Origin of the sequence: Bacillus sp. Cr_A10 (assembly GCF_029222665.1) — a bacterium.
Lineage (GTDB): Bacteria > Bacillota > Bacilli > Bacillales_A > Planococcaceae > Psychrobacillus.
Genome location: NZ_JARHXR010000002.1, coordinates 1 through 115,343, shown reverse-complemented (window position 1 = coordinate 115,343; position 115,343 = coordinate 1). Strand labels below are relative to the sequence as shown.

Below are 115,343 nucleotides of genomic sequence, written 5' to 3'. Positions count from 1 at the left end.
ATCAATTCAATGACAGAATTCAAACAGATTATCGGTCGTGGTACAAGGGTAAATGAAGAGTATGGAAAATATTCGTTTACAATTATGGATTTTCGTAATGTCACGAACTTGTTTGCAGATAAAGACTTCGACGGGGAGCCTGTTCAGATATATACTCCAAAAGATGGAGATGATCCTGTTCCACCTGATATAGATGAAGATGAAGATGAAGATATCGAAGAACCTATTGATATTCCACCGCCATTTGGAGGAAATAATGGTGAGGATGGTTTTGACGAGGACATATATGGTGAGGGTGAAAATAAACCACGTATCTATTACGTTCAGAATGTAACAGTACAGGTAATTAACGAGAGAGTTCTGTATTATGGGGAAAATGGTGAACTTATAACAGAATCCCTGACAGATTATACAAAAAAGACCGTTCACAAGGAATTTCGTACACTTGATGATTTTATTCAATCCTGGAATGACGTTGATAAAAAGGATGCCATTATTGAAGAACTGTTAGAACAAGGTGTATTATTAGACGAGCTTCAAGAAGAAGTAGGAAGTGAATATGATCCATTTGATCTTATATGCCATGTTGCTTTCGATCAAAAACCGCTAACACGTAAAGAACGAGCAAACAATATAAAAAAGCGAGATTATTTTGCTAAGTACGGTGAAAAGGCAAGAGCCGTATTGGAGGCATTACTTGACAAGTACACTGATGAAGGAATAGAGCATTTTAAAAGTATGGAAGTGTTAAAACTACGACCCTTTGATCAACATGGTTCGTTAATAGAGATTATCAAATCATTTGGTGGAAAAAAACAATACCTACAAGCTATACAAGAATTAGAACAGCAAATTTATATCACAGCATAGAATGTAGTTCATAATGGAGGAAAAGAAATATATGTCAATTTCAAACACAATTAAATCAATCCAAGACATTATGCGTCAAGATGTTGGTGTAGACGGTGATGCACAGCGTATTGCCCAACTTGTATGGATGATTTTCTTGAAAATATTTGCTGATAAAGAAACTGAATTAGAGTTAATAGAAGATGATTATGAGTCTCCTATTCCAGAAAAATTACGTTGGGAAATTTGGGCGGCCGATGAAGAAGGAATGACAGGGGACGATCTGTTAGATTTCATCAACAATGAGTTGTTTCCTAAATTAAAGGATTTGTCTGATGTGGAGCCTGGTACAAGAGGCTATATTGTAAAAGAAGTGTTCCGAGATTCATTCAATTATATGAAAAGTGGGACACTTATGCGTCAAATCATCAACAAAATCAATGAGATTGACTTTAATAGCTCCAAAGACCGCCATTTATTTAATGATTTCTATGAGTCATTTTTAAAAAACCTTCAATCAGCGGGGAATGCAGGTGAGTTCTACACACCGAGAGCGGTAACACAATTCATGATTGATATGGTAAATCCACAGTTAGGAGAAAAGGTTATTGATCCCGCTTGTGGAACAGGTGGATTTTTAAAGAGTTCGATTGAGCATTTAATGAAACAAGCTAATACAGCAGAGGAACGGAAACTTGGTCAAGAATCTATATTTGGTATAGAAAAGAAACAATTACCACATATTTTATCCGTTACAAACTTAATACTACATGATGTTGATGTACCGAACATCCGACATGACAATTCGTTGTCTCGACCAATTCGTGATTATAGCTCCAAGGATAAGGTTGACGTAATCGTAACCAACCCCCCTTTTGGTGGCATTGAAGAAGATGGGATTCAAGCGAACTTTCCTAACGCATTTCGTACAAAAGAAACTGCTGATCTATTCATGTTACTTATCTTGACGCTTTTAAAAGACAGTGGTAGAGGAGCTGTAGTCCTCCCTGACGGCTTTTTGTTCGGTGAAGGCGTAAAGACAAGAATAAAAGAAAAACTGCTGGAAGAATGTAATTTACACACGATTGTAAGGCTTCCTAACGGTGTTTTCTCACCATATACAGGCATTCGCACTAATCTTCTTTTCTTCAAAAAAGGAGTGCCTACGAAAGAAATTTGGTACTATGAACACCCATATCCAGAAGGACAAAAGTCGTATTCTAAAACAAGACCTATCCGTATGGAAGAATTTGATCGAGAAAAAGCATGGTGGGACAAACGGGAAGAAAATGAAAATGCATGGAAAGTCACTATAGAGGAAATCAAGGAGCGAAATTATAATCTCGATATCAAAAATCCTCACTCAGAAAAGGAAGAACTGCTTGATCCAGAAATTGCTTTACAAAAATACTTTGAATCAGTTGAACAAGTAAAGGAAGCAAAGCGACAATTAGTTGATGAATTATCAGCCATGTTGAAAGAAGGTTCAAACGCATGACGGCACTATTAGAACACTTTCACGAAGCTGTAAATACATCAGAAGACGTGGCAAAAATAAAAAAGTACATCCTTCGACTGGCAATGCAAGGGAAATTGGTTGAGCAAGACCCTAATGATGAACCTGCATCGGAATTATTGAAAAGGTTTGATGAAGAGAAACACAAGTTAATTAAAGAAAAGAAGATACAAAAGGCTAAACTGCTTCAACCTATATTTGAAGATGAATTTCCTTATGAGCTTCCAACAGGTTGGAAATGGGTTAAGTTAGGGGAAGTTTCAGAAAATATCCAATATGGGCATACAGCATCTGCTACTACAGAAAATACAGGAGTTAAATTTGTAAGAATTACCGATATTCAAGATAGCAAGGTTATCTGGGGAAATGTCCCTTACTGCCAAATAGATGAAAAGAAGTTAAGTGGTTCGATACTTTCAAATAATGACATCTTGATTGCCAGAACAGGAGGTACAATTGGTAAGTCGTTTGTAGTTGAAAATATTGAACAGAAAGCAGTGTTTGCATCATATTTAATAAGGGTGAAAATTTACCAAGGGGGCTTTCCTAAATATATAAAATTATTTCTTGAATCAGATTTGTATTGGAGCCAACTTGAAAGTAAGTCGCAAGGAACAGGGCAACCAAATGTAAATGCGACATCCCTGTCTAATCTAATATTGCCATTACCTCCAATATCCGAACAAAGAAGGATTTATAACAAGGTAAGGGAATTATTTAAGCAATGTAACGAATTATCCTCTAAATTCGTTAAAAAACAAACGACATCAGCTATGTTGAACAATAGCATCTTTACAAGGCTACAAGATCACAGCAACCCTGAACAAATGCGTGACCTGAGATTTGTCATAGAAAATATGGAACAACTTTGCAACGATGAAGAAAGCATAGATCAACTTCGCAACGCAATCTTATCCCTTGCTGTACAAGGGAAGTTGGTAGAGCAAGATGTGAATGATGAATCTGCTTCAGTGTTGGTTGGGAAGGTAAAAAAAGAAAAAGAAATAATGATAGCAGAAAAGATAAGCAAGAAAGAAAAGCCATTGTCTTCAATTACAGAAGGTGAAATTCCATATGAACTCCCTCAAGGATGGGAATGGGTAAGACTTGGAAATTTAAGCAAGGTAATTGAATATGGAACCTCTCAAAAGGCTACAGAAATTAATGTTGGTGTCCCTGTACTACGTATGAACAACATACAGGAGGGGAGAGTCATATACGAAAATTTAAAATATGTTGAAACGTCTATAAAAGATTTACCAAGACTTTATTTGAAATATGGGGACATTGCATTTAATCGTACAAATAGTTATGAATTGGTGGGAAAAAGCGGTTGTTACTTGGAAGAGGATGATGCTTACACCTTCGCATCCTATTTGATAAGAATCAGCTTGTTCACAGAATACCTTATTCCAGAGTATATCAATTATTACTTGAATTCACCTGTATGTAGGATAACTCAAATTGAACCACAAATAACCCAGCAAAATGGGCAGGCGAACTTTAATGGAACAAAACTAAAAGGTGTGCTGATTGCACTCCCTCCAAAAAAAGAGCAAAAAAGAATTGTTCAACGATTGAATTCTTTACAAAGAATATGTGATGATTTAGAAAAAACACTTATAAGTAAAGAAAAAAGCAGAGATATATTGATGAATGTCGTAGGGAAAAGTGAAAATAATTAGAAAAGAGCCTACTTGGCTCTTTTTTCGATTATCGCTTGTATCGTTCCATAAAGTCCAATAATGACTGTGCAATCAAATCCTGCATTTTTAGATGTGGATAGTAATTTTCGCAAAATTGACTAAAGTATTTATAAATGTCTTTATTCATCTTGATGCTTTTATTCTCATAAGTTGCGTTTTTTGCATACACTCTTTCATCAAGTAAAACTAAGCGGTTTGATTGAAACAGATCAACTAATCTTTGTAGTGCTTGTCTATTATCGTAAATAAAAGTAATAGAATCACTTTCCACTTTTTCATTAGTTTCGGAGGCTATAACTCGTACATACTGCTTATTCTTCTTATTAAATTGATATTCTCCGTTATTTCTCATTTCAGTCGTAAAGGTAGAATACGCAAAGTTTACCATAGTTGCGATTTCCTTTAGTGTATGTCTCTTTAATAAATGATTAACTTCCTCCACTCTTTTCGCAGGTGATAGTGTAATAAATTCGTCTTTATTCATCTCAAAACTCCTTTCTATTTGTAATGTTTTTGTAGTTATCAAATCATATACAAGAAATGTTTATTTATGCCGTTTATTCGGTAAAAATTCCTTTGGAACTGAATATTTATAGGATGAATTTCTATTATATATAGATGATTGTATATATCAGGGGTTTTACAAAAAACAGTTTAGAAGGAGAAGGGAAATGAGTACAATATCCAATCAAAAGACCATTTTCGGTACATTTTTACTGAAATTAAGATTTAAAAAAAGATGGACTCTGTCTGATTTAGAAAAGGAAACTGGTATCACGGCAAGTTATTTAAACAGACTTGAAAATGGAGAAAGGAAAAATCCAACGGTTATTGTTGTATATGCTTTGGCAAGTGCATACAATGTCGAATTGAAAACTATGGTTGATCTGATTATGCTTGATCGACAGGAAGAGAAAATTGAGGAATAAAGAATAAAGTGCTTTAGAGCATAATTTCTAAAAGACTCAGAGCCTTGGTTAATGTTAAACATTAACCAAGGCAGCGTTTTATAACATATTATTTTGAGGATGCCATCTTACCAAGGGACTATCAGGATTAAGAATATCACTTACAAAAAATAGGCATTTAGGGCATAAGCCTTTTGATTTTACAAAAGTTTTAACCCTTCTTGAATAAGGATGGTTGCAATCGGGATTAGGACAAGAAATTTCTAATAGATTGTTCGAACCATAAGAAAAGTACTTTTGAATATCAGGAATATATCTCAAAAGACCAGGTGCAGTTGCTTCCAAGGAATTTGTTTTGTTAGATGGATAATCAGAACGAGAAACTTTTGAAAGAAATTTGGCAATCAGTATATATATTTCCTCATCGCAATATGAAGTAATATTTAAATTATAGATTTCCTTTAGTATAGCCAAAGTTTCTTGAATTGGTTTAACTAAAAACTTGTAGGTATACTCATGTTTGCAACAAACTACCTCATATTGATTTTCAAAGTAAATTAAATTAGGTAGTCCCGCTTCTCGGATTCGAATCAAATGTAAAACTTCATCACAATTAGCCAACATATCATTTTTTTTCTGATCAGAGTGTTGCCTTACGTCATGCTGTTTGCCATCAAACTCAATCCCTATACATAAAATATTATTATAAAGATCAATCTCAACAGGATTACCATTAGATTCCCATCGAATTGTCTTTAAATTAGATTTTTTAAATCCACCAATAAGTTTGTTAAGAACCATACGAAGTAGCTGTTCAGTACTTGAGTTAATAGTGTGATTTGGGCATCCTTGGTTTTGTTCTGTTCTACAACTTACCGATTTTATATAGTATTCATTACACTCATCACACCACCATAATAATTCCTTAGAACTATAAGGTAAAATTAAATTAGGATTGTAATCAGAATGTAAAGTCTTAGCGACTTCTGGAAACAAAACCTGTAAATTGTGATCGGGTGTTGCAGATTGCCCATTACAAAGAGGACATGGTATATGATTGACTAAGTCTGCACATCTTTGAGTTCCTTCCCAATTATGTTCTTCACAATGAAGATATACTTCTTTATTTGAGTACATAAGAGTATATTCAGGATACATATTTTTTTCAGCATTCTTTCTATTATCCCAGTATTTGTAAACCATGGAAGGGGCCTTATACATAACACTTTTTTTAAATGGAAGTTCATGACACACGTTACATACGGGAGAGCCTTTACGGATAGCTTTGTATACTTGATTAGGAGTTTTTCTAAAACTACATAATCTTCCCTCAAAATCACAAATCCAATATGCCAAAGTTTTATTGTCCTTTGTGTTTATATCACTAAACTCCAGATTTAATAATTGCTTATTTTTTTGGCCATCCCACATTTGATGCATAAGTTCTTTATTATTTTTTTTCATGATGAAAATTACCTCCATTTTTTTGATTACGGAGGTAGTTATTTGTTGAACGACGTATGTTTATGACAGGAAATTATTAGCATTGCCCATTTATATAGTTTCTATTCATTATTTAGTAAATTATTTTTTACAAATAAAAATTTTGCACAATAACTAATTTATGAAGTGTTAAAAATAGATGTTCTTTGTCACTAATGTCTTCCAAGTCCCAAGCTAATCATAAAAGTATGAATGTTTCCCTATTTCAGAAATATTGTTTAAAGAGAAAACTCTTTATAGTATCATAGTATTAGTTACAATTTACTGTATAGGGAGAGGGAATGTTATATGCAAAATGCCGTAGAACAGAGGGGTATAAAATATTTAGTGCATTTTACACGTATTGAAAATGTTGTTAGTATATTTAATAATGGCCTTGTACCAGTGGATACACTACGTCAAGGGGGAATGAGTTTTTCCCATAATGATGACTACAGAATGGATAACTGTGAGGATGCTAATTGTTTGTCTATTCAGTTTCCAAATTACAGAATGTTTTTTAAGTATAGGAATGAAAATCCAGGAGTTGATTGGGTAGTGTTAGGGATAAAAAAGGAGGTTTTATGGGAAAAGGATTGTGCATTCTGTATAGAAAATGCGGCCAGTAATAACGTTACATCTACTTTATTAAAAAAACGAAAAGGTGTTGAAGCATTTAATCGTCTTTATAATGAGTACCCAGGAAAACCAACGAGAACAGATTTGGGGATAAAACCCAACTTACCTACCCATCCACAAGCTGAAGCATTGGTTTTTGATGTAATTGAACCAGAGTATATATGGGGAGTAGCGTTTGAGAGTTTATATCAAAAGAAAAAATATGCTTCACTAATACCTTCTCATATTAAATCACAAGTTAAAGGGAGTTTATTTAGTTATAGAGATGACTATGAACATTGGAGGTAAATAAGGAGGAATTATGGCAGAAAGACCTGTATTTATATGTAAACCAGAATTAAAAGGCTACGTTGAGGTAAAAGATATAAAGTTTGAGTGGTTCCCTGGATTTTCTGTGAAACAAAAGCAGAAATCAATAGAATCACTTCATCTAAGTTTTAAAGAATTATATCCTTCTCAGAAGGTTTTAGAGGTTTCAAGTAAATCTGATAAGGAGTTAGGCATATCCTTAAGTGCATTTAACCTGATGATAAAAACCAAAAACGATAAAGAATTTAGCGTTGAAACCGCATTTCAAGCAAGTAAGGTTTTTGAACATGATGGCCCTTTTGTAGATCTTTATGAAAAAACCTCAAAAGAAGCAAAAAAAGATCCAAGAATCAAAAATAGTGGAAAATTGATCCATTTTCAGTATTTTAGTAGAAGGTGGGAACTTGAACCAAAGACATTTTTTTATGATTGGCTATATACTAATGCCTTATCACATAATAAGGATTTGAGTAAAGAGGTTGTGCAGTATGATGCTTTTACAGATATTGAATTCAATCCTCAGAAATCCATTAATTGTCAGGCAAGGTCTGTTGCACTTTATGTTTCATTATATAGAGCAGGCGTATTAGAAGATGCTTTGTCTTCGATTGATAAATTTAAAGAATTAGCATTTGGACAACAACCCACTAAAAATAATGTAAAAGTTGATAACAATAAAAAAGAAGAGCATGAGCAAATAAGTATCTTTGATTTAAAAGATAGGGAATAAAAAAACTTGTCTCCGTAAGTTTTTATAACATAGTCAAAACCATGGTCAAATATTTTTAATAGTTGCTATAAATACTTGAAAACACTGATATTATAGCGTTTAATGAGACGGCAGGTTCGACTCCCGCCGTCTCCATATTAAAAATGGCTACGAACGTAGTGGTATCAACGGTTTAACAACGTAAGGGATATTAGACGGGATATGAACTTGATTAAAATATCCCCACTTTTATCCCTAGTAATCAACCTTCTAATCATTCGATTGGGAGGTTTTTTTTATGGGAAGAAAAAGAGGAATATTTGCAGTACAGGTAGATGAATTAGAAGTATCAAAGAAACCTGTAACAACTAAAAAGGATACGATAACTATTCCTAAAGCACTCACAACCATTTATCAACAAATGAGGATTGCAGGAAATAGAGAAAGGACTATTGATAGTTATAATTACATCTTTAATCAGTTTGTAGTGTTTAACAAACTGGAATATGTAGAGGATATTAATGCAGATTCAATATATAACTATTTGGAATACTTAAATGTATCTAATCAAACAAAACTAATACGACTAAAATCTATTAAAGCAGTTTTAGGTAAATTCCATAACAACGGTTGGCTTAAAGAAAAATTTTGGAGTTATATTCAAATTAAAATTGATAAGCAAGTAAAAAAGGGTGTTAAAGCAAATGACATTGATGACTATTGTCATTAAAAGATAACAATACATTTATCGGCTTTAGAGATAGAGTTGCGATTAACGCCATTTAGAACAGGTATTAGAATAAGAACATTGGGAGAACTAAAAGAGCGTCATATCGATTTTGAGAATCTTTATCTTAATTTAGATGGTGCTATTGTAAAGAACCATAAGTTTCTCAGATTACCTCTAGATGAAGAACTAGCAGATTTATTAAAAGTCCTAATCAATCAAAATAAACTCATACGAGAATATTATAGTATCGAGAATACAAATATTTTTATCACACAAAATGGACTACCGATCATCATCTGCAAGTGGTTCTTCTCGTAATCCTTCAAGAATATATTTACGTTTTTTACCTTTGCCTTCATAAGAAACCTCTTCAAAGATACAACCTAGTTTTCTTAGAACTGCTTTGTGCGTATCATGATTCTCTTTTAAACAACCTCTTTGCTTCCATATAGAAGTTTCAAATTCTGACCCATCACAAAATAAAACGTCTACCATATCACTTTTTTCACGCACATAAAAATCTTATGTACACAATTCATTACAATGTACTATACTTATAGGGTTATATTGGTAAAAATGAATTTGATGGGGTGTTTTATTAGTGAAGGAAAAATATATTACAGAACTAGAAGTTAATCTAAGGAATAATTCTCTAATGGGGTATATTGGAGTATCTTTAGTATTTTTAGGATATCTAAATACACAAATTAATATTTCATCAGAGTATATGATAGGCATATCCTTTGCTGCTTTTTTCTTTGTTTTTGCAGAATTTATTAGTTTAAAACCAAAATTAACTAAAATATATTTGAAGTTATATGCTTTTCTTTTATTTTTAGGGGTAAGTTCTTTTACAGTGCTACCAATAATTTTAATGTCAGTTAAAGTGAATAATGAATATTTCATCACATTAAGCGAATCTATGTCCATTATCTCTTTAGGAGTAGTATTAGGAATTCTTAATTTAAAATCTATTCAAAATAATTTGAATGAGTATGATAGGCATATAAAAATAATGAATGATTATAAAGGTTTCATAGATAAATATGAAGAAAGAGTAAATAGATATGAAGAATTAACAGACAAATTGTTGAAAGAAAATGAAAGGTTGAACAAACAAATAAAATAATTATTATTAATCTTTGTAGAAACGCACTCTCATTAAATTGAGGATGTTTTTCTATTCTTTGTATTATTACTATAATTCGCTATCTATCGAATATACTACCGTGGTAAAATTAGGTATATTTTATTTAAGGGGAAGTGAAAGTAATGAATTGGGAAACAATTTTAACTGCAACTGTCATTGCAGCAGTAGTATCTGGTATTATGAACTTTTTAATTCAATTATACTTTGAACACAGAAGAGTAAAAGATAGAAAACTACAGGAGATTAAAGAAAATGATAAATTAATTCTCCATGAGTTATACACACCAATATATAAAATTTTATCCGAGCATATTACTCCAGGTGACGGTTACGAGGGCATAGATATTGGGCAATTAAATAGAATCCGCAAGATAATTGAGGTTAAACCCGAACTAGTAGATAAAGAATTAGATAGAATAACTTATGGTTATTTAGAGGATTTGAATCATTTAGGTAAAAGCGATTCACTTCCTACCGATAATGAGAAATTTGCTGATAGAGATAATAAATTACACAATCATGTTTGGGAAGTATACAATCAAAAGAGAAAAAATCTTAACTTACCATATGAGGGTTCTGTAAGCAGTTAATATTACACTTGTTGATTATTATATCCAAAGAAGGATAAAGTTTCCTTTATGTCGAATTTAGTAGATATAAAGGAGGTGTCGAACATTGGAAATGCAAATATTAGTTGAAGATCGTAAACAAATTAGATCTAATGTTGAACAAACAGAAGGAAAAATCATTACAACTACTGAATATGACGATGGAACAATCCTTAAAATGACCATGGTTAATGATAATATTTCAGTTGAATGTAATAAAAATTTGGTTATTCAACCAGATGGAAAAACAGTATTAATTAGAGATTAGCATTTTACAACACTCTCACTCATTTTTTGGGAGTGTTTTTTATATCCATAAAAGGAATACCCCTCCTCCTTGTCGAAATGGGTAGATAAAGGGGAGGTGTATATTATGAAATGGAAAGAAGAAGTAGAAAAAATATTAGAAGAAAAAGCATTTTTGCAAAGTATCAACAGTGGGGAAGAAATGAAAAAGTATCTTGAGTCCTATTTCGAAAATTTCTTTGACTTAAAAGAAGGTAAAGAATTTGTGGAATTTACAAAAAGTACTAATCAAATAAGATTAAGAATACTAGATTGTGAACTTAGTGTAGATTGTGCTGGTTATAAATTTTACATTAGTTACTTAGAAAATGGTCATCACCAATTAATAGGACGTATTCTGATTGATGAAGAAAAGCCGATGTACCGAAGCAATAACTCTTCATCTAAAACGGAATTTAATGAAGAACGTTTAGAAGAAATATTTAAAAAAGTATTTAGTCCTTTACGTAAAAGTAATAATTTTAGTTTTAGTTAATTGTAGGTGAGAGTCACATCTAACGGTGTGGCTTTTTATTTTATCAAAAATGTACTACAGACAATCATTTCCCTTCACATTATGATTATTGTGGAAGGGGGTGTTTCATATGAATATTATTAATTCCGAATATGAATTAATCGATGTAGAAAACCAAATCGTCATCCTTGTTTATAAAGTGGATGATGTTGTAGTCGCGAAATACATTTATGATTTTGCTAATCCTGAGAATGATAAGACAGAAGGAACATTTGTTGATTACGTCCGTTCACAAGGTATTGAATGGGAAGAAGAAAAAGCGCAGAGATTTCATGAAGTAAAAAGGGAAGAAGCAAAATATTATTTAGAAGTGTATAGCAAATAAGTTGAAAGTCACATCCAATCGGGTGTGGCTTTTTTATTATGCTGAAATTTTACAGCGTAGGAGGTGTTTATCGTAGAAAAATTATTATTCGGCTTAACCTTTTTTGGAACATTCTTTGCGTTCCTTTATAGGTGGTTGGCACATATCATTAACAATCCTTGTAGCATTTATGGTTATCGACATTGTTACAGGATTAATTAAAGCAGCGATACAGAAAAAGTTAAATTCTAAAGTATCCTACAGGGGATTTTTAAAGAAATCTTCCATTATGTTAGTAATCATGAAGCGATCCTAGGGGGTACTGTTTATTAAAACAGGTTAATCTGCACCTTTCTAATTAATTGCAATTTAGTTGACAATGGAAAAACTTCCATTATAATTCGGGGTAGAAAGTCAATTCTTGATATACTAACAGATACACGCGTAGAAGCTTAAGTGTTAGAGTTTCTGGACGCGGGTTCAAATCCCGCCGTCTCCATATAAGGAAATCATATGATTTCATACAGTGTAAAAACCCTTGATATTCAAGGGTTTATTCTTTTGCGCTGTTTCATTTGATTTCATAGAGTATCACTCATCCATTGTCAAACCATGGTCAATAATTTATTTTAGATGTTCATATACATTTCTAATTTATTTACCGCACCATTTCTTACTTGTTCGGATACGTGAGCATTGATGTTCATGGTTGTATTGATACCTGAATGACCTAAACGATCTTGGACGTTTCTGTCGTCTTTACTAATTTTTTGAACTGATTGTTACTGTAGAAGGAGAAGATTTTCCAGACAAAAGAACGGAGAGAACCTGTTATACATTAGTCGAAGATTCAATAGAAATACAAATGGAAATTATTGATTTCTTACGGGAAAATATAAAAATACTGAAGATGCAAAATTGAAACTCCACAGTAAAAAGATTGGGTTTTCTAAAACTTAAAATGTAAATATTGGTACAATGATAAACAAGGAGGGGTTTAGTTTGACTAAAGAAAAATTGAATGTCGGATTGGTAATGCCTATTTCTGCAAACGATGAATGTGATGTACAACATTGGAAAAGTGTAAGAACTATAATAGAGGGGTTTTTACAAAAAGAATTTAGTGATGATTACGAACTTGAAATAAAAATTGTTAGTGAAAGAGATACGTCACATGTGATTCAATTTACTATAGTTGAAAACTTGTTGCAATCTGATTTAGTCATTGTAGATATTAGTTGTTTGAACTCCAATGTAATGTTTGAGTTTGGTGTAAGGTTTGCTCTTAACAAACGAATTCTGATATTAAAAGATGACCAAACTAAAGCACCTTTTGATGTGAATTTAATTCAGTATGTTTCTTATCCTCGAAATTTAGAGAATTTAACTGATTTCCGTGATGAATTTAATAGAATTTTGAGAGGAGTAATGAGAGATAACAAGGGGTTAATCAGTGAATTTAGGTTAGATAAAGAATGGAGAAATGCAGTAAGTAATAAGGATAATAAAAATACTGAAAAACTAATAACTCAAAGGATTACAGTCAACAATATGAGTTTAGAACATAGCGTTAAGAAAGCCATAGCGAACTACTGTATTGATTACAATACACCCTTGTATGCTTTAAAGTATAATTATTTTTTAGAAAGTCATATTCAATCAAATTCATATGGTTTCGCTATTTTAGATAGTAGACAAAAAATTGCTTGTTATGAAAAGGCGGTACAAGAATTAAGGACATTTATGTTTTTCTAGTAAGTTAGCGAATGAAGCAAAAGATAAATTGAATCTAAATACTCAAATGAAAGGTCAATACTTTTCGGATTATTTAAATTATTTAAATGAGAATCTGGATACCGAGATTTTAACGACAGAAATGGAAAAGGAAATAGATAGAAGGATTTAAATTAATCAGAAATAGATTGTTACATAGTAATGGATATGTTTATAGAGATAGCAAAAATAAGCAACATATAGATGTAATCGAATTTGTTAATTCAAATCCTTTATTAAGAATTTGTTTCAATGGAATATATTGAACTTTGTTTATACATTGTGAAAGAAGTAATTCAAGAAATGCATGATGCCATATATGATACTTGAAAATAAAATTGACATTTTACTAATATCTATGGAGAGGTAGTTTAAATACGTGGGGATTGAAGAAATTATATTATTTGGAATAGGAATTGTATGTATTTATCTTGTCTTAAATGAAAAATATAAACTGAACGAGAATTTTAGGAATATTATATTTACGATATTCCTTATTGATGGATATTTTTTTTTAGTGCATAAAATTATAGAACCAAGTGAAGACATGTTGAAAAATCCCGATTTTTTTCAATATCTTTTAATCTCTTTATTTATACTTTTGACTTTTTTGCTAGTTAATATGATTTGGAAATTTGGAAAGGATTTAATAGAAGAAAATCAATTGACTCATCTAATTTGGATGCTTAGTTATATAGTATTAATGTTTTCTTTTATCTATTTCATTATATATCATTACAATAATGATGCATTTATGTATATTGAAAATGAAGAATGGTATGAACTTGCTTTTGATTTTCTTTACTATTCATTTAGCAGAAGTTTAACTTTCGGCGGAGGAACATTAGAACCTATGTCTTTATTAGCGAAGTTATGTTCATTGGTTCAAACTGTGATATTTTATTTCATTATTGGTAAAGGATTAGTCGCTTATAACAAAGAAAAAAATTAAAGTAGGGGGGCTTTTCCGAACTGATAAAAAAAGTTTCGTATTTTTTGACTGTCCCCTACTAGCCACACGAATTGATATAGGACACAAAATGACTTGTTCTAAGGCTTTTGATGATTTGTCGGAGAGTAAATTTAAAGGTGCTAAAAAGAGTTTACATTAAAACTCTAACATGTACTATTTATAATTGTTAAAGAAGAGCAACAACTTAATTGACACGTACCGGGAAAAATAAAGAAATCAAACGATATTATTATTTGGATATTGAAAAAAGCTTTAATAGTACAACAGACCGTGTAGATGCAGTATTATCTATACCCGAAGATAAAATTTTTCGAACTAACTAATTTGTGAGTATTTGCCATATACTTATTTTAGAAGTTCTTTGAACCAAGATTATGTAATACTCCGAAGAACTTGCAGTTCCAAGTGTCGGAATAATGCTACGCGAAACCTAAAAAGGCAAGATACACGCGTAGAAGCTTAAATGTTAGAGTTTCTGGGCACGGAATCAAAGTGCAGTCGTATCAATGGTTTCATAAGTTAGGAATATTGAACTCGAGTTGAACTCCTGGTCAATTTCCCTTTTTATATCTACATATTTAGTAGAACCTGGTGCTCGAAATTTTTGAACCTGTTTGATTCTAATGCAGGGAACAAAAAGCTACAATGACTGAAAATAATTCAGTCATTGTAGCTTTTTTGTTGTTCTTTAAATGTCCCTGACCTGTAAGTTTAATCCCAATATTACTATTAACACATAGCTGATTTTTATAAGAATTTCCAAAAAGTATTTTAACATAAAAAACCATCTCACAATTCCGAAAATTTGTGTTAAAATAAACTATCAGTCTACTTAAAGTTTATATAAGTATTCATTATCTTAGCTTGCAGAAGTGGCTGTTCGTTTGTACAAAGGGAGTTTTAAGAAAATTAAGGGGGATAGGAAAATGAAAAATTTAGTTGTTAAATGGAATCAAGTAAGCCTCGTAAAAAGGATTGTTGTCGGTATTATTGTCGGACTTATATTAGCTTTAACCCTTCCTAAGGCTGCAAGTTGGATTTCCATTTTTGGTTCTTTATTTGTCGGGGCTTTAAAGGCAGTTGCGCCGATATTAGTATTATTCATAGTGATGCATGCGATTGCCGTACATAAAAAGGGTAAGAAGACGAATATGAAATCGATTCTTGTTCTTTATGCTCTTGGTACATTCCTAGCTGGAGCTGTCGCTGTAGTTGCAAGCTTTATATTCCCAACTACGCTAACACTGACAACAGGAGCAGAGGGCGTTACTCCACCAGAGGGTATTCTTGAAGTTTTAGAAACATTATTATTTAACTTAGTTGCCAATCCGATTGATGCAATCATAAATGCTAACTATCTAGGTATATTAATGTGGGCTATCGTTCTTGGGATTGCATTAAAAAATGCAAATCAAAATACGAAAGACATGTTAGGTAATTTTTCAGATGCCATCACTAAAGTAGTACAATGGGTGATTAGTTTAGCACCTCTTGGCATTATGGGACTTGTTTTTGATGCGATAGTAACAAGTGGTCTTTCTGCTTTACTTGAATACGGTAGATTAATAGTAATTTTAGTTGGATGTATGTTGTTTATCGCGCTTGTAGTGAATCCGTTAATCGTATTCATCTATACACGAAAAAATCCTTATCCACTTGTTTTTATGGTTTTAAGAGAAAGTGGTATTTATGCATTCTTTACACGTAGTTCAGCTGCAAATATTCCAGTAAATATGAAATTATGTGAAAAACTTGGCTTAGATGAGGATACTTATGCAGTATCAATCCCATTAGGGGCTACTATTAATATGGCTGGTGCAGCCGTTACAATCGCTGTTCTAACTCTTGCAACAGTAAATACACTAGGTATTGAAGTTGATTTTGTGACTGCACTTATGCTTACAGTTGTTGCAGCTATCTCTGCAGCAGGTGCATCAGGGGTTGCAGGCGGATCACTTTTACTTATCCCACTAGCATGTAGTTTATTTGGAGTTCCAGCTGATATTGCAATGCAAGTTGTAGGTGTTGGTTTTATCATCGGAGTTATTCAAGATTCTTGTGAAACTGCACTGAATTCATCTTCTGACGTACTGTTCACAGCTACAGCTGAACATGCTAAAGAACGTAAAGTAGGTAAACAAGGTAAAGTAGTTCCTGTGAAATCCTAGTAAATGTAGAAAGAATAAATAGAATGCGATATATGAATTTTTACAAGCCACGATTACCGAGGATAATTCGGTGATCGTGGCTTTTTGTCTATCAATATAGTGGGATTGGTTTACTAAAAAGACAAGAGGGAATAGTTTCCTTGGACATGATAAGTTAAAACTGTATACTTATTAAGTAAGTTTGAATGGTCAGACGTTCAACCTTTTAATAATACAACTTTGTGGAGGCATTCAATGAATTATTTTATCTCAATCGTAGGTTTAATTGTTGTGCTGGGTCTTGCGTGGGTTGCAAGTAACAATCGTAAAGAAATAAAAATTAGACCAATTATCCAGATGATTATTATACAGTTAATTTTAACTTTTATATTACTGAATACCAAGTTTGGATTGATTCTTATTGAGGGAATCGCAGCCGGATTTACAAAATTACTAGCTTTCGCTAATGAAGGAATCAATTTTGTATTTGCTGGCATTGCGAATGAAGGACAAGCACCTTTCTTCTTAACTGCTTTACTTCCAATCGTATTCATTTCGGCTCTGATCGGAATTCTGCAGCATATTAAAATTCTTCCTTTCATTATGAAATGGATTGGTTGGGCAGTTAGTAAAGTAAACGGCATGGGAAAATTGGAATCTTATAACGGGGTAGCATCCGCTATTGTTGGACAATCTGAAGTATTTATTACCGTGAAAAAACAGCTTGGACAATTATCCCCTCAACGTCTATACACACTAAGTGCGTCAGCGATGTCTACTGTATCGATGTCTATTGTCGGAGCTTATATGACAATGATTGAACCGAGATATGTCGTAACTGCGATCGTGATTAATTTATTTGGAGGATTCATCATTGCTTCCATCATAAATCCTTACACTGTAACCGAAGAAGAAGATCTCCTTGTTGTGCAAGAAGAAAAACAAAGCTTCTTCGAAATGTTGGGCGAATATATAATGGATGGATTCAAGGTTGCAATCGTGGTTGCGGCGATGTTATTAGGATTCGTTGCACTAATGGCAGGAGTAAATAGCGTATTTGATATGATATTTGGAATCACATTCCAAGAAATTATTGGATATGTCTTTGCTCCAGTTGCGATTTTAATGGGTATCCCTGTTTCAGAATCAGTAACAGCAGGTGGTATTATGGCAACCAAACTAGTTACAAACGAATTTGTAGCAATGCTTTCTTTAGGTGAATTGGCTTCAAATCTAAGCGAACGATCTATCGGAATCATTTCAGTTTTCCTTGTTTCATTTGCAAACTTTTCTTCCATTGGAATCATTTCAGGTGCCGTAAAAGGTCTACATGAAAAACAAGGAAACGTTGTAGCACGATTCGGCTTGAAACTTTTATACGGAGCAACGTTAGTAAGCGTATTATCAGCAGTTATTGTAAGTTTTATCCTATAATCCAAAAAAGATATTCCACTAGTCGTTGCGAGGTCACAGTGATTAATGGCAATGTTTTTCTAATTGAAAAGCGGATATAGTTGATAGGAGTGGAAGGCGGCGACTTCAGCTGGAATAGCGTGAGCTGAAGACCCTGGACTGAGCGTAGCGAAATTATTTTTTGCGACGAGCTTGCGCAGGAGCAAGGGAAGCGGCTGAAACCATACCGGCGAAACGCGTCCGCATGGAACGGAAATTAACGGCTCCAAAACTCGACTTACAGTAAAGATTACCGAAGAACCTTCTAAATCAATTATGATTAGGAGGTTTTTTTGTGTCTAAAAAATCAGGTGTCTTTAATTTTTATAATTCACAAATAAAGTGGGCGGTTTTCAAAAAAACAGATCATCTTGGTTTTTTATCCTTGTTTCCATGACTCTTTGTAGTTAAGAGGACGGTGTACGCTATAATATAAATTAGTTTGAGGAAATGCTATGATTGAAAGATAGTTATTTTAAGAAAAGAGTTATGACAATGAAGAAAATAAGAAATATTCCATTACAAACAAAAATATTAGGGCTAATTAGTACGTTAATCCTATTAATCATTATTCTTCTCGCTAGCATATTTGCTTACTTGCAATCTGTTGATACAAGAAATCAAGTGAAGCAATTAGCTTTGCAATCGGCAAAGTCGATTTCTCTCATGCCTGAACTTAGGGATGCTATTGAAAAAAAAGAGTTAGAAACCCGTTTTCGACCAATTGCTGAGCAAGTAAAAGATCAGGTGCATGCGGCAAATATTATCATCGAAAATCGTGAGGGAATCATTTATTCACACGTAAATCCTAGCCTGGTAGGTCAGAAGAGTTTAGACGACACAAGTTATCAGGCGTTCATTTTTGGTGGTTCTAACAATTTTGAAGTGGAACGGAAGCAAGGTTCGGCTTTAATTGGAAAGGTACCTATTATTGCGGATTATGGAGAATATACTCAGGTAATCGGAACAGTATCCGTCGAGTTTTTGGAAAGGGATATTTATCAGAGTATCTATCAACGAATTAAAATCATTATTATTGCATCATTGATTGTATTACTTATAGGAATCATTGGAGGTATTTTTCTAACAAAAAGTATTAGAAAAGATACGTTGGGACTGGAACCACATGAAATTGCTTCCTTGTATAGGGAAAGAAATGCAATTCTTTTATCCGTTAAAGAAGGAATAATAGCTATTGATGAAAATGGATTATTAACTTTAATCAATCATTCCGCAAAGTCTATGTTGAATCTTAATGAGGAAGACTTTATAGGTCAGCACATTCAGCATGTCCTTCAAGATATAAAAATAGATGATGTGTTACAGACAGGAAAGACTGCTCATAACATGGAGGTCTTGATTAACGAGAAAATGTTCATCTTTAATTTAATCCCGATTATTGAAAATGGAAAAGTCGTAGGTGTCGTTTCTAGTTTCCGGGATAAAACTGAATTGATAAAGCTTATGAATACATTAACAGAGGTTCGTGATTATTCAGAGGGACTTCGTGCGCAAACACATGAGTACTCCAATAAATTATATTTGTTATCAGGATTATTACAATTAGAACGATATCAGGATGCATTAGAATTTATTCAAAAAGAGTCTGTCATTCATCAGCATCAAAATCAGATATTATTTAATCAAATTCATGATGCAAATGTCCAAGCTATTTTGTTAGGTAAACTTGGAAAAGCGTCTGAAAAGAAAATTATCTTTGAAATTGATGCCGACAGTTATGTAGATCCCTTACCAAGTCATATAGAGGTAACAGATATCGTTACAATTATAGGGAATCTTATTGATAATGCATTTGATGCAGTTGCGCATCAGAAAGAGAAAATAGTGACTTTTTCCATTACGGGAATTGGAAACGATATTATTATAGAAGTAACAGACAATGGAAAGGGAATTTCAGACGACTTGATAGAGTCTTTGTTTACGTTAGGATACTCCTCTAAGGGTGAGAATAGAGGGTATGGCCTATTCAATGTTAAACGCATTGTAGAATCATTAGGTGGAACAATTGAAGTGAGTAATGAACGAGGAAGGTCTATTTTTACAGTCTACCTTCCAAAAAAGGTTCTGGGATAGTGTAAGGAGTGGAAATAAGTGATTAAGGTTGTAATAGCAGAGGACGATTTTCGTATTGCACAAGTACATGAGCAGTTTTTGCAAAAGATAACGGGTATAAAACTGGTTGGAAAGGCGCTAAATGCGAAAGAAACAATGGAACTTTTAAGTGAAAATGAAGTGGATCTACTTTTACTAGACATCTACTTGCCTGATGAACTTGGTACTGATTTATTATCGAAAATCAGAGAAACTTATCCGCTAATTGATATTATTATGGTGACTGCTGCAACGGAAAGAACAATGCTTGAGAAAGCTGTCAGATATGGTGTATCTAACTATCTATTAAAGCCAGTAACAATGAAGAAATTTGTTGAAACGATTGAAGATTATAAAAGAAAGAAAAAATTACTTAGTATTAGTGATGAGATGGATCAGACAACGATTGATAGATTCTTTGGAATCACTAATCAGTCAACAATAATGCAAAACGATCTCCCTACAGGTGTTGATCGCCATACTTTAGAGAAAGTAAAAGAGGTGGTGAAAGAACTTAGAGGCGTTTCCATCGATGAAATGAGTGAAAATATGGGGGTATCTCGAACGACTGCAAGAAGATATTTAGAGTATCTTGTTTCGATAAATGTCTGCATAGCAAAACATGAATATGGAATTGTAGGAAGACCTCAGAGAAAATATTACTTTATAGAATAACAAGTAAGTTTCAACGAACATTCGGCAGAATACTCCAACTTGGGACCACAAGCCCTGTTGAATAAAGTTGAAAATCTGAGTTCCAATACGCCGAGGTGTATTCGATTAAGTTAACGAGGGATGAACAATGAGGAAAAAAATAATGGTCGTTGTCACACTTGTTGTCACGTTTTTAACAGGGTGTTCACCGGAAGAGAATCAGGAAGTGAATACAGATAAAGTAACGATTATTGCCCCAAGCTCTATTGGTGGAGGATGGGACTTAACTGCACGAGCGATACAAGACGTATTAATGAGTGAAAACCTAATTGACGGGGATATTCGAGTACTGAATAAAATTGGAGCTGGTGGAGAGTTAGGTTGGAAATATACAAAACAGCAAAAAGATGATGTATTAGCCATCAATTCCAGCTTGCTCATTACTAATCATTTATTAGGTCAAAGTAAGATAACCTATAAAGATTTTACACCAATCGCCATTTTGGCAACAGAATGGGAGGTTGTTATAGTTTCGAAAGATTCTAGCATAAGTAGTGCAAAGAGCTTAATGGAAAATCTGAAAGAAACACCTCATGATTATAAAATTGGCGTTTCTCCAAGATTAGGGAATGACGATCAGCTCTCTTTTGTATTAGCGAGTAAACAAGCTGGATTACAACCCGAAGATCTTGATTTTTTGATATACGAAAATAGTGCTCAAGTAGTGGATGCATTACTAAAAAAGCAAATAGATGTTGCAACAATGACTTTGGCAGAGGCTAAAAAATATTATGATTTAAATCAAGTAAAATTGCTCGTTATCTCATCGGATGAAAGATTAAAAGAACTTCCTGAAATTCCTACATGGTCAGAAGAAGGAATTGACTTAGTTTTTGAACATTGGCGCGGTATTATGGGGCCGCCTAATATGACGAAGGATGAAATCCATTTTTGGGATACTACGATTGAAAAAATGGTTCGAACAGAAAAATGGCAACAAACGCTACAGAAGTATATGTGGAAAGATTTTTATAAGAATAGTAGTGAAACTTCTAAATTTTTAGAAGAGCAGGGTAAGATGTATGAGAAATTAATGAAGGTTAATGGTGAGGACTAATACGTCTTGAACAGAATAAACAAAATAGTTTAAATGATTTTTATGAACTAATGTTTCGTAATATTTACTTCTTATTATAATAGCTGTACGATATTAGCAAAATTATACAACAACAACAACTACTTTGGATCGAATCTAAATAGCTAGGAAAGAGGCAAGTAATCACTCCATAAGATATAAGGTAATAAAATACTCACGAATGTTGTTAATTTTAATGATTATTTTGTTGAAGCTGTTATGGTATAGAAATTATCTTATAACGAGGTTGCCTTAGGGATTTGCATGTGTTAACATCTCCGCCGTTTTATTCAAGTTGGTTGAGAGTTATAACACGACCTGGGGCAGCCTCGTCTTGTCCGTATGTAGATGAGTAGTAAGTATGGGAGGGCATCATGACTTTTACACCGATTACAAAATTGATAACTAAAAGAAAACAAAGCCAACTTCCATTTGTAGAAACTTTACTTTGTGGCATATTAGGTGGTTTTTTATTCACATTATTAAATTTACCATTGTCATGGATGCTAGGGCCATTAACGGCTGTTTTGATTTGGAAGCTACTATCAAAACGAGATTTATATTGGCCGAGAAGTTTTAGAAATGGCGGCCAAATGTTATTAGGCTATAGCATGGGCTTGTCGTTTACGATTGCTAGTGCGAGACAGATCGTAGACCAGTTGCCATCAATGGCTATAATTACTATTCTAATGGTAGTTTTTGGACTGGCCCTCGCTTTTTTTGTTTCAAAGTTAACTGGAATTAATATATCAAGTGCTGTAATGGGGACGACACCAGGTGGTTTATCCCAAATGGTTGTATTGAGCGAAGAGATCAAAGGAGCAGATTCAACAGTTGTTACATTCATGCAAACAATTAGAATGTTAACCGTTATTTTTATGGTACCAACACTATCGATTCATGCATTTTCTAGTGGTGGAACAGAAAAAAGTAAACCTGCAATCGACCTTGTAACGCAAACTGAATACGGTAACTTTTTTCAAGTTATTACGGTCTTTGCCATTGTTCTATTCATCACTGCATGTGCAGTTCGATTCAGATGTCCAACTCCTTGGATTATAGGGCCTCTACTTTCATCTGCTATTTTAACTGTAAGTGGCTTTGAAACACCTCAACTGCCTCCCATTTTTATCGTACTTGCACAACTTTGCCTAGGTGTTTATTTAGGTCTTGGAATTAAAATGAATATGTTGAGAAATTGGAAAAAGCTACTTCCATTTTCGTTTATTTCGGGATTATTGATTGTCGGTTTTGCTCTCGTTTTAGCTTACATCTTACATATGATCTATCCGATTTCAATGACAACTGCATTTTTATGTATAGCTCCAGGTGGTTTACCAGAAATGGGTGTTACGGCTCATACTGTCCATGCAGATGTATCAATGGTTGCCGCCTATCAGTTGTTTCGAGTTTTTTTCATATTATTCATCGTACCGATTTTTTTGAGGTATCTGTTTGGTAGACAAGATGTGCTTGAAGGGTCGGTAAAGGCATTATAGATTATTCGTATTGCATAATGAGTGTTGTCAATTGTTAAATTCAATTATAAGAGAGTGCATTGAAGAATATGGTGGCCCTTTATCACCATATTTATTTGTCGAAAAACGCTTGGATTTTTCAAGAGTCAGCTTGTCAACAAATGCACTTGACTATCCCATTTTATCAAGTGAAAAGGCTTTTATTGTCCTCTTTTCTGTCTTTTGAAGATTAAAATGAGCGGAAGGCGGCGACTCCTGCGGGACAGCGAGACAGTCCAAGACCCCGCAGTCAATAAGTAGGAAGGCTAAGATCGCCGCTTCCTGCGGCAACACCTTCATGACCAACATTCTGTTGGCCCGAGGCTTGGCGCGAGCCCGCGGAAAGCGTCCGCCTGAAGCGATTACTACAGGAAATCCGTTATTATTATTTCAGATATTCCGAGAAACATTGATTAATCACAGCATTTCCACTTTCACTTTTTGAAAAATAGGAAAGGCGCGCCACGGGAAGCGAAGTGGCGGGCCCCGCTAATTCTCATATACATTTCTACTCATTGTAAAAAGAATTTGTCTACAGTCTGAAACGCTTGGATTTTCCAAGCTTTTTTTTGTTAAGTTTAATGAATTATCAGATTATGGATTAAATGAACGAAATAGCTATAAAGTATTTAAATAATATTATTTTGTAAACGTTTACATGAGCAGGCTACTATTTTATATTTATAAACAATATCTAAATTGTTAAATTAGTTTGTCATATTTGATAAATGACAATTGTGGAAAAGCAGTAAGGGGAGGTAAAGTATGTTAGCACTATTAGGTTTTTCAATGATCGCCGTATTTATGTTTTTAATCATCACAAAAAGAATGTCCGCGATGGTAGCGTTAGTTGCGATACCAATTTTGTTCGCGTTAATAGGAGGATTTGGACCTGGCATCGGTGAAATGATGCTAGATGGTATAAAGCAAGTTGCACCGACTGGTGTAATGTTAATGTTCGCTATACTTTATTTTGGTGTAATGATCGATGCGGGCTTATTTGATCCGCTTGTTTCAAAAATTTTAGCAGTCGTTAAGGGAGATCCATTAAAAATTGTTTTAGGTACAGCTATCCTTGCTATGCTTGTAGCACTTGATGGTGATGGAACGACAACTTATATGATTACAGTAGCAGCAATGCTTCCGCTTTATAAGCGCATTGGAATGAATCCGCTTATATTAACATGTATTGCGATGCTTTCATTTGGTGTCATGAACATGACACCTTGGGGTGGACCAACAGCGAGAGCAGTAGCTGCACTGCAGCTTGATGTTGCAGATGTGTTTACACCTCTTATCCCTGTTATGGCGGCTGGTCTTTTATGGACATTATTTACTGCGTTTATTCTTGGGAAAAAAGAGCGCAAAAGATTGGGAGTTGCCACGATTCAATATTCAAAGGAAGAGTTACTTGCTATAAGTGAACTAGCTGCAACTTCAGCGGTAGAAGACTATAAGCGTCCAAAATTATTATGGGTAAATCTCGCTTTAACGATTACCCTAATTATTTGTTTGGTTACTTCAGTATTACCGTTATCTACTTTATTCATGATTGCATTTGTTATTGCGCTTATGATTAACTATCCAAATCTAGATGACCAAAAAGAAAGAATATCTAATCATGCTGGTAATGTACTTGCAGTTGTTGGGTTAGTTTTTGCTTCCGGTATTTTTACAGGAATTTTATCTGGAACAGAAATGGTTGATGCGATGGCTAATAGCTTAGTTGCAGTAATTCCAGAATCTTTAGGTTCGTCTTTTGCGGTCATTACAGCTGTAACAAGTATTCCGTTTACTTATTTTATGGCAAATGATCCTTACTATTTCGGAGTGTTGCCAATCTTAGCTGAAACTGCGGCAGCTTATGGTGTGGATCCAGTAGAGATTGCGCGTGCGTCTATACTAGGTCAACCAGTTCATGCGATGAGCCCATTAATGGCATCAGCTTACTTACTTGTTGGGATGGCTGGTGTGGAATTTGGAGACCATCAAAAGTTTATTTTTAAGTGGGCATTAGGGTCATGTTTTGTCATGATTATAGCTGCAATTATATTCGGAGTTATTACTTTCTAACTGCAGAGGACCAAAGATTAATTTGATACCATTATTTTTGTTACCTTGAAACCCAATTGTCTCCATGGCGTTAAATAAAGGTTTCCCCAATCTACGATTAGATTCGTTGATTGGGGCTTTTTGTTTTCCCTTAGTTTGATTAAGGGTATAACTGAATAAACAAAACTCATGATAAGTTAAGATTATAGAGATGCCTATCTCAAGACATAAAAGAATGAAAAGTGTATGTTTATAATTGAATTAATTAAAACACAGGAGGATTATATATGAATACAAAATATGAAAAAATCTTTCAAACCTTTACCTTTCCTTCAGGGTTAGAAGTAAAGAATCGTATTATGGTCGCACCAATGACCAATTATTCATCTCACGATAACGGGGAAGTATCTGAAGCAGAACTTGCTTATTACAAAGAGCGTACTGGTGGTGTTGGGACATTTATTACAGCATGTGCGTATGTAAGTAAGGATGGAAAAGGATTTCCGGGGCAGTTTAGCATTGATGATGACTCTTTCATTCCAGGATTGAAGAGATTGGCTGCAACCATGCAATCAAATGGAACGAAAGCAATTATCCAAATATACCACGGTGGTAGACAATCACCACCAGACTTATTGCCAGATCACCAGCCTGTATCAGCAAGTGATGTTGCAGCAAAAGAGGATGCACCAATGCCTCGAGAAATGTCCGAAGAAGAAATACACAATACGATTAAAGCTTTCGGTGAGGCGACAAGACGAGCGATTGCAGCTGGTTTTGATGGAGTAGAGATTCATGGTGCTAATACGTATCTGTTACAGCAATTTTTCTCACCACATTCCAATCGTAGAGATGATCAATGGGGTGGAACACTTGAAAAACGAATGAATTTCCCGTTGGCTATCGTAGATGCTGTAAAGCAAGCTGTCGCTGAACATGCAAATGCACCATTTGTTGTTGGTTATCGTATCTCACCTGAAGAAGGTACAAATCCTGGGATTACATTAGAAGATACTATTCAGTTTGTAGATAAATTAGCGGATCAATTCCTCGATTATTTACATATTTCTGTAAACACATTTTGGAATGGGTCTTTCCGTGAGAAAGATAAAACCCAGTCCAGGATTACTAAAATTCATGAAGTAGTTGGGACTCGTGTTCCAATAGTTGGTGTAGGTTCATTACATACACCAGATGATGTAGTGGAAGCGTTAGAAACAGGAGTCCCATTAATTGCTTTAGGTCGTGAATTACTAATGGAGCCAAAATGGATAGAAAAAGTTGAGGCTGGACAAGTAGAACAAATCCGTACAACATTATCTAGACGTGATCAGGAAAAATTAGTAATTCCAGATCCATTATGGCAGAGACTTGTGAATGTAAAAGGTTGGTTGCCAGTAGTTGAATAATTAATTTCGATGAAGGAACTTACAATTGATGAGTTCCTTCATCGTTTTTTTCTCTGTAAAATAGTATGGCTTAAATTGTCTTTAAAAAACTAAATCCAATACTCCAACATTTGCTATTAATAATAACCTCTGTTTTGGCAAAGATAATTTTTATGGAGGTGAAGAAAAATGGCAAACAACAATAAAAACAATCTTCCACTTGAAAGTCAAACAAATGCTCAAAAAGTAAAACAACAAAATGCGCAAGCAAATCAAAACGCTTCTCAAGCTGAATTTGGATCTGAATTTGGAATTTCTCAAGAAGCTCAAACAAATGCACAAGAAGTAAAACAACAAAACGCTCAAGCAAACCAAAAAGCACAAGCTCAAAGAAAAAATAATAAATATTAATTAAGAAATGATGGGAGCTTAATGCTCCCATCGTTTTTTAAATTATGCATAACGTCATAAATAAATGGAATATTTGAGCTTAAGACAAGGTAGTCCAAGTGATGGTATAATTGGAACCTATGTACATAAGGAAGCTATGAGTTAAGAGTAATATATCTAAAACTTCTTCCATTGATTAAAATCGAACCGGAGGTGTCATGATGAATAAAAAATGGACGATAGAAGGTATACGTGATTATGTAACAAAGAATTCAGAAAGCGTATTACTTTCAACTGAATATGTAGGATACTCGCAAAAACTACTATTTAAATGTTCCTGCGGAAATAATTTTGAAAAGACTTTTACGAAATTTAAAGGTAGTAATCAAAAAAAATGTCCAAATTGCCAAGAAGCAAGACCTTCGCGATAATTTATATTGAACAGTTTAATTTGAAAAACCAGACTACAGCAATTTAAGCTGTGGTCTGGTTTTTAGTTTTATTCTATTGCAGCATTTTGCTCCTCAGCTTGAATTGCTCGCTGTTTCTTCGATTTTCTAAAGTAAAGTAATTCATATATACATGGAATTACAATGAGTGTAAGTAGGGTAGCCATTGCTAATCCTCCAATTACAACAATTGCTAGACTTTGTGATACTAAGCTTCCTGTTTCAGCTTGTTTCATTAATAATGGAAGCATTGCACAGATTGTTGCGATTGCAGTCATAAAGATTGGTCTCATTCTTGTAGCAGTTGCTTCAACAAGAGCATCACGAATAATCATTTTTTGTTCATTTTGTTTTACGCGATCTAAAAGCACTATCGCATTTGTTACGACGATACCTATTAGCATTAATGCTCCTAAAAGTGCTGTAATGTCTACTGGAATCCGGCTAATGAGAATTCCTAAAATTGCTCCAATTGCAGCAAGCGGAAGCGAGCAGAGAATTGCAATTGGTGCTTTGATTGACTTAAATGTCATAACCATAATTAGGAAAACAATACCAATGGAAACAAGCATGATAAGGAATAAGTCTGTAAAGTCTTCGGACTGCTGACTACTTGCTCCTCCAATTAGAACCTCGACATTTTCTGGAATGTCCATACCTTTTTTGTTCTCTTTATCCCCAAATATCTCTAAGCTAACTGCACTTGATATCTCTGATAATTTTGTAGGATCAACGGATGCTGTCACACGAAGGTAAGCATCTCCATCTTTATGGAACTGGCTCGTTGAGCGTTCTTCACTTTGTAATGTAGCAATATCAGATACAGGTACTAGGCCGGTTTCAGTCATGACTTGTATGTTCTCTAAGTCTTCCGGTGTTTCTGCATCTAGGACAGGCTCTAAAAATACAGGTTTTTGCTTGTCATCTAAATTTATCGTACCAATCGGTGTTTTATTTAACATGACACCTAATTGTTGTGCAACTTGTTCTGTATTTCCTTTCGTTGGATCTACAACAAGGGAGTACACGGTTTTCTTTTCATCTTGGTTGGTTGTAACTTCTTCTACGCCATCTATATTTTGTACTTTTTCTTTTATTGTTGTTGCGACTTTTTCAAGGTCAGTTATATTTTCACCAACAACATCGATAGTGATATTCGTGCTTCCTCCGCCCATCATAAAGGAGGCTGTATTTACTTCTAATTTAGCATCAGTGTATTGATCTTTTTTCTTTTCCATTTCTTTTACAACTGCATCCGTATCCTTTTTATCATCCAATAAAATACTGAAGGATGCTTCAGTCGGCGATCCAACCCAGCCATATTGTGCTGCTTCCGCTGGAGAACCTACTTGTGCGAAGACATATTGTACTTCATCCATCTCTAGAATAGAGGATTCAAGTTCAAACGTATTTTTTTTCACTTCATCAATAGGTGTATCATTCGGGTAGCTCAGTGTAGCCACAACATAATCTGCCGAAGAGTTGTCAACTGCACCTTTCGGAATGACAAAGTAAGCTCCGATGGAACCAACAAACAATAGTATCGAAATTGTAAAGACAATCCATTTATGATTCAAAGACCATGTCACTACTTTTGGAAAACGAACAGCGGCTTTATGTTCTGGAATCTTTGCATTCTTTAATAATCCCGCACTCATTAATGGAACAACAGTCAATGCAACGATTAATGAAGCAAGCAACGAATAAGTAACAGTTAAAGCGAATGGTAGTAGGAATTCCTGAAGTCCACCATTCAATAAGCTCATAGGTAAGAAAACGGCAACTGTTGTTAATGTAGAAGCGGTAATTGCAACTCCTACTTGCTTCGTAGCATCAATAACCATCTTCACGGAGAATTTCTCCGTCTGCATTTTACGGAATATATTTTCTATAACAACTATGCTGTCATCCACTAAACGTCCAACTGCAACTGCTACTCCACCAAGCGTTAAAATGTTCAGTGTCACACCTGACATGGATAGTAGGAATAGTGTGAAGCACAGGGACAATGGGATAGATACGATCGTAATAAAGGTTGAACGGATATTACGTAAAAATAGCATAATGACAATCGTTGCAAATAGTGCGCCGAGAAGAACTTCTTTTATCATCGTATGAACGGAATTTTCAACTAAATCAGCAGAGGATATGTAAAGAGTAGATTCCTGCTGTTTAAACTTTTCATTAATTTCTTTTGTAACTTTTGCAACTTCTTTACTGATGGTTACTGCATTCGATTGACTATCTTTTGTGATGCTTATATCTAAACTATCCTTACCATTGAAATGGCTAACAAAATTAGAATCTCTTGTTTCTTCAATCGTTGCAATTTCCCCAAGTGTTACATCAGGAGCAACAGTTAAACCTTTCAGTTTTTCAATGCTTGTTAAATCACCGATAACCTTAATATTGCTTGTTTTTCCATCAATATTTTTCTCGCCAACAGCTACAGCAGTGTTTTGACCATTTAGAATACCCATAACTGCTTGAAGGGAGACTTGATTTTCTGCCATTTTTTCATCATCAATCTTAACGGAAATAACAGAATCTGTTAGTCCATAGATCTCAACACTTGAAACCCCTTTAATATCTTGATATCTTGCTTGGAGCTCATTACGTGCAAACTCCATATTTTCTGTAGTCATTCCTTCATCAAAGGTGACTGCGATGTTAACGATTGGTATCATGGTTGTATTTAGTTGTGAAATGATTGGCTTGGATATAGTAGGCGGTAAATTTACATTACTTAGAGCATCTTGTACGTCCAGTTTTGCTTGTTTCATATCATAGCCAGACTCGTAAACTAGATCTACTTTCGAATAGCCGTCTCCAGTTCTTGAAAAAACGGATGTTTTTCCATTCAATCCTGTAACTGCTCTTTCAATTGGAGAGGTTACATCTGATTCCATTGTTTTGGAGTCAGTTCCTTGCCCCATTGTGATAATCGTAACTTGCGGATTATCAGCAGAGGGTAAAAATTCCATAGGTAATCTAAAGTAACTAACAACACCAATAATTAATATTAAGATGGTAATTACAGATACAGCTGCTTTGTTACTAAAAGCCCATTTAGTAAATAACGACATAGAAATAATTCCTCCTGAAAATTACAAATTTGTGCCAATAAAATGCTAACATAAATACAAAATAAAAAAATGGATTGGTTGATATCTTAAAAAAATTTACAAAAGATTAATGCAAAAACGAATAACTCCCTTCTTTCCATCTTTTTCTTGCTTCTTTATTGTAGAAAATAGAAAAATGTTCCACATTGTTCCTTAGAATTATATTTATCTAAGACCTCAGCCCTAGAGGATAATGGGAATTAAAAAAAGACCAGCCTAATTGTTCTTGGTCTCCTCTCACATTTAACTAGTTGATAATTCACTTTTAAAATAATGAAAACATCTGTATGATTATAAAAAAAATGATTAAGGGGGAGTTAATGAATGATGAACTTTGTTACATCCTTATTCAATTCACATTATGACTTATACATTCGATTATTAGTGGCAACGTTTTTAGGGTTGTTAATTGGGTTAGAAAGAGCGATTAAAAATAAACCTGCAGGCATTAGAACCCATATACTAGTATGTTTGGGATCCACATTAGCAATGAGTCTATCTACTTTAAATCAAGGACCATACATGGATCCTATGCGTTTAGCTGCTCAAGTAATTAGTGGGATTGGATTTCTTGGTGCAGGCGTAATATGGGTAGATAAAGATAACGTAAAGCGTGGACTTACTACTGCAGCTAATCTATGGATAACTGCTTGTGTAGGATTGACTATAGGTTACGGTGCATATGATTTAGCTATTATTACGGTTATTTTAATTTTCATTGCAATGAATTTACCTAAATATGTAGAGAAGATGGGTATCCTACCACCAAGAAAAGATGAACATGATAGTGATGGGGAAGAGTAAATAATAAGGAGGTTTAAAATGAATAATATAACTTTTGAATATGAAATCTACATTGCAGCCACACCGGAAAAGCTTTGGGAAGCATTGACTAATGGAGACTACACAAAACAATACTGGTTTGGACATAAGATTCAATCTGAATGGGCAGAAGGATCACCTGTAGTTTTTCTTGACCAGTCGGACAATATTGTAGATAAAGGACAAGTCCTAAGCTATGAACCGTACAGACTCCTATCTTATACATTTGAGTGGGTGCAAGATAAAACAGAACGTAAAGTTTCACCTATTGTTACATTTAGACTGCGTCAAATGGATTCCATCGTAAAATTATCACTCAAGCATGAGGAGTTATTGCCTTCAGATATACAAGAAGAAAATGAGAACTTCTACGGAATCAACAATGGATGGCCAGCAATACTTAGCAATCTGAAAAGTTTACTTGAGACAGGCCATACCCTACCGATAAACGTTTAATTCATTATCTAACAAAAAAGCCAACAGATTATTCTGTTAGGCTTTTTTGTTATTACTTTTAGTTTCAACTTATTAGCTATATTGGCTTATTCGGAATGAATAAAGGGTAACAAGAAAAGTACAATATAATACTGAAAAATAATATTCGTAAGCAGTCCTGATGCTAAACCCTTGGGAAAGCTTATTTTTTTTGTGTAAAAAACCTCTTATTGCTTCATTTTATTAGTTCTTTTTTCGTAGGAAGGATGAATATACTTTTTACTATGTTTCTAGTTAACAAATCCTAAAGGAGGCTATGAGTGGAGAATAATAAAGATAAAGCGCTAAACCAATCAAACCATTATTTCTATAACCGTATAGGTAAAAGGAGCGCAGATATTATAGGTAGTATTACATTAATCATCATTTTCATTCCGTTTATTATCTTATTTTCTATCATTCTAGTTTTGTTTTCCGGAAGACCTCTCTTTTTTAGACAAATACGATCTGGCTTGAATAATTCTCCTTTTACGATTTGGAAATTTAGAACAATGGAGACGGAGTTAATTGAATATAGTAGTCATCAATATCCTTGGGCAGAAGAGGTTCCTAAAGACTTTCTATTTACTAAGCCAGAGCATTTACAAGTAACACGCATAGGAAAAATCTACAGGAAATTCAGCGTAGACGAAATTCCTCAATTATGGAATGTGCTAAAAGGTGATATGAGTTTTGTAGGACCCCGACCTGAAATAGTCGAAATTACAAATCACTATTCTTTCGAACAAAAAAAGCGACTGCTCGTAAAACCAGGAATCACAGGATATGCACAAGTGTATGGCCGATCAACTATAACTTATGGAGAAAAAATTGAACGGGACTTGTATTATGTTCAGAATTGCTCCTTTATATTAGATTTTAAAATTGTCATTCGATCCATTGGAATTGTTATTACCGGGAAAGGTGCCTACTAGACATACCTGTTCTAGTTTTTGAATATAATTTCATACTAAAGGAGTAATGTACAAGTGCTAGTAGATATTCATAATCATATTTTACCAGGGCTAGATGACGGGCCACAATCTATGGAGGAAGCTATTTTACTTGCCAGAAATGCGGTAGCGAATGGGGTGACACACATAATTGCCACACCTCATTATGATGAAATATATAAAAATGACCAGCAAAAGGTAAAAGAATCGCTTTTTAACTTTAATAGAGAAATCTCACATGAAGGTATACCGTTAAAAATACTACTAGGTCAAGAGATACGTTTTTTCAATAATATGGTGGATGAAATAGATAATGGACTTTTAACTCTCGCTAATAGTGGTATGTATATCTTGATTGAATTACCGTGGAATCATTTCCCTACTTACATCTTTGATGTGCTTGTACAACTACAACTAAAAGGTTATAAGCCTATCATCGCTCATCCAGAAAGAAATATCATTCTAAGAAAAGATAAACAACTCCTTCTTGAGTTAGTAAACAAAGGCACGCTATTTCAAATAACAGCCGCAAGTTTGTTAGGTATCAATGGTTTTTCATTAAAAAAATATACTCATGCACTAATAAAACGCGATTTAGTTCACTTCATTGCATCTGACGCACATCATTATCAAAGCCGTCCTTTTTTGTTAAAGGAAGCTTATCAATTGGTACGAAAAAAGTATTCTATTGAACTAGAATCCTATTTTATTGATAACGCCAAACATGTTGTTTTAGGAAAAGAGTTTCAATCATTCCCACCAATCAGTATAAAAAATAGCTAGATATAATAACCTGGCTACTTCAACATCTCATACTTAGTTTGAAAGATAACCAGTTACGAATACAGTAAAGGAGGCAGCAATTATTTGACAGACCAGATCAGCCTTCATGATTTCTTTATAGTAATTAAGAAAAGAATACTGATTGTTATTTGTATTTTTATATTAATCGTAACAACAACAGTTTTGCTTAGCATTTTTTTATTAACACCAAAGTTTGAAGCTTCCACACAAATATTAATAAATCAAAAGGAATTTGAGGAAGAAAGATTAAATACTCAAGATATACAAACGAACCTCCAATTAATTAATACGTACAATGTCATTATAAAAAGTCCTGTAATCTTAACAAAAGTTATTGAAGAACTAGCTCTAAAAACTTCTACTGATTTACTTACGGAAAAAATTTCAGTGACTAGCGAACAGAATTCTCAGGTTGTCAATATTATTGTCGAGGATAAAGAATTGCAAAAGGCGGTAGAGATAGCAAATAAGACAGCGGAAGTATTTCAAGAAGAGATTAAAATATTAATGAATGTAGATAATGTGATAATTTTATCTCCAGCTAAAAATAAGAAAGATATGAAACCTGTTTCTCCAAACTTACCTATAAATATAGCCATCTCTTCCCTTATTGGTTTAATAGTGGGGATTGGAATAGTTTTTCTCCTAGAATATATAGATACAACAGTAAAAACGGAAGAGGATATTCGAGAACTTATAGGTGTCCCTATATTAGGTTTGGTTAGTCCTATTTCACAGAAGACTTCTAATAGCTTGAATCGACGAAGAAGGAAGAGGTGAATCAATCATATTCAAAAGAAAAGAGATAATTCAATCTGGTAAAAAGCTAGTGATTAACTCGAGTCCAAAATCTTTGGTCGCAGAGCAAATTAGGACAATAAGGGCAAATATTAATTTTGCTATGAAAGAAAAGCGGTTTATTACACTATTGATCACTTCGACTTCAGTAGGAGAGGGAAAGTCCACAATAGCATCGAATATAGCAATTTCTTTTGCGCAGGAAAGAAAGAAAGTACTCCTCATTGATGCAGATTTACGAAAACCTACTATCCATTATACGTTTAAGAAACATATTTCCCCTGGATTTACTAATATGCTTATGAGTAATTGGACCTTTAAAGATACAGTGAAAGAGTCAGGAGTAAAAGGCTTAGAGATAATAACTTGTGGCCCTGTTCCATCTAATCCGGCAGAGCTTCTTAGTTCCTCTAAAATGGATAAACTTATGAAGGAGATGAAAGAAAATTATGATGTAGTTATTTTTGATGCACCACCTCTGCTTTCGGTTGCAGATGCTCAAATACTAGCAGAGAAGTGTGATGGAACAATACTTGTTGTCAGTTCACGCACTACAGAAAAAAGAAATCTAATAAAAGCGAAGGAAGTATTAATAGCTTCAAAGGCTAAAATAGTAGGAGCAATACTGAATAACTATAAACTTGAAAAAAATCATTACTATTACGATTATTACATCGAAAGCTAGTAACTTCATATTCTCAAATATCCAAGAAAGGAGATAGAAATGAAAAAAAGAGTCCTACATGTTCTTAGTTCAAATGATTTTGCAGGTGCTGAAAATGTAGCTATTTCCATCATAAGTAATTTATCTGATAGTTATGAGTTTAGATATGCTTCTCCTTTTGGGGGTATACATGAGAATCTTTTAGAAAGAGGGGTTACTTATGCACCGATGAAAAAACTCTCTTTTTTTGAATTGAGAAAGGTAATAAGAAATTGGAATCCTGATATCATACATGCACATGATTTTACTGCTACACTTCTTTGTTTGGTCACAGGTTTTAATAAGCCAGTAATATCTCATATTCATCAGAATCCTGATTGGCTTCAAAGTATAAATAAGTATTCCATCCTATTTTTTTTAGCTTGTTTAAAGATCAAAGAATTAATCGTCGTTTCGCCTGTAATAAAAGAGACAACTTTTCTATCTAACTTTTTTAATAAAAAATGTAAAGTAATAAAAAATATTGTTGATATTAACTGGATAAAGAAAAATTCCTTAAATCCAACCGGAAATACGTATGATATAGCTTTCATAGGTAGATTTGAAGAGATTAAAGACCCTCTAAGATTTATTAATATTATTTCACAGTTAGTGTTGGACTTTCCTACATTAAGGGTGCTAATGATGGGGGGAGGAAACCTGGAGAAAAAATGTAGTGAAGTGATTAATGAAAAAAAATTGAGTGACATTATAGAATTAAAAGGATTCCTATTGAATCCATATCCTTATATTCGAAATTCAAAGATTCTCGTGATGACTTCAAAATCAGAAGGTTTACCAATGATCGCAATGGAAGCATTGGCAATAGGTAGACCAGTAGTAGTTTCAAATCTAAAAGGTATTGAAAACATAATAGATTCCTCTTGTGGATTTATATGTAATTCAGATAGTGAATTCATAGAAAATATTGGAACTTTGTTGAGGTCAGAAGGTGAATATATGAAAATGTCTGCAGAATCTACTAAAAAAGCGACAAAGATTTGTAATATGGATGAGTATAGAAAACAATTGAAAATGGTGTATAACAGTGTCATTTGATTTATTAAATGACCGAATTACAGTTTACAAAGGATCAAAAAGTAACTATGCAAAATTTCAATATCCAGTGGATTTAACGGTTATTGGAGCTTGCCTTCTAGGTGATAAAGTCTTTCATGTTTCTGTATTAATTTACTTCTTAGGAATATATTGCGTTTTTCGTATTTTATTAAGTTCTATTGATAATAACTTTGCACTTTTAATATCACTAGTCCCTAATTTAGGGATTATGTTTATCTCTATAGCAGGCTCTCTTGTACCAATTTTAAATATATTAATTTGCATAGCGTTAATTAAACAAATTATTTCATTTATCCATGAACCAATAAAAAAGACATATTTACTTTTGATCGGTTTTTTTCTTGTGTATGAATGGTTTCATGTCATTTACTATAACTTGAAATCCATTTCTTTATTACTCAGTTGGAGTTCTGCTGTCCTTTATGTTTCCTTATTCCTTCTTTATTCACGGAAAACTTACAATCACCAAATTGTTATTAAATATTTTATCGCTGGTTTATGTATTTCAACCATTTATGGTGTATTAGATTTCTATGGGAATTATGGAACACTCCTAAATGACAATCCCACGATTCGATTTCGGGGAGGAGCAGGGGATTCGAATTATTATTCAATGTATATCATGATAGCGATGTTTAGTATGTTATATATTGTCAAAAAGCATTTTAATAGAGTTACGATAATTATATATCCTATGTTATTTGTTCTTTTTACTGGTTTTGGATTATTGAGTTTATCAAGAATGTTTTTATTGGTAGTTAGTTTTCTATTATTTCTTTTGCTAGTTAAGATACTATTTTCTTTCCAAAAAAATAAAAAATTGTTCCTATTTTTACTCGTTGTTATAGGTATTTTGGGTTTACTTAGTTTGAATTTTATAACTGAGTTTGCTGCGATTCTAGATTTACTGTTTTCAAGATTTACCGATTTCATTGATGATCCGGATGCTCTTACTAGTAACAGAAATGTAATTGCAGAACAGTATATGAAATTAATGACCTCAAGTATAGTCAGTTTTATTTTAGGTATTGGTATTCAGGAGTATCACCTTCGCTCTGGTATTTTTCTTGAAACTCATAATATCTTACTCGAATTATTTGTTGTATGGGGTATATTTGGCTTCATCGTTTTTAGTTCTTTTGTTTTAACTATCTTATGTAATGTTGGTATTAGAAAAAAGCTATCAAATATAAGCATAATAAGTTGCTTACCAATTATTTGTATGGGTGCAAGTTATATGTCTATTAATGCATTATCTAATGAAAGTTTTTTTCTTTTGTTTTTGTTTGCTATTAAAAATATTTATGAATTTAATTGATAACAAAAGACAATTACGTACGATTAAAAAGAATTTTTAGATCAACATCATATTATTTTTATGCTCCATAAATAAAATAGTAGAGAAGGACTCGCCTATTGAAACGATGAAAAAAATCGCAGTACTTGTAATGATAATTACGATCCTTTCCAAAGTAACTGGATTTTTACGAGATATTACCCTTTCTTTTTTCTATGGCGCTACTTATACAAGTGATGCCTATATTATCTCTATAACAATTACCTCTGTTTTGTTTAGTCTAATAATTATGGGGATTTCTACAGCATACATTCCGATGTATAAGCAAATAGAACATGAGATAAATCTACAGGCTGCAACATTTTTTACAAATAATCTTATAAACATTGTTTTAGTTATAACAACTTTTATCATTGTAACTGGTTTAATATTTTGTGAAGTTTTAGTAAAAATGTTTGCGTTAGGTTTTGATGGCGAAACATTAAAAAACGCCATTCTGTTCACTCGAATAGGATTAGTAGGTATCTATTTTACGAGTCTTACACAACTTTTTACAAGTTACTTACAAGTAAATGGGAAGTTCACCGTGCCTGCAATGATAGGATTACCTTTTAATTTTATTATTATCATTTCTATATATATAAGTGCTTATACAGATACTATCGTGTTAGCAATTGGTAGTGTTGTGGCTGCACTCTTTCAAATGTTATTTTTACTGCCCTCCCTATATAAGACAAGTTATAGATATTCTCCTATTTTTAATTTTAGTGATAAAAACATTAAAAAAATGGCTGTAATCATATATCCCATAATGATTGGCATCTCTATTGATCAAATAAACTTAATGATTGATAAGACAATAGCTTCTACTATTATAGAAGGTGGAATTTCCTCCCTAACCTATGCGAGTAGGTTAAATGATTTTGTACAAGGTATTTTTGTTCTATCATTTGTAACAGTTATGTTTCCTGTTATTTCTAATATGGCTGCTAAAAAGAATACGGAAGACTTTAAGAGTTCTATTAGTGAAGTAATTTCAAGTGTAATACTTATAGTTGTTCCAGCTAGTATGGGAATAATGATTTTATCTGAGCCAATAATTAAGTTGTTATTCGGGCATGGGCATTTTGACGAGCATGCGATTGACATGACTTCACATGCGTTATTTTTCTATTCAATTGGTATGATCGGTTACGGAATCCGTGAGGTATTAAATCGTACTTTTTACTCTCTACAAGATTCAAAAACTCCTATGTATAATGCTTCAATGGCTGTAGGTATCAATATTGTTTTAAACTTTCTCCTATCTTCCTTTATGGGAATCAGTGGACTTGCACTTGCAACAAGCATTTCAGCACTTTTTTGTTCTACTCTATTAGTTCTCAACCTTCGAAAAAAAATTGGATCCTTCGGTTTAAAAAGAAACTTTTACACTTTTCTTAAAGTCACTTTAGCTTCAACGATAATGGGAGCAATTGTCTTCATTTTATATAGATATGTATTAATAAATATTAATGAATTACTAAAAATGACATTAGTAGTTTTTATTGGATGTGCTGTCTATTTCATTCTAATTACCGTAATGAAAGTAAAAGAAACAAAAACAATATTAAATTTTATACGAAAAAAGGTTCATTTATAAAAAAGAATATATTTACAAGAATAGGAAGGGATAGATAATCTGGAAAACCTGGAATTACGAAAAATCACTTCTTTTGAACAGTTAAATAAATATAGAGAAGAATGGTCTTTCATTTTGTCTCAGAATGTAAATACAAATCCATTTATAGAATTCGATTGGATAAACGAATGGTGGAAACATTTAGGTGAAGGAAAGAACATAGAAATTATTGTTGTAATTAAAAATAATGAGGTAATTGCATTTTTCCCTTTTTTATATAAGAAAAAAGGATGGGTTTATACTTATAGTTTTATCGGAATTGGTCATGCAAATTATATGGATTTCATTTCCTATGAGCACTCTGTTGAAACCGTTATAGAGTTTGTGATGGATTACATTATTCATGCAAAAAAACATGTTGTATTTAATTTGCATGGGCTCTTAGAAAGTTCATTTTCACATAGAAAACTGGAAGTATATTTGAGGAAAAGAAAATTTAGAACTTCCACACATCGTGTTATAACTCCATATATTAATTTAGATAAGATACAAATGGAGGAATATATTAAGAAAAGACAAAAACTTCATCGTCTTGATCGGAGAGAAAAAAGAATTAGAGCAAATGGGCTTGTAGAGGTTGCGTTATCTGGTCCTGAAGAAATGGAGAAAATATTTAAGATTCATGATAAGAGATGGAAAAAGAAACATGACACTAGTGGCTTTACAAATATCAAAGAAAGAAAATTTTATGAGAGCTTAGCAAAATTACAGGGAGTCGCTCTGACCACAGAAATTGATGGACTTTACATGGATGGTAACATGATTGCTTTTAACTATGGATATCAATGCAGAGGTAGATATATTAGTTACGTTTTGGGATTTGATGATGACTATGAGGTGTTTAGTCCAGGTAGAATTCTTGAAAAAGAAAAGATTCTTCAATGCAGCGAACGAAAGATAAAAATATTTGATTTGAGTATTGGTTATGAGACATACAAGTTCGAATGGAATACAGATCTGGATTACACAAAAAAGATAATTTTTTCTAACAATACATTTTTTGCAAGGTTAGTTAGGCAACGTATATCGACGAAAGAAACCTTTATCTCCCGTATTAAGGTTAACCAAAAATTAGTATTATTTAAGCGAAATAAAATAGGAAAAGTTTTATACGTATTGAGGAATATCTTTACTAGAGAAAATTATAGAGAGACAAAGCAAGTATTAACTGCTTTTTTGATTCCAAAATTAAAGTTTTTGTTTCAATGGAAACAATACTTTATCTATGAAATTGAAAGAAAGAATGTCTCTAATGTTATTTATAAAAATAATATTATTCAATTGACTATAAAAGAAGCTAATAATAGCGAGGAACTAGTTACCCATCATATGAGGGATATTTGTACAAAGATATATGGTGCATATAAAGGATATTATCCGATTGGAAAACTATTTTTCAAAGAAATCTTTTGGACAAATGAAAAGGTTATTCGTATCGATGATATTTCCTATTTAAAGGATTTTAGAAAGAGCTCGATATTTATTGAAAATTGGCGTGTGGATAATCTAAAAGAGATTTGTGCTTTTATAAAAAACGAAAGTAATGCCAATAAGCTTTACCTATGTGTAAAAGCATCTTCTAAGCAAGAAATTAGTGAAATAGAAAACTTAGGTTTTTCATTACATCAAAAAATAATAAAAAAATCTTTTCTTGGATTTTCTAAAGTTATCGTTGAATAACGAGATAGAACATTTGCTCCGTTTCCAAAGAAATGAGGAATGATGAATGAAAATAGTTCAGTTGATCACACATATGAATGAAATTGGTGGAGCTCAAGTACACGTAAGAGATATTTCTCGCCGACTAGATGGAGATAATCATACAGTAACCATTATCTATGGTGGAAATAAACGAGTCTCTGATGATTTGTTAGTAGAAGGTATTCACTATATGCATAATCCATTTTTAATTCGAGAGATTCATTTATTAAAAGATTTTTTAGCCTTTATTGAACTTCGGAGAATGTTAAAGCGGATAAAACCAGATATTGTTGCTATTCACTCTTCAAAAGCTGGAATTATTGGAAGAATTGCTTGCTGGTCAGTTCGAATTCCATGCGTATTTACAGCACATGGATGGGCATTTACAGAAGGGGTAGAGGAAAAAAAACAATTCCTTTATCGAAAAGTGGAAAAGTTGGTTGGAAAACTATCAAAGAGAGTGATAACAGTATGTGATCATGATAGGAATCTTGCACTTCGTCATCAAGTCCTGCCTCCAGAAAAAATAATAACAATCCATAATGGAGTAGTTGACACAAGGAATATATTGTTAAAAAAGGATAGCATCGATGTCACCAAAATTATTATGGTTGCTCGTTTTGAAAAACCAAAACAACAATTAGAGCTTTTGAAGGCACTCTTCGTTTTGAAAGATTTAAACTGGCATATGATTTTTGTGGGAGATGGAAGTTTAAAACAAGCATCTGCACAATTTGTTCAAGAAAATTTTTTAGGACATAAGGTTACATTCCTCGGGAGTCATTCAAATGTTTCTGAGCTTTTAAAAGACGCTGATATCTTTGTGCTTGCCTCTGCTTGGGAGGGACTTCCTTTAAGTATATTAGAAGCGATGGTATACGGTCTACCTATTATAGCTTCTAATGTCGGAGGTGTTAAAGAAGCAGTAAGAGATTTGGAAAATGGGTTTTTAATACGTAATAATTTATCAGAAATTCTTCCATTATTGATAGAAGATGTATTACTTCAAAAAAAAATGGGTCAAAAAAGCAGAGAGATATATGAAGCAAGCTTTACTTTTGAAAAAATGTATGAAAAAACAATTTCTGAATATCGTAATCTACTTATATTGGGGGAGAATGGTTGAAGGTTTTAGTAACAGGGGCGGCGGGGTTTATCGGTTCGTATGTTGTACGTGCATTAGTACAAGAAAATTTTTCAGTAATTGCATTAGACAATTTATCTAAAGGTAACGAATGTAATTTGGTTGAAGAAGTTCCATTTTACAAGATGGATATTACAAGTAGTGAGTTAGAGGCGGTTTTTCGAATTGAAAGTCCAGAATATGTTATTCATTTAGCTGCTCAATCATCTGTATTGAATTCGATGGTTAATCCGATGGAAGACTGCCATGCAAATTTGGTTGGGACACTTAATATTCTTCGTTTATGTAAACAGTTTGAAGTGAAAAAATGTATTTTCGCATCTACCGCAGCGGTCTATGGTAATCCAAGTATACTACCAGTGAAAGAGGAGAGTAAGCTAGCTACGCTTTCTTTTTATGCATTATCGAAGCTTTCAGCAGAAAAATATGTTCAGTTATATGAAAACTTATTTGGTTTAAAAAGCTGTATACTACGTTTCTCAAATGTGTATGGTCCTATGCAAGCAAGTGGAGTAGTAACGAGTATTCTCAATCGTCTTTTAGATGGGGAAGATCCTGTTATATTTGATGGCAACCAAACGAGAGATTTTATATATGTGAAAGATGTTGCTGCAGCTTGCATACAATCATTATTAGTTGATACAACAGGTATTTTTAATATCAGTTCTTCCACCGAAGTATCTATTCAACAGGTATATGAAGAAATATCGGAACTATTAGAAGTAGGTTCTAATCCAATTTATGAGAACTTAAGAGAAGGTGAAATTGAGAGAAGTTTACTTTCCAATGAAAAAGCAAGAGTAAATCTTGAATGGAGTCCAACCTATAGCTTCGTAGAAGGGTTGAAGGAAACAATCCAATTTTACACTCAAGTAAAACAAAAATAAAAGTAAGGAGGATTATTTGGAGCTCATTCTAATCAAAACATATAAACATTTAAGTTTATATGAAAGAGAATGGAAGGCAATTTTAAAAGAAAATGAAAATATAAATCCATTTATAGAATTCGATTATATTTATAATTGGTGGAAATCATCTAATAAAGATATTGAGATAGAAATCCATGCAGTAAAGGAGCATAATAAAATAATTGCATTTTTTCCTTTTCAATTAAATAAAAATTGGTTTGGTTATAAGATACAATTTTTATCATTATTAGATATGAATCATAGCAATGTAATTGTAAAAAGAAGAGACATGGACCGTGTTATTATGTTCGTTCTAGATATGATTCTAAAACAAAAGAAGAGTGTAATTTTTTTATTGAATGGTTTGTTAGAAAGTGAGGGCACACCAGGGAAAATATCTAATTACCTTAAGGCAAGAAACATAAAGGAATATTCCATTAAGTTAAAAGATGTAGAAAAATCCACTTATAAAAGAAAAATGTTGTTTTCTACAAATTCATTAAGAGCAAAGACTTATCGTAATTCATTATGGATAAAAGAAAAGCTTCTCTTAAAAGGAAAAGAGAATTTACAAATTTAGCTTCTCTTTTTCCACTGTAGTTATATAAAAAAAGAAGGTGCCTTTTATAATTCTTTTAGAAAGAAAAATTTTAAATACTAAAATTAATACTTATTACTTTTTGAAAGAACCTTTATTGAATACAAAAGGTACAGATATTGAAGGAATATCACACTCCTTCATTCCCTTTAATAACTCTCGAAAAATAGAAACCCTCTATATTGATTTAACAAAAAGTGAGGAAGAATTATTTTCAAATTTGCATCGATCAAATAGAAAGCAAATAAATCAATCTGAAAGTCTTAATTTTAATATTGAAGTTATTAAAAATCCAACAATTTCTGACGTTCATGAATTTCGAGATTTTTATAACAACTTCGCAAAAACTGTAAATACTTACAGATGTGGGAACTTTCATGTTCATACAATGAATTTGTTAATCAAGCAAAATGCCCTAATAATTACTAGAATAGTAAGCGATAGAAATGACGTTCTTTGTTACCGTGTATATCTTACAGATGGTGAAACTGCTTTATCACTATACTCTGCTTCTCATTTTAGACTTAAGGAAAGTAAGGAAGAGAAACGGTTATTAAGTAAAGCAAGTAGATATTTACTTTGGAAAAATATTTTATTTTTTAAAGAAAATAACCATCAAACATATGATATGGGTGGACTAACTGACAATGAAAATATCCGCAAATTTAAAATGGAATTTGGTGGAGAAATCACTGATGTATATTCAGGGTATGAAGCGAATTCAAAAGTAGGCAAATTTGTCCTATGGTTACGTTCAAAGAAGATGAAGAAAGGATGACATACTGGGAGCACTTGTTATTTCACTAGATTTTGAATTGAACTGGGGAGTACATGATGTTTTTACTCTTGAGGAATATGGTGAAAATATACTTGGGGCTAGACGAGCTATCCCTCGGATTCTACAGCTTTTTTTAAAGTATGATATTCATGCAACTTGGGCAATCGTGGGTATGTTATATTGCAAAAACAAAAAGGAACTGTTAGACAGGTTAGAGCAACTAAATATTACTTATGTAGATGAGTCATTTTCGCCTAAAAATAATCTCCCAAACGTAGGAGAAAATGAAATTCAAGATCCCTATCATTTTGGTTCATCTTTAATTGATATTATTAAAACAATTCCAAATCAAGAAATCGGCACTCATACTTTTTCTCATTATTATTGTTTGGAAGATGGTCAACGTATGGAACAATTTGAGGCTGATCTTAAAGAGGTTGTTAGTCTCAATCAAAATGCTACATCCTTAGTGTTTCCACGAAACCAAACGAATATGGATTATTTAAAGATGAGTAAAAAATATGGAATTACTACTTTTAGAGGTACAGAGGATAGTTGGATATATAGGCCGTATACTAGTAAAACAAATACGAAAACAAAACGAATGCTTCGATTAGTTGATGCCTATGTGAATTTGACAGGGCATCATACATATTCATTTGCAGATATACAAACAGAACCACTGATAAATATACAATCCAGTAGGTTTTTAAGGCCATATAGTAAACGATTTAAAGTTGTAGAGGGATTACGTTTGCGGCGTATCAAAAATGGATTGACAAAAGCAGCCAAGTCTAATGAAATATTTCATTTATGGTGGCATCCACATAATTTTGGAATGAATACCGAAGAAAATTTACTGTTTCTTGAAGAAATTTTAAAGCATGTGGAGTATTTAAAGACCAAATATAATTTTCAGAGTATGCATATGCGTGATGTTGGGGATGTTATGAAAATTATTTCATAAAAAAACGAAGGGTAATTAAATCCCTTAGTTTTATTTATTTTACTCCACACATTCGATTTAATTGTACAATCCCAGCATCATCATTTGGTTTTCCTATAACTAAATCTTTTAGTATCTGTGAACCAAGCATGCTATAAACCGTCCCATTTCCTCCGTATCCAAGTAAGTAATAATGTTTTGTTTTTGTGGGATGTTCACCGATGAAAGGAAGATTATCGATAGATTCTCCGAAGCTTGCTGCATATGCAAAGTCAATTTCAATATTGTATGAAGGAAATAATTCTTTGGCCTTTTCCAATAAATTATCCGCACGTTGTTGTATTAATTCCTGAGAATAGGGAGCATCTGGTTGATCTTCATCTAATCCACCGACAATTAATCTGTTCTCGACCGTCGACCGAATATATAAGTATGGTCGTTTTGTTTCCCAAATAAGTGCCTGTTTGTACCAATTATCGACGTTGTTGATTGGATTACTTACAATTACATAGGAGCGATTTATGTTAGCGCCAATGCGTTTCCCAATAGGAACGGTTTCGTATCCAGTAGTGAATATAATGTTTTTCGCTAAGAAGGATTGTTCTGAAGTTCTAATATCTAACTGACCATCCGTTTCATAGACATCTTCTACCTCTACGTAGGGAAATAAATGTACACCCATTTCCTCTAATCTTTGTAGTAACCCTTGTACAAATTTTAATGGGTTTATTTCCGCATCTTCCATCGTTACTAATGCTCCAGGTTTAGAGAATGTTAACTTCTCTCGCATTTCATTTGGTCCAAAATAATCACTTGGAAAACCATATTTCTGTAAAGTTGTATACTCCGCTTTTATTTTTTCTACATCATTTTCATCACTAGCAAAGCAAATGCTTGGACGACGAATGAAATCACAATCTATATGTAATTCATTTACTATTTTTTCAAGTTCGTCTACTGCTTGATAACAAAGTTTATAAAATTGAACTGCATCTTGCTCGCCAATTTGTTCAATTAGTTCATGGAGCATTACATCATTTGAATATTGCAGTAGCCCTGTGTTTGCACTTGTGCTTCCAGTTCCAAATTTTCTTTTATCGAGTATAGCAACCGAAAATCCTGCCTCTACCATTGCTAAAGCTGTTAAACTACCTGACATTCCTCCACCAACAATGATCACATCGTAAAGTTCCATTTTGTCAAAATTAGCACTAGGTTCAAATGGTTCTGTTGTAGATGGCCAATAGAGTGATCCATTATGTATTTTCATGTGAGAACCCCCAAATATTGATATCCATTCTAATACCCATAGTTTCGAAGATTCAATCACAAACATGTTATACTTAAAGTAATCTACTATAAAGGGTGTTTGACATGACAGAAGATAAACCACATGTATTAGTAATAGATGGTATGGCCTTGCTGTTTCGGTCTTTTTTTGCAACGGCAATGTCCGGTAATTTCTTTAAAAATTCTAAGGGCATTCCAACAAATGCAGTCCAAGGCTTTGCAAGACATGTATTAGCTGCACAAAATTTAATGCAACCAACCCATCTTGCTATTTGCTGGGATAAAGGTATGCAAACTTTTCGTAATGAGCTATATGATGGGTATAAAGCGAACCGTCCAAAGCCAGCAGAAGAATTAATACCACAATTTGATATGGCACAGGATTTGTCTGCACATTTAGGATGGATGAACTTTGGGATAGTTGGGATGGAGGCAGACGATACGATTGCTTCTATTACACATAAATGGCAAGATGAAGCTCGATTTACGATTGTAAGTGGAGATAAGGATTTACTTCAGCTTCTTCATCCTTCTACGGAGATTGCGTTTACGAAAAAGGGATTTACGATTTATGATGTTTATAGTGAAGCTCGCTTTTTAGAAGAATACGGTATTTCACCGCTTCTTTTTCCTGATGTAAAAGCATTCATGGGAGATTCTAGCGATGGTTATGCTGGAGTGAAGGGGATTGGTCCTAAAACGGCATTACAATTGGTTCAAACATATGGGACTGTGGATAAAATTCTCGAGTCTCTTCATTTATTAAAAGCAGGGCATCGAACTAAAATAGAAACAGATTTGGAAATGCTTCAACTATCTAAAGAATTGGCAACAATTCGACGTGACGTTCCAATAGAAGCAGAACTTGATCAACTGATTGTACAAAATATTTCAGACTCAAAATTCGATTACTTATATGATAATGGGTATACGATTTTAGCTAGACAACTCCAAAACCAACTTTAGGATTTTGGAGTTACTTGTACAAAAGTTAAAATAGGTGCATCATCCGAAAAGCGTATTTTACGGATTTGACTTGCTCGATGGCGACCTCCATTATCATGGATTATTAAAAATAATTCATCGTCTATTAGTTCGCATCCTATAAGAGGTACCCAGTGATAAGCAAATGTAAATTTTCTTCTCCAACGGAATGAAAAGTATTTATCAAATTTTAGAGCAACAGGGCGTCCCTTTTTTAATTCTTCTAAAGCCGTTCCAAGTGTGCACTTTTCCACCTTCCAATTGGGTCCAAGTAGTTTACGTAAATTACGTACAAAACGATGTGTAAACAATCCGATACGAGTGCCACCCAATCTTTCATAAAGCTCGTTCGGTTGATAAGGACATGCATTTGGAAAAAGATAGTTTAATAGAACATATGCTGTGACAGGTCCACAAGCGGAAGCCTGAAAGTTTGTTTGGATGGACGAATCATATTGGGAATGCCCTTGTACAGGCAATTGTATTTTCATATGGAACCTCCAAAATGCGAATTTGATTATTGAAAAGTTCTTCCTATAAAAAGAGTAGAGCTCAGATTGACGACAAAAATATTTTTAGAAACGGTTATGAATAAAATCTTCTTTATCCAATTAAAAATAAAGATAGTAGTTTTCTATAAGGAATTGTTTATAAGGTAAGGATCACCACGAAGACTCCTGTGGGAATAGCTTGAGCAGAAGACCCCGCAGGAAAGACACTGGTCGAACTTTATTTGGCCAGTGTCTTTGCGACGAGTAACCGCAGGAGCACATGTTTTTGAAGTGACGAGGAGGCTGAAGCCAAGCCCACGGAAAGCGAAGTGGGGGTCCTTGCCGAATTTAATATTATACTCTATACACCCAAAATCGATTTTGTCTACAGTCTAAGCTCTTCCTTTAAATAGGAAGAGCTTTTTTATTTAATTTAATCTTCCTTCTAGTTATTTGCAACAGAAACAGTATATAAGAAAAGTATTGTTAAAATAATTTGACTATTTTATAATAAAACCGACTGAGTAGTTTATTTACATTTAAAGGGGGTAAAGGTTTGATTCGACGTATAATAACGAAGGATTTTGAAGGTGCTGCTAATCTTGTTGCACTTGCATATCCAGGCATGCATATACAAACGCAAGAAAGTAAACAGGCATTTATAGACCGTATAAAAAAAGAAGATGAGGAACAAAATGGTATTCAATATTTTGGCTATTTTAATGAAGTAGAAGAACTTATTGGGTTATATCGCTTAAATGAATTTGAATGCAATATAAATGGTAAATTTCAGCGAATATTTGGTATAGGGATGGTTGCTGTTCATCTGCTTCATAAGAAAGAGAAAATCGCATTTAATTTGCTTTCTCATTTCCATGATTATGCAAAGCAGGAAAATGTATCGCTCGTATCACTTTATCCCTTTAATCCTAGTTTTTATCGGAAGATGGGCTACGGATATGGCCCAATGAAGTATGAATTTAAGATTGAACCACATGGGGTTGTTAGTGACGGGGAAAAAGGACTTGTACAGTTTTTATCTCCGAACGATGAAGAAGCAATCGTATCATTATATAATGACTACGCTCAAAAGCATCATGGGATGATTAAAAGAACATGGAATGAGCGGCAGCGAATAAGAAATGCAGTGACCAATTATGTAGGTGTTAAAGAAAAGGAACAACTAATTGGTGCATTAGCATTCTCGTTAGAACCAGTAAAGGATAGTCACTTCTTACATCAACAGTTAATCGTACATGAATGGATTTGGTCCAATCCAAGTGCATATAAGCAATTAGCTGCTTGGTTGCAATCTCAACAAGATCAAGTGGACCGTATAGTTTTTCGTACGAATGATCCGTCCTTTTTGTATGCACTTACCAATCCTTTAAACGGTTCCAATCATTTAATACCTAGTGCAAACCATGAAGTTGCAACAACTGGATCAGGATTGATGTATCGGGTTTGTAATATTATTTCATTTGTTCATACGACAAATTTTCATAATCTTAAAAGACCGGAAGAGTTTACTAGAATATTAATAAAGTTGGAAGACTCTTTTGTAAAAGAACAGAATGGGTTATATGAAGTCGTTTATAATGGAGACTTTTGGAATGCCATCAAGCTAGAAAATTCGAATGAAAAAGCAAACATTTCGATTGGTATTCATGATTTAAGCTCTTGGTGGATGGGGTGTGTTTCGATTGAAGCGCTTCAAAATTATGGGGAAGTTACTTTATATAATGTAGAGGCAAAAATACTAGATGAGTGGTTTTCATCTAGAATTAGCCCAATTTGCTTTACATCGTTTTAAAAGGGAAGTGTTCACTTTGACACCAAAAGTATCGGAAGAATACAAGGAAGAGAAGAAAAAAGAAATAATTCAGGCTGCAGCAACTGTTTTTGGTGAAAATGGGTTTTACTCTACGACGATGGATGATTTAGTGAAAGCTTCTGGGATGAGTAAAGGTGCAATTTATCATTACTTCAAAAGTAAGGAGGAAGTATACGATCATATGCTTCAACAGCAGGTAGAACAGACTATTTCTGTTTTAGCAGATAAGTTCTCACATGTTCATTCCTCCATAGAAAAGATGGAGATGCTCTTCGATTTATACACATCCAACGAGTGGTTGAAAGAACCAAAATTAAATAGTGTAAGAAACCAATTAGAGCACTGGATTGCTGGAAGTAGAGAAGTAGAACGAATGAAATACGAGAGACATAGTGAAATTTTTTATGACCTTATCCGTACTATTTTAATAGAAGGTCAAAATAGCGGAGAGGTTTCAAGAGAACTCAATGCATTACACGCGGCTAAACTATTTTGGAGTATGATTGATGGCATGCTTTTACATGCATCAGTCTTACCTTCCTTTTCTTATTTGCAAATTGTGAGTACGTCAAAAGAGATGTATATAGCATTTCTACAAAGGGGAGCTTAGGATGATTACGTTTAAAACAATGGAAAATTTATCTTTTAAGCAAGCACATGAACTTTTTATAAATGGATTTGAAGGTTATTTTATACCGATGAAGATGTCACTTGATGCTTTTGTGATCCGTATGGGAAATGAAGGTCTCTCTCCAGAACTATCCATTGTAATGTACGATGCAGATCAACCAATAGGCTTTGTATTACAGGGAATAAGAGAGATAGATGGTCAAAAAATAGCATGGAATGGTGGAACAGGAATCATTCCTGCATATAGAGGGAAAAAACTTGGGACTGTTCTGATGGAAAAAGCGCTTGATTTACTAAAACAACAAAATGTGTCTGTAGCTACTTTAGAAGCGTTGTCTGTAAATAAACCTGCTATAAAGTTGTATGAAAATGTCGGCTATGAAGTAATCGACACACTACACTTTTTGGAATCAGAAGGCGAGCTTCCTTATAAGGAAGATTTAGTGAATGAATTTACTATTAAACGAATTCCTGCATTACAAGCCGCACACGGTCATATTTTTCCTACGCGAGTACCATGGCAGGTGGATCCTTCCATAACTCCTAAAATAGGGGGAGAGGCGGTCATTGCAACAAAAAATGATGAAATATATGCAGCTTGCCTTATAAGAAAAAAACAACAATATGGATCTGAACCAGAAGGTGTCACATTATTTCAAACGGTTATGAAAAAGGAGAGTGAGGAAGGGGAGCGAGCACTCCAATTAGTATTGCAGGAGGGGCTTGACTTTAAACAACCACTTAAAAGAACAACTTATAATTTATTGGATATGAATCATAAGACGATTTCTTTCTTACAAAAGAATGGGTTCAAAAATACAGAGATATCACAAGTTTTTATGGTTAAAAATATTATATAAGCAAAAACAGCAGCTATAATTTCTATAGTTGCTGTTTTACTTCACTTCATAAATAGAAGCTATTGTTTGGTTTGTTTCGCTTAAGAGTCGATTCAAGGCTACGCGGAAGCTTTTATATGTTTCGATTTCCACATGAATGCTTGCGTGAACTATTTCTCGAATGAATCTAGGATTGAAGCCTACATAAATGGCACGAACACCCATAAGTCGTAGAGAACTATTTAACCGAGAAATCGAAATTGCAAGGTCATTGTAGTCAAATGATTCCACATCTTCTAATCTAACTCCTGTGAAATCAAAAACAACATTTTCAATGTCTCTATTTTCTCCGATATACATGAGGGTTTGTGTTTCAATATTAACGAAACGTTCCGGAAACATATACCCAACAATTGGTATCATGATCGTTTTAGGAACAATAGATGGAATAATAGGTGTAGACATTGTTTGGATTATTTGTTCGTAATATGCAATTTTATCTTTTAATTGTTGGATTTCTACCTCTTGTGACATACTGACACCTCTACTTTTTTCCATTATACGAATAACGATGGGATTAATCAAATTAATACAGAAAAAAGGATAGTTAAATAGAAATGTATTAATTTTTCTAAGAATAATAACTAAACATTAAAAAGCCCTTAGGAGTTAGAACTCGAAAGGGCTAAATGTTTTTTAGTTTTGTGCATCTAAAAATTCTGTTACTTGCTCAGGAGATTTTGCATTTGCACTATGTAAGTGTGCTTTTTTCTCTCCATTTTGATAAATAAGTAGGCTTGGAATACCCATTACTTCATATTTTTCAGCAATTTCAGGAAGTTCGTCTCGGTTAACTTCATACCAAGTATATTGATTGTACTTTTCCACGATTGGGTCTATGAACATTTCCATACGACGGCAATCAGGGCACCAACCAGCTTCGAATTTTACTAGTACTTCATTGTCTCCAGAAATAATTTCATTGAATTGTTCTGCTGTTGTAATTTTATTCATAATATATACCTCCGACGAGTTTTTTGTCTTCTTAAAGGGCAATAGGCTCTTTAAAATTAGCGTCATACACTTTTCTTAAATAGTGTACACTGTTTCGGAATGACTAGAAAGAAAATTGCTCTAAACACATCATTTTATTATTGCGAAAATTTAAATATTGTTCTAAACTAATAGATATAGAAATTGCTTCTATTTTTTTTATCTATAAAATGAATGAGCATTCATTCAAGACGAAGGGGAGGCTTTGCACGTGACATATCAAATCAAAAAGGCTGCTGTTTTAGGTTCGGGGGTAATGGGATCTGGAATAGCTGCTCACCTAGCCAATATTGGCATTCCTACATTATTATTAGATATCGTTCCGAACGAAGTAAATAAAGAGGAAGAAGCAAAAGGATGGTCTTTGGAGCATCCTGCAGTTCGGAATCGTTTTGCTCAAACAGCATTACAAAAACTTTTAAAACAAAAACCAGCTCCACTTACTTCTACAAAAAACCTACAGTTAATAACTGCTGGCAACTTAGAAGATGATTTAGAAAAATTAAAAGATGTTGACTGGATTATTGAAGTAGTTGTTGAAAATTTAGAAGTGAAAAAGAACTTATATGAAAAAATAGATGCAGTACGCAAAACGGGAACAATCGTTAGTTCCAACACTTCAGGTATAAGCATAAATGCGATGGTTGATGGGCGTTCGGAAGATTTTGGAAAACATTTCTTAGGAACACATTTTTTCAATCCGCCTCGCTATTTAAAATTATTAGAAGTAATTCCAGCAAAAACTACGGATACAGAAGTAGTGGATTTCATGAAGCAATTTGGCGAAGACATTCTAGGTAAAGGAGTCGTTTTAGCTAAAGACACTCCTAACTTTATTGCAAATCGAATTGGAACATACGGATTACTTGTTTCACTACGGGAGATGCAAGCACGTGGATATTCTGTCGGAGAAGTAGATTCAGTAACTGGTCCTCTGATTGGTCGTCCAAAATCCGCCACTTTCCGTACACTGGACGTTGTTGGACTTGATACGTTTGCACATGTTGCTAAAAATGTATATGACCAAACAACAGGAGAAGAACAAAAGGTATTTGAAATACCAGTATTTATGCAAAAAATGCTTGAAAATAAATGGCTTGGGGCTAAAACAGGTCAAGGTTTCTTCTTAAAAGAAGGAAAAGAAATTAAAGAGTTAAACCCAGAGACACTTGAATATGAAGCGATGAAAAAGCTAAAAACTCCTTCAATGGAAATGGCGAAGCAACAAAAAGGCTTAGCGGCAAAAGTGAAAACGTTAACATATGCAAAAGACCGTACTGGGGAGCTTTTATGGAGTATCTTAAGTCCAACACTTATATACTCTGCTCAGCTACATGGGGAAATTGCAGACGATATCGTATCGATTGACGATGCGATGAAATGGGGATTCGGCTGGCAGCAAGGACCTTTTGAAATATGGGATGCAATAGGTGTGAAGGATTCCGTTGAGAAAATGAAAGCAGAAGGTCATGACATTCCTTCATTCGTTCAATCTTTATTAGACAAAGGTTTGGAATCCTTCTATAAAGAAGACAATGGCGATCTTTTCTACTTCGATGGAACAGAATACAAAGCAGTTCCTTTAAGTGATAAAGTGATTAATCTTAAAAGCTATAAGAAAAAACATGGTGTGATCAAGTCGAATTCAGGAGCTAGCTTAATAGACTTAGGAGACGGAATTGCTCTACTTGAATTTCACTCAAAATCCAATTCAATCGGCTTAGATATTCTTCAAATGATAACCTTTGCAATTGATGAAGTAGAGAAAAACTTCAAAGGGCTTGTGATAGGTAACCAAGGTAAAAACTTCAGTGTAGGTGCAAACCTTGGAATGATTCTTATGGAAGCACAGGACGATAATATTTTTGAATTGGACTTCGTTGTTCGTCAATTCCAAAACGCGATGATGAAAATCAAATACTCTACAAAGCCAGTTGTAGTTGCTCCATTTGGAATGACACTTGGCGGAGGTGCGGAAGCTACTTTACCAGCGGCACATATTCAAGCATCTTCTGAAACTTATATGGGTCTTGTAGAAGCAGGAGTAGGATTGATCCCTGGAGGTGGAGGCAACAAAGAGCTTTACCTTAAACACTTAAGAGGTGTTCCTAATGGTGTTCAAATTGATTACCTAAATATTGCTAGCAAGGTGTTTGAAACGATTGCAATGGCGAAAGTATCGACTTCTGGTGAAGAAGCTCGTGAAAACAACTTCTTGAGTTTTGCAGATGGCATTAGTGTTAACCCTGATCATTTAATCTACGATTCGAAGAAAGCAGCACTAGCTCTGGCAGATGCTGGATATAAAGCGCCAATTCGCGAACAGGTACCTGTTTCAGGTTCTCCTGGATATGCAGCTCTATTATTAGGTGCTGAAGGTATGTTCTTATCCGGATATATCAGTGAGCATGACATGAAAATTGCGAAAAAGCTTGCATACGTCATCGCTGGCGGAGAGGTTCCATACGGTACTTTAGTGGATGAGCAATATCTATTGAACTTAGAGCGTGAAGCTTTCTTAAGTTTAGTTGCAGATCCAAAATCTCAAGCAAGAATGCAACATATGTTAGTGAAAGGCAAACCATTACGCAACTAGACTGCGTTAGGTAAAAGGAGGAGAACTCATGCGTGAAGCAGTTATCGTAGCAGGTGCAAGAACACCCGTCGGAAAAGCGAAAAAAGGGTCATTAGCAACTGTTCGTCCAGATGATTTTGGAGCTTTAGTTGTGAATGAAACATTGAATAGAGCAGGCGGATATGATGGTCCAATAGATGATTTAATTTTAGGCTGTGCAATGCCTGAAGCAGAACAAGGAATGAATGTTGCAAGAAATATTGGTGCACTAGCAGGTCTTCCAGATACAACACCGGCTATTACAGTAAATCGGTTCTGTTCGTCTGGTTTACAATCCATTGCTTATGCAGCAGAACGTATCATGCTAGGTCACTCTGAAGCAATTATTGCCGGAGGGGTAGAGTCGATGAGCATGGTTCCAATGATGGGAAATACGATTCGTCCAAATGCACATTTAGCAGAAACAGCTCCACAATATTATATGGGAATGGGTCACACTGCTGAGCAAGTAGCAAACAAATATGGCGTGAGTCGTGAAGATCAAGATGCTTTTGCAGTACGTTCACATGAACGTGCAGCAGCTGCAATTGCAGCTGGTAAATTTAATGATGATATCGTTCCTGTCGAAGTAGTTAAGCATTATATTGATGAAAACAATAAAGCTCAAATGAAAAAGTTTTTATTTGAAATGGATGAAGGTGTTAGAGAAGGAACAACGGTTGAAACACTTGCAAAATTACGTCCAGCATTTAATGTTCGTGGTTCTGTTACAGCAGGAAATGCTTCTCAAACATCTGATGGTGCGGGTGCAGTTCTAGTTATGGACCGTGAAGTGGCAGAAGCACAAGGGCTAAAACCTCTTGCGAAATTCCGTTCATTCGCAGTTGGCGGTGTTTCACCAGAAGTAATGGGAATCGGACCAATTGTAGCAGTGCCAAAAGCATTAAAGCTAGCGGGTTTATCTGTTGAGGATATTGATATTTGGGAAATTAATGAAGCATTTGCTTCTCAATCGCTTCAAGTAGTTCGTCATTTAGGAATCGACATAGATAAAGTGAATGTGAATGGTGGAGCAATTGCACTCGGACATCCGCTTGGGGCTACTGGTACAATTTTGACTTTAAAAATGATGAGTGAACTAAGACGTCAAGGAAAGCAGTTCGGAGTCGTTACTATGTGTATCGGTGGGGGAATGGGAGCAGCTGGAGTATTTGAACTTTTATAAGCTATCAACTTATCAAACAAAAGGGGAGATTTAACATGACAGAAGTTAAAGATGTGATTAAAGGCGGAGGCTTTTTAGTAGAAGATTTAGAGGCAAGTCGAGTATTTACACCAGAGGACTTTACCGATGAACAAAAAATGATTGCAAAAACAGCTGAAGAATATGTAAAAAATCAAGTGTTACCAGTTGTAGAAAATCTTGAACACCATGAATTCGAGCATTCTGTACGATTATTGAAAGAAGCAGGTGATTTAGGGTTACTTGCTGCTGATATTCCAGAAGAATATGGCGGATTAGGATTAGATAAGATTTCTTCTGCATTAATTGCAGAAAAGATTTCGGTTGCAGGTGGTTTCTCCATCACCCACGGAGCACATGTTGGAATTGGGACATTACCAATCGTTTTATTTGGTAATGAAGAGCAAAAGCAAAAGTATCTACCAAACTCTGCATCTGGAGACAAAATCTCCGCTTATGCACTGACTGAGCCAGGTTCAGGTTCTGATGCTTTAGGAGCAAAAACTACTGCGAAATTGAATGCAGAAGGAACTCACTATATTTTAAATGGTGAAAAACAATGGATTACGAATGCTGGTTTTGCAGATGTATTTGTTGTTTATGCGAAAGTGGATGGAGACAAATTCACAGCATTTATCGTAGAAAAAACTTTCCCAGGCGTTTCAGTGGGAGCAGAAGAAAAGAAAATGGGTATTAAATCTTCGTCTACTCGTACTCTTATTTTACAAGATGCAGAGGTGCCTGTAGAAAACTTACTTGGTGAAATTGGACGCGGGCATGTAATTGCATTCAATATTTTAAATATCGGTCGTTACAAATTAGGGGTAGGTACAGTTGGTGGATCTAAACGTGCTTTAGAGCTTGCAATTTCTTATACCAATCAACGTCAGCAATTCAAAACACCTATTTCTTCCTTTAATTTAACAAAGCAAAAACTTGCTACAATGGCTTCTAAGTTGTATGCAACAGAAAGTTTGATATACAGAACTGTTGGTTACTTTGAAGAACGTATGGGGCAATTAAGTGAAGCAGAACAAAAAGATGGGAAAGCGATTGCTGCTTCTATCGCGGAATATGCCATCGAATGTTCTATTAATAAAGTAGTAGGTTCAGAAGTTCTCGATTATATCGTTGATGAAGCTGTTCAGTTACATGGTGGATATGGCTTTATGCAAGAATACGAAGTAGAGCGTATTTATCGTGACTCTCGTATTAACCGTATTTTCGAGGGTACAAATGAAATTAACCGACTAATCGTTCCTGGTACATTCTTGAAGAAAGCGATGAAAGGTGAGCTTCCGCTACTTCAAAAAGCACAAAGTTTACAAGAAGAGTTACTCATGATGATGCCAGAAGAAGTGAGTGATGCGCCACTAGCACAAGAAAAAGTATTGGTAGCAAATGCGAAGAAAATTGGTTTACTAGCTGCAGGTCTTGCTGCTCAACGCTTTGGTACAAAACTTGAAGCTGAGCAAGAAGTCTTAGTTAATATTGCAAACATTGCTAACAATATATTTGCAATGGAATCAGCGGTACTTCGTACGGAAAAAGCAATCGACCGTGTTGGAGTAGAAAAATCAAATCAAAAATTACTTTATACACAAATCTTCTGCCAGGAAGCATTTGATGAAATCGAAAAAGCAGCAAAAGAAACACTAATTGCATCTGTTGAGGGAGATAACTTACGAATGATGATATCTGCACTTCGTAAACTAACTCGCTATACTCCTTATAATGTGATTGCTAAGAAACGTGAAGCTTCTGTTAAGTTAATTGAGGCTGAAAAATTTGTTGTTTAATTAAATGAAAGAGTCTAATCTCAAAAAGACTGGCTCTAATTGAAGACAAAAGGCAGTTGGAATAGCTTATTCCAACTGCCTTTTAGACTGTAGACAAACCTAATTTTTGGTGCATAGAGTTGTATAATAAATTCGGCAAGGACCACCACTTCGCTTTCCGTGGGCTTGGCTTCAGCCTCCTAGGCCAACAAGATGTTGGTCATGCAATCGTTGCCGCAGGATGCGGCGAACTTAGATTGCCTTCCCCTCAACTGCGGGGTCTTCTGCTCAAGCTGTCCCACAGGAGTCTTCGTGGTGATCCTTGCCTTAAAACCAATTCCCTATAGATATCTGCTATGTTTACTTTAAATCGGAAAAAGCAATTTCTTTAGGAAAATTTATCATTATTCATAACCGTTTTTTAAAATACTTTTGACGTTAAGCTGAAGGTCAGTTGAAATAGCTCGTTCCAACTGTCTTTATCTATTATTAACGAGAATAGTACTCTTATAACCTTACCAAGTTCGATTGGTGGACAAATTGGGTACCAAATGTACACTACTCAATTTTTGGGTTTGGAGAAGCATCCGCTCGACTTCTGTGGGAAGGCGAGCGTTATGGCTCGGAAAACTGATCTTTTCATATATGAAAAATTAAGTTTGTCTACAGTCTGAGCCGAACTAAGTAACGGCTTTTTTTGTTTGCTTTGTTAAATATTACTGTTGTTATTTATTAATACAGATAATGCCATCCTTGAATTATGCATTTGTACTGACCGCATGTATCTGTATAAAGTTTCAAAACGTGATTTTATTTCTCCATATTTTGAAGAAATGAATACGAAACTATATCCGCAGGGGTCATCAGGATGTGCGCCTTACACGCCGCATGAGCGCGAAGAATGAGACTCCGCATAAGGATGTGGGAGTGAGTGAAACGAACGACTCATCCTGCGGTGGCTCATGCGTAGCGTGCGGCAAGCGCACGTCCGAGTGGTTGGCATTTCACTTGACGAACACGTTTTTCTGTTTAGTTGGAAATACTAAAGCTTTAGTTGGAATAAACAGACGTTTAGTTGGAAAAATGCTAACATTAGTTGTAAAACTGGATTCTTTTCGTTACACAAGAACATTGCTTTTGTGCAATAGTATTGTATATGATAAGAAGAAAAAGGTGATTTTAATGACGATTCAATTTTTTGGTTATCCCAAATGTAGCACGTGTAGAAAGGCAAGCAAGTGGCTGAAAGATCATCAAGTGGAATTTGAGGATAATCATATAGTGGAAAACCCACCATCAAAAGAAATGATAAAAGAAATATTAGTAAATACAAATACAGATATAAAGAAGCTCTTTAATACAAGTGGTACTAAATATCGAGAAATGCAATTGAAGGACAAGCTTCCAAATATGACAGAAAAAGAACAAATCGAAACGCTCGTTTCAGATGGAATGCTTATTAAGCGACCAATTGTATATGATGGAGAGCATTTGACGCTAGGTTTTAAAGAAGAAGAGTTTGAACATATTTGGAAAAGCGTATAAAGTTGCTTGTTTTTACAATTGAAATGTGTGAATATTATAGAGGAATGTATATTTTTTTGAGAGGGGTATAACATGAGCACACCTAAAGAATTAAAATACTCAGAAGAGCATGAATGGGTAAAAACAGAAGACGGTAAAGTACGTATTGGAATTACACATTTTGCACAATCAGAACTTGGGGATATCGTGTTTGTCGAGCTTCCACAAGTAGGAGACGATATTAAAGCTGGAGATCCTTTCGGAAGTGTAGAATCAGTTAAAACTGTTTCTGAACTATATGCTCCGATCAGCGGTAAAGTAGTAGAAGTAAACGCTGATTTAGAAGACAGCCCTGAATATGTAAACGAATCTCCGTATGAAAATGCATGGATGATCGTAGTTGAGCCTTCTGACGTAGCAGAAGTGGATGCACTATTATCTGCAGAACAATACGAAGAGTTAATTCAAGAATAATGGATTTAAAAAGGCGCCGGTTATTTACTGGCGCTTTTTCATATACTAGTATATATAATGTGCTGGGAGAGAAGCTAATGGCTAAGGTATTTAGTGAAAAAGTAATTCTTGTAGAAGGTAGATCAGATAAACTGAAACTTTTAACCATTCTTGCTGAAGCAACTGAAATTGTTTGTACGAATGGCACTATTTCTAATGTTAAATTAGAAGAAATCTTAAGTCCTTTAGAAGAATTGCCCATATATGCTTTTTTAGACTCCGATAAATCAGGAGAACAAATACGATCGGTAGTTAGAAAGGTATATCCAGAAGCAATTCATCTATATACGAATCCTGTATATGGTGAAGTTGCAAATACCCCGCTTGATGTTTTGGCTTCTATCTTACAACGTGCTAAGATTAAGGTGAAAAAAGAATTTTTAACATAGGATGATGTTTGTGAATGAATGGTCTCGAGAGGAATGGGAGCAAGCTAAAAATGCTCCTAGTCTTTCTCTTTTATATATTTACACCCCAATGTGTGGGACATGCCAAGTTGCCTCTAAAATGATGAAGGTACTTAAAGAAATTGTACAGTTTCCAGTTGGACAGGCAAATATAAATTATATGAAAGATTTAGCGATGGATTATGAAATTGAAAGTGTGCCATGTCTTTTAATTGCAAAAGAAGGAATTGTTTATAAAAAGGTTTATGCTTTCCAATCAATTCCTTATCTTTTAGATGTTATAAAAAGTGTTGACGACACCGAATTATCATGATAGAATTCGATTTATTGATAACAATTGAATAGTGTCGCTCTTATTAAGAGAGGTGGAGGGAAGTGCCCGATGAAACCCAGCAACCGTCATGTAAATGAAATGGTGCCAAATCACTCAAAGCGTAAAAAATGCTTTGGAAAATGAGAGAATGGATGACTGTTATTTTGAATGATAACATACACCCCTTCTGCTCTTTTGCAGAAGGGGTTTTTTGATAGTAATAGTACTATCTATACAGGAGGGAAGATTTACGTGATTAGCTTGAAAGATATTTCAAAAAAGTTTAGTACGAAGCAAGGTACCATTGTAGCTGTTGATAATGTAAATCTTACAATTAAGCAAGGTGAGATTTTTGGAATTATTGGATATAGTGGTGCAGGAAAAAGTACTTTAATCAGATTGTTGAATGGATTAGAAAAGCCGACTTCAGGGCAAATTGTTGTAAATGATAAAGAAATTACATCAATTTCAGAAGGTAAGCTTCGACAAGTAAGACATAAAGTAAGCATGATTTTTCAGCATTTCAATCTTTTGTGGTCAAGAACTGTTGCAGAAAACATAGCTTTTCCTTTGGAAATCGCAGGAGTACCTAAAGAACAAAGAGCTACTCGTGTAAAAGAATTGATTGAGTTAGTAGGTTTAGAAGGCCGAGGAGATTATTATCCTTCTCAATTATCCGGTGGCCAAAAGCAACGGGTAGGAATTGCTCGAGCATTAGCAAACCGCCCAGAAGTGTTGCTTTGTGATGAAGCTACATCTGCACTTGACCCAGAAACAACGGATTCCATATTAGATTTACTGATTAGTATTAACGAAAGATTAGGTTTGACCATTGTACTAATTACGCATGAAATGCAGGTTATTCAAAAGATTTGTAATCGAGTAGCAGTAATGGAGAACGGACATGTGGTAGAGGAAGGGGACGTGCTGGAAGTTTTCCAAAATCCCCAACAGCCCATAACAAAGAGATTTGTTACGCAAGTTTCTGAAAATAATCAATCTCAGCAGACGATTCAAAATTTACAAGAACTATATCCAAATGGCAAACTCATCAAGCTGGTTTTTGTTGGAGACCAAACGGAACAGCCAATTCTATCTAGACTCATTAAACAATTTGATTTGGAATTGAATATAGTTCAAGGAAATATTACACATACGAAAAGTGGAGCTTATGGAACATTGATTCTTCAGATTGACGGTGATGCATCGGCAATCGATAAAGCAATTCTATTTATTCACGAACAAAAAGTACACACAGAGGTGATCAACAATGATTAATACTTTATTTCCAAATGTTGATTGGCCAAAAATGTGGGAAGCGACAATGGAAACTCTTTATATGACTGCAGTTTCTACTTTATTAACATTTGTATTTGGTCTTGCACTAGGATTACTTTTGTTTTTAACAAGTCCGCATCAAGCATGGGCCAATAAACTAACAAATTGGTTGACGGGAGCATTTACTAATATCTTTCGATCGATACCATTTATTATTTTAATCATATTGCTTATTCCATTTACGAAATTACTTTTAGGTACTATTCGTGGACCAAATGCTGCGTTTCCAGCTCTTGTTATTGGAGCTGCTCCATTTTATGCACGAATGGTTTTAATTGGATTAAGAGAAATAGATAAAGGTGTGCTTGAAGCAGCTAAATCGATGGGGGCTAAAACTTCTACTATTATATGGAAGGTTTTATTACCAGAATCGATGCCAGCATTAGTCTCTGGTATTACAGTTACTTGTATATCACTAGTTGGATATACGGCAATGGCGGGAATTATTGGTGCAGGCGGCTTAGGTACGTTAGCATTCTTAGATGGGTTCCAACGCAGTAGAGAAGATGTAACGCTTGTTGCAACCATTTTAATACTCATTGTAGTATTTATTATTCAATGGATTGGCGACGCGATAACAACAAAGATAGACAAGAGATAACTGGTGTTAACGAGATAACTCGATCACATATAAAATTGGGGAATTAGAGAAGGAGAGAAATTAGATGAAAAAGTTTTTAGCAGGAGCATTATTATCCGTTAGTGCATTAACACTAGCTGCTTGTGGTGGAGAAGAAGAAAGCAGTAAATTAGTAGTAGGAGCTTCAAACGTTCCTCATGCTGAGATATTAGAACAAGCTAAACCATTATTAGAAGAACAAGGTATTGAACTTACTATCGAAACTTACCAAGACTATGTTTTACCAAACCAAGATTTAGATTCAGGAGACTTGGATGCTAACTTCTTCCAACACATCCCTTATTTTGAAGGACAAAAAGAAGAATTTGGATACGATTTTGAAAATGCAGGTGGAATCCATATTGAGCCAATCGGTTTATATTCTAAAAAATATGGTTCTATTGAAGAATTACCAGAAGGTGCAACGATCTTAATGAGTAACTCTGTTGCAGACCATGGTCGTGTATTAGCAATGTTAGAGGCTCAAGGTTTAATCAAATTAGCTGAAGGTGTTGATAAAACAGCAGCTGAATTAACGGATATTGTAGAGAATCCAAAAAATCTTGAATTTGACGCTAACTATGAAGCTGCATTATTAGTGCAACTGTATGAAAATGAAGAAGGCGATGCAGTACTAATCAATTCAAACTATGCATTAGACGCTGGACTTAACCCGATGGAAGATTCTATTGCTATTGAAGACTCTGAATCACCATATGTAAACATCATTGCAGTTAAAGCTGGCGATGAAGATAAAAAAGAAATCAAAGCTCTAGTAGACGTTTTACACTCTAAAGAAATCCAAGATTTCATCGTTGAAGAGTGGGGCGGATCTGTAGTTCCAGTAAAATAATTTAGAACGTAGCAGGCACTTTAAGTGTCTGCTTTTTTTATTGTAGAGAAATTATTAGTAAATATGAAAAGTTATTTCTGACCGGATAGAAGCGTTTTGTGACCGTATATATCCTTGTGATGGAGAACTGGCAATAATAGTAAATAAGTTTTCTGAAGAAAAAAATGTTTGAAGGTGTGTTATCATGGGTATGTAAGTATTGTAAGTTTTAAAAAATCGAAAGGAATGATTCATTATCAATTTAGAAGAGTTGCCCTACACAGAACAAATGGACCACGCGTTTAGAGGAGTTCACGGTTTCGGATATACCGAATTACGAAATAGTCAGGATTTACGACTGATGGTTGAACAACGTAGACAGCGAGATCATGAGAAAAGTGTCCAACTAGTCGCGAAAATTGATGCTCAATCTTTTCGAGGTTAATAAAAGATAATAAAAATCCATGGAGAAACTTATTCTCCATGGATTTTTTGGTTAAACACTATATTCATAGTGAAATCCATTCTCATTTGGAACAGCTTATTGAAAATTAGCATAGAATAGTACTTTGTATGAATTTGCATAGATAAGAAAGTAAAATACAAGAAATACAATAGTTTTATAAACCTAAAAAGAAAGTATTTCAAAAGATTTGCATGGCAATAGACTTTGGGTTAAGATTAGAATGATAATAAATTAGAATGGTAAACCATTCGAAGTTACTTAATGGAGGTTATTACATGTCAACTTTAGTAATTAAGGATTTACACGTTGCTATAGACGGTAAAGAGATATTAAAGGGTGTTAATTTAACTATTAATACAAACGAAATTCACGCAGTTATGGGTCCAAACGGTACTGGTAAGTCTACTTTAGCATCTGCTATTATGGGCCATCCTAAATATGAAGTAACTTCAGGTTCAATTGAATTGGACGGGGAAGATGTATTAGAAATGGAAGTAGACGAACGTGCTCAAGCTGGTTTGTTTTTAGCTATGCAATATCCAAGTGAAATTACTGGAGTAACTAATGCCGATTTCTTACGTTCTGCTATCAATTCACGTCGTGAAGAAGGCGATGAAATTTCATTAATGAAATTCATTCGTGAATTGGACAGCAAAATGGAATTTTTAGAAATGGATTTAGATATGGCTCAACGTTATTTAAATGAAGGATTCTCTGGTGGGGAGAAAAAACGTAATGAAATTCTTCAATTAATGATGTTAAAACCAAAATTTGCTATCTTAGATGAGATTGACTCTGGTCTAGATATCGATGCACTTAAAGTTGTTTCAAAAGGAATTAACGAGATGCGTGGAGAAGGTTTCGGAAGTCTAGTGATCACTCACTACCAACGTCTTCTTAACTACATTACTCCTGACCATGTACACGTTATGATGCAAGGTCGTGTAGTTAAATCTGGTGGTCCTGAGCTTGCACAAAAACTTGAAGCACAAGGATATGACTGGATTAAAGAAGAGTTAGGAATTGAAGACGAGACAGTTGGACAAGAAGCATAAGAAAGGGGACGAATCAGCATGACGGTTGAAACAAAATTGGCATTAACCGAGCAGGATATCCGCTCCTTTTCAGAAAGTAAACAAGAGCCAAGCTGGATGACAGATATTCGTCTAACAGCTTTTGGTGAGCTTGAATCACTTCCAATGCCAAAGCCAGATAAAACAAAAATCGATAACTGGAATTTCATTGAATTCCCTACACATACTGTAGAGAGCAATGTTTTCACTTCTTTAGATGAATTACCGGAAGAAGTGAAAGTACTTGTTAATACAGAAGAGCAAAAAAATATTTATATTCAACATAATAATACGCCAGCTTTTGTTTCATTATCGGATGAACTAAAAGAAAAAGGTGTTATTTTAACAGACATTTTTACAGCAATCCGTGAAAATGCCGACCTAGTTCAAAAGTATTTTATGACAGATGGCGTAAAAGTAAATGAGCATAAACTCACAGCACTACATGCAGCACTTTTAAATGGTGGAGTATTCGTATACGTACCTAAAAATGTTGTGGTAGAAGAACCGATTCAAGTAATTTATTTACACGATAATAATACAGCATCTCTTTTCAACCATACGTTATTAGTTGCAGATGAAAATAGTGTTGTCACTTACGTAGAAAATTATCTATCGACTGTTGAACATACAAATGGCTTAGCTAACATTGTTTCAGAAGTTATTGCAAAGGATAATGCAAAAGTAACTTTTGGTACAGTGGATGTTCTTGCAGAAGGATTCACTACGTATGTAAACCGTCGTGGTGTCACTAGCCGTGATGCTGTTCTTGAATGGGCACTAGGTATGATGAATGATGGCGATACGATTTCCGAGAGCGTAACTCATTTAGTTGGGGATAACTCGCAAGGTCGTGTTAAAATGGTTGTTGTAGGTCGTGGGAAACAAAAACAAAACTTCACAACAAAAGTTATTCATTGGGGAAAACATTCGGATGGACATATCTTAAAACACGGTGTTATGAAAGATGAGGCATCATCTATTTTTAATGGAATTGGGAAAATTGAATATGGTGCTACAAAATCCAATGCAGTTCAAGAATCTCGTGTACTCATGTTAAGTGAAAAAGCACGTGGAGATGCCAACCCAATTCTATTGATCGACGAAGATGATGTAACAGCAGGTCACGCAGCTTCTGTTGGCCGAGTAGACCCACTTCAGTTGTACTATTTAATGAGCCGTGGTATTTCTAAACACGAAGCAGAGCGTCTAGTTATTCATGGATTCCTTGCTCCAGTAGTAAATGAATTACCTATCGAAGGCGTAAAGAAACAGCTGACGGAGGTTATTGAAAGGAAAGTTCGCTAATGCTCAGCAAAGAGATTCGAAGCTATTTTCCCATATTAAATCAAGAAATCAATGGTCATCCACTTGTCTATCTAGACAGTGGTGCCACTTCACAGAAGCCAGTGCAAGTTATTGAAGCGATTAAAAAGTATTATGAATACGAAAACTCAAATGTTCACCGTGGTGTGCATACATTAGGGAATCGTGCCACAGAAAGTTACGAAGGTGCACGAGAAAAAGTTCGAAATTTCATTAATGCTAAATCTACAAAAGAAATAATATTTACTCGTGGTACAACAACATCTATTAACACAGTTGCTAGAAGCTATGGCTTAGCAAATGTGAAAGAGGGCGATGAAATTGTCATCACGCATATGGAACACCATTCAAATATTATTCCTTGGCAACAACTTGCTAAAGATACAGGGGCATCATTAAAATACATCGATTTAGAAGCAGATGGAACATTATCATTAGAAAATGTCCGTGCTACTATCACAGATAAAACAAAAATCGTATCCATCGTATACGTTTCGAACGTTTTAGGTACGATGAATCCAATAAAAGAAATTACTGAAATAGCACATGAACATGGTGCTATAATGGTCGTAGACGGTGCTCAAGCCGCTCCACATTTAAAGCTAGATGTTCAAAATTTGGATTGTGATTTTCTTGCATTTTCAGGTCATAAAATGTGTGGTCCGACAGGTATCGGGGTACTTTATGGTAAGCAGGAATTACTTGAAAAAATGGAACCTGTTGAATTTGGTGGAGAAATGATTGACTTTGTAGGACTATACGAGTCTACATGGAAAGAGCTACCTTGGAAATTCGAAGGTGGAACACCGATCATTGCTGGAGCGATTGGTCTAGCAGCTGCGATTGATTTCCTTGAGGAAATAGGGCTAGATGAGATTGAAAAACACGAGCATGAACTTGCCTCTTACGCCATGGATAAAATGCTTACAATAGAAGGCTTGACTATTTATGGACCAAACGATCCGTCTAAGCGAGCTGGAATTGTAACATTCAACTTAGATGATGTGCATCCACATGATGTTGCAACCGTACTTGATATGAGCGGTATTGCTGTTCGTGCAGGTCATCATTGTGCACAACCATTGATGAAATGGTTACAATGTACGGCTACTGCAAGAGCAAGTTTTTATCTTTATAACACAGAAGAAGATATTGACCGTTTAGTTGCTGGATTGCGCACTGCAAAGGAGTATTTTAACGATGTCTTCTAATTTAGATCAATTATATCGTCGAGTAATAATGGACCATTATAAAAATCCTCGTAATAAAGGAAGTATCGAGGAAGGTGCTCTTACAATTGACATGAATAACCCAACTTGTGGAGATCGCATTCATCTGACACTTCAAGTGGAAGATGGAATTATCCAAAACGCAAAGTTTGATGGGGAAGGTTGTTCTATTTCAATGGCTTCTGCTTCCATGATGACACAAGCAGTAAAAGGGAAAAAAGTCGAAGAAGCCTTAAAACTTTCTACTACTTTTTCAGAGATGATGCTAGGAAAAGACTATGATGATTCCATTGACTTGGATGATATTGAAGCATTACATGGTGTATCTAAGTTTCCTGCGCGTATTAAATGTGCAACACTTGCATGGAAGGCTATGGAGAAAGGCGTTTCTGAAGAAAAATAATAATTGGAGAACGGAGGAAATACGATGGCAAAACAAATGCCTGAAATTGGTGATTACAAATATGGTTTCCACGATAAAGACGTATCCATTTTCCGTTCAAAACGTGGTTTAACGAAGGATATTGTAGAAGAAATATCTCGTATGAAAAATGAACCACAATGGATGTTAGATTATCGTTTGAAAGCGTTAGAAATCTTTTATTCTAAACCAATGCCTCAATGGGGTGGAGATTTAGGATCTTTAAACTTCGATGAAATTACTTACTATGTAAAACCATCTGAAGCAACTCAAAAATCATGGGATGAAGTACCAGAGGAAATCAAAGCAACATTTGATAAACTTGGTATTCCAGAAGCAGAACAAAAGTACCTTGCAGGTGTTTCTGCACAGTATGAATCAGAGGTTGTTTACCATAACATGAAGGAAGAGCTAGAGGATTTAGGTATTGTATTTAAAGATACAGACTCTGCTCTTCGTGAAAATGAAGACATCTTTAAAAAATACTGGGGAACTGTAATTCCTTCAACGGACAACAAATTTTCTGCCCTGAACTCTGCAGTTTGGTCAGGTGGATCATTTATCTATGTACCACCAGGCGTTAAAGTGGATACTCCTCTACAAGCATACTTCCGTATTAACTCTGAAAATATGGGGCAATTCGAACGTACGCTTATAATTGTAGATGAAGGTGCATCTGTTCACTACGTAGAAGGATGTACAGCTCCTGTTTATACAACAAACTCACTTCATAGTGCGGTTGTTGAAATTATTATCAAAAAAGATGCTTATTGCCGTTATACAACAATCCAAAACTGGGCAAACAACGTTTACAACTTAGTTACTAAACGTGCAGTTTGTGAAGCTAACGCTACAATGGAATGGATTGATGGAAATATCGGTTCTAAGTTAACAATGAAATACCCAGCTGTTATCCTAAAAGGAGAAGGCGCACGTGGTTTGACTCTTTCTATTGCAATTGCTGGTAAAGGTCAACATCAAGACGCTGGTGCTAAAATGCTTCACTTGGCTCCGAATACCTCTTCTACAATTGTTTCAAAATCTATTTCGAAACAAGGCGGGAAAGTAACGTATCGTGGACAAGTTCATTTTGGTCGCAAAGCAACTGGTGCTCGTTCTAACATTGAATGTGATACATTGATCATGGATAACCAATCTACTTCAGATACAATTCCATACAATGAAATCCTGAATGATAATATTTCTCTTGAACATGAAGCGAAAGTTTCGAAAGTTTCTGAAGAGCAATTGTTCTACTTGATGAGTCGTGGATTAAGTGAAGAAGAAGCAACAGAAATGATCGTAATGGGCTTCATCGAACCATTTACAAAAGAACTTCCAATGGAATATGCGGTTGAGATGAACCGTTTAATCAAGTTCGAAATGGAAGGTTCTATCGGTTAATACCTACATTTAAATGAAGGCAGCAGGGTTGAGTAAAATGAACCTCTGCTGTCTTTTTTAATTTAGCTCTAACATGTAGTTAATGATATGATAAATAGTGGGGTGAATGCATGATAAAAATTGGTTTGACAGGATGGGGAGATCACACAGATTTATATTTATCTTCTCCGAAAGAAAAATTACAAGATTATAGTGCCCATTTTCCAGTAGTTGAATTGGATTCATCTTTTTATGCAATACCTTCCTATAGGAACGTTGAAAAGTGGATAAGGGAAACTCCAAATAGCTTTCAATTTATCGTAAAGGCATATCAAGGTATTACAGGTCATCTTAGAGGGGAATCTCCTTTTGATTCACTAGAGGATATGTTTGATCGGTATCGGGAGTCCATTCAACCTTTCAAGGAAAGTGGAAAGCTGTCTATGGTTTTAGTTCAATTCCCTCCATGGTTTCAATGTAAAAAAGAAAATGTTGATTATTTATATAAAGTGAGAGCAGAGCTAAAAGATTTTGAGGTAGCAATCGAGTTTCGTCATCAATCGTGGTATACGCATGCTATTAAAGATCAGACTATTCAGTTTCTAAAAGATAACCATTTTCATCATACGATCTGTGATGAGCCACAAGTAGGGGAAGGGTGTGTCCCTTTAATTCCTATTTGCACTTCAGAAAAAGTACTTGTGAGACTCCATGGGAGAAATACATATGGATGGATAAATCCAGGGGATAGTGAAAAATGGCGAGAAGTACGTTATTTATATGATTATAATAAAGAAGAACTTTTTGACATTCAAAAGATTTGCGAGGAATTACATACTAACACAAAAGAAGTAGTGGTATTATTTAATAATAATTCTGGTGGGCATGCAGCAAAAAATGCAAAAACCTTTCAACAGATGCTTGGAATAGAATTTGAAGGTTTAGCTCCAAAACAATTAGATTTATTTGATGGAGGGATATAATGGAGTGGATTATACTAGTTTTAGCTGGTCTTTTCTCCGGAATAGTTGGAGCATTAGTAGGTTTAGGTGGCGGAGTAATTTTAGTGCCAGCTGTATTATTTTTTGGAACGACTCTTGCTTTAATACCTAATATCACACCTCAAAGTGTGGTTGGCCTATCTGTGATTATGATGATTTTCACTGGTCTATCGTCCACACTTTCTTACATGAAAACGAAGACGGTTGATTTTAAAAGCGGATTTATATTTTTTATAGGAAGTATTCCAGGGACGATTTTAGGAGCATGGGTAAATAAAGGGTTAGATTTACCATCCTTTAATTTATATTTTGGTATTTTACTTATTATTCTATCAACCCTTCTGCTTGTAAGAGATCGATTAAAACCAGTTAAGTGGTTTGTTGAAAATGGTAGCACAAAGACATTCACAGATGATAAAGATACATATGTTTATGGATATCCAATTTGGTTTGCCATCCTGTTAACATTTGGTGTAGGATTCGCATCTGGATTATTTGGAATTGGTGGAGGGTCCATCATTGTTCCTGCTATGATCCTTTTATTTTTATTTCCACCACATGTGGCAGTGGCTACGTCTATGTTTATGGTATTTTTATCTTCCATCATCAATTCTATAACGCATATCTCCCTTGGAAATGTGCCGTGGCTTTATACGATACCAGTTATTCCTGCAGCTTATATTGGCGCGAAATTGGGTGCCAGATTAAATAAAAAACTTAATTCGGATACGCTTGTCGTTGCTTTGCGAATTATTTTGCTATTATTAGGAGTTCGATCCATTATAGCTGGTCTTATGTAAAATCAAAAAGGTGGGTTTATGTTGAGAGAAACTATTCATATTTATCATACAAATGATTTGCATAGTCATTTAGAAAACTGGCCGACTATACATCAGTTTCTCTCCGATAGACAAAAAATGCATGAAGGACATGATTCATATCTCATTTTAGATATTGGTGACCATATTGATCGATCTAATACCTTTACTGAAGGTACTTTGGGAAGAGGAAATGTAGATTTACTAAATGAAGCTGGTTATGATTATGTCACCATTGGAAATAATGAAGGTATTACTCTTAGTCATGAAGAATTAGACAGTATGTATGCTAATGCAAATTTTGAAGTGGTTGTTTCGAACTTTACAGATCAAAATGGCATCATTCCATCATGGATACTCCCATATAAAATTCACAAAACTGCCTCTGGAATTCATATTGGAGTTGTAGCTGCTACAGCAGACTTTGGAATTTATTATGAAAAGTTAGGTTGGCATATTCAGCATCCGATCAATCGACTAAAAGAAGTTTGTGAAGAAATACGGCATAAAGTAGATATCATTCTATGTATGTCACACCTTGGTATGTCCCAAGACGAAATAATTACAGAGGAAATACCGCAAATTGATGTAATTTTTGGCGCTCACACACATCATTTTTTTGATGAGGGAAAAATGCTGAATGGTACGCTGCAGGCCGCTGCTGGCAAGTATGGAGCCTTTGTAGGGAAAGTTACAATAGAATTTGACCATAACCTTAGGGAAGTTACTTCTAAAAAAGCTGTTCTTTATCCAATAGAAACGCTGCAAATCCCTGAGAATAATGCGGAACAATTAGAAACTTGGGAGCATATTGGAAAAAGCAAACTAGCTTACCCACTTTTTGCGAATCAAACATTATTAAAGAAAGATTGGTTCCATTCATCAAGTATGTCTGATTTCTTTGCTAATGCATTACTAGCTTTTACAGGAGCTGATTGTGCCATGTTCCCAGCAGGCATTTTCTTAACCGATTTACAAAAAGGGATTGTTACTGCTGGTGATTTGCATAGACTTCTTCCTCATCCCATTAATCCATGTGTTGTAAGTTTAACTGGAGCAGAATTGATGGAAACCGTTGAGTTATCCAAAAATGAAAAGTGGCCCCTTCTTGAAGTAAAAGGTTTAGGATTCAGAGGGAAATATTTGGGTGCTATGCAATTTAACCAACTATACGAGGATGAAGCAGGCGATGTATACGTAAAAGGAGAACTCGTTAAACTTGAAAAAACCTATTATCTTGCAACACTAGATATGTTCACGTTTGGCTATTTCTTTCCAGCCTTTAAATTTGCGACGAAGCAGTATTTTATGCCTGAATTCATACGGGACGTGTTAAAGTGGTACGGTCAAAAAAATGAAATATAGTCATTTAAAATCCTCCAGTTACATATAAATAACTAGGGGGATTTTTTTTTGTTGTTCTATCGTAAAAAGAAAAGAATCAAGTTTTTAAATATGCAGCGTAAATTAGCCATTTTTCTAGCTTGCTTTATCCTTTCTGTAGCGGGTTTGTTTTATTGGATCAATGCTCGCTTAACTCCAACTTATCTGCAATATGCAGAGGTACAAACGAACAAAATTGCTTCCATGGTGATAAGTAAAGCGATTAACACTAGAATTGCTAATGTGTTAGATGTAAATGACATTATTGAGCATGTTCCATCCGAAAGTGCTAATAATATGGTGACGACAAAATTTAACACGGAAATTATTAATCGAGTTTTGTCTGATACCCAAAGTTTAGTGCAATCTCATTTAGAGCAAGCAGAAAAGGGTAATCTATCAAGCTTACCTTATTTAGATGATATTGAGTATGATAAACAAACAATGGAAGATCAAGGTGGGGTCGTATTTTTTGTACCAATGGGGCAGGCAGCTAATATACCTCTAATCGGAAACTTAGGTCCAAAGATTCCCATTCGATTTCATGTAATTGGAAACGTTCAATCAACTGTTGAACAAAGTATTGATGAGTTTGGAATAAACAATGCCTTTGTAGAGATAAGTATTCTATTAAAAGTAAACGTCCAAATAATTGTTCCACTTGCTAGTAAGATGAGTACGGTCGAACAAAGGATTCCGGTCGCAATGGGTTTAATTCAAGGTCAAGTTCCACAAATTTATACAAAAGGGGAAGGTGGAAACCCTCCTTCTGTCGAAGTACCAATAAATCTACCAAAACAAGAATGATTGCAAGAGCTTACTTTTGATGTTAAAGTAATAGATGCAAAATGAATAGGTAGAGGCTGCATTGCTTAATAGTACTATACGTGAGGATGACAACGTAGATCGTTTAGGAAAGGAAGCAATGCCGAAATTAAATGTTTATGTCCTATAACATTTAGTTGGGGTTATTTTAAAGAGGAATAACACTGCCATTTATATGGAATCATATTAATGGTGAGCTACAGAGTATGAATGAAAGTGTAATCTTGAATTCTATAGTAGAGGCCAGCCATTCTTTTTGGTTGGCCTTTTTTTTACTGTTCTGTGCCTCCGCCTGAAAAGGAGGAAACTATTTTGGAAAGTACTATATTTTCTTTACTACCACCATTATTAGCAATCATTATGGTTCTTGTAACGAAAAGAGTTTTATTATCACTCGGAGTTGGTATTGTATCTGCCTCTCTTTTAGTAGAAGGCTTTGACCCGGTAGATTCTTTACTATTGCTATGGGAATCATTTAAAGTATCTTTTTGGGATGAAGGTTTAAACACATCTAATATTTACATTTTATTGTTTATCTTATTTTTAGGTATTATTACTGCTTTAGTTGGTTTGTCTGGTGGAAGCACAGCTTTTGCGGCTTGGGCTGTTAAACGAATCAAAACTAGAAGAGGCTCCAAATTACTGACAGCGTTTCTAGGAATAATTATCTTTGTAGATGACTATTTTAATGCCTTAGCAGTTGGCCAAATTGCTAGACCTATCACAGATAGTCATCGCGTTTCACGAGCAAAATTAGCTTATTTTATTGATTCTACATCTGCCCCAGTGTGTGTAATAGCGCCCGTCTCAAGTTGGGGAGCATTTTTAATAAGCCAATTGGGTGTTATTTTTGCAACTCATGCGGTTACTTCCTATACACCTCTTGAAGCTTTTATGTTAATGGCTCCTATGAACTTTTATGTTATTGCTACCCTTGCCATCGTTTTCTTTATGGCGTGGACTGACTTTGATCTAATGCCAATGAGGAAGCATGAAAAGATTGCAAAAGAAACAGGGAAGTTATTCGACACAAGTAAACCTAATCCAGGTGAGCTACAAGGTAATTTTCCAGAAAACAAATATGGAGAAGTTAAGGACTTGGTATTACCAATAATTACATTAATTGTGATAACACTAGTATCTATGTTTTGGACAGGTTATCAAAACTCAAATCAAGAACTCAATATATTTGTAATTTTTGAAAATACGGATGTTCCTTTTTCTTTATTTATTAGTGGACTATTAGCTACAATACTCGCTGTATTGTTATACTTACGTCAGCTAAAATATAATCCAACAGCAAAGATTAATTTTATTTGGAAAGCTTTAGTTACTGGAATAAGTTCCATGTTACCAGCAATTTTCATCTTAATATTTGCATGGTCATTATCATTTTTAATCGAATCTATTGGAACTGGCCAATATTTAGCCAACTTAGTTGCTGAAAACAATATACCGGTTGGAGTAATTCCAGTCTTACTATTTGTCCTAACAGCGATCATGGCTTTTGCAACAGGTTCATCATGGGGTTCTTTCGGAATATTACTCCCTATTGGTGCTAGCATTATCATGGAAATAGAACCCGAGCTATTGCTTCCTGTATTGTCTGCTGTTTTAGCAGGAGCGGTTTTTGGTGATCATTGTTCACCAATCTCCGATACAACAATAATGTCAGCAACAGGGGCTGGTGTAAATGTTATAGATCATGTCATGACACAATTGCCATATGCCATAATTAGCGCAGTAATAGCTGCTTTCGGTTATTTAATATTAGGTTTAACTGGATCTGTTATTATAGGATTCGTATCGGTTGTATTGATCCTAATCATCTTGTTTTTAGTGTGGAATTTTAAATCAAAAAAAGAAGACTTTAAACAGGGCTAAAACTAGCTCTGTTTTTTTATAAGCATGCGTTAAACTAGGAATGAGAAGGTTGTTTGAATTAAAATAATATGTTACATTGACAACAGTGTAGTTAGTTTAAAGAATGGGGTCGATATGAAGTGACATCGTGTAAACCAACGAAATCAGAGCATCAACGCAAACCAGATTGGTTAAAGATAAAGTTAAATACAAATGAGGACTATAAAGGTCTTAAAAAGTTAATGCGTGAAAATAATTTACATACAGTTTGTGAAGAAGCAAGATGCCCAAATATTCATGAATGTTGGGGATCACGGAGAACAGCTACTTTTATGATTCTTGGAGCAGTTTGTACTCGTGCTTGCCGTTTTTGTGCAGTCAAAACAGGTCTTCCAAATGAGCTAGATTTAGCAGAACCTGAACGTGTAGCTGATTCGGTAGTTATTATGAACTTAAAGCATGTTGTTGTTACAGCTGTTGCCCGTGATGACTTAAAAGATGGTGGTTCAGAAGTTTTTGCAGAAACTATTCGTGCGATTCGTCGGAAAAATCCATTTACAACTATTGAAGTGTTACCTTCTGATATGGGTGGGATTGAGCAAAACATTCGTAATATTATGGATGCGAAACCAGATATTTTAAACCATAATATTGAAACGGTACGCCGCTTAACTCCAAGAGTTCGTGCAAGAGCAAAATATGACCGTTCACTTGAACTGTTGCGCCGCGCTAAAGAAATGCAACCGAATATACCTACTAAGTCTTCTTTAATGTTAGGATTAGGAGAAACACATGAAGAGATTTTAGAAGTTATGGATGACCTACGTGCAAATAACGTAGACATTATGACAATCGGTCAATACTTGCAACCAACGAAAAAACATTTACCAGTACAAAAGTATTATTCACCAGCTGAATTTGGTGAACTTCGCAAAATAGCAATGAGTAAAGGATTCTCTCACTGTGAAGCTGGTCCACTTGTAAGAAGTAGTTATCATGCGGATGAGCAAGTAAATGCTGCAGCAAAACAAAGACAAGCACAAGGTGAGGAACTACTAGCTACTCAAAATAGCTAATGGATGGTGATCAAATGATTATTGCAGAAGGATATACGTATGAAGTCATAGAAGATTACCGAGAAGCTTTTAAGGAAGAAGCTTTTTTAGAAAGATATAGTGAAATATTGTCCAAATATGACTTTATAATGGGTGACTGGGGCTATGGTCAGCTTCGTTTAAAGGGCTTTTTTGAAGATAGAAACCATAAAGCTACATTTGATACAAAAATAAGTACAATGAAAGACTATTTATATGAGTATTGTAACTTTGGTTGTGCCTATTTTTTAGTAAAGAAAACTGGAGTGGCACCTAAAGTAGTACCGGTTGTTGAAACAGTTGAACAGATACAAGAAAACCTTGAGCAAGATCATCAATGATGATCTAGACTCAAGGTTTTTTAGTTGAGTAATTCACTCAAGTAATCTCTTAATTCTTTAGCTTCTTCTTCTGTTCTATTAAATACGTGTTCTAGATATCCTGGTTCTTCCAAATCGTCTGGTCCAAGTATTGCAGCTCTTCCGTATTGGATATCCATCACAAGAACTTTACCAAAAAAACGAGAGCTTTGTAGGACAGCCAAGTCATAGCGTTGTGATTCGCCTGTGAATCCTACAAATCTTGTTTTAGTATCTTCCACATCATCATATAAGAAAAACCGTTCCATCTTGTGACACTCCTTCCTACCTCTCAATTATGGTACTATAGAATAGAAGACAATATCAACTGAACAAAAACTAGGAGGCATTTCGATGTATTTTGTGGATCGAAAAAAAATCGCAACTACTTTAACTCACATGAAAACTTTACTTGATTTATTGGAAACTAAAACAGATTGGAACAATGACCAAATCTCAAAATTGGCTCTTGAACGTGTAGGTCATAATATTATTGAGTCTATTATTGATGTGGGCAATTCAATGATCGATGGGTTCATTATGCGAGACCCAGGTGGTTATGATGATATTATTGATATTTTGACGGATGAAAAAGTTATAACAGCAGAAATGGATGCTCCTTTAAAAGAGGTTATCGAATTTAGAAAAGTACTTGTCCGTGATTTTCACTCAGTCAATGATACACAATTATATAAAGTTCTCTTATCAAACATTACTTATTTGAAGGAATTTCCAGTGAAAGTAGAAAACTACTTAGTGAATGAACTTGGCCCAGTTTCTGCATTTTTACCGGAGGATTCCAATGTCCAATTATAAGGCATACTGTTTAGATTTAGATGGCACAGTTTATAGAGGAGAAACGCCGATTATAGAGGCAGTTGAGTTCATTCACTATTTACAAGGAAAAGGTATAGAACCTTTTTTTGTGACGAATAACTCATCCATGACTCAAAAACAATTACAGCAAAAGCTTGCAAAGATGGATATTCACACGGAAACGGATCATATTGTCTCTTCATCAATTGCTGCTGCTAATTATATAGAAGAACATTTTCCAGGAAAATCTGTTTTTATGATAGGAGAAAGTGGCTTACAAGATGCACTAGAGTCTAAACAAATTATGCGAACAGATGATTTAGCAGAAGTTGTTGTGATGGGAATCGATCGACAAATCAATTACGAGAAGTTTGCAATTGCTTGTCTTTCAGTTCGTGCAGGAGCTGCTTTCTTATCAACGAATAGTGATCACGCATTTCCTAGCGAAAGGGGTTTTCTTCCTGGGAATGGTGCTTTTACTAAATTGGTGGAATACTCCACTGGGGTGGATGCTTTGTTTATGGGAAAACCACAGCCATTTATGCTAGAGTATATTCAAAAACAATTTGGGTATAAAAAAGAAGAAATGGTTATGATTGGTGACAATTATCTTACAGATGTTTTAACAGGCATTAATATGGGTATTCATACAGTGCATGTAAATAGTGGTGTAAACAGTACGGAAGAAGTACGACAAAAAATTGCTCAACCAACGTATTTTTTAGAATCATTATGTGAATGGATAATATAAAAAAAGACTGCGATATTGCTCGCAGTCTTTTAAAATAAAGGATTTTCCTCAATGTATTTATATATGTTTGTAACAAGTTCACTTGGAGTGTCTGCTTCGACAACGTCGCCGTTGACAATAGCGAAAAAAGTTTCAGAGCACAATGAGCAATAGCTTAAACAACCATAATCTAATACATCTAAATTCGGATCTTGTTCTAAAATATCATAAGCTTCTTGTGAACCATTTGCAAGGTTGCTTATGCAAAATTCAACCATTGGATTCATAGCTGTCACCTCACTACTTCGTCATGCTACTCTTTTTTTATTCATTCGTCAATGTAGAAGTCTTATTGTGAAATCCATCACAATCATTTATAATTTGAAGTGACATTTAGAGATGAGGGATATAATATGCGAAAGTTAGTATTGTTAGGTGGAGGATATGGTAATATGCGTATTTTACTTCGTTTATTGCCAAATAACTTACCAGATGATGTAGAAATCACATTAATTGACCGAACGCCATTTCATAGTTTAAAGACTGAGTTTTATGCGTTAGCAGCTGGTACAGCTTCTGATCATGAAATTCGAGTAGCATTTCCGGAAAGCGGAAAGTTAACGATAAAGTATGGAGAAGTTTTAGAAATTGATGTAGATAGTAAACAAGTTTTATTAGAAGATGGGCAAGCTGTCGGATACGACGATCTAGTTATAGGTCTAGGGTGTGAAGATAAGTATCATAGTGTACCTGGTGCAGATGAATTTACTTATAGCATTCAGACAATCGGGCGTTCTCGTGATACATACAACAAACTAGGTGGACTTCCTTCAGGTTCAGTAGTTGGGATTGTTGGTGCGGGACTTAGCGGTATTGAGCTTGCAAGTGAACTTCGTGAAAGTCGTCCAGATTTGAGGATCAAACTTTTTGATCGTAGTGAACGTGTATTAAGAGATTTTCCGGAACGATTAAGTAAATACGTGAAAAAATGGTTTGATACTAACGATGTAGAAGTTGTAAGCAACTCAAATATTACAAAGGTAGAGCCAAATAAATTATACAATCATCAAGAAGTTATTCCTGTAGACGTTGTAGTATGGACTGCAGGAATTCAACCTGCTGCACCGGTACGTGCATTACCAGGCGAAAAAGACAAATCGGGTCGTGTCATTTTAACACAGTATCATGATTTACCAAGCTACGAAAATGTATTTGTCGTAGGGGACTGTGCTTCACTTCCTTTTGCACCAAGTGCGCAACTTGCGGAAGAACAAGCAGAACAGATTGTAAAAGTATTGCAAGCACGTTGGAAGGGACAAGCTCTTCCAGAGAACATGCCTGAAATTAAGCTTAAAGGCTTTATGGGCTCTCTTGGTAAAAAACAGGGATTTGCTTACTTAGCAGATATTTCTGTAACAGGTCGTATCGCAAGACTAATGAAATCAGGATTGCTTTGGATGTATAAGCGACACAATGGATAATAGCTTCTCGAAACCTCTGTACTAAAATACTTGGTAAAGTGAGCGATATAATGGAAAAGGTATTATATGTAGGATTTTGGATCTGTTCTCTCATTGATTGTCACCCAAAGGGACATTTTAACCCGAAGGATGTAACTAAGCTATTAGATGTAATACCTACTCATTATCAAGCATTTGAACCAGAGTACAGAGGAAATCCTAGAGAACTTATTCCAGGAACATCTCTCCGTGCATCATGGATTTATCAAATAGGTGGGAAATATAGTTCAAGTCCATATCTATTTTTTGAACAACTTATCGATCAAATATTAAAAGTAGTGCTTACGGATACAAATTTAAATAAAATCAATGAGCTAAAGAAACAATACAATTTTACATGTGAGTTACACATGCATCATTTTACCGATTCTGAATTGATCAATTCATTAATAGTTCCGGAAGAAATAATTATAGCTCTAGCAGAAGTAAAAGGACATATGGCTTTACACCACCATAAAAACCCGCTATAGAATATGGTGCATATCACTACAAGAGAATATTTGAACTTTAAAAAGCTTCGAAGCGTTGGTAGTATCAACACTTCGAAGCTTTAAAATTTATGAGTTGGTGAATCGATCTATAAATCTATTGCTATTCTTTTTCACTAACATAGCCATACTTCTCAAGGGCTGCATATACTGGTTTTAATTGAATATATCCTTCACCAATGATTTCTTCATTGAGCATAACAAGAGGGTAGAAAAATTCGTCATCAGCAATTCTATTAGCAATGGTTTGATGTTTTTCATTCTCAATTGGCTTTTCAATATCGATATAAGTGAATGTTACTTGGTGATTTGGAAATTTTCTATCGATTGCAGCTTGTAGCCATTCGTATGTATCCTTAGAGGATGGTGCATTTACGCAACTTGCACATATTATATCAGCACCGAAGATTTCTATGTTAATTGCTTGAGTTGTCATATGAACAGTTCTCCTTCGAATTCTTTATTGGATTTTTTTCTTACTTCACATTATAATGATTATAGCGAAAGGAGTCGATAGATATGACAGATACAATAAATGAACAAGTACAAGAAGTTTTAGATAAATTACGCCCATTTTTACTTCGTGATGGGGGAGACTGTGAGCTTGTAGACGTTGAAGACGGTATTGTTAAACTACGCCTTTTAGGAGCTTGCGGAAGCTGCCCAAGTTCAACGATTACATTAAAAGCAGGTATTGAACGTGCACTATTGGAAGAAGTTCCAGGTGTAGTAGAAGTAGAACAAGTATTTTAATAAGACATGTTAAAAAGAAGCCTTACTTCAAGGCTTCTTTTTCTTTGTTCTCACGTATTTCTTGCCAGCGTTCTTTTGCCATTTCAATTACTTTTGGTTCGATAGATGTACTTTGTTTTTCAATCACTTTTGAAAAATATCGTGTAGCATATTCGATATCACCAATTCTTCGAGATAATTCTGCTATTAAATAGAGCACACGAGTTTCTGACATTTGTGTGCCATTATAATCATCGTTTGAATATGAATCGGCATATCGATCACGTGCTATCTTCAGGAAACGCTGCTCTTGCTCATGATTTTGTAGAAGACGGTATAACCAAGCAGTTCTAAGTGCCAAACCTGCTATATTAATAAATTTTTCTTTTTTTAAGGTACCGCAGTGTATTCCAAGTTTATATGCCATGATTCCTTCTGTCAAAGTTCTTTCCTCTCCAAAAGAGTGGGGAACCCATTTATTAGCAACCTCTGTTTGAATAATTTCTTTTACTCCAGGGGCAAAGTATTTTGTATAATCTTCTGTAAAAGAAAAACCACAATGCTCACAAACAAAAATATTATAGAGGAGTGGATTCACTTCCTTATTTTGATAAATAGGTTGAAAGTCCGTTTCATGACTTTCTACTTTAATAAATTTTGAGCGTACTTTTGTAGATTTAAATTTCTTTTTGCAGTGTAAACATTCTATATCTTTTTGATAATACGGAGTAATTTCCATGATGTTTCCTCTTTTCGCTCATGACTTAAGTAGTTCTATTATACTGCATTTATTGGCTTGTTGAATAGTTCTATTATACTTTATTTGCTTACGAAATGCGATGTAATTCTTCAAGCGGTTTTCCTTGTCTAGATAGTAAAAACATTGATATGATAGAGAATAGGAAGGAAAGGTGATTCAGATGGCAGAAGTAGTAATATTATCTGAAGCGGCAGCTTACCGCGTAAAGGAAATGATGAAGCATAACGGAGAAGAAGGATCTTTGCTTCGTATTGCAGTTAATGGTGGTGGATGTAGCGGTCTTTCTTACGGAATGGGTTTTGAAAAGGATAAAACGGAAGAAGATATAGAGCTACATCAGCATGGTATTGATATTGTTGTCTCACCAGAAGATGCTTCTATCTTAAATGGTACTTCAATAGATTATAAAGAATCACTAATGGGTGGTGGGTTTACCATCGAAAACCCGAATGCTATCGCATCTTGTGGATGTGGTTCGTCGTTTAGAACTGCTAAAAAAGAAGGAACACCTGAGAACTGTTAATTTAAGCAGGGAGCATTTTCTTACAGGAGAAAATGCTCTCAGATAGAAGACAATAGGCAGTTGATTAATTGCTCTCATTCTTATTTTGATTTTTTGATATGATTTTCTATTAACTCAAGATGATCTTTCTTTTATTGGTTTGGAAAAGCGTCCGCTCGACTCCTGCGGGAAAAGCGAGACAGGCGAGACCCTGCAGAAGCGTCTTAGAGGAAGGCAATCTAAGTTCGCCGCGTCCTGCGGCAACGATTGCATGACCAACATCCTGTTGCCCCAAGCGGCTCGGCGCTCGCCCGCGGAAAGCGAGCGGTAAGCTTAGGAAAAACTGCTATCCAATATATAAATAAATTCGAGTCTGTCTAAAGTTTCGGAGCATTTTCTTACAGGAGAAAATGCTCTTTTTTAAATGTTAATTTTCAGTAAATTCTCAAATTTACAATAAGGTAACAATGTATTGAAATAGTGTGCTAAAAGGTCTAATATAGGAATTAAGAGTTTTTTTGTCGGAAACTAGACAAAAGTAAAGAATTTCTTGATGTATAATCAGAAGTATCTTATAAAAAATATATTAAAGGTGGTTGCGATCTTCGTGAAAAGACCAACAATTCTAGTATTAGGTGCAGGTTATGGTGGATTATCTACTGTAGTTAACCTTCAGAAATTAGTAGGTACAGATGAAGCAGATATTATACTTGTAAATAAAAATGATTACCATTATGAGTCAACATGGTTACATGAAGCTTCTGCTGGTACTCTTCGTCCAGATCAAGTTCGTTATGATGTAAAGGATGTTATCAACTCAAGCAAAGTAAACTTTGTAAAAGCTACAGTTGATGGTATTGACGTTAATTCGAAAAAAGTTACAACTAGCGCTGGTGAGTATACATATGATTACTTAGTAATCGGTTTAGGCTTTGAAGGAGAAACTTTCGGAATTCCTGGCTTAGATAAGTATGCTCTTTCCATTGCCAATGTAAATGCTGCTCGCCAAATTCGTGATCACATTGAATATCAGTTTGCTACATGGTCAACAGAAGAAGTGCATGATGATACACGCTTAACGATTGTTGTAGGTGGAGCTGGATTCTCTGGAATCGAATTTTTAGGTGAATTAGGAAATCGTATTCCTGAACTTTGTAAAGAATATGATGTACCAAAAGAAAAAGTCCGCGTAGTTTGTGTTGAAGCTGCTCCAATGGTACTTCCAGGATTTGATCCTGAATTAGTAGAATATGCAGTAAGACAATTAGAGGCAAAAGGAATTGAATTCTCTATTGGTACACCAGTCGTAGAAGCAACTCCTGAAGGCGTTAAGATTAAAAAAGGCGAAGAAGAATTTGAATTCATCAAAGCTGGTACTGTTGTATGGGCTGCTGGAGTTCGAGGAAATCGCTTAATCGAATCATCAGGAATTGAAAACATGCGCGCACGCGTAAAAGTAGAGAAAGATATGCGTGCTCCTGGTTTCCCAGATGTATTTATAGTTGGGGACTGTGCTCTTCTTATCAATGAAGAGATTAACCGTCCATACCCACCAACAGCACAAATTGCAATGCAACAAGCTGTTACTATCGCGAAAAATATTGTATCGCTTATCAAAGGGAATGATACAGAAGAGTTCGTTCCAGCTCTTAAAGGAACAGTATGTTCACTTGGTGAGCACGACGCAATTGGTGATGTAATGGGTAGAAAACTAACTGGTACAAAAGCTTCTATTATGAAAAAAGTAATTGATAACCGCGCACTATACATGATCGGTGGAATTCCACTTGTAATGAAAAAAGGTAAATTTACTTTATAATATCATTTGATTTCGATGAGCTCTCACTGTATGTATAATTACAGTGAGAGCTTTTTTAAAGGAGATTTTTTTATGGCAAGAGAGGATAGAGGAAATATTTGGTTGGGTGTTGCAGGTATAGTAGTTAATGATAAAGGGGAATGGTTAGTTGTAAAGAAAAGATATGGAGGTCTTCATGGTCGATGGTCTTTTCCTGCGGGTTTTGTAAACAAAGATGAAACAGTAGATGAAGCTGTTCGAAGAGAGGTGAAAGAAGAAACTGGTGTAGATTGTACTGTTCGGAAGATGGTTGGCTTTAGAAGTGGTGTTATTCATCATAAAATAAGCGATAATATGGCCATTTTTTTATTGATACCGAATGAGAAAGAACCGATTTTACAGGCTCAGCTTTCTGAACTATATGAAGTAAAGTGGATTCATCCAAATGAATTAGTAGTAGATAAAGACGCATCCGTGATGATTCATGAGCTAGCATCAAAAAAAGTAGAAGATGGGTTTAATACCATTGAAGGGATTAATCCTGGTGATGTATTTGGTTATAGTAGCTACAAGCTATTTTTTTAGTAGCTATTGTCCAAAAAAATATTTGTTTTTATTTACAACATATTAGTTATATGGTATATTATCTGAATATTAAGAATAGATAATGTTAGGAGGCGATTCAAATGAAGAAATTTAAAAAAGAAGGAAATTCCAACCATTGTCCATACTGTAAGGGAGAAGGCTATTTTCAATTGAGACTAGGTGGTTCTGAAACCTGCGGGCGTTGTAATGGATCGGGAAAAAAATGAATGAAATTTATGACAAATGAGTGAATACGCAGATGTACATTGAATACTAGCCTCCGTTAAGGTAAACTATTTAGAGATACTACGGAGGTAATAGATTATGCAAGATTTTATGCTAGTACAAATGATACTCTCGGTTCTTATATTTTTTGTCATGTTTTTCGGAATCGCCTTTTTAGTAAACATGCTATTACGAATGACTTGGTTTGTGGCATTTTTATATCCACTTGTTGTTGTATTCATTATTGATGAAGTAGGATTTTTTGATTACTTTACAAAAGCAGGAGAAGCGTTTTCTGCGTTGGGAAATAAAATAATCTCACTCCATACAGCAGATATTATTATTTTATCTAGTGGTTTAGCGGGAGCAATTGCTGCAGGTTTTGTTATTAAATATCTTCGAAAAAATGGATATCAAATGTTTTAATTGGAGGATGACCTGTAAAATAGGTCATCCTTTATATTTTGCTTAGAGACCTGTCTCTTTCATATTTAATAGACCCTGCGGAGTTTCAGAAGTAGCGAGCAGCAGCTCAGCAAATACGGTTTTTTCAAGTTCAAATATTAATACTGTCCTCTTTTACATCTTCATATATCTACAATGAAGATTAATGTAACCACAAATAAAAAACCACTATCGTATCCAACGATAGTGGTTGCTTTTTGCTCTTCTTGTGTAGAACTTGTTTACGTTTATGAATATCCATCTTTAATTATTCAAAGGTGTTGTAAATGAAAATCGAGATCAATATACCAGTAAGTGCACCCATGAAAACTTCCATTGGTTTGTGTCCTAAAAGGGTTTTTAATTCGATTATTTTCTCTTCATTCTTCTTATTTGCCCATCCCTTTGTTTGCTCAACAAATAACTGGAAATCCACTCTCATTTGATTGATCATTATTGCTTGTTGTCCTGCTTGAAAACGAACGCCAGTTGCATCAAACATAACGATAACAGCAAATACTGTGGAGACTGCAAATATTGGAGAATCTAGCCCCGTTTCATAAGCAATTGCAGTGCAAAGGGAAGTTACAGCAGCTGAGTGAGAACTAGGCATTCCACCGGTAGAAGTAAATAACTTCCAATCTATTTTCTTTGTTATTAAAAAATGTATTGGAATTTTAACAAATTGAGCAAAGAAAATGGAAAAAAGTGCAGCCAATAATGGAGTGTTCTGGAGGATTGCCAAAGTAGACACCGCCTTTCTTCTAAACATTAAGTAAGACTAGTATAACACATTCAAACAATTCGAAAAATGTAAGTACTTCCTATATAATAAAAATGTATCCGAATTATTAGGAGGAAAAATAATGATCATTAGTACGAACGCTGTTTTATTTGAGGAAGTTCAATCAGAAACCTTAGTAGTAGCAGTTTCCAAGAATGTAGAAAATATAAGCAATTGGAGCGACTTTTTAGAGAGCTTCGGCTCACATATTACGGACTGGATCAAAAGTGGAGACATATCTTCTGAGCTTAAAAAAGTTGTAAAAGTTCCTGTTGCAGGCAAAGACGGTGTCAAAAGAATTCTATTTGTTGGAATTGGAGATCGTAAGCAGCTAACTCAAGACAAACTTCGTCAAGTCTTTGGACTTGTTGGTAAGGAGCTTTTATCGAGTAAGCCAGAATCATTAGCAATTTGGATACCTTCTTTCGCAAATGAATCGATTTTAGATGCGGATATTGCATACTTGGCAGCAGAGGGAATTGGAATGGGTTCTTTTACATTTGAAGGATATAAAACAACCACAAATGTACCAGATTATTATTTGCCAGCTATTGAGCTTTTAACGCAGGAAGAGTCGGATGAAGTTGTATCATACTTTGAAATAGGTTCTATTTATGCGGATGCTGTTAATGAGGCGAGAATATTAGTGAATACTCCTGGTAATGTTCTTACTTCTACTCAGTTAGGCGAATATGCAAGAGAACTTGGCAATACATATGACTTTGAAACAGAGATCTTAGGTAAAAAAGAAATAGAAGAGCTTGGCATGGGTGCACTTCTCGCAGTCAACCAAGGTTCTGTAGAAGAGCCTCGATTAATTGTATTGAAATATCAAGCTACTGAAGAATGGGAAGATGTAGTTGCTTTAGTTGGTAAGGGAATTACATTTGATACTGGTGGTTATTCGATAAAAACAAAAACAGGTATTGTTGGAATGAAAGGCGACATGGGTGGTGCTGCTGCAGTACTAGGAGCTATGCAAATAATAGGAGAGCTTCGTCCAAATAAGAACGTTATTGCTGTTATTGCTTCTACAGATAATATGATTTCTGGCAATGCGTTCAAACCAGATGATGTGATCACGTCCATGAGTGGTAAAACAATTGAAATTTTAAATACAGATGCTGAAGGTCGATTAGTTTTAGCAGATGCAGTAACCTATGCAAAACAACAAGGTGCAAATTATATTGTAGATGTGGCGACATTAACAGGTGGAGTAATTACAGCACTTGGGTACGATAAGACAGGTGCACTTACAAATGATGAAGCGTTTTTTGAAACGTTTATGGAATCCTCTATTGAAACAGGTGAATTTACATGGAGATTACCATTAACTGAAAATGATAAAAAACGAATTCGTAAGAGCGATGTAGCAGACTTAAATAATTCACCAGGTGGAGATGGCCATATGATTTTTGGTGGTGGATTTGTAGGAGAGTTTGTAGAGGATACACCATGGATTCATTTAGATATCGCTGGTACTTCCGATACAAAGTCTGCACATGATCTAGGTCCAAAAGGTGGGACTGGTGTAATGGTTCGTACACTTGCTACATTAATTGAGAGAATGGCGGAGGAAGAATAGGCAAAGCACTCAGCCAGGAAAACCCCAAACGCATACACTGAGATGAAAGGAGGAGCAGCATGGTAAGATTTCATCGAGGTGGTTTTGGGGGTCCATTTTTTGGTGGCTTTGGAGGTCCATTACTAGGAGGCTTTTTTGGAGGACTACTCGGTTCTTCGCTAGGTTATGGTTTTGGGGGGTATAGACAGCCTTATTATCCATATCCTTACTATCCATATCCATATTCATATCCGTATTATCCATATCCTTATTATGGTGGTTATTAATAAAAAAATAAGCTTTTGCAAACGCAAAGTATTGCGTATTGCAAAAGCTTTTCTTGTTTCTATTGATTTTCTCTTCTTTTCTTTACTACTTCTGCAAGATCATCACGTACTGATTTATCCCATAATTTTATCCCGGATAAATAAGCTGCTCTACCCATCATATGACCACCAACAGGACCTGTTATGAAAAGAAAGACTATTCCAAGTAGTATACGGGAGTTAAAATGACCCTCATTGAGCCAAAAGTGAAAGAACACACCAAGTAGAATGCTCATAACCCCTAGTGTCGCACTCTTAGAAGCCGCATGTGCACGTGAATAGGTGTCGGGAAGCCGTATTAAACCTATAGCAGTAACTAGTATAAAGATTGTTCCGAAAGATATGGTAGCGATAATTAGAATATTAGCTATTACGGTCACGTTGAATGATTACTCCCTTCTCCGTGAATTTTGAAAAAGCAACTGTACCTATGAATGAAAGGATTGCTAAGAGTAATATAACCTCTAAGAAAAAGCCAGTATCAAAAAGAATGGAAATAAGCCCTATCAATGAAATCAATCCAACTCCAATTGCATCTAATGCGATTACACGGTCTGGTGTAGTCGGCCCTTTCACTAGGCGATATAAAAAGCCTAAAAGCGATAGACTTATCAAGACAACAATAACCCATAGAAAGGTTGTCATGATCTGCTCACCTCCAATATTGCTTTTTCAAACGTATTTTGTATTGATTGGATTGCTTCATCTATATCCTCAAAGTCAAGTGAGTGAATATATAAGGTTTTATTGTCATCCGAAATATCAATTACAATTGTTCCTGGTGTTAGTGTAATGAGACTCGATAATAGTGTTATTTCCCAATCCTTTTCAAGAACAGTGGGCATCGCAAAGATTGCAGGTCGTATAGGCATCTTTGGTTTAATAATTAGCATTAAAACAGAAAAGTTAGATAGCGTTAACTCTTTAAGGAATAATAGAGTAAGTTTAATAACTGCCCAAACTTTGTCTAAATAGAATCTGGTACTAAATGATTTACGAACCATAAATAACATTAGCAAACCTAAAATATATCCTACGATAAATGTGGAAGGTTTAAATGACACAGATAAGAACATCCACGTTACTGCTATAAATACATTCAACAAAATTTGAAATGGCATTATTTCAACCCTCCAAACACAGCATCCGTATAGACGGAAGGATCTAGTAAAACTGTTGAGGCATCTGTCATAAACGGTACAAGGTATTCGGAACCAACACCATAAAATACTGTTATAGCAACTAAAGTAATCGCCGGAAACAATAACTGTCGGTATGTTTTTGGACTAATTGTATGTAATCCAACTTTATCTTCACCCCAGAATGCATAGATAAAGATTCGGATAGCAGAAAGTAAAACAATTAAGCTTGATGCAAGAATAAATATACTTTGCCAAATATATTCTCCTTCAAATCCACCTTGTACAACTAGAAGTTTGCCGATAAATCCACTTAATGGAGGGATACCTGCTAGACCAAATGCTGCTATCAAATAACTCCAGGCCAGTGCTGGATAGCGCTTCATAAGACCACCCATTTTTCTTAAATCGGATGTGCCTGTTATTTTAATAATAATCCCAATCAATAAAAACAAGGCACCTTTAATGAGGATGTCATGTATTAAATAAAATACGGAACCAAGCATTCCACTTTTGTTCATAATAGATGCACCAAACAAGATAACACCTACTGCAATGACAATATTATAAATAATGATTTGTTTCAAATCGAAATATGCTAGAGCGCCAACACATCCTGCAATGATCGTGATAATCGAAATGACCATGAGTAATTCATGTGTATATCCAATATCAGTTGTAAAGAACAATGTATAGGTACGCATGATAGCATATACGCCTACCTTTGTTAGTAGTGCTCCGAACAGCGCCAAGACGGGAACAGGTGGAGCAGCGTATGAACCAGGAAGCCAGAAGAATAATGGAAAGATAGCTCCTTTAATACCGAATACTATCAAAAATAGTACAGCTATTACTGTTACTATTCCTGATTGTCCTATCTCCGATAGTTTTATAGAAATGTCAGCCATATTAAGTGTTCCAACTACAGAGTACAAGTAACCAACAGTAATAACAAATAAAGAAGAGGAAACGATATTAACTAGTATGTACTTAATAGATTCTCTTAACTGAACTTTTTCCCCACCTAATACGATCAAGACATAGGAGGACATAAGCAATACTTCAAAGAAAACGAACATATTGAAAATATCTCCCGTTGTGAATGCACCATTCACACCTGTCAACATGAACATGATCGCTGGATAATAAAAAGCTTTTTCACGATCTTCACCAATGGAAGTGTAGCTATACCATACAACGAAAATAGCGATGAGTAGGGAAGACAGGACCAATAAAACCGATATCATATCAGAAACCATTGTGATTCCAAACGGAGGTGCCCAACTACCAAGCGTAACTGTTTGAACACCATCTGTTTTTACTTTTACTAATAGGACGATAGCTGAAGCTAGTGCCAATAAAAGTCCAATCATTACCGTAATTCGCTGTGCTTTGACTTTTTTCGGGAAAAACAACAAAATGGCTGCAAAAAGGAACGGGATGAGGACCGGAAATAATAATAAATTAATCATTGTCTTCTGTTCCTTTCATTAAATCCATATTGTCTGTACCTAGCTCTTTATAGGTTCGATAAGCTAATACTAAAGAAAATGCGGTAACACCAAAGCTAATAACGATAGCTGTAAGTATTAAAGCTTGGGGAAGTGGATCAACATAATCTGTTACCCCATCAGCTAAAACAGGAGCAGCTTTTCCATTTAACCCGCCCATTGTTATAAGTAAGAGATGTGTTCCATGACTTAGCAAGCCCGTTCCGATAATAATTCGGAGTAAGCTTCTAGAAAGTATTAAATAAATGGCTGCCATGAATAGAAAGCCGATTAAAATGGACATTAATATTTCCATTATTCATCTCCTCCTATCATTTGAATGATTGTCATCGTTACTCCGACTACAACTAAGTATACGCCTGTATCGAAAAACATTGCTGTATGGATCGACGTTTCACCAAGTAAAGGTAAATTAAAATAATCATAGGCATGTGTAAAAAATGGCACATTAAAGAATATAGAACCAGCGGCAGTTGCTAACGAAATTAATAAGCCGGTTGCAGTAAGAACCGTATAGTTTATCGGAAGCATCTCTTTTACTGTTTTCAAGTCGAAAGCTAATAATAATAAAACAATAGCACTAGACATCAACAATCCGCCGACAAATCCTCCACCAGGAGTATAATGTCCTGCAAAAAAGATATGAATGGAGAAGAGAAAAATAATGAAAAATACTACTTTCGTGGTCGTTTGAATAATTAAATCATTCGTTTTCAACTTTTTCTATCTCCTTTCTTTTTTGCTAGACGCAGTGTAATCATTCCTATAATTCCTAATGAAGCAATTGTTAACACACTTATTTCAAATAAAGTATCAAATCCACGGTAATCTACTAAAATAACGTTTACGATATTTCCGCCACCAGCTTCTGAGTAAACAGTTTCCTTATAATAATCTGCTATAGAAGGAATAAGCTTTTGTGAATGAGAAGAGATAGCGATCAATGTAACCATTACACCAACTCCAAGAGCAATAAGGAAGTTTCCAAGTCGGAAGCCTCTATCTTCTTTTCCTTTTTCATGCTTGTCCATTTTAGGCAAATGATAAAATGCCCCTAAAAATAATGCTACTGAAACTGTTTCAATTACTAATTGTGTTAAAGCAAGATCAGGAGCCTTAAAGATGATGTAGAATAAAGCAACCGTGTATCCTACTGCTCCAAGTGCAATTATCGCTGTAAGTCTTGATTTCGTAACCAAAATTGTAACAGTTCCAACGATTAATATAATTGAAATAAGTATCTCAAAGAAACGAATAGGTGCTAAGTTTTCAAAACTAATTACAAATGCATCCTTAAACCACATTGTACCAGCGAGTAATACGATGATCGCAGCAAACATAAAGACAAAATAAGAACGAAAAGAACCTGTCATATACATGGATGAAAAGCGATGAGCTCCTCCATCTGCAAGTCGCATTATTCCGTCATACATATTGTTTAAAGTGAATTTTGATGGCAACTTTTCGTAAACTGGAGTCCATTTTGGTAAGGTTTTATAGAATAAGAAACCTACTAAAAAGATACCAAGTGTCATGTATAAGGCAGGCGAGTTAAAACCATGCCAAGCTTTTATTGTAAAGGCTACTTCCGCAGGAACTTTGTATGCTAAAGGTTGAATAGCAGCTACCGCCGGTTTAATAAACGTAGTACCAATAAAATTTGGAACAAAGAAAATAACTATAACAAGAGTTGCTAGTATACCTGGTGAAACTAGCATTCCAATTGGAGCTTCGTGAGCTGCTTTAGGTAATTGTTCCGGTTTATGTTTCCCACGGAATGTATGAAAAACAAAATAAAGACTATAAACAAATGTAAATACACTAGCGATCCATGCGATAATTGGAATCAATATGCCCCAAGTATCGAATGCATACAGGTCGAAATGCTGTAACTCTAATGTAGCGTCCAAGAACATTTCCTTGCTTAAAAATCCATTAAAAGGTGGTACTCCTGCCATTGATAAGCTCCCGATTAATGCAATCGTAAAGCTGATTGGCATTAAACTCATGAGTCCACCAAGTTTTCGGATATCTCTTGTACCTGTTTCATGATCAATAATACCTGCAATCATGAATAAGCTACCTTTAAATGTAGCGTGATTAATTAGATGGAAGATCGCCGCAAAGGTTGCAAATGTAAATGTAGCAACTAAGTCACCCGTAACATGATAAGCGACAGAACCGATTCCAAGTAAAGACATGATTAGACCAAGTTGACTGACAGTTGAAAAAGCAAGAATCGCTTTTAGATCTGTTTGTTTGACAGCAAAGAAGGAACCCCATAATAATGTGATGATACCCACTCCGGTAACAAGCCATATCCATACTTCGGATAGAGCAAAGATCGGAGTAAATCTTGCTACCAAATATAATCCTGCTTTTACCATCGTAGCAGAATGCAGATACGCACTGACAGGTGTTGGTGCTTCCATTGCATCAGGTAACCAAATATAAAATGGGAACTGAGCTGACTTTGTAAATGCCCCAAGTAAAACGAGTACAAGTGCCCAAACAAATAGATCCTGACTAGCTAGAGCAGGTGCTTGTTCAATTAGCTCACGAATTGAAAATGTTTCTCCGATAATGCCAAGAATCAAGAAGCCTCCTAGCATCATTAATCCACCGAAAACAGTAATCATCATGGATTTAAGAGCACCAAATCGAGAACGATCTTTCGTATACCAATATCCAATAAGAAGAAAAGAAGATATGGACGTTAATTCCCAAAAGAAATACAAACTTATTAGATGATCTGACTGAACAACTCCGAGCATAGCAGTCATAAACATTAATAAATAAACGTAAAAATTGCCAAGCTTTTCTTTTTTCTTATTCATATAAAAGATGGAGTATAGAACAACAAGTGCCCCTATTCCTGTAATTAACAACGAAAAAAGCAAGCTTAATCCGTCTAAATAAGAGATAAAGGATATCTCGAGTGACGGTATCCAAGGGAGCTCCTCCATATAAGTGGATCCCTTCATAATAGAAGGTATGTAGGTTGCATAAAAACAAACAAGTGCAACGGGTACAAGTAATACAAACCAGCCGGTATGTATAGTAGGAACCCTTTTAAATAACAAAGGGATCACAAGTGCAACAATGACGGGTGCGAATATTGCAAAAACTAAGGACAAAGGAATCCTCCTTTCCAAGCTATGTATTTAAAATGCATCCCTAAAATTATAACGTAAAAGTATAGTAATTGCATTGATGAAAAATAGATATCTACTTGCAGAATATACCTTTTCTTCGATATGATACAAAAGTATGGATACTAGAATAAGAGGAGAAGCTATGAAGAACCCATATGTGTTTGGATTTTTACCACTCATCACTATTTTGTTATTTAGTTTATCTTTTTCTATTTTTACAATGAACAAAGCGATAGATCTTTTTAAAGTAATTGGTGTTTATAGTGGAATGAGAGAGTTTTTATCCGATTTGGAATTGAAACTGTTCTTAGTTATTATCCTAGCACTTATTTATTTTATGCTTTTTTCTGCACTTAAGTTGATTGCTGAAACAATACATGAGATTGGGATGTTGTTTTTCTCAAAAGATTTAGAAGGTAAGACTATTTCTCAAGCACGTGGTGGATACGTCATTTTTTTTATTGGATCATTTATTTCAGCAATCGGTTTTCAATCTCTTCAAATATTGCTCATCATTTTTTTAGCTACAGCTTTTGTTTATTTTGTATATGTCATTTTCAAATTAAGCAGTTCAATGAGCATGATGGGGACGGTAGGGTTAATAATGTTCGAGTTTATGGTATGGAGTCTATTTTTAACATTAGTCATCTATGTGACGATTAAACTTTATAATGGAATAGTGGCAAGTTTACCATTTTTATAATTGTCACAAAATCGCTAGTTTATGAGGAATTAAACGGCAGAACGAGACCAATTCATTCTTTACCGAGACCAATTGAAGCCAATTGAAGACTAATTAGCAAGAAACCGAGACCAAATCACAAAAGAAGAGTCATCTCCATTTGGAGATGACTCTTTTCTATTTCTCTCTCATAATTTTGTTAAAAATAGAATGATGAATTTTTCTAGATTCGATTGATTTCATATTTTTAGGCATGTCATAGCCAATCCATACTGCTGAGGTATATGTATCTGTTAACCCAGCAATCCAGTAATCATAATAGTCATTCGTAGTTCCAGTTTTAGCGCCAACGTAGGTAGATGGAATAGAGATTCCTTTTCCCGTTCCATTTTGCACTACGTCGGAAAGTAATCCTCTCATAGTTTGAATTGTTTTAGGAGACCAAACCTCTGTTTTTTCTTCATTCCATTCATATAAAATGTTTCCCTTTTTATCTGTAACTTTTCGAATGGCACGAGCAGGCTTATACATACCATCTATAAAGCTACTATAAGCATCAGCCATTTCTAATACTGTAACGCCATGTGTTAATCCACCAAGTGCGGCAGCATAAGTATGATCTTCATTCGTTAAATGATTAAATTGGAATGGCTCTAGTTTTGCAAATGCATTATCTATTCCAACGGTTTCTAATAACCGTACTGCAGGAGTATTGTGACTGAAGCGAAAAGCTTGCTTAATCGTTACATTCCCGTAAAGTGCGCCTCCATAGTTTTGAGGACAGTATGAGCCAATACAAAGTTTACCGCCATTTATTGAGTTATTAGAAGTTAATGTAGTTGTTTCAAAAACTGGTGCGTACACAAGTAATGATTTTAATGCTGATCCTGGTTGTCTAACCGCTTGATACGCACGATGAAAATCAAATTTTTTATACTCTTTACCTCCGTATAAACTGATGATTTCTCGTGTTTCGTTATTAATGACAACCGATGCAGCCTGTAAATCAGGCGTTTTAACTAATAGTTTATTTACGTACTTTTCATCGTCTAGTTGTTTCGACGGATCAAGAGCTGTATAAATTGTCACTCCTTGAGCTATCACATCATTCACTTTAGTTTGCAGTTCATTTTCTAAAAAGAGCTTTTGCTGTTCATTTTGGGCAGTTGCTATTTTCTCGGTAAAACCTTCTTTTGATGCAACTAAATTCTTCAACTCTTCTAAAACATAAGTGCTATAGGTAGGGTACAGCTGTTTTTTTGTTTTTGTCTTCAGGACGATTGGTTCAGCCTTTATTGCTTCTCCACTTTCCTTTGGTATTTTTCCGTTTTTCACTAGGACATCTATAAGTAATTCCTGTCTTTTCTTTGTTGCATCAAAATTATCTATAGGATCGTAGATTGTTGGATTGTTTGGAATCGCACTAATAAAGGCAAGTTCTGCATCTGATAATTCGTGTAATGGTCTTCCAAAATAATAAGTTGCAGCAGCTCCAATACCGTAGACCTGATTACTAAAATATATTTCATTTAAATAATTCGTTAATATTTCATCTTTTGTTGCTTGCTTTTCCATTTCATATGCATAAATAAGCTCCGTCACTTTTCGTTCATACGTTTTCTCTGTAGATAAATATCGTATTCTTACTAATTGTTGCGTAATTGTACTAGCACCTTGTTCTTTTGCATTGGCAGAAGCATTGGCAAAAACAGCTCGGAATATTGCGCTAAAATTAAATCCAATATGATTGTAAAATTCTACATCCTCGCTTTGAATGAACAACTCTTGTACAAATAAAGGTATTGACTCAAGCGGTAGGGGATCTCTCCATTCTACGTAATCCTCTGAAAAGATTTGTTCATTTTCGTCTAACAATACAACTGGTGAAGACAGGGGAGGGGTTGATAATTGAATGGATTGTTTTAAATCATCTTGAAAAGAAGACGCTGACAATATTTCTGTATGGATAAAGGATGTCAACATCCATATTAAAGGGAAACATAATAAAATAAGGAGAAACCCTATTACTTGTCGCATTTGTTGCACTCCAGTTCCTATAATCTAATAAAAAGAATAGCACACTTTCTATTCGAAAGTGTGCTCATTTTTAATTTGTTTGTTTAGCGTGAAGCTCTTCTTCCAATAAAACATCTTCAAAGTCTTGAACTGGTTTTTTTCTCGCAAAGTAGATGATTAAATAGCCACATAAAAACAGTGACCCTGTTACATAGAAAACGGAAGATATACCAATGTATCCACTGATGAATCCACCAAACATCGGACCAATTATATTGCCTAAAAAGCGGAAGCTTGTGTTATAGCCCATTAGTTCACCTTGTACTTCAATAGGGGCTTCTCTTCTTATCAAGGCAGTTGTAACAGGTATCAACCCACCTGACGCAATACCAAAAAGGAAGCGTAGTATGATTAATTGCCATAAATCCGTTACCCATGCTTGTGGGACAATGAAAATTAAGGCCAATATCAGCAAAACAGATAATATTTTTTCGTATCCGTGGGTATCCCCTAGTTTTCCCCATGTTCTAGCAAATAGCAAACTGCCGACTCCTGTAGCACTGAAGGTGACTCCTGCAAGTAGTGCAACTTCAGTTGAATTGGTCAGATGCGATACATATAAGGACAAAAGAGGCTGGATACTAAACAAACCTATTTGTATAAGAGAAGTAATCATTAAAACGTTTAATATGAGGCGATGATGAAAAATTCCTGAAATTACTGTTTTTCTAGAATATTCATGATCTCCTTTTTTCTTTTCTCTTCTTATTTCATGTACGCCAAAAATAACGAGTAACGCAGCAATTGATACAGCGCTGGAAGTAATTATAAACGTATATTGAAAGCCGAATGTATCCGCTAGAAATCCTCCGAATATAGGTCCAAATAATGTACCAGAAACACTTCCCATTTGAAGAGTTCCCATTGTTTTACCTGCAATTTTTTTAGGAGTCTGGGAGCTAATAAAAGCCAATGATGTAGGGATGAAACCAGTAACGACTCCCATAAATAATCGAAGAACAAAAAATGCTTCAACAGAGGAAACAAATCCCATTAATAAAACACTGATAGCAATACCGAAGCCATTAATAATTAAAATAGGCTTGTACCCATATTTATCAGCAATTCTTCCCCAAATCGGAGACATTAAAAAGGCCGATACGAATGTTGCCCCGAACACAAGACCAGACCATTTTTGAACATAGGCATCCGAAAAGTCTCCCATTGTGTTGATGTATAAAGATAAAAAGGGCATAATCATTGTCATTGTTCCAGATACTAAAAAGTTAGAAAACCACATAATAATAAAGTTACTTTTTTGTACGCTCATCCAAATCCCTTCTTTCTATTTGTTGCGTACCTTCTCAAAAAAAATAGTTAAGTAATTACTTTATATAAAAACTTTCAAGACTCCAAACACCAGCCACTCAATGTCAAATGTGCAAGCTCGTCGCTGCTAAGTGGCGCTTGTCGCTTTTCTTTTACCCATTATAGGTTATTTTGTGTAGCTAATAAAGTTAGATACTTTGTCACTGAAAATGACTTTTCAATATGTTAGAATTATTTGGGGTGAACAAACTGTGAAAAAAATTATTTTTTTATTATTAATAAGTGTTGTTTTGCTAGTAGGGGCATGCGGTGACAAAAAGGTAGTTAATACAGAAACGGAAAATACAACAACGGAAAATGAAGGAGACAAAATTATGTATCCACAACTTTCATCAGAAGTTGCTTCAAATGAAGCTCTAGTTATTATGAATACATCAAAGGGACCTATTAAAATTAAATTATTCCCTGAACTTGCACCTAAAACGGTTGAAAACTTTTTAACTCACGCTGAAGAGGGCTATTATGATGGTCTTATTTTTCACCGAGTGATCGAAGACTTCATGATTCAAGGGGGAGACCCAACAGGTACTGGTATGGGTGGAGAAAGTATTTACGGTGAAGAATTCGAAGATGAGTTTTCGATGAACCTGTTTAACTTAAGAGGAGCATTATCTATGGCTAATGCTGGACCTAATACAAATGGAAGTCAATTTTTCATTGTACAAGCATCAAGTGCTCAAGCAGAGGCTAAACAATTAGAAGACGGTGGATGGCCAGCAGAAATTGCAGCTGCGTATGAGAAAAATGGCGGAACTCCACACTTAGATCAAAAACATACCGTTTTTGGACAAGTTATAGAAGGTATGGAGATCGTTGACCAAATTGCAGTTGTAGAAAAAGATGAAAATGACAAGCCACTAGAAGACATTACGATAGATTCTATTGAAATCGTACAAAAATAAATAGGGAAGTGTTAAGATGTTGCAGTTTTTACAACTAGGTTTTTTATATTTGTATTTTCCGGAAGATAAGACGGAGTATATTCCAGTGGTTATTGAATTAGTTGTTTTAGTTATTCTATGTATTATTGTTTTTAGATGGTTAAAACGAAAATCGATTAAAGACGCAGCGAAAGCAAAAGAGTTAGAAGAGAGAATTATGCAGGCAAAGAAGGAACAACTGGATAAGTAACTTAATACAAATAAAAAAAGCTATTTATATGGCTGTTTTAGACTGAAGACAAACGCGAAGACTTTCGAGTTTGTCTTCGGTCTTTTTTCTATTACGATAAATATAGATAGATAATATATATTTAGATCGTTGATTTACACTCCAGGCGGACGCTTTCCGCGGGCGGTCCGTGAGCCTCCTCGTCGCAAGCTCCTGCGGGGTCTCACCTGGACACGCTGTTCCCGCTGGAGTCGCCGCCTTCCGTTTCAATCAACTGCTTCCATTAACAATACAATCTACTCCATCTTAGAAAAAACTACTTTCAAGGTGATGTTCTACACTGATAAAAAAAAATTCAATGGATCGGAATGGTAAGAAATGTTACTGATTGATCAAGCAGAACTGCTAGATCATTTAGTGTGTAAACAAAAGGCAGTCATTGATTGTTGGCTTATCTTACAAAAGATCTGTGAATGAATAGAAGGAGTATTGAAGGACAGCAACCTTAAATGGTTTTAATAAATTGTCTATATAGAAGATGAATATAAAATAACAAATGGTATCGAGAGGACAAAAGAATTTTTATAGACGGTTAGTAATATAATAAATCTTTCAAAAGAGGTTTCTTTATCCAATAAAAAATAAAGATAGTAGATATCTGTAAGGAATTGTTTATAAGGCAAGGACCACCACGAAGACTCCTGTGGGAACAGCTTGAGCAGAAGCCCCCGCAGGAACGCAGTAACGAGGAGGCTGAAGCCAAGCCCACGGAAAGCGAAGTGGTGGTCCTTGCCGAATTTAATATACAACTCTATGCACCCAAAATTGAATTTGTCTACAATCTGAATAGCCATAGATGTGGCTGTTTTTTTATTCGTATAATTTAAGAAAGAGCTTTAATAAATCGTGCAACTCCATCTTCTAAAGTTTGTCTTGGACAGGCAACGTTCATTCTTAAAAAGCCTTCTCCCGTTTTCCCGTATTTCGTACCTGGTTCAAGGGCTAACTTACCTTTTGTTAAAAGCAAGTCCATAATCTCTTTTTCTGATAATCCTGTATCTCGATAATCTATCCATAAAAGATAAGTTGCCTCAGGTTTAGACACTTTTATTCCTTTTAACTTGTTCGTTAATTGTTCTACTACATAATCCATATTGGAGGATACAACCTCTAGTAATTCCTCTAGCCAAGGCTCACCATGTTCGTATGCTGCTTGAAAAGCAGTCAGTGAAAATATGTTTAGTTCCATTTGTCCACGTTCTAAGGCTTGATTCTCTAGGATTTTTCTTTTTTGTTGGTCTGGCACTATAATTGTAGCTGCTTGAATTCCCGCTAAGTTAAATGTTTTAGTTGGTGCAAAGAAAGTAATAATATTATTAACATTTTCCGCTACCGAAAGAATGGGTATATGCTTGTTTGGCTTAAAAACTATATCTGCATGGATTTCATCAGATATTATAAGTACATTATATCTTTCACATAGAGCGGCAATTTTAGTTAAATTTTCTTTGGTCCACACTTTTCCACCTGGATTGTGGGGACTACAAAGAATAAAAGCTTTTACACCTGATGATAGCTTTTGCTCAAAGTCATCGAAATTGATTTCAAACGAACTATTTATCTCCATAAGATCACAAGTCTCTACAATACGACCAAGTCGTGTAGGTACATGATTAAATGGTGGGTACACTGGAGAATGTATTAAGATTTTATCTCCTACTTCGGTAAAAGCATCTAATACAGAAGCCATCGCAGGTATTACACCTTGTTGAAAGAATATCCATTTATTTTCTATTTTTAATTGATGTTTTTTATCCAACCATTTTGTAAGTGCGAGTTTTGTTTCTTCTGGAACAATGTTGTATCCAAAAACTGGGTGTTCTAATCTCTTATGTAATGCATCGATAATAGTGGAAGGGATAGCAAAGTCCATATCTGCAATCCACATAGGAAGCACATCGGATGCATCTGGAATGGAATATATTTGTTCTAGCAAATCCCATTTAGTAGAATGTGTATTACGTCTTTCAAAAACGGTAGAAAAATCAGGCAAATTAATTACCCCTTTCAATTTGTAATTATTATGTTATTATAACCCTAACTAATAAAAACTAGTAAGGTGAAAATATATGGACACAATTGAAATGAATCGAAAAGCACTTTGGACATTACAAGAATGGGACCCATTTAATATAGGTGTTGATAGTTATGACGCCGAAGCTGCAGATGTTGTTGCAGATCTTCAAAGTATTGACCATCCTTCTGAGTTGGCCAAAAGAATACAAACCATTTATGAACATTCTTTTGAACAGTGGATACCACTTGAAAAGTGTGTAGAAGTTTCATATAAATTGATTGCATTAAAATATGAAATGAAATGTATTATTTAAGTATAGTTGTTATAGGGAAACAAAAAAAGCTTTCGGTTAAAAAACCGAAAGCTTTTATTCGTTTTGTAAGCCATCTAATAGGTTAGATGCTGGTACTTCTAATGCATTTGAAAGTTTCAATAATGTTTGAACAGATGGTGTTTCACTTCCCGATTCATAAGCCTCTAACTTTGATGCTCCTATAGTAGCCTTATGGGCAAGCTGTTCTAAAGAAATATTGCGTTCTTCCCTCAGTTGACGTAATTGTACGTGAAGTTCTTGTTTCATAGTTACATCCATCCTTTCAAAGAAGTAATAAGTATAACTATATTATAGCACAAACATTTTAGAACAACATTTTTGAGATAGCCTATAAAAAAATTTAGACAAATAATTTCATAATAATTTCATTACTCCCTGAATGAAGACGATAATAATTGCTATTGGAGCGGCAAAACGCACGATAAACCGCCATGTATTCAATAGAAATTGATTTACCTTCAAGTCATTTTGTAGTTCAGATTTGGTAAGGACATAACCCGCAAACAAAGAGATGAACAATGCTCCTAATGGAAGCCCAAAGCTACTTGTAAGAAAGTCCGCAAAATCAAAAATGGACATTCCTAAAATGTGAATATCAGAAAGTATCCCAAAAGACAACGCACTCGGAATACCAATTAGGAAAATTAGAATCCCAAATACCCATGCTGCTCGTTTCCTACGTTCATATTTTGACTTAATACCGATGGATACTACAATCTCTAACATACTGATAGACGAAGTTAACGTAGCAAAAAGCAACAAAACGAAAAATAGTATTAAGAAAAATTGTCCAAATATTATTTGCTCGAAAACAGCAGGTAATATGATGAAAACTAGACCCGGTCCTTCATTTGGTGAGAATCCAAGAGCAAAAACAGCAGGGAAGATAACAATTCCAGCCATAATAGATACACCGATATTGAGAAGTGAGACACTTAGAGCTGAATTGCCTAATCTAGTCTCTTTTGGCAAATAGGATGCATAAGTAATCATTGCGGAAACACCTACGCTTAAGGAGAAAAACGCTTGCCCTAATGCAAGTAGAGCTGTCTCCCATGTGAAATAAGACCAGTCAGGAACGAATAAAAATTTAACTCCTTCCATTGCACCTTCTAAAGTTAAAGAGCGAACTGCTAAAACTAAAAAGAATATTAAAAGAAGAGGCATCATCCATTTACTAGCCTTCTCAATTCCTCCCTGGATTCCACCCGATACAATCCATATTGTTAGAAAGATAAAAGCACCTTGTCCGACTATAACTTCCCATGGATTTGAAATGACACTATTAAACAAATCCTCATAGAAGGTCTCGTTTGTTCCGTTCAAGCTAAATGTAAGAGCTCTTATTAAATAAGATAATATCCATCCCCCAACTACACTATAAAAAGATAGAATAATAATAGAAAAGAAAAACCCAGCCCATCCAATTACAAACCATGGTTTCCTTGGAGCAAGTTTTTTAAAACTAGTCACTGCATCTGCTTGACCTTTTCTTCCTATAATGAATTCTGCTAATAAAATCGGTAGACCAATTAATATAGTACACAAGATAAATAGTAAGACGAATACGCTTCCACCATTCGTTCCGGCCATATATGGAAATTTCCAAATAGCACCTAAGCCAATTGCACTTCCAGCCGCTGCTAATACAAATCCGATTTTAGATCCAAAATGATCCCGCTTTGCCAAGATAATTCCTCCTTTTTTACAACTGTCTTATTGTACATGAGGTTTACAAGAAAATGTAGACAAACAAATGAAACATTCGTGAAATATCTTTCGTATCACCAATACATAGAGAGCGAGGGGGAGCAATGTCTGAAAATGAATTAATCGAGCGAGCGCAGCAAGGAGACATAGCTGCATATACAACGCTTATTCAAAAACATCATCGAACCGTTGAAAAATTTGCTTTTCAATGCGGTGTCAAAGTGAATGATATTCCAGACGTCACTCAGGAAGTGTTTGTAAAGCTATACCGTTTTTTACATCAATTTAAACGTGAGCGATTTACTACTTGGCTCTACAAAATAACTTTAAATGCAACAAGAGACTATTATCGTAAGGAAACGAAAGAAATAGAAAAGGAAAAAAAGCTAAATCATCACAATATGAATAGCTTCACTAAGTCCGCGGAAGATCGTATATTGCTTTTTGAAGAAGATAAGGAGCTGCATCAAGCAATTCAATCGCTGGATATAAAATATCAACATCCAATTATTTTATTTTATTTTCATGATTTATCGTACGAACAAATTGCAGACATATTAAATGTTCCCATAACTACAGTGAAAACAAGATTACTACGAGCTAAAGGCCAACTAAAAAACCTACTTTCAACGAATGGAGGTGCCAAGCATGGACGATAAGCAGCTTGAGGAACGACTGGACTTATTAAAAACTTCATACGATAAAGTTCCGTCTAGTATAGACACGGATGGAATTCTAAATAAAATCGAATTGGAAAAAGTAGAGCCTCTAAGCAAGAATAAAATTACTAAATCAAAATGGCAAAGATTTACCGTATTGGCTGTTAGTTTTGCAAGTACATTAATTATTGGAATACTTGGAGCAACATTTTTATTTGAAGACGAAACGAGACATGGAAAAGAGATACAGAATGAGGAATCGAAAGCTTTTCTAGAAAAATTGAAAAAGAATTATCCGATAGAGAGAGAAAAGCGCCGTGAAATGCTGAACCTATCGGAAGAGGAGTTTTCTCAAATAGACTTTATTAAGTCTGCGGATATGCATTTTCAGCATTACACGGATGATAGGTCTAGCACTTTCATTAATGGAACTATTTTTACCGACTTAGATGAACGGTATGAGGAAATTATGAATAATTTAAAACTTCCTTCTGAAATGGTCAAAGAAATTCACCAAGGAAAAAAATTAACTAAAGAAGAAACAGTAGATTTTTTAAATGAATATTACTTAAAAATCAATAATTTTAGGGAATATGCAAATGAAGAGCTAAATGAGTACAAAGATGAACTATCCATGTATAAAGTAGACGGCCTTTACGATGTAAATAAAATACTTGAAAATGAACGTTTCCTTCCAGAGGAATTTAATAATTTAAGATATATTGCACATAATCAAGGTCTTCAATTAAAAATAATGGAGGATGGAATTGATCTTACTTTTCGTATCGATCTTACACTTACTCCCACATTGTTTTCAGGCAATTTAAATTCAATAGCTGATGGTTATTTACAAATGATGGCATTTGAGCCATTTACTTATGCATGGGAATTAATATATCCGATGAATGATACATTTGTTGTATTGGAGAATATGGAGAACTATTTGCTGGATGAATATATAAACAATAATTTTGGTGACTCCAAAATAGAAACATATTACACGAGTGTGTTTTATTTTTTGGTAAAAGGGACGAAAGAGAATTCAGTTTTCGATAAAAAGGGTATTGTAAAAGAAGAATATAGAGAACTATGGAGATTAATGACTCAAACTAATGGTAACTCCCCATTTCCATATTTATTAATTCCAATAGTCAATGAATTTGAAAAGACAGGATGGACAAAATCTGAAGAATGGAATAATTTCTCATACGCTCATATCGAAGATGCTCTTCACCTTGCGAAAAACGGGGATATAGAAAAATTTATGCCTAATTTAATAACAAAAGATCAAGTTGTGAATCATGATTTTTTACAGCAAATTCATGCACTATATAAATCATTTGCAGCAACTCACGATCAAACAGTATTGAAAGATGCAACGCCGGAAGAGATTGTTGGTCTATATTATTATTGCTCACTGATGGAGGATTATGAAACAAAGTACGAGTTGTATATAAAAGATGATTCGTACGTTCAAATACCAAAAGAAGAATATATGAGTGCTCCAAAACTAAAAATAACAGATATTCGGAAGGAGTTCTCATCGCTACACTTTGAACAACGATCGGATAAAGAGGGATATGTAATCATAACAATGGCTCCGGAACGTACAATTCACTTAGAAGAGCAAGTTGTTGGCTTTAGTATTATCCAAACTGAAAATGGCTGGCGAGCAGCTTTTATGCCTACTCAGTGATTTTTGCTTGCTCTCTTTCTATTATGTTATAATTTAACATGACCATAAGGGTAGATGCGCATAAGAGAAATCGGGAGTGAACAAAATGAATAATGAAAATAAGGTAGGAGATGTTGTCACAGGTAAAGTTACTGGAATTCAACCATATGGAGCGTTTGTTAGTTTAGACGAAAATACACAAGGTCTCGTGCATATTTCTGAAATTACTTACGGCTATGTAAAAGAAGTCGGTGAATTTTTAACTGTAGGCCAAGAAGTAGAAGTGAAAATCTTAGAAGTGGACAGTGAATCTGGTAAAATCAGCTTGTCAATACGTGAACTACAAGAAAAACCTACCATTTCTAAAAAAGATGATAAACCAAGGAAATCTTTACAAGCGCGTGTTGATGAACATGATGAAGAAGGATTTAACACATTAAAAGAAAAGCTTGCAGAATGGATTAATCAGTCTGTTCAATAAATGAAAAGGTGACTCCTAAATGTTGTGAATTCACAGCTTTAAGAGTCACCTTTTTAATTATTCAAACTTATAGTTTCATTTTTCTGCGACGGTATTGTAAGTTTTGGCGGCTCATTCCTAATGCTTCTGCAGCTTTTGTTACATTGCCATCATATTTATCTAAAGCTTTTTGTAAATAATATCTTTCCGCTTCACGCAAATATTCTTCCAAAGGCAACAAATCTTTTTCAGCAGTGAATACAAAATCCTCTGCTTTTTTTGAGGATTCATTGAAATCCTGTACTTTCAACTTAAAGTGAAGTGGAAGCATATCAAACTTAAGCACCTGCTCAGTAGTAATCATCGAGCTGATTTCATCTAAAAGAAGTTCAAGCTCTTTTAAATTTCCTGGCCATTCATACGTTAAAAATGCTTGAATGACATCATCTTCAATTTTATTGATAGTCGAGCCATACAGATTAAGATATCGATTAAAATAATCATTCATAAAAGGTAAAATATCCTCTGTTCGCTGACGGAGCGGTGGAATTGTAATAGTCACGGTTGCAAAATAGTAATACAATTCCTTGTTTAATTTATCCTTTGCTATTAAATCTACTGGATCTTCACCAATGCTTGCGATGAATAAATTATTTCCGTCTTTATTTGAATTTAAAATATCTAAAAGCTGTTTTTGCAATTCGAGGGATAATAAATCGATTCTTTCACAAAATATTGTACAGTTTGAGATATGTTCAAGTTCTTTTTTAAATTTATTAATTAAGTGAATATCTGAACTATGGCAAAAAAGGGAAACAAATTGATTATTAGCTGGAGAGAGCTGATTGTGAATTCCTTCTGCTATTAAATCTTTGCCAGTACCAGCTTCTCCGATTAACAATACAGGCATTCGAACATGGGCTGCTTTTATAGAACGCTCCAATACTGCTTGCATGGCAGGAGAAACAGCTGTAATGGTAGAAAGGGTGATTTGTTCGTTGTACCTTTTTAATGGTTGATAAATTAATCGTTCAAGTGCAGTGATATCTCTAGAAAATTCAACTGCTCCGATAAGTTCATTATCATCCAAAACAGGGTATGTATCATTTATAGTCGTTATTTCTTGCCCATTACGATTCCAGTATGTTTGTTTAACGCGTAATACAGGTTTTCCACTATGGAGGACTTTTAATAACGTACTTTCATGCTGTTCAAATTGAAAAAGTTCCAAAATGGAACGGTCTTCAACGTCTACAGAATTTAAGCCCTCGATTTCTTTCATTTTTTCATTATAAATGACTGTTTTTCCTGTTGTATCAACTGCGTGGATGCCGATAGCTACTTGTTCGGCAGCAAATTTATAAAAAGGAAAAAGCTTTTCATTTTTCTCACTCACACGGCTCACCTCAAAAAAATTTTAACATTTTAGAATTTAACACTTGAAAAACGCAACAATCTTTTGCATTATTATATATGTAAACGGATTAAAAGAGCAAATAATTTTTGCACTAAAATAATTTGCACTAAATTTAAAGGAGGATTTTTCCATGATAGATTATAAACACGAAGCATTTACAGACTTCTCTAAAGAAGAAAACAAAAAAGCGATTAAAGAAGGCTATAAAGTAGTTGAAGGTTACCTTGGAAATGAGTTCCCATTGATCGTTGGTGGGGAAAGAATTACAACAGAAGGTAAAATCACTTCTTATAACCCAGCAAATAAAGAGCAAGTAGTAGGTGTTGTTTCTAAAGCAACTCAAGAAATAGCAGCTAAAGCAATGCAAATTGCAGATGAAGCATTTAATACTTGGAAAAAAGTAAAACCTGAAGTACGTGCAGATGTACTTTTCAAAGCAGCAGCTATTATTCGCCGTCGCAAATTCGAGTTTTCTGCTCTTTTATCTAAAGAAGCGGGTAAAACTTGGGTTGAGGCTGATGTAGAAGTAGCAGAAGGAATTGACTTCTTAGAATATTATGGCCGTGAAATGCTACGTTTAAAAGATGGAGCACCAGTAGAAAGCCGTCCAGGCGAATATAACCGTTATGACTACATTCCATTAGGTGTAGCAGTAGTTATTTCTCCATGGAACTTCCCATTTGCAATTATGGCAGGTACTACAGTTGCAGCGGTGGTAGCAGGTAACACAGTACTATTAAAACCAGCTTCAACAACTCCAGTTGTTTCTTACAAATTTGTTGAAGTATTAGAAGAAGCAGGTTTGCCTGCAGGTGTAGTAAACTTCATCCCTGGTTCTGGTGCGGAAATCGGTGACTTCTTAGTTGAGCACCCACGTACTCGTTTAATCAGCTTCACAGGTTCTCGTGATGTTGGTCTAGGAATCGTTGAAAAATCATCAAAATTGGCTCCAGGTCAAATCTGGATCAAACGTTCTATCCTTGAAATGGGTGGTAAAGATACAATCGTTGTAGATAAAGAAGCTGACTTAGAATTAGCTGCTCAATCTATCGTGAAATCTGCTTTTGGATTTAGTGGTCAAAAATGTTCTGCTTGTTCACGTGCAGTAATCGTAGAAGATGTATACGATCAAGTAGTAAGCCGTGTAGAAGAATTAACAAACAACTTAACTGTTGGTGTTCCTGATAATGATGAGCACTTTGTTGGTCCAGTTATCGATGGAGGTTCATTCAAGAAAATTATGAGCTACATCGAAATTGGTAAAGGCGAAGGACGTTTAGTTACAGGTGGTACTGGTGACGATTCAAAAGGATTCTTCATCCAACCAACAGTAATAGCTGACCTATCTCCAACAGCTCGTATTATGCAAGAAGAAATCTTTGGACCAGTTGTAGGTCTTACAAAAGCAAAAGATTTCGACGAAGCAATCGAAATTGCTAACAACACTGAATATGGTTTAACAGGTGCTGTTATTACAAATAACCGTATGAACTTAGAAAAAGCTCGCGAAGATTTCCACGTTGGTAACCTTTACTTCAACCGTGGATGTACAGGTGCGATTGTTGGATACCAACCATTCGGTGGATTCAATATGTCAGGAACAGATTCAAAAGCAGGTGGTCCTGACTATATCGGACTTCATATGCAAGCAAAAACAACTTCTGAAATGCTTTAATTTTTACGGGTAGACTCACCTTAATGTGAGTCTACCTACTATTTGAAGAGAAGGAGAGTATCTAATGACAATTTCACATGAGATCATTGAACAAACAAATAAATTTGGTGCGAATAATTATAATCCACTTCCAATCGTTGTATCGGAAGCGGAAGGTGTTTGGGTAAAGGATCCAGAGGGTAATAAATTTATGGATATGCTTTCTGCTTATTCTGCAGTAAACCAAGGCCATCGTCATCCAAAAATTATTCAAGCTTTAAAAGATCAAGCTGACCGTGTTACTTTAACTTCTCGTGCATTCCATAATGATCAATTAGGACCATGGTATGAAAAAGTAAGTCAATTAACAGGTAAAGATATGGTATTACCAATGAATACTGGTGCTGAAGCTGTTGAAACAGCATTCAAGGCTGCACGTAGATGGGCTTACGATGTAAAAGGTGTAGAAACGGATAAAGCAGAAGTGATTGCATGTAATGGTAACTTCCATGGTCGTACAATGGGAGCTGTTTCTTTATCATCAGACCCTGAATACAAACGTGGATTTGGACCAATGCTTCCAGGTATCAAATTAATACCTTACGGTGATTTAGAAGCACTTAAAGCTGCAATTACACCAAATACTGCTGCATTCTTAATCGAACCAATTCAAGGTGAAGCTGGAATCATTATTCCTCCAGTAGGATTTATGAAAGCTGCACGTGAATTATGTCGCGAAAACAATGTATTATTTATTGCAGACGAAATTCAAGCAGGTCTTTGCCGTACTGGTAAGATGTTTGCTTGTGAGTGGGAAGACGTTGAGCCAGATATGTACATCCTAGGTAAAGCATTAGGAGGCGGGGTATTCCCAATTTCATGTATCGTTGCTAATAGTGATGTACTAAGCGTATTTAACCCAGGTTCACATGGTTCGACTTTTGGTGGTAACCCAATGGCATGTGCTGTTTCTCTTGCGGCTCTTGATGTATTAGTTGACGAAAAATTAGCTGATCGTTCACTTGAACTTGGAGAATATTTTGTTAATGCATTAAATGAAATTGATCATCCTTCTATTAAAGAAGTTCGCGGACGTGGATTATTTATTGGTATGGAGTTAACGGAAGAAGCTCGTCCATATTGTGAAGCTTTGAAAGAACTAGGATTATTATGTAAAGAAACACATGATACAGTAATTCGTTTTGCACCACCTCTAATTATTTCAAAAGAAGAGTTAGACTGGGCAATTGAAAGAATTAAAAAAGTATTTACAAAATAATAATTTATAGACAAATTTCTACAACTATATGTTACAATTGTTCCGAAGAAATCATTATGAATTAAAGAGGCGAAATATCAAATGGCTGATAATTTAAACCTGTTCACATCAACACAGGCTGTAATTCACGAAGCTTTGCAAAAATTAGGGTATGACGAAGCAATGTATGAACTACTTAAAGAACCACTTAGAATGTTGGAAGTACGTATCCCAGTTAAAATGGATGACAATACAGTAAAAGTTTTCACTGGATACCGTGCGCAACATAATGATGCTGTAGGTCCTACTAAAGGTGGAGTTCGATTCCATCCTGGTGTAACTCCTGACGAGATGAAAGCTCTTTCTATGTGGATGACTTTGAAAGCTGGAATTGTTGATCTTCCTTATGGCGGCGGTAAAGGTGGAGTTGTATGTGACCCACGTGAAATGTCTATGGGAGAAATTGAACGTTTAAGCCGTGGATATGTTAGAGCTGTTGGCCAAATCGTTGGACCAACAAAAGATATCCCAGCGCCAGACGTTTTTACAAATGCTCAAATTATGGCTTGGATGATGGATGAATATAGTCGTATGGACCAATTCAACTCTCCAGGATTTATTACTGGTAAACCACTTGTACTTGGTGGCTCACAAGGTCGTGACCGTGCTACAGCACAAGGTGTAACAATCATTATTAACGAAGCTGCTAAAAAACGTGGTATTGATATGACTGGTGCACGCGTGGTAATTCAAGGTTTCGGTAACGCTGGAAGCTTCCTAGCAAAATTCTTACATGATCAAGGTGCAAAAGTTATCGGTATTTCAGATGCTTATGGTGCATTACATGATCCAAACGGTTTAGATATCGATTATTTATTGGATCGTCGCGATAGTTTTGGAACAGTAACTACTTTATTTGAAAATACACTTTCTAACCAAGAATTATTAGAATTGGATTGTGATATTTTAGTTCCTGCTGCAATCGAAAACCAAATTACAAATGAAAATGCTCATAATATTAAAGCTAAAATCGTAGTAGAAGCTGCTAATGGTCCAACAACTACAGAAGCTACTAAAATACTTTACGATAGAGGAGTATTACTAGTACCAGACGTTTTAGCAAGTGCTGGTGGAGTAACTGTTTCTTACTTTGAATGGGTTCAAAATAACCAAGGTTATTATTGGACTGAGGATGAAGTAAACGATAAACTAGTTGCTAAAATGGTAGACGCTTTTGAAAATATTTACGAAGTAGCTACTACTCGTAATATTGATATGCGTTTAGCTGCTTACATGGTTGGTGTACGCAAAACTGCTGAAGCATCACGTTTCCGTGGTTGGGTATAAACACTTCTTATAATAAGTTGAACCGCTTGTAAATTACAGGCGGTTTTTTTATGATTAAAAAAGATACAAAGAAGGAGGATTTTTGGATGAATGCGTTTTCTTTTTATAATCCTGTAAAATTAATTTTTGGAAAAGGACAAATTAGTAAATTAAAGGACGAGTTATCCTTCTATGGAAAGAAAGTTCTTATCGTATATGGTGGGGGCAGTATCAAGAAAAATGGATTGTATGATCAAGTAATCTCTATTTTAAATGAAGCTAATATGGAAGTATTTGAATTAGCTGGAGTGGAGCCTAATCCTAGATTGACCACTGCTATAAAAGGAGCAGAACTGTGTAAGAAAGAAGGAATTGAAGTAATACTAGCAGTTGGTGGAGGCTCCGTTATTGATTGTACTAAACTTATTGCTGCTGCTGCGAAATATGAAGGGAATCCATGGGATTTTGTTACTAAAAAAGCATTTCCAAAAGAAGCGTTACCTTTTGGAACAATCTTAACATTAGCAGCTACAGGTTCAGAGATGAATGCTGGTTCTGTTATTACTAATGAAGAAACGCAAGAAAAATACGGCTGGGGTCACCCGCTTGTCTATCCTAAATTCTCCATCTTAGACCCAGTAAATACATATACAGTGCCATTAGATCAAACTGTATATGGAATTGTTGACATGATGTCGCATATGTTCGAACAATATTATAATAATGCTACTAATACTCCTGTGCAAGATGAGATGATCGAAGGGGTGCTCCGCTCGGTAATAGAGGCTGCCCCGAAACTTATACAGGATTTAGAAAATTATGAACTTCGTGAGACTATTTTATTTGCAGGAACGTTGGGATTGAATGGCTTCTTACAAATGGGTTATGCAGGTGACTGGGCAAGTCATAATATCGAACACGCAGTATCTGCCGTATACGATATTCCGCATGCTGGTGGTTTGGCAATCATCTTCCCAAGATGGATGCGCCATAATGTTCCTGTTAACCCAGAGAGATTTGCAAAATTAGCAACTAGAGTATTTCATGTAAATCCTGAGGGCAAATCCACGGAACAAATTGCACATGAAGGAATTGATCGATTGGCTGAATTTTGGGCTTCTTTGAATGCACCGACAAATTTAGCATATTATAATATTGACGATTCAAAAATTGACTTAATGGTTGATAAGGCAATGGCTAACGGAGAGTACGGCAATTTTAAAAGGCTGAATGCAGAAGATACTAAAGCCATACTTACTGCTTGTCTATAAAAGAAAAACACATGACTTGAGCTTTTGCTCAGTCATGTGTTTTTAATACGGTGTGTGGATCTTTATGATGCGTCCATTTTCTTATTCCGTCATCTTCATCAAAGGCAATTGTAACATCCGTTACACTTTGTTGATTTAAGATTAGCTCTTTCAATACATCATGAATATCATCTACTTGTGAAAATGAAAGAGTAGGATCAATTTCAACTACTAAGTCTACGTGTAAGAATTCTCCTTCTTTTATTACTTCTAATTCCTTTATGTCTTTTACATCTTTGTTCTCAGAAACGATATGTGCAATATGGACAAGCATTTGTTCATCTGTTTCTCCCAAAGCACCTCTTGCGTTATCAAGGAATACTTTACCGACAACATAAAACATCATAAGCCCGATGATTATAGATGCGATGCCTTCAGCTTGTAAGAAACCAGTAAAGTAGGATATTAAAACTGCTACAAATGCAAGAATACCACCAGTAGTAGCGACTAAATCTTCCATGAATACAAGCTTCGTTGCTGGCTTAGCACGTTTTAGGTGAATAAAACTTGAAGTAAGTGGCGCTAAAAATCCACCTTTTTCTCCAACTTCATGTAGGATCTCTTTTCCGGCTTTATAAAGGACAAAAAGTTCTAAGAGTATACTAAAACCTAGTACAGCAAGACTTATTGCTACACCAGTAGAAGCCGCGGGGTGTTGTACATGATGCCAACCTTCTTTAATGGTTTCGTATGAAAGAATACCAACAATAATAACTGCTCCGAGACACACTAAGTTAATTAAACGGCCAAAACCATTTGGAAATCGAGGTGTAGGAGCTTTTTTAGATAATGCTGAACCAAAAAACACAAAATATTGATTAGCTGCATCTCCTATTGAATGCATCATTTCAGCGAACATGGCGACATTTCCTGTAAAAAAGAATGCAACACCTTTTACAATTGCAATAATTGTATTAACAATTGCTGCGAGAAAGGAGGATTTATTTCCACCTTTTAGTAGTTTAAAAAATTCTGTCATATAATTACTCCTTTTATTAGATAGATTCAACTTCTATACGTTCTATAAAGTCTTCTTGTTTCATGATGTAATAAAATTCTACTGTATTTTTTTTAGTGAGTATAGACAGACGCGTTTCAATCTCATGCTTTATCACATTATTCTCTAATATGATATCTTTAATACGAATGCTTTCTATATATACCCCATTCTCTTTTAAATATTGATAAACCTTTTCTATATCTTCTTTATTGGGTACTAGTACCTTCAAAGATAATTCTCTCGATCGTAACCTTTTAGGTCCGATTTTAGTAAGTACGGGAGGAATCAGTTCTATTCCTATTAATACTATACAAACTGATAAAGCCGCTTCTATATAAAAACCTGCGCCAACTGCAATTCCAATTCCTCCAGCTCCCCATATCATTGCAGCAGTAGTGAGTCCAGTAATACTATCGTTTCCTTTTCTTAAAATAACACCTGCACCTAAAAAACCGATACCACTTACAATTTGTGCTGCAAGACGTAGTGGATCCATTGTGATATTTATTCCATCTCGAGGATTTGCGGTATAAGCAGATTCAATCGAGATGTAAGTTAAGAGACAACTAAATGTAGCAATAACTATACTAGTTTTTAATCCAATCGGTTTTTTCTTTAATTCCCTTTCTATACCTATTATTAAACTTAATAATGCTGCCAAACATAATTTTAATATGATTTCCGTGTCTATTAAATAATGCTGAAGAAAATCCATTTTTAATTCCCCCATCTATATATTCTGTATATAATGATATGTAGAGTTTTCTATTTTAGATATACAATACCTTATTCTTATCTCATTAAACGTAATTTGCTATGAACAAGTAGTGTTAAATAAGGCTCTAACAATAGATAAGAGATTAAATGATAAGAAATTAAAACTTTTTTTATAAAAAGGGTTGATTTTTGTTTGTTGAATAGATATACTAATACTTGTCCTTCGGAACGACAGTTAAACAATTTAAATTATTTTTAAAAAGTTGTTGACTTCGTAACTGAAAGAAGATATACTAATAAAGTCGCCTAAACGAGACGACAACATGAACATTGAAAACTGAACATGCAAAACGTTAAGACATATAGCTTGATAGACTAGCTT

Annotated in this window: 118 protein-coding genes, 1 pseudogene and 2 riboswitches (1 of these 121 running past the window's edge); of the genes and pseudogenes, 91 read left to right on the top strand and 28 right to left on the bottom strand. The window is 34.8% G+C overall.

Annotation, left to right across the window (positions count from 1 at the left end; translation table 11 throughout):
* The 3 genes in view from hsdR to P2Q73_RS01310 are tightly spaced (at most 47 nt apart) and all read left to right on the top strand, a layout consistent with a single transcriptional unit that may run on beyond the window.
* Positions 1–870, top strand: partial view of an EcoAI/FtnUII family type I restriction enzme subunit R gene (gene hsdR, locus P2Q73_RS01320; RefSeq protein ID WP_275783078.1) — the end only. The gene continues 1,512 nt to the left of window position 1, outside the view; 870 of the gene's 2,382 nt are visible here — the last part of the coding sequence; its start codon lies beyond the left edge, outside the window; the stop codon is at positions 868–870.
* A gap of 31 nt (positions 871–901) precedes the next feature.
* Positions 902–2,347 carry a type I restriction-modification system subunit M gene (locus P2Q73_RS01315; protein WP_275783075.1) on the top strand — a complete coding sequence of 482 codons (1,446 nt, stop codon included), beginning with the start codon at positions 902–904 and terminating at the stop codon, positions 2,345–2,347.
* A gap of 47 nt (positions 2,348–2,394) precedes the next feature.
* Positions 2,395–4,050, top strand: coding sequence for a restriction endonuclease subunit S (locus P2Q73_RS01310; RefSeq protein WP_275783074.1), 1,656 nt, complete (start codon positions 2,395–2,397; stop codon positions 4,048–4,050).
* Between the two features lie 28 nt (positions 4,051–4,078).
* On the opposite strand, the gene P2Q73_RS01305 is transcribed toward P2Q73_RS01310, so the two are convergent.
* Positions 4,079–4,555: a hypothetical protein gene (locus P2Q73_RS01305; RefSeq protein ID WP_275783072.1), complete on the bottom strand. Its 477-nt coding sequence runs from the start codon at positions 4,553–4,555 to the stop codon at positions 4,079–4,081.
* Positions 4,556–4,742: 187 nt separating this feature from the next.
* Here P2Q73_RS01305 and P2Q73_RS01300 point away from each other — a divergent pair, with 187 nt between their 5' ends.
* Positions 4,743–5,000, top strand: a complete 258-nt coding sequence (locus P2Q73_RS01300; protein ID WP_275783070.1) for a helix-turn-helix domain-containing protein — start codon at positions 4,743–4,745, stop codon at positions 4,998–5,000.
* 78 nt (positions 5,001–5,078) lie between these two features.
* On the opposite strand, the gene P2Q73_RS01295 is transcribed toward P2Q73_RS01300, so the two are convergent.
* Positions 5,079–6,443: a zinc-ribbon domain-containing protein gene (locus P2Q73_RS01295; RefSeq protein ID WP_275783068.1), complete on the bottom strand. Its 1,365-nt coding sequence runs from the start codon at positions 6,441–6,443 to the stop codon at positions 5,079–5,081.
* 327 nt (positions 6,444–6,770) lie between these two features.
* Between P2Q73_RS01295 and P2Q73_RS01290 the strand changes: the two genes are divergently transcribed.
* The 3 genes from P2Q73_RS01290 (at position 6,771) to P2Q73_RS01280 (ending at position 8,848) form a co-directional block, all read left to right on the top strand.
* Positions 6,771–7,388, top strand: coding sequence for a DarT ssDNA thymidine ADP-ribosyltransferase family protein (locus tag P2Q73_RS01290; protein WP_275783065.1), 618 nt, complete (start codon positions 6,771–6,773; stop codon positions 7,386–7,388).
* Between the two features lie 13 nt (positions 7,389–7,401).
* Positions 7,402–8,139 carry a DarT1-associated NADAR antitoxin family protein gene (locus P2Q73_RS01285; RefSeq protein ID WP_275783062.1) on the top strand — a complete coding sequence of 246 codons (738 nt, stop codon included), beginning with the start codon at positions 7,402–7,404 and terminating at the stop codon, positions 8,137–8,139.
* A gap of 277 nt (positions 8,140–8,416) precedes the next feature.
* Positions 8,417–8,848 (top strand): phage integrase N-terminal SAM-like domain-containing protein, encoded by a 432-nt coding sequence (locus tag P2Q73_RS01280; protein WP_275783059.1) that lies wholly within the window; start codon positions 8,417–8,419, stop codon positions 8,846–8,848.
* 282 nt (positions 8,849–9,130) lie between these two features.
* Here the strand turns inward: P2Q73_RS01280 and P2Q73_RS01270 are convergent, their stop codons facing one another.
* Positions 9,131–9,361: a hypothetical protein gene (locus P2Q73_RS01270; protein WP_275783053.1), complete on the bottom strand. Its 231-nt coding sequence runs from the start codon at positions 9,359–9,361 to the stop codon at positions 9,131–9,133.
* Between the two features lie 88 nt (positions 9,362–9,449).
* On the opposite strand from P2Q73_RS01270, the gene P2Q73_RS01265 reads away from it, so the two are divergent.
* From P2Q73_RS01265 to P2Q73_RS01175, 19 genes are all read left to right on the top strand, one after another.
* Complete coding sequence (locus tag P2Q73_RS01265) at positions 9,450–9,977, top strand: hypothetical protein (protein WP_275783050.1); 528 nt, start codon at positions 9,450–9,452, stop codon at positions 9,975–9,977.
* A 143-nt stretch (positions 9,978–10,120) separates the two neighbouring features.
* Complete coding sequence (locus tag P2Q73_RS01260) at positions 10,121–10,588, top strand: hypothetical protein (RefSeq protein ID WP_275783048.1); 468 nt, start codon at positions 10,121–10,123, stop codon at positions 10,586–10,588.
* Between the two features lie 85 nt (positions 10,589–10,673).
* Complete coding sequence (locus P2Q73_RS01255) at positions 10,674–10,874, top strand: hypothetical protein (protein ID WP_275783046.1); 201 nt, start codon at positions 10,674–10,676, stop codon at positions 10,872–10,874.
* Positions 10,875–10,979: 105 nt separating this feature from the next.
* Positions 10,980–11,387 carry a hypothetical protein gene (locus tag P2Q73_RS01250; RefSeq protein WP_275783043.1) on the top strand — a complete coding sequence of 136 codons (408 nt, stop codon included), beginning with the start codon at positions 10,980–10,982 and terminating at the stop codon, positions 11,385–11,387.
* 109 nt (positions 11,388–11,496) lie between these two features.
* Positions 11,497–11,751 carry a hypothetical protein gene (locus P2Q73_RS01245; RefSeq protein WP_275783040.1) on the top strand — a complete coding sequence of 85 codons (255 nt, stop codon included), beginning with the start codon at positions 11,497–11,499 and terminating at the stop codon, positions 11,749–11,751.
* Positions 11,752–11,854: 103 nt separating this feature from the next.
* Entirely contained in the window at positions 11,855–12,046 is a 192-nt protein-coding gene (locus P2Q73_RS01240) for a phage holin family protein (RefSeq protein ID WP_345798819.1), read from the top strand.
* A gap of 686 nt (positions 12,047–12,732) precedes the next feature.
* Positions 12,733–13,485 carry a hypothetical protein gene (locus P2Q73_RS01235; RefSeq protein WP_275783035.1) on the top strand — a complete coding sequence of 251 codons (753 nt, stop codon included), beginning with the start codon at positions 12,733–12,735 and terminating at the stop codon, positions 13,483–13,485.
* Between the two features lie 397 nt (positions 13,486–13,882).
* Positions 13,883–14,455: a hypothetical protein gene (locus tag P2Q73_RS01230; RefSeq protein WP_275783032.1), complete on the top strand. Its 573-nt coding sequence runs from the start codon at positions 13,883–13,885 to the stop codon at positions 14,453–14,455.
* 209 nt (positions 14,456–14,664) lie between these two features.
* Complete coding sequence (locus tag P2Q73_RS01225; RefSeq protein WP_275783030.1) at positions 14,665–14,799, top strand: hypothetical protein; 135 nt, start codon at positions 14,665–14,667, stop codon at positions 14,797–14,799.
* 603 nt (positions 14,800–15,402) lie between these two features.
* Positions 15,403–16,644 carry a serine/threonine transporter SstT gene (sstT, locus tag P2Q73_RS01220; protein ID WP_275783027.1) on the top strand — a complete coding sequence of 414 codons (1,242 nt, stop codon included), beginning with the start codon at positions 15,403–15,405 and terminating at the stop codon, positions 16,642–16,644.
* A 234-nt stretch (positions 16,645–16,878) separates the two neighbouring features.
* Positions 16,879–18,057 carry a NupC/NupG family nucleoside CNT transporter gene (locus P2Q73_RS01215; RefSeq protein ID WP_275783024.1) on the top strand — a complete coding sequence of 393 codons (1,179 nt, stop codon included), beginning with the start codon at positions 16,879–16,881 and terminating at the stop codon, positions 18,055–18,057.
* 513 nt (positions 18,058–18,570) lie between these two features.
* Positions 18,571–20,169: an ATP-binding protein gene (locus P2Q73_RS01210; RefSeq protein WP_275783021.1), complete on the top strand. Its 1,599-nt coding sequence runs from the start codon at positions 18,571–18,573 to the stop codon at positions 20,167–20,169.
* An 18-nt stretch (positions 20,170–20,187) separates the two neighbouring features.
* Positions 20,188–20,862, top strand: coding sequence for a response regulator (locus P2Q73_RS01205; protein WP_275783017.1), 675 nt, complete (start codon positions 20,188–20,190; stop codon positions 20,860–20,862).
* 127 nt (positions 20,863–20,989) lie between these two features.
* A complete protein-coding gene (locus tag P2Q73_RS01200) occupies positions 20,990–21,958 on the top strand; it encodes a tripartite tricarboxylate transporter substrate binding protein (RefSeq protein ID WP_275783014.1) in 969 nt (322 codons plus the stop codon).
* Positions 21,959–22,350: 392 nt separating this feature from the next.
* Entirely contained in the window at positions 22,351–23,475 is a 1,125-nt protein-coding gene (locus P2Q73_RS01195; RefSeq protein ID WP_275783011.1) for an AbrB family transcriptional regulator, read from the top strand.
* A gap of 783 nt (positions 23,476–24,258) precedes the next feature.
* Positions 24,259–25,566, top strand: coding sequence for a CitMHS family transporter (locus P2Q73_RS01190; RefSeq protein WP_275783008.1), 1,308 nt, complete (start codon positions 24,259–24,261; stop codon positions 25,564–25,566).
* A gap of 266 nt (positions 25,567–25,832) precedes the next feature.
* Complete coding sequence (locus tag P2Q73_RS01185; protein ID WP_275783005.1) at positions 25,833–26,954, top strand: NADH-dependent flavin oxidoreductase; 1,122 nt, start codon at positions 25,833–25,835, stop codon at positions 26,952–26,954.
* A gap of 168 nt (positions 26,955–27,122) precedes the next feature.
* A complete protein-coding gene (locus tag P2Q73_RS01180) occupies positions 27,123–27,344 on the top strand; it encodes a gamma-type small acid-soluble spore protein (protein ID WP_056832703.1) in 222 nt (73 codons plus the stop codon).
* A gap of 200 nt (positions 27,345–27,544) precedes the next feature.
* Positions 27,545–27,754, top strand: coding sequence for a hypothetical protein (locus P2Q73_RS01175; RefSeq protein ID WP_053588459.1), 210 nt, complete (start codon positions 27,545–27,547; stop codon positions 27,752–27,754).
* 68 nt (positions 27,755–27,822) lie between these two features.
* Here the strand turns inward: P2Q73_RS01175 and P2Q73_RS01170 are convergent, their stop codons facing one another.
* Entirely contained in the window at positions 27,823–30,858 is a 3,036-nt protein-coding gene (locus tag P2Q73_RS01170; protein WP_275783000.1) for an efflux RND transporter permease subunit, read from the bottom strand.
* 363 nt (positions 30,859–31,221) lie between these two features.
* Between P2Q73_RS01170 and P2Q73_RS01165 the strand changes: the two genes are divergently transcribed.
* The 15 genes from P2Q73_RS01165 (at position 31,222) to P2Q73_RS01095 (ending at position 45,605) form a co-directional block, all read left to right on the top strand.
* The gene (locus P2Q73_RS01165) at positions 31,222–31,701 is read left to right on the top strand and encodes an MgtC/SapB family protein (RefSeq protein ID WP_275782997.1); all 480 of its coding nucleotides are present in this window, start codon (positions 31,222–31,224) and stop codon (positions 31,699–31,701) included.
* Positions 31,702–31,719: 18 nt separating this feature from the next.
* A complete protein-coding gene (locus tag P2Q73_RS01160; protein WP_275782995.1) occupies positions 31,720–32,175 on the top strand; it encodes an SRPBCC family protein in 456 nt (151 codons plus the stop codon).
* A 299-nt stretch (positions 32,176–32,474) separates the two neighbouring features.
* The gene (locus tag P2Q73_RS01155; RefSeq protein ID WP_275782993.1) at positions 32,475–33,128 is read left to right on the top strand and encodes a sugar transferase; all 654 of its coding nucleotides are present in this window, start codon (positions 32,475–32,477) and stop codon (positions 33,126–33,128) included.
* A gap of 54 nt (positions 33,129–33,182) precedes the next feature.
* Positions 33,183–33,929, top strand: a complete 747-nt coding sequence (locus P2Q73_RS01150) for a tyrosine-protein phosphatase (protein WP_275782991.1) — start codon at positions 33,183–33,185, stop codon at positions 33,927–33,929.
* 84 nt (positions 33,930–34,013) lie between these two features.
* Positions 34,014–34,730, top strand: coding sequence for a YveK family protein (locus P2Q73_RS01145; RefSeq protein WP_275782989.1), 717 nt, complete (start codon positions 34,014–34,016; stop codon positions 34,728–34,730).
* Between the two features lie 49 nt (positions 34,731–34,779).
* Entirely contained in the window at positions 34,780–35,433 is a 654-nt protein-coding gene (locus P2Q73_RS01140; protein WP_345798816.1) for a CpsD/CapB family tyrosine-protein kinase, read from the top strand.
* Between the two features lie 39 nt (positions 35,434–35,472).
* Positions 35,473–36,510: a glycosyltransferase gene (locus P2Q73_RS01135; RefSeq protein ID WP_275782987.1), complete on the top strand. Its 1,038-nt coding sequence runs from the start codon at positions 35,473–35,475 to the stop codon at positions 36,508–36,510.
* Positions 36,500–37,849, top strand: coding sequence for an O-antigen ligase family protein (locus tag P2Q73_RS01130; protein WP_275782984.1), 1,350 nt, complete (start codon positions 36,500–36,502; stop codon positions 37,847–37,849). The genes P2Q73_RS01135 and P2Q73_RS01130 overlap by 11 nt, the downstream gene beginning before the upstream one ends.
* A 106-nt stretch (positions 37,850–37,955) precedes the next feature.
* Positions 37,956–39,470 carry a murein biosynthesis integral membrane protein MurJ gene (gene murJ, locus P2Q73_RS01125; protein ID WP_275782981.1) on the top strand — a complete coding sequence of 505 codons (1,515 nt, stop codon included), beginning with the start codon at positions 37,956–37,958 and terminating at the stop codon, positions 39,468–39,470.
* Between the two features lie 114 nt (positions 39,471–39,584).
* A complete protein-coding gene (locus P2Q73_RS01120; protein WP_275782978.1) occupies positions 39,585–41,189 on the top strand; it encodes a GNAT family N-acetyltransferase in 1,605 nt (534 codons plus the stop codon).
* A gap of 46 nt (positions 41,190–41,235) precedes the next feature.
* Entirely contained in the window at positions 41,236–42,336 is a 1,101-nt protein-coding gene (locus tag P2Q73_RS01115) for a glycosyltransferase family 4 protein (RefSeq protein ID WP_275782974.1), read from the top strand.
* On the top strand, positions 42,333–43,241 hold the full coding sequence (locus P2Q73_RS01110) for an NAD-dependent epimerase/dehydratase family protein (protein ID WP_275782972.1): 909 nt from the start codon (positions 42,333–42,335) through the stop codon (positions 43,239–43,241). Before P2Q73_RS01115 ends, P2Q73_RS01110 begins: the two co-directional genes overlap by 4 nt.
* A 16-nt stretch (positions 43,242–43,257) precedes the next feature.
* Positions 43,258–43,842, top strand: a complete 585-nt coding sequence (locus tag P2Q73_RS01105) for a GNAT family N-acetyltransferase (RefSeq protein ID WP_275782970.1) — start codon at positions 43,258–43,260, stop codon at positions 43,840–43,842.
* Between the two features lie 115 nt (positions 43,843–43,957).
* Positions 43,958–44,638 (top strand): hypothetical protein, encoded by a 681-nt coding sequence (locus tag P2Q73_RS01100; RefSeq protein WP_275782968.1) that lies wholly within the window; start codon positions 43,958–43,960, stop codon positions 44,636–44,638.
* Positions 44,639–44,675: 37 nt separating this feature from the next.
* The gene (locus P2Q73_RS01095) at positions 44,676–45,605 is read left to right on the top strand and encodes a polysaccharide deacetylase family protein (protein WP_275782965.1); all 930 of its coding nucleotides are present in this window, start codon (positions 44,676–44,678) and stop codon (positions 45,603–45,605) included.
* 34 nt (positions 45,606–45,639) lie between these two features.
* On the opposite strand, the gene P2Q73_RS01090 is transcribed toward P2Q73_RS01095, so the two are convergent.
* Positions 45,640–46,854: an NAD(P)/FAD-dependent oxidoreductase gene (locus P2Q73_RS01090; RefSeq protein ID WP_275782963.1), complete on the bottom strand. Its 1,215-nt coding sequence runs from the start codon at positions 46,852–46,854 to the stop codon at positions 45,640–45,642.
* 104 nt (positions 46,855–46,958) lie between these two features.
* On the opposite strand from P2Q73_RS01090, the gene P2Q73_RS01085 reads away from it, so the two are divergent.
* Positions 46,959–47,840 carry a 5'-3' exonuclease gene (locus P2Q73_RS01085; RefSeq protein ID WP_275782961.1) on the top strand — a complete coding sequence of 294 codons (882 nt, stop codon included), beginning with the start codon at positions 46,959–46,961 and terminating at the stop codon, positions 47,838–47,840.
* Here P2Q73_RS01085 and P2Q73_RS01080 read toward each other — a convergent pair.
* Positions 47,837–48,349 (bottom strand): cysteine peptidase family C39 domain-containing protein, encoded by a 513-nt coding sequence (locus P2Q73_RS01080; RefSeq protein WP_275782958.1) that lies wholly within the window; start codon positions 48,347–48,349, stop codon positions 47,837–47,839. The two genes, P2Q73_RS01085 and P2Q73_RS01080, sit on opposite strands and share 4 nt — an antisense overlap.
* Positions 48,350–48,905: 556 nt before the next feature.
* On the opposite strand from P2Q73_RS01080, the gene P2Q73_RS01075 reads away from it, so the two are divergent.
* The 3 genes from P2Q73_RS01075 to P2Q73_RS01065 are packed head-to-tail and all read left to right on the top strand — an operon-like array spanning position 48,906 to position 51,673.
* Positions 48,906–50,162, top strand: coding sequence for a GNAT family N-acetyltransferase (locus P2Q73_RS01075; RefSeq protein WP_275782955.1), 1,257 nt, complete (start codon positions 48,906–48,908; stop codon positions 50,160–50,162).
* A gap of 16 nt (positions 50,163–50,178) precedes the next feature.
* On the top strand, positions 50,179–50,793 hold the full coding sequence (locus tag P2Q73_RS01070) for a TetR/AcrR family transcriptional regulator (RefSeq protein ID WP_172794404.1): 615 nt from the start codon (positions 50,179–50,181) through the stop codon (positions 50,791–50,793).
* A gap of 1 nt (position 50,794) precedes the next feature.
* Entirely contained in the window at positions 50,795–51,673 is an 879-nt protein-coding gene (locus tag P2Q73_RS01065; RefSeq protein WP_275782951.1) for a GNAT family N-acetyltransferase, read from the top strand.
* 36 nt (positions 51,674–51,709) lie between these two features.
* On the opposite strand, the gene P2Q73_RS01060 is transcribed toward P2Q73_RS01065, so the two are convergent.
* Both P2Q73_RS01060 and P2Q73_RS01055 read right to left on the bottom strand, forming a co-directional pair.
* A complete protein-coding gene (locus tag P2Q73_RS01060; RefSeq protein ID WP_056832748.1) occupies positions 51,710–52,186 on the bottom strand; it encodes an STAS domain-containing protein in 477 nt (158 codons plus the stop codon).
* Positions 52,187–52,348: 162 nt separating this feature from the next.
* A complete protein-coding gene (locus tag P2Q73_RS01055; RefSeq protein ID WP_053588481.1) occupies positions 52,349–52,666 on the bottom strand; it encodes a thioredoxin family protein in 318 nt (105 codons plus the stop codon).
* Positions 52,667–52,916: 250 nt separating this feature from the next.
* Between P2Q73_RS01055 and P2Q73_RS01050 the strand changes: the two genes are divergently transcribed.
* The 23 genes from P2Q73_RS01050 (at position 52,917) to P2Q73_RS00945 (ending at position 77,070) form a co-directional block, all read left to right on the top strand.
* Entirely contained in the window at positions 52,917–55,301 is a 2,385-nt protein-coding gene (locus P2Q73_RS01050) for a 3-hydroxyacyl-CoA dehydrogenase/enoyl-CoA hydratase family protein (protein WP_481747129.1), read from the top strand.
* 28 nt (positions 55,302–55,329) lie between these two features.
* Positions 55,330–56,505: an acetyl-CoA C-acetyltransferase gene (locus P2Q73_RS01045; protein WP_275782945.1), complete on the top strand. Its 1,176-nt coding sequence runs from the start codon at positions 55,330–55,332 to the stop codon at positions 56,503–56,505.
* 35 nt (positions 56,506–56,540) lie between these two features.
* A complete protein-coding gene (locus tag P2Q73_RS01040; protein ID WP_275782942.1) occupies positions 56,541–58,322 on the top strand; it encodes an acyl-CoA dehydrogenase family protein in 1,782 nt (593 codons plus the stop codon).
* Between the two features lie 1,161 nt (positions 58,323–59,483).
* Positions 59,484–59,846, top strand: a complete 363-nt coding sequence (locus P2Q73_RS01035) for an arsenate reductase family protein (RefSeq protein WP_275783447.1) — start codon at positions 59,484–59,486, stop codon at positions 59,844–59,846.
* 72 nt (positions 59,847–59,918) lie between these two features.
* Entirely contained in the window at positions 59,919–60,299 is a 381-nt protein-coding gene (gcvH, locus tag P2Q73_RS01030; protein WP_053588486.1) for a glycine cleavage system protein GcvH, read from the top strand.
* 77 nt (positions 60,300–60,376) lie between these two features.
* Positions 60,377–60,727, top strand: coding sequence for a toprim domain-containing protein (locus P2Q73_RS01025; RefSeq protein ID WP_056832755.1), 351 nt, complete (start codon positions 60,377–60,379; stop codon positions 60,725–60,727).
* Between the two features lie 10 nt (positions 60,728–60,737).
* Complete coding sequence (locus P2Q73_RS01020) at positions 60,738–61,058, top strand: thioredoxin family protein (RefSeq protein ID WP_053592052.1); 321 nt, start codon at positions 60,738–60,740, stop codon at positions 61,056–61,058.
* A 37-nt stretch (positions 61,059–61,095) separates the two neighbouring features.
* A riboswitch (SAM riboswitch) is annotated at positions 61,096–61,205 on the top strand.
* A 105-nt stretch (positions 61,206–61,310) separates the two neighbouring features.
* The gene (locus tag P2Q73_RS01015; protein WP_056832757.1) at positions 61,311–62,336 is read left to right on the top strand and encodes a methionine ABC transporter ATP-binding protein; all 1,026 of its coding nucleotides are present in this window, start codon (positions 61,311–61,313) and stop codon (positions 62,334–62,336) included.
* A complete protein-coding gene (locus P2Q73_RS01010; protein WP_053588489.1) occupies positions 62,329–62,997 on the top strand; it encodes a methionine ABC transporter permease in 669 nt (222 codons plus the stop codon). The genes P2Q73_RS01015 and P2Q73_RS01010 overlap by 8 nt, the downstream gene beginning before the upstream one ends.
* Positions 62,998–63,061: 64 nt before the next feature.
* The gene (locus P2Q73_RS01005; protein ID WP_275782933.1) at positions 63,062–63,868 is read left to right on the top strand and encodes a MetQ/NlpA family ABC transporter substrate-binding protein; all 807 of its coding nucleotides are present in this window, start codon (positions 63,062–63,064) and stop codon (positions 63,866–63,868) included.
* Between the two features lie 268 nt (positions 63,869–64,136).
* On the top strand, positions 64,137–64,292 hold the full coding sequence (locus P2Q73_RS20360; protein WP_172794405.1) for a YuzK family famiily protein: 156 nt from the start codon (positions 64,137–64,139) through the stop codon (positions 64,290–64,292).
* A gap of 296 nt (positions 64,293–64,588) precedes the next feature.
* Positions 64,589–65,368: a Fe-S cluster assembly ATPase SufC gene (sufC, locus tag P2Q73_RS01000; protein ID WP_053588491.1), complete on the top strand. Its 780-nt coding sequence runs from the start codon at positions 64,589–64,591 to the stop codon at positions 65,366–65,368.
* An 18-nt stretch (positions 65,369–65,386) separates the two neighbouring features.
* The gene (gene sufD, locus P2Q73_RS00995) at positions 65,387–66,694 is read left to right on the top strand and encodes a Fe-S cluster assembly protein SufD (RefSeq protein WP_053588492.1); all 1,308 of its coding nucleotides are present in this window, start codon (positions 65,387–65,389) and stop codon (positions 66,692–66,694) included.
* Positions 66,694–67,923, top strand: a complete 1,230-nt coding sequence (locus P2Q73_RS00990; protein ID WP_275782928.1) for a cysteine desulfurase — start codon at positions 66,694–66,696, stop codon at positions 67,921–67,923. Before sufD ends, P2Q73_RS00990 begins: the two co-directional genes overlap by 1 nt.
* A complete protein-coding gene (gene sufU, locus P2Q73_RS00985) occupies positions 67,913–68,344 on the top strand; it encodes a Fe-S cluster assembly sulfur transfer protein SufU (protein WP_053588494.1) in 432 nt (143 codons plus the stop codon). The genes P2Q73_RS00990 and sufU overlap by 11 nt, the downstream gene beginning before the upstream one ends.
* A gap of 24 nt (positions 68,345–68,368) precedes the next feature.
* The gene (gene sufB, locus P2Q73_RS00980; RefSeq protein WP_053588495.1) at positions 68,369–69,766 is read left to right on the top strand and encodes a Fe-S cluster assembly protein SufB; all 1,398 of its coding nucleotides are present in this window, start codon (positions 68,369–68,371) and stop codon (positions 69,764–69,766) included.
* A 110-nt stretch (positions 69,767–69,876) separates the two neighbouring features.
* The gene (locus P2Q73_RS00975; RefSeq protein ID WP_275782923.1) at positions 69,877–70,728 is read left to right on the top strand and encodes a DUF72 domain-containing protein; all 852 of its coding nucleotides are present in this window, start codon (positions 69,877–69,879) and stop codon (positions 70,726–70,728) included.
* The gene (locus P2Q73_RS00970) at positions 70,728–71,546 is read left to right on the top strand and encodes a sulfite exporter TauE/SafE family protein (RefSeq protein WP_275782921.1); all 819 of its coding nucleotides are present in this window, start codon (positions 70,728–70,730) and stop codon (positions 71,544–71,546) included. Before P2Q73_RS00975 ends, P2Q73_RS00970 begins: the two co-directional genes overlap by 1 nt.
* A gap of 18 nt (positions 71,547–71,564) precedes the next feature.
* Positions 71,565–72,929, top strand: coding sequence for a bifunctional metallophosphatase/5'-nucleotidase (locus P2Q73_RS00965; RefSeq protein ID WP_275782919.1), 1,365 nt, complete (start codon positions 71,565–71,567; stop codon positions 72,927–72,929).
* Between the two features lie 48 nt (positions 72,930–72,977).
* Positions 72,978–73,754, top strand: coding sequence for a sporulation protein YunB (yunB, locus tag P2Q73_RS00960; RefSeq protein ID WP_481747128.1), 777 nt, complete (start codon positions 72,978–72,980; stop codon positions 73,752–73,754).
* Positions 73,755–73,796: 42 nt separating this feature from the next.
* Positions 73,797–73,980: riboswitch (Lysine riboswitch) on the top strand.
* Between the two features lie 104 nt (positions 73,981–74,084).
* Complete coding sequence (locus P2Q73_RS00955; RefSeq protein ID WP_275782917.1) at positions 74,085–75,656, top strand: Na+/H+ antiporter NhaC family protein; 1,572 nt, start codon at positions 74,085–74,087, stop codon at positions 75,654–75,656.
* A 119-nt stretch (positions 75,657–75,775) separates the two neighbouring features.
* Positions 75,776–76,711 carry a lipoyl synthase gene (gene lipA / locus P2Q73_RS00950; RefSeq protein ID WP_053588500.1) on the top strand — a complete coding sequence of 312 codons (936 nt, stop codon included), beginning with the start codon at positions 75,776–75,778 and terminating at the stop codon, positions 76,709–76,711.
* Positions 76,712–76,725: 14 nt separating this feature from the next.
* Positions 76,726–77,070, top strand: coding sequence for a YutD family protein (locus P2Q73_RS00945; RefSeq protein ID WP_053592054.1), 345 nt, complete (start codon positions 76,726–76,728; stop codon positions 77,068–77,070).
* Between the two features lie 20 nt (positions 77,071–77,090).
* On the opposite strand, the gene P2Q73_RS00940 is transcribed toward P2Q73_RS00945, so the two are convergent.
* Positions 77,091–77,357, bottom strand: a complete 267-nt coding sequence (locus P2Q73_RS00940; protein ID WP_053588501.1) for a DUF3055 domain-containing protein — start codon at positions 77,355–77,357, stop codon at positions 77,091–77,093.
* 85 nt (positions 77,358–77,442) lie between these two features.
* On the opposite strand from P2Q73_RS00940, the gene P2Q73_RS00935 reads away from it, so the two are divergent.
* Both P2Q73_RS00935 and P2Q73_RS00930 read left to right on the top strand, forming a co-directional pair.
* Entirely contained in the window at positions 77,443–77,904 is a 462-nt protein-coding gene (locus P2Q73_RS00935; RefSeq protein ID WP_053588502.1) for a DUF86 domain-containing protein, read from the top strand.
* Entirely contained in the window at positions 77,891–78,655 is a 765-nt protein-coding gene (locus P2Q73_RS00930; protein WP_053588503.1) for a TIGR01457 family HAD-type hydrolase, read from the top strand. The genes P2Q73_RS00935 and P2Q73_RS00930 overlap by 14 nt, the downstream gene beginning before the upstream one ends.
* A gap of 29 nt (positions 78,656–78,684) precedes the next feature.
* On the opposite strand, the gene P2Q73_RS00925 is transcribed toward P2Q73_RS00930, so the two are convergent.
* A complete protein-coding gene (locus P2Q73_RS00925; protein ID WP_056832774.1) occupies positions 78,685–78,921 on the bottom strand; it encodes a YuzB family protein in 237 nt (78 codons plus the stop codon).
* A gap of 126 nt (positions 78,922–79,047) precedes the next feature.
* Between P2Q73_RS00925 and P2Q73_RS00920 the strand changes: the two genes are divergently transcribed.
* Both P2Q73_RS00920 and P2Q73_RS00915 read left to right on the top strand, forming a co-directional pair.
* The gene (locus P2Q73_RS00920) at positions 79,048–80,115 is read left to right on the top strand and encodes an NAD(P)/FAD-dependent oxidoreductase (RefSeq protein WP_275782912.1); all 1,068 of its coding nucleotides are present in this window, start codon (positions 79,048–79,050) and stop codon (positions 80,113–80,115) included.
* A 50-nt stretch (positions 80,116–80,165) separates the two neighbouring features.
* Positions 80,166–80,624: a DUF4279 domain-containing protein gene (locus tag P2Q73_RS00915; protein WP_275782910.1), complete on the top strand. Its 459-nt coding sequence runs from the start codon at positions 80,166–80,168 to the stop codon at positions 80,622–80,624.
* A gap of 121 nt (positions 80,625–80,745) precedes the next feature.
* On the opposite strand, the gene P2Q73_RS00910 is transcribed toward P2Q73_RS00915, so the two are convergent.
* Positions 80,746–81,078 (bottom strand): YuzD family protein, encoded by a 333-nt coding sequence (locus P2Q73_RS00910; protein ID WP_275782908.1) that lies wholly within the window; start codon positions 81,076–81,078, stop codon positions 80,746–80,748.
* Between the two features lie 98 nt (positions 81,079–81,176).
* On the opposite strand from P2Q73_RS00910, the pseudogene P2Q73_RS00905 reads away from it, so the two are divergent.
* Positions 81,177–81,395, top strand: a pseudogene (locus P2Q73_RS00905) (NifU family protein); the annotation flags it as partial.
* Positions 81,396–81,417: 22 nt separating this feature from the next.
* Here the strand turns inward: P2Q73_RS00905 and P2Q73_RS00900 are convergent.
* Entirely contained in the window at positions 81,418–82,113 is a 696-nt protein-coding gene (locus P2Q73_RS00900; protein ID WP_275782906.1) for a DUF2225 domain-containing protein, read from the bottom strand.
* Positions 82,114–82,294: 181 nt separating this feature from the next.
* Here P2Q73_RS00900 and P2Q73_RS00895 point away from each other — a divergent pair, with 181 nt between their 5' ends.
* From P2Q73_RS00895 to P2Q73_RS00875, 5 genes are all read left to right on the top strand, one after another.
* The gene (locus tag P2Q73_RS00895) at positions 82,295–82,657 is read left to right on the top strand and encodes a HesB/IscA family protein (RefSeq protein WP_053588510.1); all 363 of its coding nucleotides are present in this window, start codon (positions 82,295–82,297) and stop codon (positions 82,655–82,657) included.
* A 586-nt stretch (positions 82,658–83,243) separates the two neighbouring features.
* Positions 83,244–84,455 (top strand): NAD(P)/FAD-dependent oxidoreductase, encoded by a 1,212-nt coding sequence (locus P2Q73_RS00890; RefSeq protein WP_053588511.1) that lies wholly within the window; start codon positions 83,244–83,246, stop codon positions 84,453–84,455.
* A gap of 72 nt (positions 84,456–84,527) precedes the next feature.
* Positions 84,528–85,019: an NUDIX domain-containing protein gene (locus P2Q73_RS00885; RefSeq protein ID WP_053588512.1), complete on the top strand. Its 492-nt coding sequence runs from the start codon at positions 84,528–84,530 to the stop codon at positions 85,017–85,019.
* Positions 85,020–85,120: 101 nt separating this feature from the next.
* Entirely contained in the window at positions 85,121–85,246 is a 126-nt protein-coding gene (locus tag P2Q73_RS00880) for a YuiA family protein (RefSeq protein WP_172794406.1), read from the top strand.
* A 97-nt stretch (positions 85,247–85,343) separates the two neighbouring features.
* The gene (locus P2Q73_RS00875) at positions 85,344–85,670 is read left to right on the top strand and encodes a YuiB family protein (RefSeq protein WP_053588513.1); all 327 of its coding nucleotides are present in this window, start codon (positions 85,344–85,346) and stop codon (positions 85,668–85,670) included.
* Between the two features lie 286 nt (positions 85,671–85,956).
* On the opposite strand, the gene P2Q73_RS00870 is transcribed toward P2Q73_RS00875, so the two are convergent.
* Positions 85,957–86,433: a divergent PAP2 family protein gene (locus tag P2Q73_RS00870; protein WP_056832781.1), complete on the bottom strand. Its 477-nt coding sequence runs from the start codon at positions 86,431–86,433 to the stop codon at positions 85,957–85,959.
* A 121-nt stretch (positions 86,434–86,554) separates the two neighbouring features.
* On the opposite strand from P2Q73_RS00870, the gene P2Q73_RS00865 reads away from it, so the two are divergent.
* Together P2Q73_RS00865 and P2Q73_RS00860 are read left to right on the top strand one after the other, a co-directional pair.
* Positions 86,555–88,057 carry a leucyl aminopeptidase gene (locus P2Q73_RS00865; RefSeq protein ID WP_275782899.1) on the top strand — a complete coding sequence of 501 codons (1,503 nt, stop codon included), beginning with the start codon at positions 86,555–86,557 and terminating at the stop codon, positions 88,055–88,057.
* A gap of 59 nt (positions 88,058–88,116) precedes the next feature.
* Positions 88,117–88,323 (top strand): hypothetical protein, encoded by a 207-nt coding sequence (locus tag P2Q73_RS00860; protein WP_053588516.1) that lies wholly within the window; start codon positions 88,117–88,119, stop codon positions 88,321–88,323.
* A gap of 59 nt (positions 88,324–88,382) precedes the next feature.
* On the opposite strand, the gene mnhG is transcribed toward P2Q73_RS00860, so the two are convergent.
* From mnhG to P2Q73_RS00825, 7 genes are read right to left on the bottom strand one after another with little or no spacing between them, the layout of a single operon-like run.
* Positions 88,383–88,742: a monovalent cation/H(+) antiporter subunit G gene (gene mnhG / locus P2Q73_RS00855; protein WP_275782896.1), complete on the bottom strand. Its 360-nt coding sequence runs from the start codon at positions 88,740–88,742 to the stop codon at positions 88,383–88,385.
* Entirely contained in the window at positions 88,726–89,007 is a 282-nt protein-coding gene (locus P2Q73_RS00850) for a Na(+)/H(+) antiporter subunit F1 (RefSeq protein ID WP_053588518.1), read from the bottom strand. The genes mnhG and P2Q73_RS00850 overlap by 17 nt, the downstream gene beginning before the upstream one ends.
* Positions 89,004–89,483, bottom strand: a complete 480-nt coding sequence (locus P2Q73_RS00845) for a Na+/H+ antiporter subunit E (protein ID WP_053588519.1) — start codon at positions 89,481–89,483, stop codon at positions 89,004–89,006. The genes P2Q73_RS00850 and P2Q73_RS00845 overlap by 4 nt, the downstream gene beginning before the upstream one ends.
* Entirely contained in the window at positions 89,483–90,916 is a 1,434-nt protein-coding gene (locus P2Q73_RS00840; RefSeq protein ID WP_481747127.1) for a Na+/H+ antiporter subunit D, read from the bottom strand. The genes P2Q73_RS00845 and P2Q73_RS00840 overlap by 1 nt, the downstream gene beginning before the upstream one ends.
* A 49-nt stretch (positions 90,917–90,965) precedes the next feature.
* A complete protein-coding gene (locus P2Q73_RS00835) occupies positions 90,966–91,307 on the bottom strand; it encodes a Na(+)/H(+) antiporter subunit C (RefSeq protein ID WP_053588521.1) in 342 nt (113 codons plus the stop codon).
* Positions 91,307–91,729 carry a Na(+)/H(+) antiporter subunit B gene (locus P2Q73_RS00830; RefSeq protein ID WP_053588522.1) on the bottom strand — a complete coding sequence of 141 codons (423 nt, stop codon included), beginning with the start codon at positions 91,727–91,729 and terminating at the stop codon, positions 91,307–91,309. Before P2Q73_RS00830 ends, P2Q73_RS00835 begins: the two co-directional genes overlap by 1 nt.
* Positions 91,726–94,149: a Na+/H+ antiporter subunit A gene (locus P2Q73_RS00825; protein WP_275782887.1), complete on the bottom strand. Its 2,424-nt coding sequence runs from the start codon at positions 94,147–94,149 to the stop codon at positions 91,726–91,728. The genes P2Q73_RS00830 and P2Q73_RS00825 overlap by 4 nt, the downstream gene beginning before the upstream one ends.
* A 160-nt stretch (positions 94,150–94,309) precedes the next feature.
* Between P2Q73_RS00825 and P2Q73_RS00820 the strand changes: the two genes are divergently transcribed.
* Positions 94,310–94,870: a DUF5366 family protein gene (locus P2Q73_RS00820; RefSeq protein ID WP_053588524.1), complete on the top strand. Its 561-nt coding sequence runs from the start codon at positions 94,310–94,312 to the stop codon at positions 94,868–94,870.
* A gap of 156 nt (positions 94,871–95,026) precedes the next feature.
* Here the strand turns inward: P2Q73_RS00820 and P2Q73_RS00815 are convergent, their stop codons facing one another.
* Both P2Q73_RS00815 and P2Q73_RS00810 read right to left on the bottom strand, forming a co-directional pair.
* Positions 95,027–96,886 carry a transglycosylase domain-containing protein gene (locus P2Q73_RS00815; RefSeq protein ID WP_275782884.1) on the bottom strand — a complete coding sequence of 620 codons (1,860 nt, stop codon included), beginning with the start codon at positions 96,884–96,886 and terminating at the stop codon, positions 95,027–95,029.
* A gap of 70 nt (positions 96,887–96,956) precedes the next feature.
* Positions 96,957–98,195, bottom strand: coding sequence for an MFS transporter (locus P2Q73_RS00810; protein ID WP_275782881.1), 1,239 nt, complete (start codon positions 98,193–98,195; stop codon positions 96,957–96,959).
* Between the two features lie 373 nt (positions 98,196–98,568).
* On the opposite strand from P2Q73_RS00810, the gene P2Q73_RS00805 reads away from it, so the two are divergent.
* The gene (locus tag P2Q73_RS00805) at positions 98,569–99,156 is read left to right on the top strand and encodes a peptidylprolyl isomerase (RefSeq protein ID WP_275783441.1); all 588 of its coding nucleotides are present in this window, start codon (positions 98,569–98,571) and stop codon (positions 99,154–99,156) included.
* 16 nt (positions 99,157–99,172) lie between these two features.
* Positions 99,173–99,385 (top strand): hypothetical protein, encoded by a 213-nt coding sequence (locus tag P2Q73_RS00800; RefSeq protein WP_056832793.1) that lies wholly within the window; start codon positions 99,173–99,175, stop codon positions 99,383–99,385.
* An 862-nt stretch (positions 99,386–100,247) separates the two neighbouring features.
* Here the strand turns inward: P2Q73_RS00800 and P2Q73_RS00795 are convergent.
* Positions 100,248–101,417 (bottom strand): MalY/PatB family protein, encoded by a 1,170-nt coding sequence (locus P2Q73_RS00795; protein WP_275782876.1) that lies wholly within the window; start codon positions 101,415–101,417, stop codon positions 100,248–100,250.
* 76 nt (positions 101,418–101,493) lie between these two features.
* Between P2Q73_RS00795 and P2Q73_RS00790 the strand changes: the two genes are divergently transcribed.
* Positions 101,494–101,754, top strand: coding sequence for a DUF1871 family protein (locus tag P2Q73_RS00790; protein WP_053588529.1), 261 nt, complete (start codon positions 101,494–101,496; stop codon positions 101,752–101,754).
* A gap of 54 nt (positions 101,755–101,808) precedes the next feature.
* Here the strand turns inward: P2Q73_RS00790 and P2Q73_RS00785 are convergent, their stop codons facing one another.
* Both P2Q73_RS00785 and P2Q73_RS00780 read right to left on the bottom strand, forming a co-directional pair.
* Positions 101,809–102,021 (bottom strand): helix-turn-helix domain-containing protein, encoded by a 213-nt coding sequence (locus P2Q73_RS00785; RefSeq protein WP_275782874.1) that lies wholly within the window; start codon positions 102,019–102,021, stop codon positions 101,809–101,811.
* A 108-nt stretch (positions 102,022–102,129) separates the two neighbouring features.
* A complete protein-coding gene (locus tag P2Q73_RS00780) occupies positions 102,130–103,464 on the bottom strand; it encodes a sodium-dependent transporter (protein ID WP_275782872.1) in 1,335 nt (444 codons plus the stop codon).
* A gap of 125 nt (positions 103,465–103,589) precedes the next feature.
* Here P2Q73_RS00780 and P2Q73_RS00775 point away from each other — a divergent pair, with 125 nt between their 5' ends.
* The 3 genes from P2Q73_RS00775 (at position 103,590) to yugI (ending at position 106,300) form a co-directional block, all read left to right on the top strand.
* Positions 103,590–104,144 carry an RNA polymerase sigma factor gene (locus P2Q73_RS00775; protein ID WP_275782870.1) on the top strand — a complete coding sequence of 185 codons (555 nt, stop codon included), beginning with the start codon at positions 103,590–103,592 and terminating at the stop codon, positions 104,142–104,144.
* A complete protein-coding gene (locus P2Q73_RS00770; RefSeq protein ID WP_275782867.1) occupies positions 104,134–105,840 on the top strand; it encodes a hypothetical protein in 1,707 nt (568 codons plus the stop codon). The genes P2Q73_RS00775 and P2Q73_RS00770 overlap by 11 nt, the downstream gene beginning before the upstream one ends.
* A gap of 85 nt (positions 105,841–105,925) precedes the next feature.
* Complete coding sequence (gene yugI, locus P2Q73_RS00765) at positions 105,926–106,300, top strand: S1 domain-containing post-transcriptional regulator GSP13 (RefSeq protein ID WP_053588534.1); 375 nt, start codon at positions 105,926–105,928, stop codon at positions 106,298–106,300.
* Positions 106,301–106,367: 67 nt separating this feature from the next.
* Here yugI and P2Q73_RS00760 read toward each other — a convergent pair whose 3' ends face one another.
* On the bottom strand, positions 106,368–107,675 hold the full coding sequence (locus P2Q73_RS00760; RefSeq protein WP_053588535.1) for a sigma-54-dependent Fis family transcriptional regulator: 1,308 nt from the start codon (positions 107,673–107,675) through the stop codon (positions 106,368–106,370).
* A gap of 151 nt (positions 107,676–107,826) precedes the next feature.
* Between P2Q73_RS00760 and pruA the strand changes: the two genes are divergently transcribed.
* The 4 genes from pruA to P2Q73_RS00740 all read left to right on the top strand — a co-directional run bounded on the left by pruA (position 107,827) and on the right by P2Q73_RS00740 (position 113,205).
* The gene (gene pruA / locus P2Q73_RS00755) at positions 107,827–109,371 is read left to right on the top strand and encodes an L-glutamate gamma-semialdehyde dehydrogenase (RefSeq protein ID WP_053588536.1); all 1,545 of its coding nucleotides are present in this window, start codon (positions 107,827–107,829) and stop codon (positions 109,369–109,371) included.
* Between the two features lie 64 nt (positions 109,372–109,435).
* Positions 109,436–110,629 carry an ornithine--oxo-acid transaminase gene (locus tag P2Q73_RS00750; RefSeq protein ID WP_053588537.1) on the top strand — a complete coding sequence of 398 codons (1,194 nt, stop codon included), beginning with the start codon at positions 109,436–109,438 and terminating at the stop codon, positions 110,627–110,629.
* 81 nt (positions 110,630–110,710) lie between these two features.
* On the top strand, positions 110,711–111,955 hold the full coding sequence (locus tag P2Q73_RS00745) for a Glu/Leu/Phe/Val family dehydrogenase (RefSeq protein ID WP_053588538.1): 1,245 nt from the start codon (positions 110,711–110,713) through the stop codon (positions 111,953–111,955).
* Between the two features lie 86 nt (positions 111,956–112,041).
* Positions 112,042–113,205, top strand: a complete 1,164-nt coding sequence (locus tag P2Q73_RS00740) for an iron-containing alcohol dehydrogenase (protein ID WP_056832835.1) — start codon at positions 112,042–112,044, stop codon at positions 113,203–113,205.
* 28 nt (positions 113,206–113,233) lie between these two features.
* Here the strand turns inward: P2Q73_RS00740 and P2Q73_RS00735 are convergent, their stop codons facing one another.
* Together P2Q73_RS00735 and P2Q73_RS00730 are read right to left on the bottom strand one after the other, a co-directional pair.
* Positions 113,234–114,223, bottom strand: coding sequence for a cation diffusion facilitator family transporter (locus P2Q73_RS00735; protein ID WP_053588539.1), 990 nt, complete (start codon positions 114,221–114,223; stop codon positions 113,234–113,236).
* A 16-nt stretch (positions 114,224–114,239) separates the two neighbouring features.
* Positions 114,240–114,959, bottom strand: coding sequence for an MgtC/SapB family protein (locus tag P2Q73_RS00730; RefSeq protein ID WP_275782856.1), 720 nt, complete (start codon positions 114,957–114,959; stop codon positions 114,240–114,242).
* Positions 114,960–115,343: the final 384 nt, after the last annotated feature.

Coding starts and splice junctions, on each gene's coding strand:
- P2Q73_RS01315 (WP_275783075.1), top strand. CDS start 902: ATGTCAATTTCAAACACAATTAAATCAATCCAAGACATTATGCGTCAA.
- P2Q73_RS01305 (WP_275783072.1), bottom strand. CDS start 4,555: ATGAATAAAGACGAATTTATTACACTATCACCTGCGAAAAGAGTGGAG.
- P2Q73_RS01300 (WP_275783070.1), top strand. CDS start 4,743: ATGAGTACAATATCCAATCAAAAGACCATTTTCGGTACATTTTTACTG.
- P2Q73_RS01295 (WP_275783068.1), bottom strand. CDS start 6,443: ATGAAAAAAAATAATAAAGAACTTATGCATCAAATGTGGGATGGCCAA.
- P2Q73_RS01290 (WP_275783065.1), top strand. CDS start 6,771: ATGCAAAATGCCGTAGAACAGAGGGGTATAAAATATTTAGTGCATTTT.
- P2Q73_RS01285 (WP_275783062.1), top strand. CDS start 7,402: ATGGCAGAAAGACCTGTATTTATATGTAAACCAGAATTAAAAGGCTAC.
- P2Q73_RS01280 (WP_275783059.1), top strand. CDS start 8,417: ATGGGAAGAAAAAGAGGAATATTTGCAGTACAGGTAGATGAATTAGAA.
- P2Q73_RS01260 (WP_275783048.1), top strand. CDS start 10,121: ATGAATTGGGAAACAATTTTAACTGCAACTGTCATTGCAGCAGTAGTA.
- P2Q73_RS01250 (WP_275783043.1), top strand. CDS start 10,980: ATGAAATGGAAAGAAGAAGTAGAAAAAATATTAGAAGAAAAAGCATTT.
- P2Q73_RS01245 (WP_275783040.1), top strand. CDS start 11,497: ATGAATATTATTAATTCCGAATATGAATTAATCGATGTAGAAAACCAA.
- sstT (WP_275783027.1), top strand. CDS start 15,403: ATGAAAAATTTAGTTGTTAAATGGAATCAAGTAAGCCTCGTAAAAAGG.
- P2Q73_RS01215 (WP_275783024.1), top strand. CDS start 16,879: ATGAATTATTTTATCTCAATCGTAGGTTTAATTGTTGTGCTGGGTCTT.
- P2Q73_RS01210 (WP_275783021.1), top strand. CDS start 18,571: ATGAAGAAAATAAGAAATATTCCATTACAAACAAAAATATTAGGGCTA.
- P2Q73_RS01200 (WP_275783014.1), top strand. CDS start 20,990: ATGAGGAAAAAAATAATGGTCGTTGTCACACTTGTTGTCACGTTTTTA.
- P2Q73_RS01195 (WP_275783011.1), top strand. CDS start 22,351: ATGACTTTTACACCGATTACAAAATTGATAACTAAAAGAAAACAAAGC.
- P2Q73_RS01190 (WP_275783008.1), top strand. CDS start 24,259: ATGTTAGCACTATTAGGTTTTTCAATGATCGCCGTATTTATGTTTTTA.
- P2Q73_RS01185 (WP_275783005.1), top strand. CDS start 25,833: ATGAATACAAAATATGAAAAAATCTTTCAAACCTTTACCTTTCCTTCA.
- P2Q73_RS01180 (WP_056832703.1), top strand. CDS start 27,123: ATGGCAAACAACAATAAAAACAATCTTCCACTTGAAAGTCAAACAAAT.
- P2Q73_RS01175 (WP_053588459.1), top strand. CDS start 27,545: ATGAATAAAAAATGGACGATAGAAGGTATACGTGATTATGTAACAAAG.
- P2Q73_RS01170 (WP_275783000.1), bottom strand. CDS start 30,858: ATGTCGTTATTTACTAAATGGGCTTTTAGTAACAAAGCAGCTGTATCT.
- P2Q73_RS01165 (WP_275782997.1), top strand. CDS start 31,222: ATGATGAACTTTGTTACATCCTTATTCAATTCACATTATGACTTATAC.
- P2Q73_RS01160 (WP_275782995.1), top strand. CDS start 31,720: ATGAATAATATAACTTTTGAATATGAAATCTACATTGCAGCCACACCG.
- P2Q73_RS01135 (WP_275782987.1), top strand. CDS start 35,473: ATGAAAAAAAGAGTCCTACATGTTCTTAGTTCAAATGATTTTGCAGGT.
- murJ (WP_275782981.1), top strand. CDS start 37,956: ATGAAAAAAATCGCAGTACTTGTAATGATAATTACGATCCTTTCCAAA.
- P2Q73_RS01115 (WP_275782974.1), top strand. CDS start 41,236: ATGAAAATAGTTCAGTTGATCACACATATGAATGAAATTGGTGGAGCT.
- P2Q73_RS01090 (WP_275782963.1), bottom strand. CDS start 46,854: ATGAAAATACATAATGGATCACTCTATTGGCCATCTACAACAGAACCA.
- P2Q73_RS01085 (WP_275782961.1), top strand. CDS start 46,959: ATGACAGAAGATAAACCACATGTATTAGTAATAGATGGTATGGCCTTG.
- P2Q73_RS01080 (WP_275782958.1), bottom strand. CDS start 48,349: ATGAAAATACAATTGCCTGTACAAGGGCATTCCCAATATGATTCGTCC.
- P2Q73_RS01065 (WP_275782951.1), top strand. CDS start 50,795: ATGATTACGTTTAAAACAATGGAAAATTTATCTTTTAAGCAAGCACAT.
- P2Q73_RS01060 (WP_056832748.1), bottom strand. CDS start 52,186: ATGTCACAAGAGGTAGAAATCCAACAATTAAAAGATAAAATTGCATAT.
- P2Q73_RS01055 (WP_053588481.1), bottom strand. CDS start 52,666: ATGAATAAAATTACAACAGCAGAACAATTCAATGAAATTATTTCTGGA.
- P2Q73_RS01045 (WP_275782945.1), top strand. CDS start 55,330: ATGCGTGAAGCAGTTATCGTAGCAGGTGCAAGAACACCCGTCGGAAAA.
- P2Q73_RS01040 (WP_275782942.1), top strand. CDS start 56,541: ATGACAGAAGTTAAAGATGTGATTAAAGGCGGAGGCTTTTTAGTAGAA.
- P2Q73_RS01035 (WP_275783447.1), top strand. CDS start 59,484: ATGACGATTCAATTTTTTGGTTATCCCAAATGTAGCACGTGTAGAAAG.
- gcvH (WP_053588486.1), top strand. CDS start 59,919: ATGAGCACACCTAAAGAATTAAAATACTCAGAAGAGCATGAATGGGTA.
- P2Q73_RS01025 (WP_056832755.1), top strand. CDS start 60,377: ATGGCTAAGGTATTTAGTGAAAAAGTAATTCTTGTAGAAGGTAGATCA.
- P2Q73_RS01010 (WP_053588489.1), top strand. CDS start 62,329: ATGATTAATACTTTATTTCCAAATGTTGATTGGCCAAAAATGTGGGAA.
- P2Q73_RS01005 (WP_275782933.1), top strand. CDS start 63,062: ATGAAAAAGTTTTTAGCAGGAGCATTATTATCCGTTAGTGCATTAACA.
- P2Q73_RS20360 (WP_172794405.1), top strand. CDS start 64,137: ATGGACCACGCGTTTAGAGGAGTTCACGGTTTCGGATATACCGAATTA.
- sufC (WP_053588491.1), top strand. CDS start 64,589: ATGTCAACTTTAGTAATTAAGGATTTACACGTTGCTATAGACGGTAAA.
- sufD (WP_053588492.1), top strand. CDS start 65,387: ATGACGGTTGAAACAAAATTGGCATTAACCGAGCAGGATATCCGCTCC.
- P2Q73_RS00990 (WP_275782928.1), top strand. CDS start 66,694: ATGCTCAGCAAAGAGATTCGAAGCTATTTTCCCATATTAAATCAAGAA.
- sufU (WP_053588494.1), top strand. CDS start 67,913: ATGTCTTCTAATTTAGATCAATTATATCGTCGAGTAATAATGGACCAT.
- sufB (WP_053588495.1), top strand. CDS start 68,369: ATGGCAAAACAAATGCCTGAAATTGGTGATTACAAATATGGTTTCCAC.
- P2Q73_RS00975 (WP_275782923.1), top strand. CDS start 69,877: ATGATAAAAATTGGTTTGACAGGATGGGGAGATCACACAGATTTATAT.
- P2Q73_RS00970 (WP_275782921.1), top strand. CDS start 70,728: ATGGAGTGGATTATACTAGTTTTAGCTGGTCTTTTCTCCGGAATAGTT.
- P2Q73_RS00965 (WP_275782919.1), top strand. CDS start 71,565: ATGTTGAGAGAAACTATTCATATTTATCATACAAATGATTTGCATAGT.
- P2Q73_RS00945 (WP_053592054.1), top strand. CDS start 76,726: ATGATTATTGCAGAAGGATATACGTATGAAGTCATAGAAGATTACCGA.
- P2Q73_RS00940 (WP_053588501.1), bottom strand. CDS start 77,357: ATGGAACGGTTTTTCTTATATGATGATGTGGAAGATACTAAAACAAGA.
- P2Q73_RS00935 (WP_053588502.1), top strand. CDS start 77,443: ATGTATTTTGTGGATCGAAAAAAAATCGCAACTACTTTAACTCACATG.
- P2Q73_RS00930 (WP_053588503.1), top strand. CDS start 77,891: ATGTCCAATTATAAGGCATACTGTTTAGATTTAGATGGCACAGTTTAT.
- P2Q73_RS00925 (WP_056832774.1), bottom strand. CDS start 78,921: ATGAATCCAATGGTTGAATTTTGCATAAGCAACCTTGCAAATGGTTCA.
- P2Q73_RS00920 (WP_275782912.1), top strand. CDS start 79,048: ATGCGAAAGTTAGTATTGTTAGGTGGAGGATATGGTAATATGCGTATT.
- P2Q73_RS00915 (WP_275782910.1), top strand. CDS start 80,166: ATGGAAAAGGTATTATATGTAGGATTTTGGATCTGTTCTCTCATTGAT.
- P2Q73_RS00910 (WP_275782908.1), bottom strand. CDS start 81,078: ATGACAACTCAAGCAATTAACATAGAAATCTTCGGTGCTGATATAATA.
- P2Q73_RS00900 (WP_275782906.1), bottom strand. CDS start 82,113: ATGGAAATTACTCCGTATTATCAAAAAGATATAGAATGTTTACACTGC.
- P2Q73_RS00895 (WP_053588510.1), top strand. CDS start 82,295: ATGGCAGAAGTAGTAATATTATCTGAAGCGGCAGCTTACCGCGTAAAG.
- P2Q73_RS00885 (WP_053588512.1), top strand. CDS start 84,528: ATGGCAAGAGAGGATAGAGGAAATATTTGGTTGGGTGTTGCAGGTATA.
- P2Q73_RS00880 (WP_172794406.1), top strand. CDS start 85,121: ATGAAGAAATTTAAAAAAGAAGGAAATTCCAACCATTGTCCATACTGT.
- P2Q73_RS00875 (WP_053588513.1), top strand. CDS start 85,344: ATGCAAGATTTTATGCTAGTACAAATGATACTCTCGGTTCTTATATTT.
- P2Q73_RS00865 (WP_275782899.1), top strand. CDS start 86,555: ATGATCATTAGTACGAACGCTGTTTTATTTGAGGAAGTTCAATCAGAA.
- P2Q73_RS00860 (WP_053588516.1), top strand. CDS start 88,117: ATGGTAAGATTTCATCGAGGTGGTTTTGGGGGTCCATTTTTTGGTGGC.
- P2Q73_RS00850 (WP_053588518.1), bottom strand. CDS start 89,007: ATGACAACCTTTCTATGGGTTATTGTTGTCTTGATAAGTCTATCGCTT.
- P2Q73_RS00845 (WP_053588519.1), bottom strand. CDS start 89,483: ATGCCATTTCAAATTTTGTTGAATGTATTTATAGCAGTAACGTGGATG.
- P2Q73_RS00835 (WP_053588521.1), bottom strand. CDS start 91,307: ATGGAAATATTAATGTCCATTTTAATCGGCTTTCTATTCATGGCAGCC.
- P2Q73_RS00820 (WP_053588524.1), top strand. CDS start 94,310: ATGAAGAACCCATATGTGTTTGGATTTTTACCACTCATCACTATTTTG.
- P2Q73_RS00815 (WP_275782884.1), bottom strand. CDS start 96,886: ATGCGACAAGTAATAGGGTTTCTCCTTATTTTATTATGTTTCCCTTTA.
- P2Q73_RS00810 (WP_275782881.1), bottom strand. CDS start 98,195: ATGAGCGTACAAAAAAGTAACTTTATTATTATGTGGTTTTCTAACTTT.
- P2Q73_RS00805 (WP_275783441.1), top strand. CDS start 98,569: ATGTATCCACAACTTTCATCAGAAGTTGCTTCAAATGAAGCTCTAGTT.
- P2Q73_RS00800 (WP_056832793.1), top strand. CDS start 99,173: ATGTTGCAGTTTTTACAACTAGGTTTTTTATATTTGTATTTTCCGGAA.
- P2Q73_RS00790 (WP_053588529.1), top strand. CDS start 101,494: ATGGACACAATTGAAATGAATCGAAAAGCACTTTGGACATTACAAGAA.
- P2Q73_RS00785 (WP_275782874.1), bottom strand. CDS start 102,021: ATGAAACAAGAACTTCACGTACAATTACGTCAACTGAGGGAAGAACGC.
- P2Q73_RS00775 (WP_275782870.1), top strand. CDS start 103,590: ATGTCTGAAAATGAATTAATCGAGCGAGCGCAGCAAGGAGACATAGCT.
- P2Q73_RS00770 (WP_275782867.1), top strand. CDS start 104,134: ATGGACGATAAGCAGCTTGAGGAACGACTGGACTTATTAAAAACTTCA.
- yugI (WP_053588534.1), top strand. CDS start 105,926: ATGAATAATGAAAATAAGGTAGGAGATGTTGTCACAGGTAAAGTTACT.
- pruA (WP_053588536.1), top strand. CDS start 107,827: ATGATAGATTATAAACACGAAGCATTTACAGACTTCTCTAAAGAAGAA.
- P2Q73_RS00750 (WP_053588537.1), top strand. CDS start 109,436: ATGACAATTTCACATGAGATCATTGAACAAACAAATAAATTTGGTGCG.
- P2Q73_RS00745 (WP_053588538.1), top strand. CDS start 110,711: ATGGCTGATAATTTAAACCTGTTCACATCAACACAGGCTGTAATTCAC.
- P2Q73_RS00740 (WP_056832835.1), top strand. CDS start 112,042: ATGAATGCGTTTTCTTTTTATAATCCTGTAAAATTAATTTTTGGAAAA.
- P2Q73_RS00735 (WP_053588539.1), bottom strand. CDS start 114,223: ATGACAGAATTTTTTAAACTACTAAAAGGTGGAAATAAATCCTCCTTT.
- P2Q73_RS00730 (WP_275782856.1), bottom strand. CDS start 114,959: ATGGATTTTCTTCAGCATTATTTAATAGACACGGAAATCATATTAAAA.